The sequence below is a fragment of the Pseudomonas sp. FW305-7 genome (genome assembly GCF_058786735.1).
This window is the reverse complement of the sequence record NZ_JBYSZA010000014.1, coordinates 55,756-156,272: the sequence shown is the minus strand read 5'-3', so window position 1 is coordinate 156,272 and position 100,517 is coordinate 55,756. Positions and strand designations below refer to the sequence as shown.

Below are 100,517 nucleotides of genomic sequence, written 5' to 3'. Positions count from 1 at the left end.
CCCCAAGACCCCAAGACCCCAACCAAATCGCAGACAAACAAAAACGCCCGGCATAAACCGGGCGTTCTGTATTGACTTGATTAACGAGCGCGGTAAGTAATGCGCCCTTTGCTCAAATCATAGGGCGTCAGCTCGACGCGCACTTTGTCACCGGTAAGAATACGAATGTAGTTCTTGCGCATCTTGCCGGAAATATGCGCGGTTACGACGTGCCCATTTTCCAACTCCACACGAAACATGGTGTTGGGCAGGGTGTCGACGACAGTGCCTTCCATTTCGAAGCTGTCTTCTTTCGACATGCAGTAAAGCCCTCGGTATCCAATGAATGGCCCGGTGCAACTGCGCCAGGCAAAAGCGGCGTGCATTGTGCCCGAAAAATGGTGTTTACGCCAAGGGGTTTACGGCTTGTGTTCAGTTCAAGATGACCCAACGCTGATTAATCAGCAGTTCGATAGGGCGATATTGGGTCTTGTAGTTCATCTTTTTGCAGTTTTTGATCCAGTAACCCAGGTACACCGCCTCAAGCCCCAGGCGCTGGCTCTCGGCGATTTGCCACAGGATGGCGAAACGGCCAAGGCTGCGGCGTTCTTCGGCCGGTTCGTAAAACGTGTACACCGCTGACAGGCCGTTAGGCAGCAAATCGGTCACCGCGACAGCCAGCAACCGTCCGTCGAGACGAAACTCGTAAAAACGCGAGAAGGGCAGATCGCGCACCAGAAAAGTCGAGAATTGATCACGGCTCGGTGGGTACATGTCGCCGTCGGCGTGACGCTGTTCGATGTAGCGCTGATACAGATCGAAGTATTCTTCACTGAACTGGGGTTTGGCCGGGCGCACCTGCAAATCGGCGTTGCGCTTGAAAATCCGTTTCTGCTGACGGTTGGGGGTGAACGGCGCCACGGGAATGCGCGCAGGCACGCACGCATTGCAATTCTGGCAATGGGGGCGATACAAGTGATCGCCGCTGCGACGAAAGCCCATTTCCGACAGGTCTGCGTAGACATGCACATCCATGGGCTGACTTGGGTCGAGAAACAGGGTCGTGGCCTGCTCCTCAGGCAGATAACTGCAAGAGTGAGGCTGAGTGGCATAAAACTTCAAGCGCGCCAACTCGGTCATGATCAACCCTCGGGATAAGCTGGTGAATTAAGTGTAAGCCACGCGCGCAAAAGTCGCTCAGCAAACCCAGGTGGCGTGATTGGGTTGATCCAGATGTCGGGCCAGATAGTTGGCGAATTCGAGGCGGGGAATCGCCCGAGCGCCGAGGCTGTGCAGATGGTCGGTTGGCATCTGACAGTCGATCAGCACAAAACCCGAGTCCTTCAGATGCCGCACCAGTGTGGCAAAGCCATATTTGGAGGCATTGTCGGCGCGGCTGAACATCGACTCACCAAAAAACAGTCGCCCCATCGCCAGCCCGTACAGGCCGCCGACCAATTCGCCCTGATCCCGGACTTCGACAGAATGGGCGAAGCCGCGACGATGCAGTTCAACGTAGGCGTCCTGCATGGCTTCGGTGATCCAGGTGCCATCGGCGTAATCCCTGGGCGCGGCGCAGGCACGGATCACCGCCTCAAAGTCCTGATCGAAGGTGACCTGGTAGCGTTCCTTGCGCAGCAGTTTGCTCAGGCTGCGTGAGACGTGCAGTTCGTCGGGAAACAAAACCGTGCGGGGATCCGGCGACCACCAGAGAATCGGCTGGCCTTCGGAAAACCACGGAAAGCAGCCATGGCGATAAGCCTGAATCAGACGATCGGCGGACAGATCGCCACCTGCGGCGAGCAATCCATTGGGGTCGCGCATGGCCTTTTCCAGTGGAGGAAAAGTCAGGGAGTTGCGTTGTAACCAAGTCAGCATGGCATCCAGGCTTGCAGAAGGGGAGGGCGGTGCGGGCTGTTTGGCCCGCGATAAAGTGTGCCGTTAAATGACCGGAATGTCGTCCAGATACTTCTCGGCATCCAGCGCCGCCATGCAGCCGGCGCCGGCTGAGGTCACTGCCTGGCGATACACATGGTCGGCGACGTCGCCGGCGGCAAACACGCCGGGGGTCGCGGTGGACGTGGCGTCGCCGTCGCTACCGCCCTTGATCAGCAGATAGCCGTCGCGCATGGGGAGTTGACCCTGGAACAGGTCGGTGTTGGGTTTGTGACCGATGGCGATGAACACGCCGGCCAGCGCCAGTTCACGGGTTTCGCCGGTGTGGCTGTCACGCAAACGCGCGCCAGTGACGCCGCTGGCATCGCCAAGCACTTCATCGAGATTCTGGTTCCAGTGCAGGCGCACATTGCCGGTGGCGGCTTTCTCGAAGAGTTTGTCCTGAAGGATTTTCTCCGAGCGTAATTTGTCGCGGCGATGGATCAGGTGGACTTCTTTGGCGATGTTGGACAAGTACAGTGCCTCCTCGACGGCAGTGTTGCCGCCGCCGACCACCGCGACCACCTGATTGCGATAAAAGAAGCCGTCACAGGTCGCACAGGCGGAAACGCCTTTGCCGGCGAAGGCTTCCTCCGATGGCAGGCCGAGGTATTGCGCCGAAGCACCGGTGGCAATGATCAGGGCATCGCAGGTGTAGGTGCCGCTGTCCCCGACGAGTTCGAACGGGCGCTGTTGCAACTTGGCGGTGTGGATGTGGTCGTAAACGATCTCTGTGGCAAAGCGTTCGGCGTGTTTCTGCATGCGCTCCATCAGCACCGGGCCGGTGAGGCCTTCGACGTCGCCGGGCCAGTTGTCGACTTCGACCGTGGTGGTGAGCTGGCCGCCGGCCTGCAACCCGGTAATCACCACGGGTTTGAGGTTGGCGCGGGCGGCGTATACGGCGGCGCTGTAACCGGCCGGGCCGGAGCCGAGAATGATCAGGCGTGAATGCTTCGCTGCGTTCATCAAATACACCTCATAAGCCTTTGTCACAAAAGGTAATGCATGCTCAAATTGAACCGCAGGTCTTGTCGGCTTGGCTATGCTCAACACTGGGGTTTGAAGCATGGCATCAAGCGCACAAACCCGTACAATGCCGGGCTGTTACAGAATATTCGCCGCGCGCCGTGTTTATAAAACCCTGAGCGCAGTGTTAAAAGTAGTCTCAGTTGCACCCGTTAACTTTTTTACCTGCCTGGATTGGGCAGTTTTTTATCGTCATTCAATAGATGGACGCGCCTCGGCGCAGGAAAAGTAGCGTTTTGAAGAAATCCACCGAAGCACCAAAAACAGTCGTTCCGCTCTGGCGCCAACAGTTGCACTACCGGCTCAAGGAAGGTGCATTGATCGCCATCGGCGCTCTGTGCCTGTTCCTGATGATGGCGTTGCTGACCTACGGCAAGGACGATCCGGGCTGGAGCCACAACAGCAAGATCGACGACGTGCAGAATTTCGGCGGCCCGGCGGGCTCCTACAGCGCCGACATCCTGTTCATGGTGCTCGGCTACTTCGCCTACATTTTCCCGTTGCTGCTGGCGATCAAGGCGTATCAGATCTTCCGTCAGCGCCACGAGCCGTGGCAGTGGAGCGGCTGGCTGTTCTCCTGGCGCCTGATCGGTCTGGTGTTTCTGGTGCTCTCCGGTGCCGCGCTGGCGCACATTCATTTTCATGCCGCGACCGGTCTGCCGGCCGGTGCCGGTGGCGCACTGGGCGAAAGCCTTGGCGATCTGGCGAAAAACGCCCTGAACATTCAGGGCAGCACGCTGCTGTTCATCGCCCTGTTCCTGTTCGGCCTGACCGTGTTTACCGATCTGTCGTGGTTCAAGGTGATGGACATCACCGGCAAGATCACTCTCGACCTGTTCGAGCTGTTCCAGGGCGCGCTCAACCGCTGGTGGTCGGCGCGTACCGAACGCAAGCAACTGGTGGCGCAACTACGTGAAGTCGATGACCGCGTGCACGATGTGGTCGCCCCGACGGTGACTGACAAGCGTGAGCAGGCCAAAGTCAAAGAACGCCTGATTGAACGTGAGCAAGCGCTGAGCAAGCACATGTCCGACCGCGAGAAGCAGGTCCCGCCGGTCATCGCTCCGGCACCGGCCAAGGCTCCAGAGCCGAGCAAGCGCGTGCAGAAAGAGAAACAGGCACCGTTGTTCGTCGACAGCGCCGTGGAAGGCACCTTGCCGCCGATCTCGATTCTTGATCCTGCGGAAAAGAAACAACTCAATTACTCGCCGGAATCCCTGGCTGCGGTCGGCCACTTGCTGGAGATCAAGCTCAAGGAGTTCGGCGTCGAGGTCACGGTGGATTCGATCCACCCGGGCCCGGTCATTACCCGTTACGAAATCCAGCCTGCGGCCGGCGTCAAGGTCAGTCGCATCGCCAACCTCGCCAAAGACCTTGCACGTTCTCTGGCCGTGACCAGCGTGCGAGTGGTCGAGGTGATTCCCGGCAAGACCACCGTCGGTATCGAGATCCCCAACGAAGACCGGCAGATCGTGCGCTTCTCCGAAGTGCTGTCGACGCCCGAGTACGACAACTTCAAATCGCCGGTCACTCTGGCGCTGGGCCACGACATCGGCGGCAAACCGGTCATCACCGACCTGGCGAAGATGCCGCACTTGCTGGTGGCCGGTACGACCGGTTCCGGTAAGTCGGTGGGTGTGAACGCGATGATCCTGTCGATCCTGTTCAAATCCGGCCCGGAAGACGCCAAGCTGATCATGATCGACCCAAAGATGTTGGAACTGTCGATCTACGAAGGCATTCCGCACTTGCTCTGCCCGGTTGTGACCGACATGAAGGACGCCGCCAACGCCTTGCGCTGGAGCGTTGCCGAGATGGAGCGTCGCTACAAACTGATGGCGAAAATGGGCGTGCGTAACCTGTCCGGCTTCAACGCCAAGGTCAAGGAAGCCCAGGACGCCGGCGAGCCGTTGAGCGATCCGCTGTACAAGCGCGAAAGCATTCACGACGAAGCACCGCTGCTGCAGAAGCTGCCGACCATCGTCGTGGTGGTCGACGAATTCGCCGACATGATGATGATCGTCGGCAAGAAGGTTGAAGAACTGATCGCCCGTATCGCCCAAAAGGCGCGGGCGGCGGGTATTCACTTGATCCTCGCGACCCAACGACCTTCGGTGGACGTGATCACCGGTCTGATCAAGGCCAACATTCCGACGCGTATGGCGTTCCAGGTGTCGAGCAAGATCGACTCGCGGACCATCATCGACCAGGGTGGCGCCGAACAACTGCTCGGTCACGGTGACATGCTCTACATGCCACCGGGCACCAGCCTGCCGATCCGCGTTCACGGCGCCTTCGTTTCCGACGATGAAGTCCACCGTGTGGTCGAAGCGTGGAAACTGCGCGGCGCGCCGGAATACAACGATGACATCCTCAACGGTGTCGAAGAGGCGGGCAGCGGCTTTGAAGGCAGCAGCGGCGGTGGTGATGGTGATGATCCGGAAGCCGACGCACTGTATGACGAAGCCGTACAGTTCGTGCTGGAAAGCCGCCGCGCCTCGATTTCCGCCGTACAGCGCAAGCTGAAGATCGGCTACAACCGCGCCGCCCGGATGATCGAAGCCATGGAAATGGCTGGCGTCGTCACCTCGATGAACACCAACGGTTCCCGTGAAGTCCTGGCCCCGGGCCCGGTGCGCGACTGATTGCAAAAGCAAGAGGCGGGACAATGATGTCCCGCCGCTCTCCCAACGAGTATTCAAGAGGACTCCCATGCGTCTTATCCGCATGCTGCTGCCAGTACTGGCTTTGACCACACTCACGGCCCACGCCGATGACAAGGACGTGGCTCGTTTGACCCAATTGCTGGAAACATCCAAGACCCTGAGCGCGAACTTCTCGCAACTGACCCTCGACGGCAGCGGCACTCAGTTGCAGGAAACCACCGGCGACATGACCCTGCAGCGTCCTGGCCAGTTCTACTGGCACACCAATGCGCCGGCCGAGCAGACCATGGTCTCCGATGGCAAGAAAGTTACCCTGTGGGACCCGGATCTTGAGCAAGCCACCATCAAGAAGCTCGACGAGCGCCTGACTCAGACGCCGGCACTGCTGTTGTCCGGTGACGTATCGAAGATCAGCCAGAGCTTCGACATCAGCGCGAAAGAGGCGGGCGGTGTAATCGACTTCACCCTCAAGCCGAAAACCAAGGACACCCTGTTCGACAACCTGCGCCTGTCGTTCCGTAACGGTCTGCTCAACGACATGCAACTGATCGACAGCGTCGGTCAGCGCACCAACATCCTGTTTACCGGGGTCAAGGCCAACGAGCCGGTGCCGGCATCCAAGTTCAAGTTCGACATCCCGAAGGGTGCGGACGTGATTCAGGAATAAACATATGATTTGTGGGGTCGAGCCTTTGTGGTGAGGGGATTTATCCCCGATTGACTGCGCAGCAGTCACCTTTTTTGGGGCCGCTTCGCAGCCCATCGGGGATGAATCCCCTCGCCACAGGGTTTTCCACAAAATTCGAAATTCGAGGTTTCAACGGTACGTGATGGATTTGTTTCGCAGTGCACCGATTGCTCAGCCACTGGCCGCGCGTTTGCGTGCGACCAATTTGGATGAGTACGTCGGTCAGGAGCACCTGCTCGCTCGCGGCAAGCCTCTGCGTGAAGCGCTGGAGCAGGGTGCCCTGCATTCGATGATCTTCTGGGGCCCGCCGGGTGTGGGCAAGACCACACTGGCGCGGTTGCTCGCGGAAGTCTCGGATGCACACTTTGAAACGGTCTCGGCGGTGCTCGCCGGGGTCAAGGAGATCCGTCAGGCCGTTGAAATCGCCAAGCAGCAGGCCGGCCAGTACGGCAAGCGCACGATTCTGTTTGTCGATGAAGTACACCGCTTCAACAAGTCTCAGCAGGATGCGTTCCTGCCCTACGTTGAAGACGGCACGCTGATCTTCATCGGCGCCACCACCGAAAACCCTTCGTTTGAACTGAACAACGCGCTGTTGTCGCGGGCTCGCGTCTATGTGCTGAAGAGCCTCGACGAGGCGGCGCTGCGCAAACTCGTGCACCGCGCCCTCACCGAAGAGCGCGGCTTGGGCAAGCGCAACCTGACGCTCAACGACGAAGGCTTCCAAATGCTGCTGTCGGCCGCCGATGGCGACGGCCGGCGTCTGCTCAATCTGCTGGAGAACGCGTCGGACCTGGCCGAAGACAACAGCGAGATCGGCACCGAACTCCTGCAAAGCCTGCTCGGCGACACCCGTCGGCGGTTCGACAAGGGCGGCGAAGCGTTCTACGACCAGATCTCCGCACTGCACAAGTCGGTGCGCGGCTCCAACCCCGACGGTGCGCTGTACTGGTTTGCGCGGATGATCGACGGCGGCTGCGATCCGCTTTATCTGGCCCGACGCGTGGTGCGCATGGCCAGCGAAGACATCGGCAATGCCGATCCGCGCGCCCTCAGCCTGTGCCTGGCCGCATGGGAAGTGCAGGAACGTCTCGGCAGTCCGGAAGGCGAGTTGGCGGTGGCGCAGGCCATTACCTATCTGGCCTGCGCACCGAAAAGCAACGCGGTGTACATGGGCTTCAAAACGGCCTTGCGCGCCGCCGCTGAAAACGGCTCGCTGGAAGTGCCGTTGCACCTGCGCAACGCGCCGACCAAGCTAATGAAACAATTGGGCTACGGCGACGAATACCGCTACGCCCACGACGAACCGGATGCGTATGCCGCCGGCGAAGATTATTTTCCGGAAGAACTCGAGCCGATTCCGTTCTACCAACCGGTGCCCCGAGGCCTTGAGTTGAAGATCGGCGAGAAGCTCAACCACCTCGCGCAACTCGACCGTTTAAGCCCAAGACAGCGGAGAAAATAGTGCTTCCATTGATCATAGCGGTCTCCGTCGGCGGGATTGCCGGCACATTATTGCGCTTCGCCACTGGCAATTGGGTCAACGCCAATTGGCCGCGGCACTTCTATACCGCGACGCTGGCCGTTAATATCGTGGGCTGCCTGCTGATTGGCGTGTTGTACGGCCTGTTTTTGATACGCCCGGAAGTGCCGATCGAGGTGCGTGCCGGGTTGATGGTCGGCTTCCTCGGGGGGCTGACGACTTTTTCATCCTTTTCACTGGATACGGTGCGCCTGCTGGAAAGCGGGCAAGTGTTGCTGGCCCTCGGCTATGCGGCACTCAGCGTATTCGGCGGGCTGCTCGCGACGTGGGCTGGCCTGTCCTTGACCAAACTTTGATAACGAGAAACCGACATGCTCGATTCCAAACTGTTACGTAGCAACCTTCAGGACGTAGCGGACCGCCTGGCTTCCCGTGGCTTTGCCCTGGATACCGCGCGCATCGAAGCGCTGGAAGAACAGCGCAAGACCGTCCAGACCCGCACCGAAGCACTGCAGGCTGAGCGTAATGCGCGTTCCAAATCCATCGGTCAGGCCAAGCAGCGCGGCGAAGACATCGCGCCGCTGATGGCGGACGTCGAGCGCATGGCGGGTGAGTTGAGCGCCGGTAAAGTCGAGCTGGACGCGATCCAGACCGAACTGGACTCGATCCTGTTGGGCATCCCGAACCTGCCGCACGAATCCGTTCCGGTCGGTAAAGATGAAGACGACAACGTCGAAGTGCGCCGCTGGGGCACCCCGACGACCTTCGACTTCGAAGTCAAAGATCACGTTGCACTTGGCGAGAAGTTCGGCTGGCTGGATTTTGAAACCGCCGCCAAGCTCTCCGGCGCACGTTTCGCGCTGTTGCGTGGCCCGATCGCCCGTCTGCACCGCGCTTTGGCGCAGTTCATGATCAACCTGCACGTCCACGAGCACGGCTACGAAGAGGCTTACACGCCTTATCTGGTTCAGGCGCCGGCGCTGCAAGGCACCGGTCAATTGCCGAAGTTCGAAGAAGACCTGTTCAAGATCGCCCGCGAAGGCGAAGCCGATCTGTACCTGATCCCGACTGCCGAAGTGTCGCTGACCAACATCGTTGCCGGCGAAATCGTCGACTCGAAACTGCTGCCGATCAAGTTCGTGGCGCACACGCCGTGCTTCCGTAGCGAAGCCGGTGCGTCGGGCCGTGACACGCGCGGCATGATCCGTCAGCACCAGTTCGACAAGGTTGAAATGGTCCAGATCGTTGAGCCATCGACTTCGATGGAAGCGCTGGAAGGCCTGACCGCCAACGCCGAGAAAGTCCTGCAACTGCTGGGTCTGCCTTACCGCACCCTGGCACTGTGCACCGGCGACATGGGCTTCGGCGCGGTCAAGACTTACGATCTGGAAGTGTGGATCCCGAGCCAGGACAAGTACCGCGAAATCTCGTCGTGCTCCAACTGCGGCGACTTCCAGGCCCGCCGTATGCAGGCGCGTTTCCGCAACCCGGAAACCGGCAAGCCTGAACTGGTGCACACCCTGAACGGTTCCGGCCTGGCGGTGGGCCGTACCCTCGTTGCCGTGCTGGAAAACTACCAGCAGGCCGACGGTTCGATCCGTGTGCCGGACGTACTGAAGCCGTACATGGGTGGCCTTGAGGTCATCGGCTAAATGAAATATCTGCCGCTGTTTCACAACCTGCGCGGCAGTCGTGTGTTGGTCGTCGGTGGGGGGGAGATTGCCTTGCGCAAATCCCGCCTGCTGGCCGATGCCGGTGCGCTGCTGCGGGTGGTCGCACCTGAAATTGAAACGCAACTGCGCGAACTGGTCGCCGCCTCAGGTGGTGAATGCGTGTTGCGCGGTTACGTCGAAGCGGATCTGGACGGTTGCGGGCTGATCATTGCCGCCACCGACGATGAAACGCTGAATGCGCAAGTCTCCAGTGATGCCCATCGGCGCTGCGTGCCGGTCAACGTGGTCGACGCGCCGCAGTTGTGCAGCGTGATCTTCCCGGCGATCGTCGACCGTTCGCCGCTGATCATTGCGGTGTCCAGCGGTGGCGATGCGCCGGTGCTGGCGCGGCTGATTCGCGCCAAGATCGAAACCTGGATTCCGTCGACCTACGGTCAGTTGGCCGGGCTCGCCGCACGTTTCCGCAATCAGGTTAAAAACCTGTTTCCGGATGTGCAGCAGCGTCGCGGGTTCTGGGAAGACGTTTTTCAGGGGCCGATTGCTGACCGGCAACTGGCCGGGCAGGGCACCGAAGCCGAGCGTCTGCTGCAAGCCAAGATCGATGGCGAAGCGACAATCACCACCGGTGAGGTTTATCTGGTCGGCGCCGGCCCGGGTGATCCTGATCTGCTGACGTTCCGTGCTCTGCGGCTGATGCAGCAAGCCGACGTGGTGCTGTACGACCGCTTGGTGGCGCCAGCGATTCTTGAGTTGTGCCGTCGCGATGCCGAGCGGGTTTACGTCGGCAAGCGTCGCGCCGATCACGCGGTGCCGCAGGATCAGATCAACCAGCAACTGGTCGATCTGGCCAAGGCCGGCAAGCGTGTGGTGCGGTTGAAGGGTGGTGATCCGTTTATTTTCGGCCGTGGCGGCGAAGAGATTGAAGAGTTGGCCGCGCATGGGATTCCATTCCAGGTGGTGCCGGGGATTACGGCGGCCAGTGGTTGCGCGGCGTATGCCGGGATTCCGCTGACCCATCGTGATTACGCGCAGTCCGTGCGCTTCGTTACCGGGCATTTGAAGGACGGTTCCACCGATCTGCCATGGGCCGACCTTGTCGCTCCGGCGCAGACGCTGGTGTTCTACATGGGCCTGGTGGGGTTGCCGGTGATTTGCGAGCAGTTGATCAAGCACGGTCGTGCGGCGACTACCCCGGCGGCGCTGATTCAGCAAGGCACCACGGTCAATCAGCGGGTCTTTACCGGCACGCTGGCGGATTTGCCGCGACTGGTGGCGGAGCATGAAGTGCATGCGCCGACATTGGTGATCGTTGGGGAAGTGGTGCAACTGCGCGAAAAACTGGCTTGGTTTGAAGGGGCTCAGGCGCAGGTTTGAAAAACCGAGTCGCCCCATTCGCGAGCAGGCCTTCAAAAACACCGCATCAATTAACCCCGGCGCCAAACCCCTTTGCCAGCCAACCGCGCCCGATCATGGGCCTCCGTGAAATCCTGCTCCGGCCCCTTCGGCACAATTCCCGTCGGATTGATGGTCTTGTGACTGCCGTAGTAGTGGTTCTTGATGTGCTGGAAATCCACCGTCTCGCCAATCCCCGGCATCTGATACAGCTCACGCAGCCAGTTCGACAGATTCGGATAGTCGGCAATCCGCCGCAGGTTGCACTTGAAGTGGCCGTGATACACCGCGTCAAAACGGATGATCGTGGTGAACAGGCGAATATCCGCTTCAGTCAGGTACTCACCACTTAAATAACGGTTGGCACCAAGCACCCGCTCCAGATGATCCAGCTCGGCAAACACCCCGTCGAAGGCTTCTTCATAAGCCTGTTGCGAAGTCGCAAAGCCTGCGCGATACACGCCGTTGTTCACCGCCGGATAAATCCGCTTGTTCAACGCGTCGATCTCACCGCGCAGCGGCGCCGGGTAGAAATCCAGATCGTTGCCGGTCAAGTCATCGAACGCGCTGTTGAACATGCGGATGATCTCCGCTGATTCATTGCTGACGATGCGTTTGAGCTGCTTGTCCCACAACACCGGCACCGTCACGCGACCGGTGTAATCGGCCGTGTCAGCGGTGTAGCGCTGATGCATGAAGTTAAAACCGTCGAGCTTGTCACCGGTCGAGCCGAGCGCCGTGTCGAAGGTCCAGCCGTTTTCCAGCATCAGCCAACTGACCACCGACACGTCGATCAGACTTTCCAGGCCTTTGAGTTTGCGCAGGATCAACGTGCGGTGCGCCCACGGGCAGGCGAGGGAAACATAAAGGTGATAGCGCCCGGCCTCGGCGGCAAAACCGCCTTCGCCACTCGGGCCGGGCTGGCCGTCAGCGGTCACCCAGTGGCGACGTTTCGCCTGTTCGCGCTGGAACGCGCCATCCTTGCTGCTTTCGTACCACTTGTCCTGCCAGCGGCCATCGACTAACAAACCCATGTTCAAGACTCCTGAGAACCAATAATCATTGGAGCCGAGTCTATTCCGATGAGTTCGAACAAAAAGCGCAAAGATCGGGCGCGAATGATCGGTTAAATCGATTTGTCCCGCGCGGCCCAGTATTGCTCGGCGGTTTCGAAAGCCTGTTCACGGCTTTGCCCCAGACCTCGCAGCGCCAGCGCCATGGTCGAGATCAGCGCCATTTGCGGATAGCTGTCGACCACCTCGCCGCGCCACACCGCTTTCAAATGCTCGATGTCCAGCGAGGCTGGTTTGACGTGGCGTTGTGCCGACAGCTGTGGCCATTCCTCGTCCCAGCTTGCGCCGCCGCGAGTACCGTAGAGATGGCTGTCGGCATCCGGGTTGATCTCGATTTCGCCGCCATCGCCTTTCACCACAATCGCGGTATCGCCCAGCAAGCCGCTGGCATCACGGTGCACGGCCTGATAGCCGGGATGGAAGATGCTTTGCAGCCCACAGCGGGCGCCCAGCGGGTTGAGAATCCGCGCCAGCGAGTGGATCGGCGAGCGCAAGCCCATGGTGTTGCGCAGGTCGATCATCTTTTGCAGCTGTGGCGCCCAGTCCATCAGCGGCATAAACGCGAGGCCACCGTTGTCCAGCGCGTCGCCGACCTGCTGCCAGGTGCGGCACAACGGGATGTTCAGCTCTCCCAGCAATTGTTCCGTGTACAGGCGCCCGGCGGTGTGCGCGCCGCCGCCGTGCATGAAAATGCGCACGCCGTTCTGTGCCAGGCATTTCGCCGCCAGCAGATACCACGGCAGATGGCGCTTTTTGCCGGCATAGGTCGGCCAGTCCAGATCGACGTTCAGTGCCGGCGCCTGCAAACGAGCGCGCAGGGCCTCGGTGAAACCGGCCATTTCCTCGGCGCTTTCTTCCTTGTGCCGCAGCAGCATCAGGAAGGCGCCGAGCTGGGTGTCCTCGACTTTGTCGTCGAGCACCATGCCCATGGCTTCGCGGGCCTCTTCTCGGGTCAGATCGCGGGCGCCGCGCTTGCCTTTGCCAAGGATTCGCACGAATTGGGCGAACGGATGTTCGGCAGGCGTTTCGAGGGTCAGCGCTGGGAAGTCGGTCATAAGCAATTCGTCGGTTTGGGCAGGCCCGCCAGTTTCGCGGCGAGTTTGGCAGGGGTGCCTTTGAACAGTCGGTTCAGGTGCAGGCTGTTGCCTTTGTCCGGGCCGAGTTTCAGCGCGGTGTACTTGATCAGCGGGCGGGTCGCCGGGGACAGCTGGAATTCGGCATAGAAGCTGCGCAGCAGTTCGAGGATTTCCCAGTGGTCGGCAGTCAGTTCGATATCTTCGGCGGCAGCGAGGGCGCTGGCGACGTCATGTGACCAATCGCTCAGCTCAACCAGAAAGCCATCCTTGTCCAGCTCGATGGCGCGGGCGCCGACGGTCATGGAATTCATAGCCAGCTGTTGACCTTGTCGTGGTGGATCGTCAGTTCGACGAAGGCCGGGTAATCGATGGCTTCGGCCCAGTCCGGAATCGACACGGCGCGGGCCTGCACGTCTTCCTCCAGCACGAACAGTTTTATCTGGCGGCTTTGCAACGCCGCAAGCAGCGCGGTATCCGGTTGCAGTGCGTAAACCGCGTCACCGCTCAGCAGCAAAGCATCAGCACTGCCGATCAAGCGCAGGCAACTGGTCAGGCGATCGTCGCCGAACGGGGAATGAGACAACATATGCAAAGTCGACATCAGAGGGTAATCACCTGATCGTAACGGTCAATAAGGGCGGTGATTTGCTCGGCGGCGAGCGGTTGTGCCTCATCCAGCGAGAGGTTTTTCAGCCCTCGGTCACTGGCGCTGTCGGCGCAGTAAAACAGCTCTTCGACACCGAACATCGGCAGTGCTTGCAGGTTGGCGCTGAGGTCTTTCTGCTGCAAGGCCTTGGCGTTCTGCCCAGCGGCCAGTTGCAGCACGCCGTCATCCAGAAACAGCAGACCGATCGGCAGATCGAAGGCGCCGCCGGCCAGCACGATGTCCAGCGCTTCGCGGGCACCGGGGCCGGACCATGGCGATTGACGGCTGATGATCAACAGGGATTTGGCCATCTCACGCACCTCCGAAACAGATCAGGCGATCGGCGTCTTGCACCGCATCATGCAACTGACCGAGGCCGGACAATTCCCACGGCGCACTGACCGACACGGCCTCACGCTGATAGCGTTTGGCTTCTTCGCCGTTGAGCACGCCTCGGCGCAGGGCCGCGGCGATGCACACCACGCCATCCAGCTTCTGCTCGCTGATGAACGTGCGCCATTGCTTGGGCAAGTCCAGTTCATCCTGCGGGGTGACCACCGCGTCGGAGGCGTTGTAGACGCCATCCTGATAGAAAAACAGCCGGACAATCTCATGCCCGCCGGCCAGCGCAGCTTGCGCAAACAGCAGGGCACGGCGCGAGGAGGGCGCATGGGCGGCGGAAAACAACGCGATGGCGAACTTCATGACGGACTCGATTAGCAAAACTGCGGCCATGATAAAGCTTTATCGGGGTAGCGGCGAAACCCAAGTTGTGTACGCGCCCCCACAGGGAATTAATCTCGGTAACAGTCAGCGTGGCATATAGCCGAGTTGCCAGCGCCGCGGGATTTTCAGAGAGAGCAGTCCGATGATCGCCGCCAGCACACCACTGACGAACATCGCCTTGAGCCCCAAGTGATGTTCCAGCACGGCGCCAAGAATCGCGCCGATAAACATCCCGCTCCACGGCACCAGTTGCACGCGCCAGCCACTGCGCCGCTCGCCGAGCAGCCATCGGCCCAGTCCACGGCCGAACCGTGACAATGCACCGGTGACATAGGTCAGCCCGACCGGCAGACCATTCACTTCCTCGACCGACGCATTGAGCATGCCCATGGCGATGATCGCCGCCAGCAGGGCCGGCAGTTGCGAATCAAACGGCCAGGCTGCAGCGGCGCAGAGCAGGGTGGCGATACACAGTAGAAGAGGCAGCGCCCGTCGGCCGCCGAGACGCGCGACGAGTACACCCAATGCATTACCGACAACAAAAGTAGCGACGAGGATCACCAGACGCAGGGTCAAGCCGAGGTCGCCATCACTGATCGCCACCGCCAGCCGCGTGGTGTTGCCACTCATGAACGAGACGAAATCACCGCTGGCCATAAAGCCGATGGCGTCGGTCATCCCGGCCAGTACCGACAGGCTGGCCACCAGCGCCAAACCCACGCGGCCACGCCATTTCTGCGTGTGCAGATGGCCGGGGCTGGCCCGGTGAGTCGAGGCGGAAGGCAGCATCGTCAATTGTTTCCTTGAGCGGCGGTTACGGTTCTATTCCATACAGATCGCAGTATTCCAGCCACTCCATGCCGGCCATTTCCGCTACTTCGCGGTGCACCTCAAGACGCTGGGCCTGATATTCCTCGGGCGAATCGGCCGTCAGTTTCAAGGTCAGTTCCCAAGCAAACAACCCGAGGCTTTCTGCTTCCTCCTCAAATGCTTCGTGCAGACGCTCTTCGCGATACTGCGCCTGGGTTTCACCCTTGGCTTGGGCCAAAAGCGGATTGAGATGATCAAGCGTTTCGCGCAATTCGGGGCGTTGATCGAGAAACAGTTTCAGAGCATGTTCATGTCGCTGATCGGTAGGCGCCATGGGTTTTCCTTGTGAGGCTGATGACCTTAGGTTGCCGCAGCGGCCTGCGCGTGTCGCGCTATAAATGCAGTAAAGCAGAACGATTTCTGCTGCTGCGGTGATACAGTCCGCTTTTTTCTGAATGAGCGAATGCAATGCGAATTCTGATGGTGGCGCTGGCCGCGACGGTGCTGGCCGGTTGCGCGGGTTCGGTGATGGACGATGCTCGCACTAAAACTCCCTACAAAACCCTGACCTCGGACAAGCCTGAGAAAGTCGTCGCCCAGTGCGTGCAATTCGCGTGGCAGGACGAAGTGGTGTTCGGCGTGGATGCAGGGGCTTATCTGCAACCGGGCAAGAAGGGCGGTTCGACGGTGTATACGCGTTCGGCGGAGTCGTTTGTCGATGTCAGCACGCAGGCGTCGGGCACGGCGCTGAACTACTACGCGCAGAAAGATGATTTTGTGGCCAAGCGGCGGTTGGCGGCGTTGGCGACTTGCCTTTGATGATGTGTTGAGGCTGCTTCCGTCTTCGCAAGCAGGCTCGCTCCCACAGCAATGCATTTCAAGGTGGGAGCGAGCCTGCTCGCGAAGGGGCCGTCAAATTCAATCCATCAAGCGCTTCTGGAAAAAATGCCGCTTGTGCCCCGGCGGATAATCGACGATTTCACCAAACTGGCTGAACCCCAGCTTCTGGTAAAACCCCGGCGCCTGAAAGTCGAAGGTGTCCAGCCACATGCCCAGGCAATTCTTCTCTCTGGCCAACGCTTCGGCCATGGCCATCAGTTCCGAGCCAATGCCCCGTCCCCGGCCCTGTTCGGGCACTGACAGCAACTCAATGAACATCCACTGAAAAATCACACGTCCATACAAACCGCCAAGGATTGTGTCGTGGTCATCGCGCACCATGAGGGCGAACGGTTCTGACTTTGAGCCGCCCGTTTTGGCATCGTTATACGCAATCAGGGGCAAGAGTATGGCTTGGCGTTGTTCGTCGGTGGGGTTGTTCGACAACTCGATACGCAAGTTCATGCATGACTTCCTTGTGGTGAGAACCCGCAGCCTATCCTGTGCAGGGGATGTCTTCCAAGCCCCGCTGCAACCCGGTGGAACCGCCGCGCTCGCGCTGCGGTCTAGCTTTCTACAGCGTCATTCCAGAACGCGGTTGATGAGGACACCCCATGAACATTTTCGAAGCCCTTCGCGAGAGCCATGACCGCCAACGCACCTACGCCAAAGCCCTTATCGAGACCAGCGGTGACAGCCCGGAACGGGTCGAGGCCTACAAGCAGCTCAAGGCTGAACTGCAAGCCCACGAAACCGCTGAAGAACGCCATTTCTATATCCCGCTGATGGAGTTCGACAACGGTGTCGATCTCAGCCGCCACGCCATTTCCGAGCACCATGAAATGGACGAGATGATGGAAGAGCTGGACGAGACCGAGATGTCCAGTCCCGCCTGGCTCGCCACGGCGAAAAAGCTTTCGGACAAGGTCCACCACCACCTCAAGGAAGAAGAGCAGAAGTTCTTCCAGATGGCCGGCAAATTGCTCAACGAAAAACAGAAAGTGCAGCTGGCCGGGCAGTACGAAAAAGAGTTTCAGGCACAACTGCCCTGAGTTGCCAATGCGGGATTTCGCAACTTCGACGTGTACGTCTTTGCCTATACGTCGAGTGCGAGCTGTCGCAATAAGCTGTATATCCATCCAGTATTTTCGGTGTTTTGCGAATTGTGACCGGGCAGACTGCGACAAAACCGCCGATGGACAAAAAATCCCCCTCCGTTAGCTTGAAGGCCTCTCCTCGGGAAGGAGAGTTCTTAAATCAACGGAGTGAAAAACATGAATCAGGCAAATCTGGAAACCCAACTGCGACATGGTCGCGTCACCTCTCCAGCGAGCCGTGGCTCGGTGGCCATCGATCTCGGGTTGCTGGCCGGTTGGCAGGTCAACGAAATGGAAGGCGGCAAGAACTTCCCGGCACTGGCGGCCGGGCCGTTCCCGGCGCCCTATGGCAGCGACAGTGACAGCGTCACGCCGCCCACTGACGGTTACATTCTCAGTGGCGGCAAGTCCGACGCCCGCGATTGCGTGAACTTCACCAGTGAGGAGATGAGCAAGAAGCTCAATCGTCCGTTCAGTTGGCCGTTGCTCAACGTCACCGCGGGTCAGACCCTCAAGGTCAACTGGGTCTACACCGCGGCGCATACCACCCGTGGTTATCGTTGGCTGATCACCAAGGATGGCTGGGATCCGCAGCAGCGCATCACCCGCGCACAGCTGGAGGCGCAACCGTTTTTCGAAGACTTCTACACTCAGGTTCCGTACTACAGTCACGCGGGTGAGATGAAGGCCAAGGTCGATCACGAAGTAAAACTACCGGCCAACAAGAAGGGGCATCACGTCATCGTACTGATGTGGATCGTTGCCAACACCGGTAACGCCTTCTATCAGGCCTTCGACGTCGACTTCAAATAACGGCGCAGCGTCGCCCAATCCACACGTTCTGAAGGATTAGAACATGTCAAAAATCGACTTCACTTTATTGCAGAATGCGGCGACCGATGCGGCTTCGCTGATGCCGAGCATCGCCGGCAAAAAGATCCTCATGGGCTTCTGGCACAACTGGCCGGCAGGACCGAGCGACGGTTATCGGCAGGGCCGGTTTGCCAGCATCGCGCTGGAGGATGTACCCAAGGAATACAACGTGGTTGCCGTGGCCTTCATGAAAGGCAGCGGGATTCCGACCTTCAAGCCGTTCAACGTTTCCGATGCCGAGTTTCGCCGCCAGGTCGGCGTGCTCAACAGTCAGGGGCGGGCGGTGCTGATTTCCCTGGGGGGCGCCGATGCGCACATCGAGTTGCGCAGCGGTCAGGAGCAACCACTGGCCAATGAAATCATCCGCCTGGTGGAAACCTACGGCTTCGATGGTCTGGACATCGATCTTGAACAGAGCGCGATTGATTTCGCCGCCAACAAGACCGTGCTCCCGGCTGCGCTGAAACTGGTCAAGGATCACTACGCCGGCCAGGGCAAGCACTTCATCATCAGCATGGCCCCGGAGTTTCCGTACCTCACCAGCAACGGCAAGTACGTCGGTTACCTGCAAGCGCTGGAAGGCTACTACGATTTCATCGCACCGCAGTTCTACAATCAGGGTGGCGACGGGGTCTGGGTGCCGGAGGCCAACAACGGCGCCGGCGCGTGGATCGCGCAGAACAACGATGCGCTGAAAGAGGATTTCCTCTATTACCTGACCGAAAGTCTGGTGACCGGCACTCGAGGGTTCACGAAGATCGCGGCGGACAAGTTCGTCATCGGCCTGCCCGCCAACGTCGACGCTGCCGCCACCGGTTATGTGATCGACAAGACCGTCGTCGGCAATGTGCTCAAACGGCTGGCGATCAAAGGGCACCTGATCAAAGGCCTGATGACCTGGTCGGTGAACTGGGACAACGGCGTCAGCAAGGATCGTGTGCCGTACAACTGGGAGTTCAGTCGGCGCTACGGCCCGCTGATCACGGGCGTGCAGGCAAGCACGCCAGTAGTGGATGAAACGCTGTCGCACATGGCCCGTTAATCGCCAACAAAAAGCCCGGTAGCGCTGCCGGGCTTTTTTTGTGGGTTCGATTGATCGACTATGGACGCTTTCTGATGACAAAAGGATGAGGCGTCATGTCCAACACAGCCGAGCGGGTCAACATCATCGATACCGAGGTGTTGTCCCACGACTGGTATCTGTTGAAGAAAGTCACCTTTGACTATCACCGCAATAACGGCGAGTGGCAGCGTCAGACCCGCGAGGTGTATGACCGAGGCAATGGCGCGGCGATTCTGCTGTTCAATCGCGAAAAGCGTTCAGTGGTGCTGACCCGACAGTTCCGCCTGCCGGTGTTCGTCAATGGCCATGACGGCCTGTTGATCGAAGTGGCGGCGGGGTTGCTGGAAGGTGCTGCGCCGGAGCAGCGTATTCGCGATGAAGCCGAAGAGGAAACCGGCTATCGCGTGCACGACGTCAAGAAGGTATTCGAGGCTTACATGAGCCCCGGTTCGGTCACCGAGAAACTGCACTTCTTCATTGCCGAGTACGACTCGGCGTCGAAGGTCGGCAACGGTGGCGGTCTGGAAGAAGAGACTGAAGAGCTGGAAGTGCTGGAGTGGGGGTTTGACGAGGCATTGGCGGCGTTCCAGCGCGGTGAGATCTGCGATGCCAAGACCATCATGCTGCTGCAATACGCGGCGATGAATAATCTGTTTACCGACTGAATACCATTGTGCCGAGGGAGCTTGCTCCCGCTGGGCTGCGCAGCGGCCCCAAGATTTTGCCAGTTCTGCGAGCTGGAGCGGGAGCCTCGCCACAAACGCTCTTTCGCCCCGAACGCGGAGGCTAAAACAGTTCCCCCGTTCGACCTACCTCCGACCACTGGCTACCTTCCAGCCTCAACAATCGCTCCTTCGCCTCAAGCCCCCCGGCAAACCCGGTCAGTTTCCCCGACGCTCCGATCACTCGATGGCACGGCGCGACTATCGAAATCGGATTCCGTCCGTTCGCCGCTCCCACTGCGCGCACCGCACTCGGATTGCCGATCTGCTCGGCAATCTGGCTGTACGTGCGAGTTTCCCCAAAAGGAATGGTCAGCAACGCCGCCCACACCTTTTTCTGAAAATCGGTGCCGGCAAAATCCAGTTCCAGATCGAAGCAATTGCGCGTCCCGGCAAAATATTCTTCCAGCTGTCGTGCTGTGTTGATCAGGACCGGATTATCCGGTGCCTCACTCATCGGCCCCAGACGCACGCGGTTGGGTTTGTCGTTTTCCCAGAGGATGGCCGCCAGTCGTGAGCCGTTCGCGACCAGCTTCAGCTCGCCGACCGGCGAGGGCAGGATGATGAACGTGTAGGGCATCGGGAAGAACTCCGGATCGGCACGGTAACGACGCCCAGCATACTGGCTGATCGGGGAGGCGCAAACCGTAAAGCCGACCATACTGCTTGTTGCTCTTGAAGCGTTCCCCTCTGTTTTGCACAGACCCTGAAAACAAAAAAAAGAGATCGACTCATGAAGTACGAACCTTTGGCCAAATCGCTGATAGCGACCTCACTGGCACTCAGCTGTCTCATGGCTCACGCTGCCTCGGTGGCGCCGGTCGCCGCCGAAAACGGCATGGTGGTCACCGCGCAACATCTGGCCACGCATGTGGGCGTCGATGTGTTGAAAAACGGCGGTAACGCCGTCGATGCGGCGGTCGCGGTGGGTTATGCGCTGGCGGTGGTTTATCCCGCAGCGGGCAACCTGGGTGGCGGCGGATTCATGACCATTCAACTGGCAGACGGGCGCAAGACCTTCCTCGACTTCCGTGAAAAAGCCCCGCTGGCCGCGACGGCCAACATGTACCTCGACAAGGACGGCAACGTCATCCCGGACCTCAGCACCCGTGGCCACCTGGCGGTTGGCGTGCCGGGCACCGTGTCCGGCATGGAACTGGCGCTGAGCAAGTACGGCACCAAACAGCGCAAGGAGATGATCGCCCCGGCGATCAAATTGGCTGAAGACGGTTTCGAGTTGCAGCAGGGTGATGTCGAACTGCTCGAATACGCTACGGATGTGTTCAAAAAGGACATCCGCGATTCCGGCTCGATCTTCCTGAGTAATGGCGAGCCGATGCAGGTCGGGCAGAAACTGGTGCAGAAAGACCTGGCAAAAACCTTGCGCACTATCTCGGAAAAAGGCGCCGACGGTTTCTATAAAGGCTGGGTCGCCGACGCCATCGTCACCTCCAGTCAGGCCAACAAAGGCATCATCACCCAGGCCGACCTCGACAAATACAAAACCCGTGAACTGGCTCCGGTGGAATGCGATTACCGTGGCTACCACGTAGTTTCCGCACCACCGCCAAGCTCCGGCGGGGTGGTGATCTGTCAGATCATGAACATCCTTGAAGGCTATCCGATGAAGGATCTGGGCTTCCATTCGGCCCAGGGCATGCACTATCAGATCGAAGCGATGCGTCACGCTTATGTCGATCGCAACAGCTATCTCGGCGATCCGGATTTTGTGAAAAACCCGATCGAGCACTTGCTCGACAAGAACTACGCGACCAAGCTGCGTGACGCGATCCAGCCACAAAAGGCTGGCGTCTCGGCCGAGCTGAAACCCGGCGTCGCGCCCCACGAAGGCAGCAACACCACGCACTATTCGATCGTCGACAAGTGGGGCAATGCGGTCTCCGTCACCTACACCCTCAACGACTGGTTCGGCGCAGGCGTGATGGCGAGCAAGACCGGGGTGATCCTCAATGACGAAATGGACGACTTCACCTCCAAGGTCGGTGTGCCGAACATGTACGGGCTGGTGCAAGGCGAAGCCAATGCCATTGCTCCGGGCAAGGCGCCGCTGTCGTCGATGAGCCCGACCATCGTCACCAAGGACGGCAAAGTGGTCATGGTAGTCGGCACCCCGGGCGGTAGCCGCATCATCACCGCCACCTTGCTGACCATGCTCAATGTCATCGACTACGGCATGGGCTTGCAGGAAGCGGTCGATGCGCCACGCTTCCACCAACAGTGGATGCCGGAAGAAACCAACCTAGAAGACTTCGCCGCCAGCCCGGATACCCGGAAGATCCTCGAAAGCTGGGGCCACAAGTTCGCCGGTCCGCAGGACGCCAACCACATTGCCGCGATCCTGGTGGGCGCGCCGTCGCTGGGGGGTAAACCGGTCGGCAAAAACCGTTTCTACGGCGCCAACGATCCACGGCGCAATACCGGGTTGTCACTGGGTTACTGAGAGGCGTAAAAAAGGGGGCGGATGCCAGTCCGTCCCTGTCTCAAGGAATGATCAAGGAAGGCTCATCATGACCACCGCATTACTGATCATCGACGTCCAGCGCGCCCTGTGCTCGGGCGAATACCAGTGCCACGACATCCACCGTGTGATCGACACTATCAACGACCTCAGCACCCGCGCACGCAAGGCCGGGGTTCCGGTGGTGCTGATTCAGCATGAGGAAAAAGATAGCCCGCTGGCTCATGGTGCCGATGGCTGGCAACTGGCCGTAGGGTTGGAGACATCCCCGCAAGATCTGCGCGTAAGCAAAACCGCCCCGGATTCGTTCTACCAGACCGACCTGCGTAAATTGCTGCCGACCGAAGATTTCGAGCGATTGGTGATCTGCGGTCTGCAAACCGATTACTGCGTCAATGCCACCGTGCGCCAGGCTCATCAGTTGGGGTACGACGTGGTGCTCGTCGCGGACGCGCATTCCACCCTCGACAACGGCAACATGAGTGCCGAAGACATCATCGCCGAACACAACAAGGATCTGGCACACCTCACCGGTTCCGTGGCGCGGATCGATGTCAAACCTGGCGCAGACATTGCGTTCTAAGCCCGATTGCCTGTGGGAGTGGGCTTGCTCACGGAGGCGGAGTGCCAGTTACCGAGGATTTGCCTGACCGGACGTCTTCGCGGGCAAGCCCGCTCCCACAGGGATCTGCGGCGGCTGAAACCTTTGTGTCCAGCGAGGATTTTCGTCAGCAGCACTGGCATACTGCCCGCCGTTTGAAGAATGGATTCTGTCGATGCCCGTTTTCACCCTCCGTCATGCCTTGGCGCTGACCACCCTCGCGTTTGCCTGCGCCACCCACGCCAGCAGTTTCGATTGCGCCAGTGCTTCGAGTAAAACCGAAAAAGCCATTTGCGCCGATCCATATCTGTCGCAACTGGATGAGCAACTCGCCGAACGCTGGGGTTCTACTCTGGCCAAGGTTCCCGATGCCAAGGCACTCAAGACTGATCAACGGCAGTGGCTGAAGAGCCGCAACGCCTGTGGCGCGCTGACTGCCTGTTTGCGCCGTGAGTATGTGATGCGTCTGGCCGAACTGGAGCATGCTGTTCAGCCGTTCAGTTGGGATGCGACCTGGCAACTCATTCCTTCTCGAACATCAACGGCAGCCACGCTGACCACGCATCGCCGCGACGCTGCGCACATTACGTTTGATATCGCGGCGGGAGAGGGGGCCAACTCCGGCGACCTCGACGGCACCGCTGAACTCAAGGACGGCGAAGCACATTACGTAGAAGGCGAGTGCGCGTTGAGTTTCACCCCCCTGAACGGCGTACTGAACATCTCGCAAGCCGGCTCCGATGCCGACTGCGGCGCCGGAATGGGCGTGTTTTACGCCGGCACTTACGTCGCCTCGGAGCAACCACTGACGCTCGATTACGACATGCTCAGCCTTGGTCTGGCGCGCAACCCTGAAGAAAATCAGATCCTGCACGCTTTGCTCAAGGATGATTATCAAAAGCTGGTGGAGTTCTCCGGCAACTTGCATATCGGTGATCCCTCAAGCGATATACCGGGCAGTCAGGTCGTGGAAATGTGGATGCGAGGCCTGGGCGGCACCGGCATCATGATGAACACAACCGACCAGCATTTTTGGGTCATCATGCTGACCTACGGAGCAAACGGTCAGGAGCGAATGCGCTATTACACCAACGCTGCGAAATGGAAAGGACGTCTGCCCGACGTTTTGCAAGCCTGGTACCAACGCACCAACGGCAATCGTGGGATTCCTTTGGACCACATGCCCTGACGCTGTGGCGAGGGGATTTAGCGGAACGTCGCACCGCCCGATGGCTACGCAGCAGTCCCCAATCCCCTCAAGTGGCAAACAAAACCCCACGAATTTCCCCAACCCGCGGTGTCACCACCACACCCTCCAGCACCATTCGCGTAATCGTCTCTGCCGCTGTTTGATAGTCCTCATCCAGCGGCACCTCGCGCTGCATGATCCGGCCCATCTGCCAGCCGATATTGGTATACGTGCGGGTCGCCGACCAAATGAACAGCATCAAATGTTCAGGATCCACCGGCGCCAGCAAGCCACGGTCGATCCAGCTGCGCAGGCACTCGACATTGCGCCGCGCTTCAGCGTGCAACAGATCGCGGCACTCATCCGGCAACTGCCGCCCCCCGAGCAACAATTCACCGCTGAACACCTTGGCAATCGCCGGGTGCTCGCGGGCGATACGAATCCGCGCAGCGACATAGGCACGCAAGCCAATCAGCGGATCGTCGCTTTCACGCAGCACCGCCGACGCCTCCAGCAGCGGCTCGACGAAACCCAACAGCACCTTGCCGTATAGGTTTTCCTTGGACTGGAAGTAGTAATACAGATTGGGCTTGGGCACCCCGGCACGGGCCGCGATGTCGCGGGTCTGGGTGGCGTCGAAGCCCTTGGCGGCGAATTCTTCACTGGCAGCGGCAAGGATTAACTGTTCGTTGCGGACTCGAATAGCGCTCATGGACACACGAAAGTAAAAGACGACATAAACAGATTCTGGCGATTTCGGTTTCGCAATATACAAAACTATATAGCGGTGAAGCCAGCACACTCGAAAGACAGCGCTATGCTGGTTCGATCATTTATGCAGGCGGGGAGGGGATATGACTATTCGGGCATTGCGGGCGAACGCGACTCATCTGGATGCGGTGGCGCCGTTGTTCGACGCCTACCGGGGGTTCTATGAACAACCGTCGAACCTTGAGCAATCGCGCGCCTTTATCGCCGAGCGTATGGCGGGCAACGAATCAGTGATTTTTCTCGCTAAGGACGAGCGCGATGAAGCGCTGGGATTTGTGCAGTTGTACCCGACGTTTTCGTCCATAGACGCCCACCGCACTTGGTTGCTCAGCGATCTGTTCACCGCGCCTTCCGCCCGTGGTCGTGGCGTCGGCAGGTTATTGATGAACACAGCCCGCGACTTTGCCCTGGAGACGGGCGCCAAGGGACTGGTGCTGGAAACGGCGATCGACAACTTCACCGCCCAGGGTTTGTACGAGTCGCTGGGGTATGTGCGAGACACCGGCTACTACACCTACCTGCTCGATTTGCGCCAAGCTGAGTCGAAATTTTTGTCTTTTTCTCTTTCCCCCGACGCCGGCTCTCTCTAGAATCCGCCCGGCCTCCGCAATGGAGGCTCATTGCCATCATTTGGCGTTGTTCAAATAGGGACGGACATCATGCAATTCGGGAAAATCCTGGCGCTGGGCCTGGTAATGGCGCTCGGCGGTTGTGCCAGTTTCACTAAAGACGAAGTGGCGCCGGTGACAATGCCGTCGATGGCCAGTTACGCCAACAAGCCTAACGTCTATGTCGATTTCGACTTCTATCAGGGCGAGCCGAAAAGCGCCTCGGCCGTAGAAGTGCCGCAGGCACGTGACCAGCTCAAGCCGGAGCTGCAAAAGATTCTGACGGATTCCGGTCTGTTCGGTCGTGTCACGCTGGATGAGTTCCAGAAGCAACCAGGCGACTACAGCCTGCGTCTGAAAATGTACAACCATCCGCCGAATGCCGGTTCGATGGTGCTGGGCTTCATCAGTGGTTTCAGCCTGGGGGTGATCCCGGCGTACGGCACCGATCAGTACACCATGAGCCTGGAAGCCGTGGACGGAACAGGTCAGGCCCTGACCACCGCGAGCAACCACGATGCGATCGGCACCTGGGTCGGTATCTGGTTCATTCCGCTGATGGGCAATACCCCGAAGGCGGCGGTCAACGACACGTTCGCCCGTCAGGTCAACGCGCTGCTCAAGCAAATGATCGACAACAAGAACCTGAAGTACTCAGCGCTCGACTCCCGTATTCCACGGGCGTGACGCAAAAAAAAAGAGCCGCAATCGCGGCTCTTTTTTTACCCTTATTTCAGGGCCTGGATGAACTGCGGATCGCTGTACAGATCTTTCAGCAAATCACGCAACATCGGGTTGTAAGCGTTGACCGCGTTCGGGATCGCAATGAAACCGAAGAAGCTGCTGCTCCACTGGCTGCTGACACCCTTGGTCGCGTCGTACACCACATCATTGCCATTGAGCAGGGTGAAACGTGCAGCAAGCTTGCCGCTACCTGTGCCCATGCCAGCGGTCATTTCATTCTTCACCACCAGCACTTTCAATTGTCGCTGGGCGTTAGGATCCAGCAAACCAGCCTTGCGCAGCTCTTCGGTGATTGCGTCCTGAATGTGCGCCGGGATGCTCCCGGACGGCGAGCGGATCGGGTTGGCGCGGACCATCAGCGAACCTTCACCGGTTTCGGCGGTGACTTGAGGATTGCTGATCGCGTGCAGCGGCGGGGTCTGCTTGAGCTTCTGCACGTTTTCGTAACTCGGCTCGTAGCGGGTCATGGTCATGCCACAGCCTTGCAGCAACAACGCCAGCATCGGGATCAACAACAGCGACTTCTTCACGGCAGTTCCTTGCGTGGGAATGTAGGGGGCGCGAATTATGGGCAGAGTGCCATCATCGAGCAACCGTGTTTACTCACTCGCAAGAAACATTTTTTCGCTGGGCAATATCAGCCTCGTTCAGTCAGCAAGTTTTCGATCTGCGCCAGCTCCCAGGTGCTGAGCAAACTCACCGGATCGGTGCCGTAACGCTGCCAGGTGTCGAGCGCACCTTCGTGGCCGTTGTCGTCACGAGCGAATTCACAGTGATGCAACCGTTTACCTTCAAAATCCAGCAGCAAATGCCAGCCTTCGATGTCGACCGCGATAAGTCCGGCCTCGGCAGGCGCTGCGGACACCTGCAACGCAAGCACGCCAAGTGCGGCATCGCGCAGTCGTTGGCAAACCTCACGGGCGCTCAGAAACTCAGACATGTTTGAACTCGATGGATGCACAAGCGCGCCAGCATAAAGCGCATGTCGACGAGTGTCAGCGATCACTGGCCCCAACCCGGACAATTCCGTAACATCCGCCACCCTCTTTTTCGTGAACATCGCAGGCCGTGCTCAGCGGCCGCTCAATCAGGTAAGCCATGAAACCGATACGTCTGCGCGCCGATGTCCTGGCCGGACTCACTACCTCGTTTGCCCTGTTGCCCGAATGCATTGCGTTTGCGCTGGTGGCGCACCTCAATCCATTGATGGGCCTGTATGGCGCCTTCATCATTTGTACGCTGACCGCGTTGTTTGGCGGTCGGCCGGGTATGGTGTCCGGCGCGGCGGGTTCAATGGCGGTGGTGATCGTCGCACTGGTGGTGCAACACGGCGTGCAGTATCTGCTGGCAACCGTGCTGTTGGGCGGGCTGATCATGATGGCCTTCGGGCTGTTGCGGCTGGGCAAACTGGTGCGCATGGTGCCGCACCCGGTGATGCTCGGCTTCGTCAACGGCCTGGCGATCATCATTGCGCTGGCGCAACTGGAACATTTCAAAAGTGGTGAGGACTGGCTCAGCGGCACGCCGCTGTATCTGATGACCGGGCTGGTGCTGCTGACCATGGCCATCGTCTACATCCTGCCGCGTCTGACCCGCGCTGTGCCGCCGGCGCTGGTGGCCATTCTCGGTGTGGGCCTGCTGGTTTATCTGTTCGGTCTGCCGACCCGCACCCTCGGCGACATGGCGCACATCGCCGGTGGCCTGCCGACTTTCGCACTGCCGGACATCCCGTGGAACCTGCAAACCCTGAGCATCATCGCCCCGTACGCGATCCTGATGGCGCTGGTCGGCCTGCTGGAAACCCTGCTGACGCTGAACCTCACCGACGAAATCACTGAAACCCGTGGCTACCCGGATCGCGAGTGTGTGGCGCTGGGCGCGGCGAACATGGTCTCGGGCGCATTCGGCGGCATGGGCGGCTGCGCGATGATCGGCCAGACCGTGATCAACCTCAGCTCCGGCGGGCGCGGGCGTTTGTCTGGCGTGGTGGCGGGCGTGCTGATTTTGTTGTTCATCCTGTTTCTGTCACCGCTGATCGAGCGCATTCCGCTGGCGGCGCTGGTCGGCGTGATGTTCGTGGTGTCGCAGCAGACTTTCGCCTGGGCCTCGTTGCGGGTGGTGAACAAGGTGCCGCTCAACGATGTGCTGGTGATCATCGCCGTGACCACCATCACCGTGTTCACCGATCTGGCCACGGCGGTGCTATGCGGCATCATCATCGCTGCACTGAATTTCGCCTGGCAGCAGGCGCGCGAGTTGTACGCCGATGAACATCTGGAGGCCGACGGCAGCAAACTCTATCGCCTGCACGGCACGTTGTTCTTTGCCTCGACTACACCGTTCCTCAACCAGTTCGACCCGGCCAATGATCCCGCCAGGGTCACGCTCGATTGCCGGCATTTGAGCTTCGTCGATTACTCGGCGATCGCCGCGCTGAAAACCCTGCGCGAACGCTATGAGAAGGCCGGCAAGCATCTGCAGGTTTTTCATCTGTCAGAGCGCTGCAAGAAACTGCTCAAACGTGCCGGTGTCGATCACGACTGAACACCTCGTCTCCTGTAGGAACTGCCGAAGGCTGCGATCAGTTGATCTGAAAAGTCTCAAGATCAAAAGATCGCAGCCTCGTTCCACTCGACAGCTCCTAGATGAGAAGGAGCCAGTTTCAGATCGCCGGGAAATCGATATCGGTCAGCGCTGTGTTGTTCAGGTAGTTGGTCAGGGTCTGCACCGCCACCAGCGCAATCACTTCAATAATTTTGCTGTCGTCGATCCCGGCGGCGCGGGCGGCGGCGATGTGCTCGTCGCTCAAGTGGCCGCGAGTTTGCGTCAGTTGATAGGCGAGGGCGGCGTAGGCGTTGAGTTCGCCTTGACGCGCCGCGACAATGTCCTGCGCTGACAGCCCGGATTTACCGGCAAACAGGGTGTGCGCCGCCAGGCAATAATCGCAACCGTTGACCTGCGACGTGGCGAGGTACACCGCTTCTTTTTCCTTGGCACTCAGCGACGACTTGCCGAGGAGCGCCGAGGCTTGCACGTAGGTATCAAGGGCCACCGGGGCCTTGGCCAAAGTAGCGAACACGTTCGGCAGAAAACCGATTTTCTTCTTCACGCCTTCCAGTACCGGGCGAGTGGCGTCGGTGGCGGTGTCGAGGCTGATGGCGTTGATGCGGCTCATGATGACTCTCCGAAAGTCCGGTGCGAAGTGCGCCGGCGATGGAGTTGATGTTATTGAGCGCGGCTGGTGCTTTGGCGGCAAATCGTCGAGGATATGCGACAGATCGTCCAGAACTGCCCCGGGAGTCGCCATGGATCGCCTGTCTACACTGCTCAGTCATTTCGGCGTCAATGCCGGCACCTTCCACAGCGGCGAGTTCTGCGGTATCAGCGTGCACGGGGGCGAGCCGAGTGGGCATGTGCACCTGTTGCAGGCGGGTGAGCTGCTGCTCCAGCCCGGAAATGAACGCGAGATTAGCTTGACCGAGCCTTCGCTGATTTTCTTCCCCCGACCGTTAGCTCACCGAATGTCGGCCGACGAGGCCATGGACACGAAACTGGTGTGCGCGACGCTGACATTCGACGGCGGCTCCGGCAATGCCTTGGCGGCGGCGTTGCCGGATTATCTGGTGCTTAAACTGACCGACATTCCGCAGTTGGGCGATACGCTGGAATGGCTGTTCAAGGAAGCTTTCGAAGGTCATTGCGGGCGTATGGCGGTGATGGATCGTTTGTTCGAATTGCTGGTGATTCTGTTGTTGCGGCATCTCATCAGCAGCCGCGATCAACAACCGGGGATGATGGCCGGGCTGGCTGATCCGCGCTTGTCCCGGGCCTTGAACCTGATCCACGAGCAACCGGCGAAATCCTGGAGCGTGGCGGATCTGGCCAGCGCCGCCAACCTCTCGCGCGCCGGGTTTGCCGAGCAGTTTCGCCGCGTCGTCGGCCAGACGCCGGCCGATTACCTGCTGAGCTGGCGGGTCAGTCTGGCGCAGAAACGCCTGCGCGAAGGCAAGCCGATTGCGTTGATTGCCGATGAAGTCGGTTATGAAAGTCCCTCGGCGCTGGCCCGGGCCTTTCGGCGCAAAACCGGGCTCAGTCCTCGGGAGTGGAAGGCAGGACTTTGACGCTTATCTGGCAAATTTCTTCGCCCCGGCCACGCATAGAATCACGCCCAGCGTCACCGCGAGCATGCCGACGCTGACGTGTTCATGCAGCAGTGTCGCGGCCAGTGCCAAGCCGAAAAACGGTTGCAGCAACTGCAACTGCCCAACCGCCGCAATCCCGCCTTGCGCGAGTCCGCGATACCAGAACACAAAGCCGATCAGCATGCTGAACAGCGCCACGTAGGCCAGACACAACCATGCCGTCAGGCTGATGTTGGCGAACGAGGCGGGCGCCAGCCACAGACTCGATAGCGCCATCACCGGCAATGACAGCACCAGCGCCCAGCAGATCACCTGCCAGCCACCGAGGGTCCGTGACAGCTTCGCGCCTTCAGCGTAACCGAGGCCGCAGACCAGGATCGCTGCGAGCATCAACAAGTCTCCTGTGGGCGATGCGGTCAGACCCTGAGACAGGGCGAAACCGACGACCAAGGCACTACCCAGCAGCGAGAAAAACCAGAACACCGGTCGTGGACGTTCACCGCCACGCAACACGCCGAAAATCGCCGTCGCCAACGGCAGCAGTCCGACAAAGACAATCGAATGTGCCGACGTCACGTGTTGCAGCGCCAGCGCCGTCAGCAACGGAAAACCCAGCACCACGCCCATCGCGACAATGAACAGCGACAGCCACTGATGCCTTGCCGGAGGTCGTTCCCGAAACAACCCCAGCAAACCCACCGCCAACAGCCCGGCAATCGCCGCGCGCAACACGGTGAGAAACACCGGTTCGAATTCCAGCACCGCCAGACGTGTGGCCGGCAGCGAGCCGCTGAAAATCACCACGCCAATGAATCCATTGATCCAGCCGCTGGTTTTTTCCAGGGCCGGGGTGTCCAGGTTTGCAGTCCGTTCCATACAAAGTCGCGCTCCAGGTGGGGTTGCTTTTCAGCGATCCTGGAGCCGAGAATCGGGACAATCAAATAATTGTCATGGATACATCCCACGATGCCGCGCTCGCGCTACAAGACTCTCGTTGACACGTTCGCGGCTGACATTCGCTCGGGGCGCCTGGTGCCCGGTACGCGATTGCCGACCCACCGGCAACTGGCCGTCAGCGAGGGGCTGGCGCTGGTCACGGCCTCGCGGGTCTATGCCGAACTCGAGGCGATGGGCCTGGTCAGCGGCGAAACCGGGCGCGGCACCTTCGTGCGGGAAACCTCACTGGCGCCGGGGCAGGGTATCGATCAGAAGGACGTGGCGGTGGGCATGATCGACCTCAACTTCAACTACCCGTCATTGCCGGGGCAAGCGGATTTGTTGCGCACGGCGTTGCGGCAATTGGCGTTATCGGGCGATCTGGAGTCGCTGCTGCGTTATCAGCCGCACGCCGGTCGCCAGCATGAACGAGCCTCGGTCGCGCGACATCTGTTGGCCCGTGGCGTAAACGTCGAGGCCGAGCAAGTGCTGATCGTCAACGGCGCCCAGCAAGGGCTGGCGGTGACGCTGATGGCGTTGCTCAAACCGGGTGATGTGATTGCGGCGGATGCGCTGACGTATTCCGGGTTCAAGGTCTTGGCCGAGGCACTGCATCTGGAGGTGGTGGCCATTGCGGTCAACGACCACGGGCCGGATCTGGCGGCGCTGGAAAAGCTTTGCCAAACCCGCCCGGTGCGCGCCGTGTACAGCATGCCGACGCTGCACAATCCGCTGGGTTGGGTGATGCCTTTAGAGCAGCGCGAGCAACTGGTAGCGATTGCCCGTCGGCATGATCTGACGATCATCGAAGATGCGGCCTACGCCTTTCTGGTGGAAAACCCACCGCGAACGCTGATCGACATGGCGCCGGAGCGAACGGTGTATGTCTCAGGTCTTTCCAAGAACATCGCCACCGGCCTGCGCGTCGGTTTCATCGCAGCGCCCGCACCCAGAGTACCGGCACTGGAGCGCATCATTCGCGCCACCACCTGGAACACGCCGGGCGTGATGACGGCGATTGCTTGCGGCTGGCTTGATGACGGCACCGTCACGCTGCTTGAAGAGCAGAAACGTCACGATGCCAAAGCTCGCCATGCGTTGGCCGCCGAGTTGTTGCAAGGGCTGACGTGCATCGGCCATCCGTTCTCGTATTTCCTGTGGCTACCGCTGCCGGAAGACGTGCGCGCCGATCAGATCGTCGTGGAACTGATGCACGAACAGATTTCAGTGACCACCGCCGAACCGTTTTCAGTGGCGCCGCACGTCCCGCATGCGATTCGTCTGGCACTCGGCTCGGTGGACATGGCGGTGTTGCGCCAGGCATTGATCACCGTCAGAAAGGTCATCGCCGCTTACCTGTAAAAAACAAACCTGTGGCAAGGCAGCAAGCTCTCTTGCCACAAAGTGTTAGCCTTTGCCCCAATTGCAATACATCGCTCTGGATCGCTAGATGAAAAACACCGCTTCACTGTCCCTCGCCTTGATCCTCACTGCTGGCCTGCTCAGCACCACCGCCCATGCAGCGGGCGATCCCGAAGCCGGCGCGAAAATCTTCCCGCGCCTGTGCGGCGGTTGCCATCAAGTCGGCGAATCCGCCCGCCCTGGATTCGGCCCGCAACTCAACGGCATCATCGGCCGGCCCGCCGGGACCTCGGCGAACTACGTGTATTCCGATGCGATGAAAAATTCCGGCGTGACCTGGGATCACGAAACATTGAAGGCCTACCTGAAAGATCCGAAAGGCGTGGTGCCCGGGACGCGGATGATTTTCTGGGGGCTGAGTGATGAGGAAAAGCTCGATAATCTGTTGGCTTACCTGCAAGGATTTCAAGCGCAGTGAGGTGCGAGTCGCGCCGCCATATGTTCTGGAGGTCGCCGAGATAGACGGTTGGGAGTCTGCTAGAGTCCATGTCTTTTGAATAAGACAGGCGCCACACGGTCATGCATGTTCGAAGCCTTCGATTTTCCTCCATACGCCAGTTGAACGTCCGGCCCAAGCAGCCCAAAAGAGGCGTCGGTACGCAGCAGCACATTGATGTCATGGAACGCATCGACCTGACTGACATCAATGTCTTCATAGGCAGTAACGGTGCGGGTAAATCTACAGTCATCGACATGGTCAGGGCGCTGGCCTCTCCGCAACTATTGCCCAGTCTTTATACCGAGAATGTTTTTTCAGGCGTTTTTTCTGGATTCTCCGCTTCTTTTGACAATATTGATTACTCATACAAATTTGAGCCCGTCGCCCCGGACTATGACTCGGTGATGTGCCAGATGCTGAGTCGAACAGATCGTAAAGTAGCCTCCGCGCCAGTAAAAAAAGAAAAAATCCCTCGTGTTCTCGCCGCCGGTCAGCGCATTCAAACTCCTTCGGTAGAGGGCGTCGTTGTCAGGTACCTGCACTGTGGTGGCACGCTCCCTGTCGATGCCGATGCAATGCTGTTGTTGAATGATCTGGGGCCCATGTTGACCGGTGCGGTCGACTGGAATACCTACAAGGGCAGATTGTCCCGACCAAAGAACGGCGGCGCGCTGCAAAAGAAGGATGCGCAAACTCTTTACGTCTTCCTCGCGGACAGCGCGGTTGATGAGTTACCGCTTTCGCCACACAGCCTGCCCGTGGAGTCTTTTCCGTCGGGTTGGAAGGCTTACGCGGCGGTAATGAAATGGCTCAACGAAATTCCGCGAGGAGGGATCGCCTTGCTGGAAGAACCCGAATCACATCTGCATCCCCATTTTCAGCGCTTGCTGTTTGCATCGATCGCTGAGCGGGTCGAGGCAGAGCAGTTGCAGCTGTTGATGACCACCCATTCTTCTGCGCTGATCAACGCAGCGGCTGAATTGAATGGCAAACCCGCAGTAAAAATATTCCAGATGCATGATGGCCAGGTACTTGCGGCCGACATTGGCAAAGTACTCGATCAACTGGGCTATCGCGCCTCGGATCTGCTTCAGGCCAATAGTGTGATCTGGGTGGAAGGGCCGTCCGATCGCATTTACCTCAATTGGTGGATTCGCCATAAGTGCAAGGATTTCATCGAGGGAGTTCATTACTCGATCATGTTTTATGGCGGGCGTTTGTTCAGTCACCTTTCGGCTGAAACGGAGCCGCTGGCTGACTTGATCAAGTTGAAAAAACTCAATCGCCATTCCGCCATCATGTTTGACAGCGATAAAGAAGCCCCCCACGTCAAGCTCAACACCACCAAGGAGCGACTCAAAAAGGAGTTTTCCGGAACGGCTGCAAATCCGGGTTTTGCCTGGGTGACGGAAGGTCGTGAAATTGAAAACTATCTGGACGAAACGCAATTCAAAAAAAGCCTGAAGGCTCAGCATAAAAATGTGCACAAGTACTCCGCCCCAGGCATTTGGGAGAACTGGCTTAAATATGAAGTTGCGAAACCGGCGCCCAATGCAAAATCGAAGGATCTCAAGCGCAGTGGAGATAAAGTTGCCGTGGCGAGCCGATATATCAAGAAGTGGAAGGTGGACTTCACAGTGTTGGATCTCGACAGTCAGGTAACCCGGCTGTGTGAATTCATCGACCGGGCGAATCGTTGAAGCAACGTTTCATACCGATTGCCAAGAGGTGGTGCAGCTCACACCGCCTCGACCTGGACATGGCTCGCGAACCATTGCAGGACCGTTGTGCAGGCAGGATGCCCAGCGGCCGAAGGCAGCAGGCACAGCGCGTAAACTCCCCCGGTCTTCAATGGCTGCCCAAACGGCACCACCAACACCCCGCGCTCGATCGACTCCGCCGCCAGCGTCATGTCCGTCACTGCCACGCCCAATCCCCGCGCCGCCGCATCCAGTGCCAGCTCATCGAGGTTGAACGGGATGTGCCGGTAATCCTCCAGCGGTTTTCCCTCATTCGCCGCCAGCCATTCGATCCAGGCTTGCCGGTCCGCCGAACGATGCAGCAAGGCGAAGCGCGACAATTCGTCGACCGAACGCGGGGCGTTTTCCAGGTGGGGTGAACACACCGGCACCAGCATTTCCTCGAACAGCGTCAGGCACTCCGGATCACTCGACGGCTGCGGCAGATAAACAATGTACGCATCACTGTCGTTGCCCGGCTCGACGACTTCGGTGGCGACCGTCTCGATCGCCAGCGACACCTGCGGATGACTCAGATAGAAGTCGCTGAGTTTGGGCAGCAGCCAGCGCACCGCCAGCGAGACGTGCATGCGGATGCGGAACGGACGCTTCTGCGGGGCGAGGCGTTCTTCGAGGGTTTTCAGTTGTTCAAGGATGTTGCGGGCGCTGGCCAGCACTTGTTCGCCCTCCGGAGTCAGGCGCAGGTTGCGACTGGTCCTGATGAACAGCGCGACGTTGAAGTGGCTTTCCAGTTGCTGGATCTGCCGGCTGACAGCGCTTTGAGTCAGGCACAACGTCTGCGCAGCGCTGGTGAAGCTGCCGCAGCGGGCCACTTCGACCAAGGCTTGCATGGCTTGCAGTGAGGGTACGTGGCGAAGGTTATCCATGCGTTTTCAGAATGGCTCGATGATTTTATAGCGTTGGTCGGTCGTGCGAAGACCTAATAGATTCTAGCTCTGGCGGTGATCTTCTCAAGTTGCCCATGCGATTCACGCATGTCATCGAATCAGAAGCAAGCCGCAGAACGACAGTCGAACGAGGTGGTGCATGGAAAACCTATGTGGCTGGATCGCGCAGGCCGGCAGCTCGCCGGAACGCGGTCGCCTGAGTGGCGTGCAAAAAGCCGACTGGCTGGTGATCGGCGCCGGGATCACCGGACTCAGTGCCGCACACACCCTTGCTGAAATGCACCCTCAGGCGCGCATTGTGGTGGTTGATCGACAACGCGCAGCGCAAGGGGCTTCGGCGCGCAATTCAGGTTTTGTTGTGGCCCATGAGCATCCGGCGCACAGCGAGTTGATTGGCGCTAAGGGCTTTGCCGGGTTTGAAGTCGACACAATGATTTCCCGTGCCGCCAGCGAAGAGGTACGCCAGCGTATCGCTCGCCATGCCATCGACTGTAACTTTCGCGACAGCGGCTATTACTTCGCCGTCAGCGACCGGGCCAAGCTCGACCACGTTGACGCCAAACTGGCGACGCTACGCGCCCTCGGCGCCCGTGCCGAGTTTTTGCAAGGCACGGCCCTTGCGCAGAAACTCGGCACCCGCCATTACCAAGCGGCGATCTGGTGCGGCCAAGGCAACGCGCTGCTGCAACCGGCCCAATACGTGAAAGGGTTGCTCAACGCATTGCCGGGCTCTATCACCGTTTACGAGAACACTGACATCACCGGTATCGAGCGCCTGAGCCAGGGACGGCTGAGAGCGAGTGCGGCGGATGGCAGTATCGAAGCCAAGCAGATTCTGGTGTGCCTGAACGCGTTCATTCCTCGGGTTGGCATTGCCGATAGCGCCACGTTCCCGATGGAACTCAGCGCCAGCCTCACGCGACCGCTAACGGATCAGGAGTTTCAGGCCATCGGCGCGGTGGAGCCCTGGGGCGTGTTGTCGACCCGGCCGCTCGGCGCCACGGTGCGGTTGACCCCGGACCGTCGGGTGATGATCCGCAACACCGCCGAATATCGCACGCGTGACCTGTCCAACAGCGAACTGGCGCTACGCCGGCAACACCATGTTCGTGGCTTGCAGCGGCGTTTTCCGTTTCTCGGCGAGCAAGACATTCAATACACCTGGACCGGCCATTTGAGCGCAAGCCGCAGCGGCCAGGCGTTTTTCGACCGGGTCGAGGAGGGCGTGTTTGCCGTGGCCGGCTGCAATGGTTCGGGCGTGGCGCGCGGGACTTTGTGGGGACGGTTGCTGGCCGAACTGGCCTCGGGCGTTGATTCGCCGCTGTTGCAATCGGTGATGCAACGCGCCGAACCCGGCTGGCTGCCACCGCGGCCATTCTTCGACATCGGTGCCATGCTTCGCATGCGCGTGGAGGCGGTCAGGGCCAGAACAGAGATCTGAAATTCCCGCAAATCGCACAAGAACAAAAGCCACTTAATACAGGTGATAGAACATGCGCATCCAGCCACTTTCCCTGGCGATCGTACTCGCTGCCGGTTCGGCGACCGCTTACGCCGATGAAACGGTCAACATTTCCAACTGGAACAGTTACATCGCACCAGACACCTTAGCCAACTTCACCCAGGCCAGCGGTATCAAGACCACTTACGACATTCATGACAGTAACGAAGTGCTGGAATCGAAGTTGATGACCGGTAATACCGGTTATGACGTCGTCAGCCCGTCGAACCACTTTCTGTCGCGGCTGATCAAGGCCGGGGCGATTCAGAAGCTGGACAAGTCGCAACTGCCGAACTGGAAAAACCTCGATCCGCTGTTGATGCAGAAACTTGAAGTCAACGACCCTGGCAACCAGTACGGCTATCCCTACATGTGGGGCACCGCCGGCATCGGCTACAACGTCGAGAAGATCAAGGCAATCTTCGGCAACACTGATATCACGCGCTCGTGGAAGATGCTGTTCGACGAGGAGAACATCAAGAAGCTCAGCCAGTGCGGCGTGGCGTTCATTGATAACCCGACTCAGGTCTTGCCGATTACCCTCAACTATCTGGGCCTGCCGCCGCACAGCCACGAACCGGCGGATTACAAAAAAGCCGAGCAGGCCTTGTTGAAAATTCGCCCGTACATCCAATACTTTCACGCTTCGAAATACATCAGTGATCTGGCCAACGGCAACGTATGCGTGGTGATCGGTTTCAACGGCGATATCGTTCAGGCGGCGGCCAGTGCCAAGGAAGCGAAAAACGGTATCGATATCGCTTACTCGATCCCGGACGAAGGCACGACCCTGTGGTTCGACATGCTGGTCATGCCGAAAAGCGCGCCCCATGCAAAGAACGGCTACGCCTACATGAACTACCTGCTTGAACCCAAGGTGATCGCCAACATCAGTAACAGCATTCACTACGCCAACCCGAATGCCGCGGCCAATGAGTTTCTGAACCCGGATGTGAAAGAGGATGCAGCGATTTATCCGCCGAAAAGCGTGATGGAAAAGTTGTTCACCGTAGAAGAGTTGCCGGCGGCGATTGCACGACTGACCACGCGGTTGTGGACCAAACTCAAAACCAACACTTGATCCATACCGGTAACAACAGACGTGAAAAAGCCCGGCTGATCAGGCCGGGCTTTTTGTGTGGGCTGCGGTGCAACTATTGATTCATGCAACGCGGCGTTCGAGCAGACGATCAGAGCCACCTTCAGCAACGCGGCGTTCGAGCAGACGATCCGAACCACCTTCGGCAACGCGACTTTCAATCAACCGATCCGAACCGCCTTCAGCGATCATGGTGTGAGCCGGTGTTGCGGCAAAAGCGTTAACTGCGAAAACCGAGAAAGCGATGCTGACTAAGGTTTGGCGTTTCATGATCGTGTGCTCCAGGGGTGTTGTTGGTTGGTATGGAGGCGATCTTACGCCGCGGATTTTTTATGAGAACTTCATTGCCGTGATGGTGAACATCGACGCCGATGATGGTTACCAGACCCGCCGCCTATCCCTGTAGGCTTTGACCTTCACCCCGCAATCAAAGCCCCTCGACCGCTCGTACACACAACTCGCCAGTGGCGCGGACCAGCGCCAACTCATGCAACGCATCATGTGCCAGACCGTTACGAGCCTCAGCCAGCCACACCGAACAATTCGGATCACGGTGATAAGGCGCAAAGTCCGCGTACTGCTGCAACAACCGGTTTTGCAGCTCATCCAGACGCGGACGAATCTGCTTGCCCAGATCCGGGCGCGGCGTGTCCGGTGCCTTGCCGGCTGCTTGCCATTGCGCGAGCAAACCGTACTGCACCAGTTTATTGGCCTCCATTTGCGCCGCGATCAACTGCGCGACATCCTCCGGGTCGAGCTTGCGCTCAGTCGCCTGGGTGCGGGCGTTGGCGATGACTTGAGCCTCACGCGGGCTGTCCTGAATCGGCTTGCCACTGTCCCATTTGGTCAGCGCGACGAGATCGCCGATGTTCAGGCGTTCGTTCAATGTCATCAGTAGCGGCTTCAGGGATTGAGGTGGCGCGGGAAGCGCGGCGGCCTGGGCGCAAGTGGCGGACAGGGCGAGAAGGGTGCAGGTCAGCAGGTTTGGAAAGTAGGGCATGAGCCGAGCCTCGATGGCTGAATTCTGGGAGGGGGGTTTATCACAACCCGGAAACGGCACCGAGAATAAACAACCTGAAATGTTAATTGCACCTCGCATCGAACTCACCGAAGCTATCCTCCATCAGCCTCCGCCGTCGAGATGGACCTCCAGTCAATGCAAACCCCCAGCGTCACCAAACGCCTCTGGCAAACCTATCTGCTGTTCCTGGCGCCAATGGTGCTGTCCAATTTTCTGCAATCGATGTCGGGCACAGTCAACAGCATCTACATCGGCCAGATGCTCGGTACTCAGGCATTGGCGGCGGTGTCGGGCATGTTTCCCGTGGTGTTTTTCTTTATCGCGCTGGTGATCGGCCTCGGCGCGGGTGCGGGCGTGTTGATCGGTCAGGCGTGGGGCGCGCGCGAGCCGCACATGGTCAAGGCTATTGCCGGGGCGACGCTGTTGCTGGGGGTGTTGATCGGTCTGGTGGCGGCGGTGTTGGGCAGTGTGTTTGCGCGGCAGGCGCTGGCGGGATTGGGGACGCCGGCGGATGTACTGGATGATGCGGTGGCGTATGCCCATGTGATGATGTGGATCTTGCCATCGCTGCTGGTGTTCGTGCTGTTCACGCAGTTGCTGCGCGGTGTGAGTGACACGCTGTCGCCATTGCTGGCGCTGATGGTGTCGACCTGTGTCGGGCTGGCGCTGACACCGGCGTTGATTCGTGGCTGGTTCGGTCTGCCGCAATTGGGCATTCAGAGCGCCGCGTATGCAGGGCTCGCGGGTAACCTGGCGGCGATGGCGTGGCTTTCGTGGCGGCTGATTCGCAAGGACCATCCGCTGGCGCCGGACCGGGAGTTCTTTGCGGCGCTGCGGCTCGACGGGGCGATTCTTGGCAAGGTCCTGCGCATCGGTTTGCCGACCGGCGTGCAGATGATTGTGTTGTCACTGTCGGAGCTGGTGATTCTGGCGCTGGTCAACCAGCACGGATCGCAAGCGACAGCGGCCTATGGTGCAGTGACGCAGATCGTCAATTACGTGCAGTTCCCGGCGTTGTCGATTGCGATCACCGCGTCGATCCTTGGCGCACAGGCCATTGGCGCCGGGCGACTGGAGCGGATGGGGCCGATTCTGCGCACCGGTCTGTTGATCAACGTGTGTCTGACCGGTGGCTTGATTGTGCTGGGTTATCTGCTTTCGCACTGGCTGCTCGGGTTGTTCCTGACCGAGGACTCGACCCGGGCGATGGCCGAGCACCTATTGCATATCATGCTGTGGAGCCTGTTGGTATTCGGCTTCCAGGCGATCATCGGCGGGATCATGCGCGCCAGCGGCACGGTGCTGGTGCCGGTCGCGATTGCGATTGTCTGTGTGGTCGGCGTGCAGTTGCCGGCGGCGTATTGGCTGGACGGGCAGTTTGGTTTGCAAGGGGTGTGGATGGCGTTTCCGGTGGCGTATCTCGGGATGCTGGTGTTGCAGACGCTGTATTACAAACTTGTCTGGCAGCACCAGAAAATCGAACGACTGGTTTGATCCCTGCGGGCTGGCGTAACGGCGGGTTGTTTGCTTAAGTCAAACGAGTCCCTCGACGGCAAGCGCTGCCCGGAGAATCCCATGTCGATCCGATTGCTGCTGGCTGCCGCGTTTTGCCTGTGCACGTTGCCCGCCGCACAGGCTGTCGAATACACCCGGGTCAACACCACCGCCAGTCAGATCAGTTTCACCTACAACCAGATGGGCTCGCGGATGTACGGCACCTTCGGCAAGTTCGAGGCGACGCTGGACTTCAACACCGATGACCTCGCCAGCGCCCATACCACCTTGCACATCGACCTCACCAGCATCGACGCGGGCAGCGAAGACGCCAATACCGAACTGGTGAAACCCGCATGGTTCGACACGGCGAAATATCCCGTCGCAGCATTCGAGTCGAGCCATTTCACGCGGGTGGGCGAAAACCATTATCTGATCGCCGGCCAGCTCACGCTCAAAGGCATCACCCGCGAAGTTCAGGTGCCGGTGGAATTGAAACCGGACAACGCCATCGGGATTTTCGACGGTGAGCTGGTGCTCAAGCGCGACGAGTTCGGCCTGGGCGCGGGGGAGTGGGCGGACACCGTGGTGTCGAAAGATATCGCGATCAAGTTCAAGGTGGTGGCGCCACAGCAGTGACGCCACCCGATCGGATCAATAGGCGCGCCAGTGCCCTGGCACCCAGCGCCATTGATTACCGCCCCAGCGGTAGTGACCGGCGACCCAGTGATAACCCGGCGCCGGCATCACCGGCACCACTTCAACTGGCGGCGGCGGGCGGTGGGGGCGAGCCGGTGCGACGACGCAGCCGGAGAGGGTGATCGCGACCAGCGTGGCGGCAAGCAGGGATTTAACGGTTTTCGACATGGTGATATTCCCGGAAAGTAACGTTTGCAGGCGGGCTAATGATCAACGCACCCAATGCCCTTCAACCCAGAACCAGTTCGGCCCGCGTGCCTGCCAGTGCCCCGGTTTCCAGCGGGCGCCGTGTCTCACCGGCTGCCAATGGCCGGGCATCCACACGTAACCACGACCTTCCCAGCGCCAATGGCCTTGGTCCCAGACATAGCCGGGGCGCGGGCCGGGCATCACTTCCATGCGCATCGGTGGCGGGGCTTGCTGGACGATCACCACTTGTTGAGCAAACACTGGCGCGCTGGCCAGCGCCGCCAGCGTCAACGGCACCAGCAGTAAGGTTTTCCGCCATTTGGACAGCGAACGCAAAACGCTCATGACAACTCCTCGAGGCCTGTGTTGGAAAATCAACGCAGCTGAAGAATTGGACGTTGAAACGGCGAAAGATCCTGTTGGCGGCGGATGAAATTTTCTTCAGCTATTGGCCTTCGCCTCCAGAGGCGATAACGCAGGCGGCTGTTCAGCCGGCACACCTACAGGCAGATCTGGCCTACAAGGTATGATGTCGCAGTTTTCCGCCAGAGTTCACCCCCATGCCACGCATCACCCACTACAAAACCCCATGCCCCGAAGGCGTCAACAGCCAGATTCTGCAAATGGTCGTCGACTACCTGACCGACATCAGTGCGGTGGGGCTAGGCCCGAGCAACCTGTTGTACAACGTCTATCAGTACGCGGTGGGCTATGAGGTCCATCTGTACCTGGAAGCGTTGAACGGCGAGAAGGGCACCGAGGTTGAGTTGCTGGTTGCCACCGACGAGGAGGATCCGGAACAGGTCATCGGTTTCCTCTTGTATCTACCGGTGCAGGGCGATTGGGATGCCTGCAGCGTTGCCTATATGGCGGTGCGTGAAGGGCATCGGCGTCAGGGCGTGGCGCGCGCGATGATCGGCGAAATGCTCGGGCGTTATCCCCACGCTGAACTGGCCTGCACCGTCGGCAAAGTCCCGTATTTCGAGGCGTTGGGCTTTGAGGTGATCGGCCAGCGTGAAACGCAGGTGCTGATGAGTACCCGACATCACCGCAGCAATGGGTTGCGTGGATTTATCGACACGACGCCGATCTACCGTTCGCTGGAGGTGCAGCAGATTCATACCTATCTGCTGCAGAAGAACGGCAAGCGCGCCATGCTCGACGCCGAGAAACAGCGTGACCGGCATCTCGATCAGACGACCCGTCATACCGGGGAATTTGTCCGTCAACGGCTCACCGTTCACTGATCAAGCGAAGCCGGATTTGCGCAGACAAAAAAAGAGCCTCAAAGCTCTTTGATGGGGAGGAAGTGGAGCCCGTGAGGCTCAAGGTGCGCATGAAGCAAAGGCGCGGGCTTGATTGGGGTTCAGAGCACCCGCGCCTACGCAGCACTCGATGATCAAAGCCGCTGCGTGATTTCATCCTAGGAGCGTGCGCGTGTGCGCTCAAGTACCGCCAGTCGCGCGGGCGGCGGCTCTTTCAACCATCGCCATGATGGTTTCATACAGTTCGTCACTGGCCTGTTCGGCGCTGATTTCGCCGTTGGCTGCGGCATGCGACAAGGCTTCCGCCGCGCCAAGCATGGCACGCAAAGCCGCTTGAGTGATCTGCCCGCCGTTGGCATAGGGCGCCAGATCCGCGCGGCATTTTTCGAGGAAGATCGCCTCGTACTCACGCTTGATCTTCTCCAGTTCCGGCGTGCTCGCCAAGGCCGCAATCACTCCGGGAATCTCGTTGCCTTGCAGCAACACACAATCGACGTACGCCTTGGCAATTACCGACGCGGTGCTGATCAATGTCGGCTCGCAATTGGCGATCGCGGCGTCCATCACCAGCGTCTGTCGCGCATCGAAATCCCGGTACAGCGCCGCCAGCAATCCGGCGCGAGTGACGAAGTGGTCGTAGACCACCGGTTTGGTCACGCCAGCCTTTTCCGCGAGGTAGCCGAGGGTCAGAGCGTCGGTGCCTTCGGCGCGGATGATTTGCCAGGCGACGTCGAGCAACTGGCGCAGGCGGTCTTCACGGGACAGTCTTCGGCGGGGTTGAGCGGGAGCGTTCTGTTCGGAAATTTCAGTGGTTGACATCGTTATATACCAAACGTAACTTACTGTTCGTAACTTACCAAGAGTATATAAGCCTTGGTTGGCAATCACCAACAGGAGATTTCCCATGCACACTTTGATTGTTGTCGCGCATCACGATCCTCGTTCATTGACCCACGGCGTGGCAGCGCAGATCGCCGAAGGTCTGACGCAGGCCGATCCGCACAATACCGTTGAGATCGCCGATCTTTACGCCGAAGGGTTCGAGCCGCGTTTCGGCGCCGCCGATTTCGCCGTGCATCACCGTGAGTCGCAGCCGCCTGCGGATGTGCTGGCAGAGCAGGCCCGCATTGATCGTGCCGATACGTTGGTGCTGGTGTATCCGGTGTACTGGTGGTCGATGCCGGCGCTGCTCAAAGGCTGGATCGACCGGGTCTTCAGCAATGGCTGGGCGTTCGATTTCAGTGGCGACCTCAAGCATGTGAAGTTGCTGCAGCGTATGCGCGTGCACTTGGTCCAGCTCGCCGGGGCGGATGCGCGCACCTACCAGCGCCATGGCTACGGCGCGGCGATGAAGGCGCAGATCGAACACGGGATTTTCGATTACAGCGGGGCGACGGTGCTGAGTTCGACGTTGCTGCCGGAATCGGAGTTGCGTGATCCCGCGCAGCAACTGAGTGCCGCCCGCGAGCTCGGCACCCAAATGGCGAGATAGTCCGTTTAGAAGCTGCGTACGTTATCGCGAACCCGGCCAGCCGGCCTTGTCGAGGGCAGCGAGCAGGGTCTCGGCGTCCAGTCCCGGTACCGAGTGGCCATTGCCGTCGGTGCTGTTGCTGGCGAGCAGGGCATTGATGATCGCTTCTTCAACCGCCTCGGTGGCCGCCAGAAACAGCTCGCTGATGTGGTCGTTGTTGACCATGCGCAAGCCCTCACAGGCCGATGCGCCTTTGCCCTCATAGGCGGCGGGCGGCACGTGATCGTTGCCGGTGGCGAAGGCGATAAAGATGTCGCCGCTGTGGTCTTCATTGCCGCCGCCGGTCCGCGCCAGACCAAGGCTGGCGCGCTGCGCCAGACGCGTGCATTGGTGCGGCAACAGCGGCGCGTCAGTCGCCAGGCACACGACGATCGAGCCCATGCCCGGATGCGGCAACGACGCTCGCAGAAACGGCGAATCCACCTGTTCCATGTAGCGCCCGACCGGATAGCCATCAACGCGCAACTCACTGCGAATGCCGTGGTTCGCCTGCAAGATCGCCCCTACGGTCCAGCCACCTTGTGCGGCACTCAATTTGCGCGAAGCGGTGCCGATGCCCCCCTTGAACTCATGGCAGATCATGCCGCTGCCACCGCCGACGGCACCTTCCTGCACCGGCCCCCCGACAGCGCTATGCAGGGCTTCGGCGACATGCTCGGGCCTGACGTGAAACCCGTTGATGTCGTTGAGCAAACCGTCGAAGGTCTCCAGCACCACCGGCATGTTCCAGTAGAGGCGGCCGTCGTCCGGTTGCTGCTGGCGATCCAGTGCAATCAGCGCATCACGCACCACGCCGAGGCTGTGAGTGTTGGTAAAGGCAATCGGACTGGTCAGCAACCCGGCCTCACGAATCCACTCGAGTCCGGTGGCATCACCGTTGCCGTTGAGCACATGGACGCCGGCGAAGCACGGTTGCTGGTTGGTCGAACCTTGGCGGGGTTCGATCAGGGTGACGCCGGTGCAGATGTCGCGACCGGCACTGCTGCGACCACGCACATTGCTGTGGCCGACGCGAACGCCGGGGACATCAGTGATGGCGTTGAGCGGGCCGGTCGGCAGTTGGCCGATGCGGATGTTCAGATCTCGGGCGCGGGGTTTCATGGATGTTGTCTCTCTCAGGCAGAAATAAGGAAGGCAGGTTGATCACAAAACCTGTGGGAGCCGGGCTTGCCCGCGATGGCGTCCATTCAGTCAATACATTCGTTGTCTGACACACCGTCATCGCGGGCAAGCCCGCTCCCACAGGTCTTCAGGTGTTTTTAGGGGTGGTTATTGGCCGTTCTTGACCTTGCTCCACACCCGCGTACGCACGCGCTCGGTGGCTTTGGGCAAGGGCTCAAGGGTGTACAGCGTGGCCATTGCAGCGGCCGATGGATAAACCGCCGGGTTGTCCCGTGTCGCCTCAGCCACCAGCGGCGTGGCTGCGCGATTGCCGTTCGGATACGACAGATGATCACTGACCGGCGCGATCACCTCGGGGCGCAACAGGTAATCGATGAACGCCAGACCTTGAGCCCGATTCGGCGCATCCTTGAGCAGCACCAGCGTGTCGAACCACACCGGCGCACCTTCCTTCGGCAGGCTGTAGGCGATCTTCACGCCGTTGTTGGCTTGCTCGGCATTGGCCTTGGCTTCAAGCATCGCCCCCGACCAGCCGACCGCCACGCAGATGTTGCCGTTGGACAGGTCGCTGATGAATTTCGACGAATTGAAATAGGCAATGTGCGGGCGCAGCTTCAGCAGCAGTGCCTCGGCTTTTTTATAGTCTTCGGCATTCGTACTGTTCGGTGGCAGCCCCAGGTAGTGCAGGGCAACCGGGAGCATTTCCGACGGCGAATCGAGCATCGCCACGCCGCACTGACCGAGCTTGGCGAGGTTCTCTTCGTTGAACACCAGATCCCAGGAATCCACCGGCGCCTTGTCGCCCAACGCAGCCCGGACCTTGTCGACGTTGTAACCGATGCCGTTGGTGCCCCACAGGTAGGGCACCGCGTATTGATTGCCGGGATCGTTGTTGGCCAGTTTGCTCAGCAGATCGTTGTCGAGGTTCTTCCAGCCCGGCAATTGATCGCGCGGCAGCGGGGCGAGGGCGCCCGCCTTGATCAGCGTTGGCAGGCTGAAGTTACTCGCCACCACCACGTCGTAACCGCTGCGGCTGGTCATCAGTTTGCCTTCAAGCACCTCGGCACTGTCGAAGGTGTCGTACACCGGCGCAATACCACTGTCGCGCTGAAAATCGTGCAGCGTGTTCGGGCCGATGTAGTCGTACCAGTTGTAGACATGCACGCTCGGCGCATCGACTGCATTGGCGGCGGATGTCACGCCCAGACAGGCGAGCAGGCCCAAGTTGATATAGCCACGATGACGACGCATGATGCGGCACTCCTGGCCTGTGCAGGCCGGTGATGAACAGGAGCGGTCAGCCTATCGGGCCGATCTCGCCTGACCCATTCCCATCATGGGTTACTCAAAAGGGGTAGTGCGTGGACGCGTTGTTGCAGGAATTGCCAGTGCATCAAAGCCTGGCGCGAGTGTTTGCCGCTGTCGGGCAGGACGGTTTCTGGCGCGCTCTGGTGGACACTTTGCGCTTGCTGGTGCCGCTGGATAACGCGTTGGTAGCGTTGATGAAACCCGGCCAGGCGCCGCAACTGTTGATTGATTTCGACAGCAAGGGCCGCGCCGACGAACAGGAGGAACTGGCGGATTACACCGCAGGGATGTACCTGCTCGACCCGTTTTATCAAGCCGCCTCGACCGGCATCAACGACGGTTTGCACAGCCTGGCCTCGGTGGCGCCGGATCAGTTCCTGCACAGCGAGTATTACCAGAGTTATTTTCGTTCGGTGGTGGGCGAGGACGAGTTGCAGTTCATGATCAACGTCGAAGGCGGCGTGCTCGGTTTGTCACTGGGCCGATCGACGACGTTCGAATTGGCGGAGCAGGGGCGGCTGTTGTGCGTGCGCGATTGGGTGCTGGCGGCGATGCGTCGGCACGTGCAGTTGTTGCCGCCGCAAGGTCCGGTCGCTGAAGCGGTGGCTGGAGATCTGGCGACGTTGCTCGATCGCTTCGATGCGCGGCTGACGGTGCGCGAGGTCGACACGGCGCGGCTGATTCTGCAGGGCTTCTCCAGCAAGGCGATGGCCCAGCAGATGGGGATTTCGCCGGAAACCGTCAAAGTTCATCGGCGCAATCTCTATCACAAGCTCAACGTGAACGGGCATGGCGAGTTGTTTGCGCTGGTGCTGAGACCCTTGTGACTTTTGGTCTTACGCAAAACCTGTGGGAGCTGGCTTGCCAGCGATGACGGTGGTCCAGTCAACCTTTATACCGACTGACACACCGCCATCGCGGGCATGTCGAATCGTCGCACCGCCCCTCCCACAGAGATTTGTGTTGGTTCGAGAGTTTGTGTCGGTCAATCGATGCGTTGGAAAACCAAGGCTTTGAGGCCGCTTTCAGGATCAACATCCGGAAACTCCGGTGGATTTTCCAGGCGCTGCTCAAAGCGCAAACTCGGCGCTTCCTGCGTCACGCCATCGATCAGGAAGTCCGGGCCAAACGCCGGATCATTCATGCACGCCAGCACCACGCCGTCAGCGGTCAGCAGTTCCGGCAAACGGCGCAGCACGCGCTGGTAGTCCTTGGTCAGCAGAAAACTGCCTTTCTGGAACGACGGCGGATCGATGATCACCAAGTCATACGGGCCGCTGTTGATCACCTTGCCCCACGACTTGAACAGGTCGTGGCCGAGGAAGCTGACCTTGCTCAGGTCATGCCCGTTCAGGCGATGGTTGTCGCGGCCGCGGCTCAAGGCTGCGCGGGACATGTCCAGGTTGACCACATGACTGGCGCCACCTTCGATGGCCGCCACGGAAAAGCCACAGGTGTAGGCGAACAGGTTGAGTACGCGCTTGCCCGTGGCTTGCTCGCGCACCCAGTTACGCCCGTAACGCATGTCGAGAAACAGCCCGGCGTTTTGTTTGCGGCCCAGGTCGACGCGATATTGCAGACCGCCCTCGACAATGGTCATCTCGTCGATTTCGCCGCCGACCAGCCATTCGGCAGTGCTTTGCGGCAGATAGCGATGCTGGATCAACAGCGTATGCGCGCCGCTCTGCTGCCACTCGGCCGAACCGCTGATGTTCACCAACAAATGCTTGAGGGCTTCAAGCTGTTCGGGCACCGGTTCTTTGAACAGCGACACCAGCACCACGCCTTGCAGCCAGTCCACAGTCAATTGCTCCAGCCCCGGCCAGCAACGCCCGCGCCCGTGGAACAGACGACGGGTTTCGCTCGGTGCCGCCGCGAGCGCGGGCAGCAAATGGGCGTGGAGGGTGGCGAGGGCTTCAGGGTTCATCGGTCACGGTCGGCAAGCAAAAGGGCCGGCATTTTAACCACAAATGCAGCCGTGCGAACGTCTGTTGCGACCGGGTAAATAGGGCCGTTGAGAAAAGACCTGTATCAAAAATGAATTTCTGCAAAGTCCGCCGCTCATACCAGATAAGCAGCGGTTTCAAGCCGCTAAATCGTTAATGCAATTCAGGGAGTGCAGTTTCATGTGCCCAACACCGACGGCGGACACGCACCTTCCTGACGGATTGATTCTGGTGGTTGAGGATGATCCGTTGATTCTGGAGTTTCTCTGCGAAATTCTTCAGGAGGAAGGTTTCAAGGTCGAGCCGCAAACCAGCGCTGACGCGGCTTCGGTCTATCTCGAGCATCACGCGCAGCAAGTCGCTTTACTGCTGACCGACATCACCATGCCCGGCACCCTCAATGGCGCCGATCTGGCTAATCTGGTCGGTGATCGCTGGCCGGAAAAACCGGTGATGGTGATGTCGGGCTATGAAACGCCGGAGACGTCCGGGGTCAAGCATCCGGTGGTGTTCATCAAAAAGCCTTGGGCGATCGGCCAGTTGCTCGATTGCGTCGCCAGCGCGTTCAAGCCCAAGGCTCCGCGCCTGCACTGACAAGTGCTACATTGCCGGGCACATTTGCCCGGCCCCTTGCCAGAGGAAGCGACTTTTGTCTGCTCACGATTGTGTTTTCGACCGCGCGTTCGGCGCGTTCCTGTTCGACATGGACGGCACCGTCCTCAATTCCATCGCCGCCGCCGAGCGCATCTGGTCAGCCTGGGCCGTGCGACAGGGTGTGGACGTCGCGTCGTTCTTGCCGACCATTCACGGCGCCCGAGCCATCGATACCATCAATCGGCTGAACCTGCCGGGCGTGGACGCCGAGGCGCAAGCCGCGTTTATCACCGAGGCGGAAATCGGCGATGTGGAAGGCATCGTCGAGATTCCGGGCGCGGCGGCATTTCTCAACAGTTTGCCCGTCGAACGCTGGGCCATGGTCACTTCGGCACCGCGTGATCTGGCCCTGCGCCGGATGGCCGCAGCGGGCATTCCGACGCCAGCGGTGATGATCACGGCGGAGGATGTCAAGGCCGGCAAACCTGATCCGGCCGGTTACCTCCTCGCTGCCAAGCGCCTGGGATTTGAACCCCGCGACTGCCTGATCTTCGAAGACGCCACCGTCGGCATTCAGGCCGCCGAAGCTGCCGGCGCAGCGTTGATGATCATCACCACAACGCACCAGCACCCGTTGGAAACGTCCCACGCGACATTGGCCGGTTACGCTGAGGTCAGCGTCAACATCGACAACGGCCGGTTGCAACTGCGTAAGAACTGATACAACCCCCGTCAATGTGGGAGCTGGCTTGCCAGCGATGGCCGTGTGTCAGTCACTTGAAGAACTGGCTGTGCTGGCCTCATCGCTGGCAAGCCAGCTCCCACAGGTTTATCGGTGATCTTTCGGTTAGTAAACGCCGGGAAGCAAGCGCCAACTCCGCGTGCAGTAGGCGTCGTACTCGGCACCAAACTGGCCGCGCAACAAGGCTTCCTCCGAATGAATCCGGGCAATCAGCGGGATCAATGTCAGCGCCGCCAGCAGCAATCCGAGCACCGATCGAAACGCCAGCGCCCAACCCACGGCATTCACCACCAGCCCCAGATAACTCGGATTGCGCAGGTGCTGGTAGATGCCGTCAGTGACCAGTCGATGCCCCGGCTGAATCGCCACCAACCCGCTGAATCGCCGCCCCAGCACAAACACCGGCCACAAGCGCAATGCACCGCCGATGATAAACAGCAGAGCCCCGAGCCAGCGCACCCCCTCGCCGCCAAACGTCCAGAAGTCGACGCGGTCGCAATACGCCGGCAAGAAGCCACTGAGCAAACCAATGACGCCGAACGCTGGCAGCACCCAGCGATTGGCGCGGTCCTCACGCTCGCCGGAACTCATGTTGACGTCGGTAAACAGCGACGCCACCACCATGGCCACCGTCGCCAGCGCGACCACCACCAGCGAGCCGTGGGCGAAAAATACCGCCACGCCGCCGATCCCCCAGACCGCCAGGCCGAGGTAGGCGAGGGTGGCGAGTACCGCCACCACGGTCATTTGCGCAGACATTTTCATGGTCACCTCATCGAGGGAACTGATGAGTGAAGTGTAGTGCGTGTCACCGAAGAACTGTGGGAGGGGGCTTGCTCCCGAATGCGGCGGGTCAGTCGACAGCGATGCGGGATGGCGCGGTACTTTCGCGATCAAGCTCGCTGCCACGGGGGACGGGGTCGGTGAGGACTTTTCTGAAGGTCTCCACCAGCGGCCGCAAATTGATCCGGTGCCACGCTGCCCACAGCGGCGTGGTAAACGTCAGCCACGGCACCTCGCGCAAGACCACGCCCGGCGGCGCGTTATGGCTCAAGCCTTTCTGGATCATCGCGATGCCCAATCCCGACGCCACCAGCCCCAGCGCGGTAAACGGCTCGGTCGCCTGCATGCGCACATCCGGGGTAAAGCCTGCGCGGATGCACGCGCTGACGAACTCGTCGCTGGCATCCTGCCGAGGCTGCACGCCGATCCATTCCTGATCGGCCAGATCCTGCGGGCTCAACGATGCCCCGTAGGCCAATGGATGCTGCTCGGGCAACGCCAGCAGCATCGGATCATCAAGCACTTGAAAGCCGAGCAAATCGGGATCGTCATCGGTCGGCGGCTCGCTCACCAGGGCGATATCGAGACTACGCTGTCGCAGGCCTTCCAGTTGTTCGGCGGAACTGAGGTTGTACAGCGCGACATGCACATTCGGCCGGTCCACTCGCAATACGCGCAGGGCATTGGGCAGAACGCCGGCGTGCATGGCGTTTTCGATATAGCCGATGCACAACCCGCCTTCTTCGCCCCGGCCTAGCCGCTTGCCCAAGGATTCGAGGCGATTGGCGTGGGTCAGCAAGGCGCGGGTTTCGGCGAGGAACGTCTGGCCATCGCGGGTCAAGCGAATACGCTGCTGGCTGCGTTCGAACAGCGTCAACCCGAGGCGTTCTTCCAGTTGGGCGATCTGCCGGCTCAGCGGCGACTGGGAAATATGCAGGCGTTCGGCTGCACGGCCGACGTGCTCTTCTTCGGCGACGGCGACGAAGTAGCGCAATTGACGGATGTCGATCATGTCAGACCTCTGAGGACTCAAGTGCTGCACATTATGTCTTGGACGGTCTCGGCGTCGCAATCTAGGATTTGCTCAACGGTCACACAGACCAAGAACGAATGAGGACAATCCAATGAGTTTGAAAGACAAACTGCCCGGTCAACTGGGCTTCGGCACCGCGCCACTGGGCAACATGTTCCGCGCCATTCTCGAAGACGAAGCGCAGGCCACCGTGCATGCGGCATGGGAGGCCGGCGTTCGTTATTTCGACACCGCGCCGTTCTATGGCTCGGGCCTGTCGGAGATCCGCCTCGGTGAAGCGCTGAAACAGTACAACCGTGACGACTATGTCCTGAGCAGCAAAGTCGGCCGGGTGATTCTCGATGAAGTCGAAGACGCGGCGGCCCGCGACCTCGGCGAAAAGAGCGGGGTGTTCGAACACGGCCGCCCGAACAAGATCGTCAACGACTACAGCGCCGACGCGACCCTGCGCTCGATTGAAGACAGCCTCAAGCGCCTGCAAACCGATCGCCTCGACATCGTCTGGGTGCACGACATCGCTCAGGACTTTTACGGCGATCAGTGGCTGGAATACTTCAATCAGGCCCGCACCGGCGCGTTCAAAGTGCTGACGCGTCTGCGCGAAGAGGGCGTGATCAAGGGCTGGGGCCTGGGTGTCAACAAGGTCGAGCCCTGTGAACTGACGCTGGATCTGACCGAAGCACAGCCCGATGGCTTCCTGCTCGCCGGTCGCTACACGCTGCTCGACCATGAACGTCCGTTGCAACGCTTGATGGAGTCGGCGCGGGCGCAAAACGTCGAAATCGTCGTCGGCGGTCCTTACAGCTCGGGGATTCTGGCCGGTGGTGCGCACTTCGAATACCAGAAAGCCAGCCCTGAAGTCATCGCCAAAGTCGGGCAGATCCAGCGCATCGCCGCTACTTTTAACGTCGACGTAAAAGCCGCCGCACTGCAATTCTCATTGGCCAACCCGGCGGTCGCCGCTGTCATTCCCGGTGCGAGCAAGCCGGGCCGCATCGCCGAAGACGTCGCGGCGCTGTCAGCCACCATTCCCGCCGGTTTCTGGCAGGCCATGCGTGAGGCAAAACTGGTCTCCGAACGCGCACCATTACCCATCGATGAGGTGAAAGCATGAAGATTGATCTGAGTGGAAAACTGGCCATCGTCAGCGGCAGCACGGCCGGTATCGGTCTGGGCATCAGCCAGTCGCTGGCCGAATCCGGCGCCACGGTGGTGGTGATTGGCCGCGACACGGCCAAGGTCGAGCAGGCACTGGCGAGCATTCGCGAGAAAGTGCCGGGCGCACAATTGCGCGGTTTGACCGCCGATCTCGGTACCGCCGAAGGCGCGCAGAAGCTGTTCGCTGCCGAGCCGAAAGCCGACATCCTGGTGAACAACCTCGGCATCTACAACAACGTGGATTTCTTCGACGCAGCCGACGAGGAGTGGACGCGCTTCTATGAAGTCAACGTGATCTCCGGCGTGCGCCTGTCGCGGCATTACGTGCCGGCGATGGTCGAGCAGGGTTGGGGGCGGGTGATCTTCCTGTCTTCGGAATCCGGCGTGGCGACACCGGCCGACATGATCAACTACGGCGTGACCAAAAGCGCCAATCTGGCGGTGTCCCACGGTCTGGCCAAACGCCTGGCGGGCACCGGGGTTACGGTCAACTCGATCCTGCCGGGGCCGACCTACACCGACGGTGTCGAGGCGATGCTCAAGGACGCCGCCGCCGAGTCTGGCCGCAGCTTGCGCGACGAGGCTGACGCTTTTGTGCGCAGGGCCCGGCCGACCTCGATCATTCAGCGCGTGGCGGATGTCGAAGAGGTTGCGCATCTGGTGACCTACATTGCTTCGCCGCTGTCCTCGGCCACCACCGGCGCCGCTTTGCGCGTTGATGGCGGTGTGGTAGACAGCCTGACCATTTGAGTATTTGAAGAGAGATTTTTATGGCAACTGCATCCGCAACTATCGACATTCCGGCTTCGGCCGATCAGGTCTGGCAATTGATCGGCGGCTTCAACACGCTGCCGGACTGGCTGCCGTTCATTCCCCACAGCGAGCTGAGCGACGGCGGCCGCGTGCGTACTTTGCAAACCGCCGATGGCGGCGTGGTGATCGAGCGCCTGCAAGCGTTCGACAACGCAGCGAAGAGCTACAGCTATTCGATTGAACAGGCACCGTTTCCGGCCACTGACTATCTGGCGACGATCAAGGTTGAAGCTCAGGGGCAGGGCGCACGAGTGACCTGGTCAGGACGCTTCACGGCCAACGGCGTGAGCGATGAAGAAGTGGTGGCGCTGTTCAACGGCATCTACCAGGGCGGCCTCGAAGCACTGCGCGCCAATTACCCGGCTTAATCAGCCATCACAAAAAACTGTGGGAGCTGGCTTGCCAGCGATGACGGTGGTCCAGTCAACATTTATACCGACTGACCCACCACCATCGCTGGCAAGCCAGCTCCCACAGGGTTCCGCGGTGTTTTCAAGATTGCGAGATCAAACTCTGCCGACAATCCAGCACCAGTTTCGCCCCACCCAGGTCACTGCTGCTCACTTCAAGCGTGAAGCCATGCAGGCTGACAATCGCCGCGACAATCGACAACCCTAGGCCAAAGCCGCTGTGCGGCTGTCCGCCCTCGGCCCGATAGAAACGCTGAAACACCGCTTCACGTTCGGATTCCGGAATGCCCGGCCCGGAGTCGTGGACTTCAATCCGCGTATGCCCGGCGTCATTCACCCCGCGCAAGATCACCGTGCCGCCGGGTGGGGTGAATTTGATCGAGTTGCTCAGCAGATTCGCCAGCGCTTCAAACAGCAAGGCCCGGTCGCCATTGAGCGGCGGCAATGTCTCCGGCATGTTCAACTCGAAACGCAGCTCGCCTTCCTCGGCCAGCGGCAGGTAAAACTCGTGCAATTCCTGTAGCAACAACACCGGATCAAGCTCGACAAACCCCGAGCGACGCTGGCGATCCTCCAGCTCGGAAATCCGCAGCAAGCCACGAAACCGCGCCATCAGCGTATCCGCCTCGGCCAGCACCAGATCCAGTTGCGCCGCCTCTTGCGAGCCTTCGCCCGCCTGCTGCTGCATGCGATACAGCTGCGCACGCAGACGAGTCAGCGGTGTGCGCAAGTCATGGGCGATGTTGTCGCACACGCCTTTGACTTCATTCATCAAACGCTCGATGCGCTCGAGCATGGCGTTGACGATGGCGGCGAGCATGTCCAGTTCATCGCGGCGGTTGGACAGCGGCAATCGGTGAGTCAGGTCGCCGGCGACAATCGACTGCGCACTCGCCTGAATCGCGCGGATGCGCCGCAACGGCCGGCGCCGCAGCAAATGCCAACCGGCAATGCCTGGCAGAATCGTCAGCGACACCCCCCAGAACAGCGCATGCAAAATGATTCGCGTCACCGCGAACAGTGAACCGTTGTCACGCAGCAACACCAGCCAGCGCCCATCGCGGGTCTGCGTGGCGACGGCGTCGCAGCTGTCATTGGGCAAGGTCGGGTCATCGGAGTTGGCGCAGTCGGCGAGCATGTGAATCTTGCCGTCCAGCGGCAGGCCATCGGGGATCTGCTGGAGTGCGCCGCCGAGGTAAACGCCCTCGGCATCGAACAGGCCATAGGCGTCGATGCCGCGAATGTCGAAGGTCATGCTCGCGGCGAGGGCTTCTTCCAGTTGCTCGCCACGAAAGTGCGAGAACAGATGCTGACGTTGCATCAGCGAATGTTTGGCGAGGTTGTCGAGGTAGCCGGAGACCTCGTAATACATGACCCCCATGAGGATCGCGCTCCAGGCCACAAACAACGAACTGTACAGCGCCAGCAAACGGCTGCTGGAGGAACGCCAACCGTCAGACGGGTTCGGCAATGACATAACCCGAGCCCCGTACCGTGCGAATCAGCGGCACGTTGCCCGCCGCGTCGATTTTCTTGCGCAGACGCCCGATGTGTACGTCTATCAGATTGGTGCCAGGGTCGAAGTGATAGCCCCAGACCTCTTCGAAAATCATCATCCGCGAGAGGATCTGGCCGCTGTTGCGCATGAGGAATTCCAGCAGTTTGTACTCGGTCGGCAGCAGCGTCAGCACCTGTTCGGCGCGGCGTGCTTCATGGCTGATCAAGTCCAGCTGCAGATCCGCCACCTGCAACGTGGTGGCCTGGGTGGCGCCGCTGTTCTGCCGGCGCAGCAACACTTCGACCCGTGCGGCCATCTCGTCGGTAGCAAACGGTTTGGTCAGGTAGTCATCGCCGCCTGCGCGCAAGCCGCGTACGCGCTCGTCGACATCGGAAAGGGCGCTGATCATCAGGATCGGCGTAGCCACGCCCATGGTGCGCAGCGTGGTGACGATGGCCAGACCATCCAGCTCCGGCAGCATGCGGTCGAGGGTGATCAGGTCGTAATTGCCGCTCACGGCACGGTCGAGGCCTTCGCGGCCATTGTCGACCCAATCCACGTCGAGGCCGTGGCTGCTCAGTTCGGCGACGATTTCCCGGGCGGTCACGGCGTCGTCTTCGATGGTCAAAATACGCGTCATAGGGCTGGCCTTGATCGGTTCAAACGGAATGGCAGCATTTTGCCAAGAAATTTCCGTGACGCTTTAAATTAACTTTCATGTTGTAGCTGGCATTCACGTGACCTGGAAATAAATTTGTCGAAACATTGATATCATCTGGCCATAACTTCAAGCAGGAGTGGTTCCGTGCGTATCTTGATTCGCCGTGGCTGGATGCCAATTACCGCTTTATTACTCGCTCTGCTGAGCACTTCGACCTTTGCCGCCAATACGCCCTGTTCCGGCAAAAAGGGCGGTATTGCTCGCTGCGACGGCGATCTGTTCCTGTGCAATGACGGGTCCATCAGCGGGTCGAAGAAAAGCTGCGCAGCCATGTTCGGCAACGAGCGTCAGGTTCGCCCGCAAAACCTTCTTCAAAGCAACGATGGCTGTGCCTGTGGCACGGGCTCGTTTTGCACTGGCCCACGGGGTGGCGTCTATTGCCTGACACCCAGCGGTAACAAGAGCTACAGGCGTAAGTGATCGGCTTTGTGCCAATGCATAAAACCCGCTGCAAAACGCCTCTTGTTGCAATTTGCAATGTCCTAAGAAGTTCATCTTTTCTAATTGATTGAAAAATAACGATTTATTAAATGTTGGCGACTGGCACGGTCACTGCAATTCATCTTGCGACGAGTTGTAACACCATTTTTCATGCCTGGAGCACTACAACAATGAATAGATCCTCTGATGGGTTTTATCCTGCCTACGAAGGAGAGTCGAGCAACGTCTCAGGCGTGTCCTGGGGCGCGATCTTCGCCGGTGCGGCGGCCGCCGCTGCCTTGTCGATGATTCTGGTGCTGCTTGGCTTCGGTCTGGGTTTCTCTGCCGTTTCGCCATGGGCCGGGGAGGGCATCAGCGCCAAGGGCCTGGGCATTTCGACGATTGTCTGGCTGGCGGCGACGCAAATCATCGCTTCCGGGCTGGGTGGCTACATTGCCGGTCGCCTGCGAGTGAAGTGGGCGAACATGCATGGTGATGAAGTGTATTTCCGTGATACCGCCCATGGCTTCCTTGCCTGGTGCGTGGCCACACTGGTCACCGCGATTCTGGTGGTCGGTTCGGTCAGCAGCGTCATCAGCGGTGGCGTTCAGGCCGGTGCCAGTGTCGCCGGCGGTGCAGCCAGTGCTGTGACACAAGCAGCCGGTACTGCAGCGGCCAACACCGACAGCAACCAGTACGGTTACTACATCGACAACCTGTTCCGCGATGATCGTCCGGCGTCCGTCAGCGATGACGCGGCCCATGGCGCAGTGGCGCGGATCTTCGCTCAGAGCCTGGCCAACGGTCAGCTCAGCGCTGAAGACCGCACCTACCTCGCTCAGCTCGTCGCGCAACGGACCAATCTGAGCCAAGCCGATGCCGAACGTCGTGTCGATGAGGTTTACGCCCGCACTCAGAAAGCCATTGCCGACGCCAAGCTGAAAGCCCAGCAAGCGGCCGATACCGCTGCGAAAGTCGCTGCCTGGACCTCGCTGTGGATGTTCATCGCGCTTCTGGCCGGTGCGTTCTTTGCCAGCCTCGCCGCTACTTTCGGCGGTCGTCGTCGCGATGCGGTCGAGTACGTCGAGGTCGAAACCTATACCGCTACCACCACACTGCCTCCAGTCCGTTAAATAGGGAGAATCACCATGCGCTCATTACTGCTGTTTTTCCTCGGCGTACCGATCCCGATCATCATCCTGATCGCCCTGTTCGTGCACTGATTGCTCTATTGGGGCCTCTTGCCTCGGCCGCTTCCACCTTCGGGTGGAAGCGGCTTTTTCATGTATGGCTCGGCGGGTCATCAATTTGGCTTCAACGGGTAGTCGAACTAGTATTTCTGACAGGTGTTGTTGCGTGAGGGTACTGCTGCAATCGAGGCATGAATGAACACGACGTTTATTCAGATTCTGCTTCGAGGAACTGGACATGAATACGCGGTTGAGACCTGAAAGCGCAGGAACGCTTGATCCTGCTTTTGCTGATGCGGGGGTTTTAACGTTTCCATTGAACGGATTGCCTGATCTTGAGGCGGTAGCCGTTTTGGCACTGCCGGACAAAAAGACTCTGGTTGGGTTTTACCCGTTTGAATTGTATGGCCCGGCCACCGTTGCCCGATTCCACGAGGACGGAACGCTGGACACTCAATTCGGCGGGGGAAAGGGGTTTATAGAAATCGCTCTGGAAAACGCAATCATGGCGCATGTTATCGGGCTCAGCCTCCTGGAGGATGGCGCATGGCTGTTGCGGGGCACCTATGAGCGAGAAGACGTTGGTGTAGAGGGTATTGCGCTTGTACGCTGTCTTTCTGACGGGCAGCAAGATCAGTCTTTCGCTGAAAAAGGTGTTCGTTACCTACGTTTCGATCAAATGGATAAGCCTGATTCAGGTACATCCACTCATCTGAAATCACGCTCGCAGCGTTGGAAGAAAGCCTTTTCTTCACAGGCGAATGCGGCATCAAGCGTTTCCATGGCCCAGCAGTCCGACGGCAAAATTGTCGTGGTCTTCTATCTCTATAACTATGAGACCGAGAAGTGGCGTGGCATTGTTCTGCGACTCAACGCCGACGGGTCCAGCGACAAGACATTCAATGACCACGGATTTGCCCTGATCGAGTTCGGCAACAGTTCCAATTTTGCCTTGGGTGTCGCCATTCAGTCAGACGGAAAGATTCTCGTCTGTGGCCGATATAACGACGACCAACCGGGACTTCAAGGTGGATATCTGACGCGTTTCGATGCGTTCGGGCGTATCGATAGCACATTCAATGGCGGTGAGGTTTTCAAACTGAAAACCCGCTGGGAGGAACTCAACGCTGTATCGGTCAGGGAAAGCGATGGCCTGATCGTCGCCGCCGGTGCCGCATCCCCCGTGGGCGTCGTGCAAGGGGCGCTGGTAGTGCTCAATGCCAATGGCCACTTCAATCTGGTCTTTAACGGCGGGAAACCGTTGTATTCGCCATTGCTGGAGTCGGGTACTCATTGGAAAAACTGCGTGGCGCACACAGATGGATCAATTGTCGTCGGGGGACATGGTAGCGGTGGACTTATCAACGGTGGTGACAGCTGCGTAGTTGCTCGCTATCGGGCTGACGGATCTCTGGATCCAGCATTTAATGGAACAGGGTTTGCCGTTTTCGCCGATAAAGAAAAGACGAGCTATTACAAGAGCATGAGCGTGATGGAGGATGGACGAATCATTGCGTGTGGTTTTCACGAACTCGATCCTTGGGTGGGACCTTTGATTGGGGGCTGGGTCATACGCTATCTGGTTTGACGCAGTACGATGCCGGGTGTGTGCTCTGGCCGCTTTCGCTCTGGTGGAAGCGGCTTTTTGATTTCTGCCGGAGCAGCGGCGAGAATCGCCAGCGAAAGTGGATGGGCCGCTTTCGCTGGTAGTTAAGGATGAGCACGTTGGACAAGAAGGAAATCAAGCGGCGACTGGTGGAAATGCTCGACGCTGGCCGCTCGAAGAGCGAAACCTTCAAGGCGCTGTCGGGGGGCAAGGTCAAGGATCGCGTGCTGGCGGCCTGGATCGGTAGTCGTCTGGATCCGGCCCTGAGAAAACGCCATTCGCTCAAAGTCACTGTTCTGGTGGTGCTGACGGCTATTCTCGGGCTGCTCGGGATGCTCGCCGGGCTGGTGCAAATCAACGAGGGCGGCGTCGCAATGGCGGTGGCCATCGTGCTGATTGCCGGTGCCATTCCGCTGTTTTTTGCATGGGGCTTCTACAAAGGGATCGCGTTGGTTTACACGATCTACATAACTTTCACGATGAGTCAGGTTCCGCGCCTGTTTGTCGGCTACAGCGAAGAACCCGTGTCAACAGTGGTCGGCGTGGCTTTCACGCTGGCCATGATGTTCTACGCCGCGTGGGTCAAATCGCTGCTGTTCCCGGACCTCGCCCTTATCGGGCCAAAAAAGATCAAGGGCCAGTTTGTCTTTTCCAACTGATCGTTGAACAATCCGACCGTTTCACTGGCCTGGATCAATATTTCCGTTGGCAATCTCGCCTAACGTAAATGATCCAAGCCTTAGCCGGGACATGAACTACATTGTCCTCGCGCGCATCTTGTAGCGCTGACGGAGTACCCCGCGAGCCCGCCCGATCGAAGAATTAAACGGGCCGCAAGGTGTAGTGCAGCAAGGAGCTGACGCGACACTCCCCTGAACCTTTTCACGGATGAACACCGCAATGCACTGCCTAGAAAGAACCTTCGATATCCAGCCGTTGGCGCAGGCGGATATGACTGTCCATATCAACGGTCAACCGGTCACCGCCGCCATTGGCGAAACGGTCCTCAGCGTGATTCAGTCCCTCGGCGTGCGCCAGATCGCCCGCAACGACCATGACCAGATCAGCGGCGCCTACTGCGGCATGGGCGTGTGCCAGTGCTGTCTGGTGAAAATCAACGGCCGGCACAAACGCCGCGCCTGCCAGACCGTGGTGCGCGACGGCATGCACATCGAAACCCAGGTCAACCGCATCGCCGGGCAGGAGGTCGTATGAGCCTGCAACCGGTAATCGTCGGCGGTGGCCCGGCGGGTATGGTGGCGGCCATCGAACTGGCCCGCCACGGCGTGCGCTGCACGTTGCTCGAAGAGGCTTCGCGCCTGGGCGGTGTGGTCTATCGCGGCCCGCTGCGTGACGGCGTGCAACTGGATTATCTCGGGCCGCGTTATTCCGAAGCGCTGGGCAAACTGCACGGCGAATTCCAGGAGCAATCCGGCCTGATCGATGTGCACCTCAATCATCGCGTGGTCGGCGCCGAAGGCACCCGTGCCCTGGTGGTGCTGGACGGCGACGAGCAACTGCACGAGTACGAATATTCGCAACTGCTGTTGTCCGCCGGTTGTCACGAACGCAGCGTGCCGTTTCCTGGCTGGACGCTGCCCGGGGTGATTCTGCTCGGCGGCCTGCAATTGCAAATCAAGAGTGGCGTGGTCAAGCCGCAAGGGCCGGTGATCATCGCCGGCACCGGCCCGTTGCTGCCGCTGGTGGCGACGCAACTGCATGCATCCGGCGTCAAGGTTGCGGGCGTGTATGAAGCCTGTGCGTTCGGCAAGATTGCCCGCGAAAGCCTGGCGCTGCTGAACAAGCCGCAATTGTTCCTCGACGGCTTGAGCATGCTCGCCTACCTGAAACTGCACGGCATCCCGATGAACTACGGCTGGGGCGTGGTCGAGGCGCATGGCGAGGGTGAACTGAAAAGCGTCAGCGTCGCACCGTACTCGGACAAGTGGGAGCCGGACCTGACCCGCGTCGAGCGTTTTGAAGCGCAGACATTGGCCGTCGGTTACGGCTTCATCCCGCGCACCCAGCTCAGTCAGCAAATGGGCCTCGATCACGGCTTCAGCGACGACGGCTATCTGCGCGCCAACGCGAACATCTGGCAGCAAAGCAACGAACCTCACGTGCATCTGGCCGGTGACATGGGCGGGATATGCGGCGGTGAAGCAGCGATGCTGGCCGGCAGGATCGCCGCGACCTCGATCCTGTTGCAACGCGGTGTGCTGGAAGAAGACCTGGCCCGCGTTCGCCGCGACCGCTATCTGGGCAAACTGAAAGCCATCGTGCGTTTCCGCGCAGCCGTGGACCGCTACACCGAACGCGGCGTCGGCCAGACCGCATTGCCGGCCGCCGACACGGTAATCTGCCGCTGCGAACACGCGACCCGCGCCGACATTGACCGGGCGCTGGAGCAGGGCGTGCAAGACATCGCCAGCCTGAAGATGCGCACCCGCGTGAGCATGGGCGATTGTCAGGGGCGGATGTGCGTCGGCTATTGCAGCGACCGTCTGCGCCAGGCCACCGGACGCAAGGACGTCGGTTGGCTGCGCCCGCGTTTCCCGATTGATCCGATCCCTTTTTCCGCGTTCCAGTCCGTCGGCACGGAGGCCGCTTCCCATGAGTAAGTTCTACGATGTGGTCATCGCCGGCGGCGGCGTGATCGGGGCGTCCTGCGCCTATCAATTGTCCAAACGCAAAAACCTCAAAGTCGCGCTTATCGACGCCAAGCGCCCGGGCAATGCAACCCGTGCTTCGGCCGGCGGTCTGTGGGCGATCGGCGAGTCGGTCGGCCTTGGCTGCGGAGTGATTTTCTTCCGCATGATGTCCGCCAACCGCAAGCGCGAAACCCAGGGCGCGGCGGTGGCCGTGGACGCCAGCACACCGCACATCCTGCCGGAGTCATTCTTCGATTTCGCCTTGCAGTCCAACGCGCTGTACCCAGAGCTGCACCGTGAGTTGCAAGACAACCACGGCATGGATTTCAAGTTCGAAAAGACCGGGCTGAAATTCGTGATTTATGACGACGAGGATCGGCTCTACGCCGAGCACATCGTCGGCTGCATCCCGCACCTCGCCGATCAGGTGCGCTGGCTCGATCAGGCCGCGTTGCGCGAATCCGAACCGAGCGTCAGCCATGAAGCCCGTGGGGCGCTGGAGTTTCTCTGCGACCACCAGGTCAGCCCGTTCCGACTCGCCGATGCCTACATGGAAGGTGCGCGGCAGAACGGCGTGGATATCTTCGTCAACACCAACGTCACCGGCGTGTTGCATCACGGCACACGGGTGACCGGCGTACAGACGGCCGAGGAGGGCGTGTTCCACTGCAAGACACTGATCAACGCCGGTGGTGCCTGGGCGGCAGACTTGAGCGAGTGGGCGACCGGCATCCGCATTCCGGTGAAACCGGTCAAAGGCCAGATCCTGCTGACCGAGCGCATGCCGAAAATCCTCAACGGCTGCCTGACCACCAGCGACTGCTACGTGGCGCAAAAGGACAACGGCGAGATCCTGATCGGCAGCACCACCGAAGACAAAGGCTTCGACGTCACCACCACCTACCCGGAAATCGCCGGGCTGGTGCAGGGCGCGGTGCGCTGCTTGCCGGAGCTCAAAGACGTCAACCTCAAACGCACATGGGCCGGCCTGCGCCCGGGCTCGCCGGATGAATTGCCGATTCTTGGTCCGATGCGTGGCGTGGAGGGCTATTTGAATGCCTGCGGCCACTTCCGCACCGGCATTTTGACCTCGGCGATTACCGGTGTGCTGCTGGACAAACTGGTCAATGACGAACCGCTGCCGCTGGATATCACGCCATTCCTCGCAGACCGCTTCGAGAAGGCCCCGGTCAAGCTAGCACCCGAGCTGGAACCAGCCTGACCAACCCCCTGTGACCCCCCTGTAGCTGCCGAAGGCTGCGATCTTTTGATCCTGATCTCCAAAATCAAAAGATCGCAGCCTCCGGTAGTTCCTACACAGTCATCGTGGTGAGCAGATCTGGCAAACCGTCACACCGCCCCGACAATCTGCACAGCACCCCCAAAACCTGAGAATTCAATCTTTCAGAAAAGCCGCGCACTTGTGGCGAGGGAGCTTGCTCCCGCTGGGCTGCGCAGCAGACCCAAAACCTGCGACTTCGATCCTTCAGAAACACCGCGTACCTGTGGTGAGGGGATTCAGCGAAACGTCGCACCGCCCCGATGGGCTGCGCAGCAGCCCCAAAACCTGAGAATTAAACCTACAGGAATACCGCGTACTCAGGATTTACGACTGCTGCGCAGTCGAGCGGGACGGTGCGACGATTCGACAAGCTCCCTCGCCACAGGGGTTCTGTGCTGGGGCTTAGTCCGGAATCTGCAAATTATCCAACACCCGATTCACCGCCAGCTCCCCGAGCATGATCAGTTGCGCAATCCCCAACAGCGTCCGGCGTTGCGACGCTGGCAAGAGGTGGGCGAAGTCACTGGCGATGGTTCTTGCTGAAGCCAGTGTTTCAAAGGCATCGGCCAGCATCTCCTCGTTTTTGAAGTCGGCGGTAACGGCGTACATCCTGCGGGTTCTACGGGGCGGTGGTGTGGACCCGGGCGGGCAGAGGTAGTGATCAAGGGCCCGGTCAGCGGCTTCGTTGAGCTTTTTCGAATCGAGGGATTCGTAGGGGGAGGTGGGATCGGTTTCGGGTGGGTTGGGCGTTGGTTTGATCATGGTGAAACTCCTTGATTGTCGGAGCCGCCACATTTCGCTGCGAAACGAAGAGAGGTGGCAGCTGTACGCAGGTTCGCAGACCGGGAATCAAGGAACCCGGCATACCCGAAGGTATCCCGCGCACAGCCACCATGAAGCACCGTTGCAATAAATCTTGGAGCAACGATTGGGAGCGCTGTGCGCCTTGATTGATCCGGGCTGCGAAACCCGATCGCTGATTCGTCAGCGACCGGACCACAATAGAACCCGACCCCAAAGCGCACAAGCCGGCGAATTCTGGCGTAGCTGTAGGCAATTACGCAAGGATGTGTAGCCTGATTACGTGTCTTGGCGTTTCATTTAAACGTGACTGTTTAAAAGCAAAAGATCGCAGCCCTTACAAAATGGCTACAAATCCCTGTGGAGTGGGTTTGCTCACAAGGACAGTGGGTCATTCAACATCAATGCCGACTGATACACCGCCTTCGCGAGCAAGCCCGCTGCAACAGTGTGATCGTGTTCCGTTTCTAAAGACGTTAGAAGAAGAGCTTAGGCGGGGAAGTCTGTTCTGCTTATACCGAAAATAAATAGTTAGGTTTGTATTGGCTTAAATAGAAAATTAGTTGTGTCTATAAGGGGGTGCTCAATAACCTTTTTGATCAACTTAATTTGAAACGCTATTCACATAGGACTTATGTCGGGCGTATTGAACGGGGCTTCACGTTCATGGGAATGTATTACCCCGTCCAATAGCCTCTTATGTTAATTGCTGTTCTGCGAAAGAACGCCAGTTTAAGTAACCAACCCCATGCGTCGCCTTTCGCGGAACGACGAGTGGGGGTGGATTAAAGTTTTTCGTATAGCCGCGTCAGGTGCTATTTTCCTAAGCCGGGAGCAAAGCAACGCCTTGTAACTCACTGGCGTCCCCTAGCCGGACTAAAATGCCCCATTGCGTGGGGAGTGGGTAATTCCTGAGTGCATTTGTTTCGGCGAACCCTGATGGTGGCAAAGAATATTCGCCCCACCACCAGAATTGTTCTGGTTTGGGGGCTGAGCGTACGTATTTAATGTTCAATAAGGCGAGGTGCGAAGAGAAGTCGCGGGCGGGTATAGGTATACCTCCCACTGTACGAGTCCATGCAAGATATGCGTTGTGGGTTAACAGCTGATTTTTGGATGATATGTATCGGCGTACGTTGCGAGTCGTGACGTCGAACTGCTTGGTCTGGCCGACATCGTCTCGCACGGTGATGGTGGCTGTGCCATTGCTTTCACTTCTGACGGTGCCGTCCGAATCAACTGAGGCAATGAGCGGCTTGGAAGATACATAGGTGTAAGGTCGGACCCCGCCTTGCGCGCCACGGTTGGCTGAGGTTCCGGCGGGGTCGTTACCAGAGAGTGCCCAGTTCAGCCCCGAGCCTGCGATCGAGATATTGAACCCGTCGAGGGTAAGCGGTGACGTGTCCACGGTGAATGGGGTGGTTACGGTCAATGTCCGGGCGGCGGAACTCTCCCCGGGAGCGTATAGCGCCTTGGCGGTAAAGCTGTGCGCCGCCAGGCTTAGGCCGGTCACTTCATGTTCCCATATGCCGTTGGACCCAACATTCGCTGTGCCTTTGGATGAGCCAGCATCCAAGATCTCGACTCGCAGACGCGGTGTTGCGGTGCCGGTCAACTTGACGGTGGTATCGAGCGTGGTGCCTTTATCGGGAATCTCCACACCCTTGGAGTCTTTCACCGAGGTGATGCTTGGCTTGATGGCGTTGGAAAGTGTGAAGATTCTGCCAAGCGATACCTGCCCCGTACCGTACAGCGCCTTGGCAGTGAGCGTGCGAGTACCAATACCGGTCAGCGTGATATCGCAGGTCCAGATGCCAGCGGTATTGGCCGTGTATTTACCTTTTGAAGCCCTATCGTCGAACACCTCGACTTCCTGAAGCGGTGCCGCAGTGCCGGTCAGTTTGATCTTCGGATCGACTGTGCCACCGTTATGCGGAATGTCTTCACCCTTGGAGTCTTTCACCGTGCTGATCACCGGTTTCACATCCTGCACGGCTTTGACGTTGTAGACGCGCGACGGGAAGGTCACGGCCTTGGATTCATCGGTGCTGCCATCAAAGGTCACCTTAAACTCGATGTTCAACGTCGTGTTATTTTTAAGACCGCGCAAATCGGCCACGGGAGTCGCTGGGTAAGGTCCTTGGATCACGCCACTACCGACCAACGGTGCCCCTTCATAGGTGGTCTTTTTGTATGCCGAATTATCTACATTGGTGCCGACATAGCGCAGCCAGATCTTTTGATTCGCGGCGATCAGCGGCCATGGCGCAACTCGGGTGAGTGCACCGTTGGCTAAGGCGATGGCATCGAGTTCGTCGTTGGGCGCCCCATCGATGGTCGGTTTGGTGAGTTCTGCATGTCCAGCCGGGATGACCTGCACGTTTAAGGCAAATTCGGCGGATTTGGTCGGCGTACCGTTGCGCGTGACGGTGTAGAACACCTTCACCGGTTTGCCCAAGTTAAAGGCCACCACCGTATTGGGAATCGCAATTTCTTTCTGGCCAACGGTGCCCACGGGAACCGCCGTCGAGGTGTGCGAGCCCCCGGCCGGAGTGCCGTTGGCGCCAGTCCAGGTCACGCTGAGCTGGTCGGTGCTGGCCATGCCGGCGTACTGCGGCACCACCACGGTCAAGCGATCCTTGGCGGCGATCGGGTTCAGTGTGCTGCTGCCCGGGGCTTCCTTGATGGAAGGTTTGATCGGCGTTGCCAAGGGGACCTTGACTGTGTAGGAGCGCAGTTGAAAACTCACGGCCTTGGTTTCATCGGTATTGCGATCAAACCCGACCCTAAATTCCACCCGCAGTGACGAGCCATCCTTCAAACCGCGCAGGTTGGGGGTAATTGGTCCTGGGCCATTGGGCAGCCCCCCCTGGGCCAATGGAGTCGCCACATAAGGCGCCGAGGTGTAAACCGTATCATCGGCGTTGGTCCCGAAATACCGTAACCACAAGGTTTGTCCCACGGCAATCAACGGCCATCGTGCGATACGAGTACTACCACCAGCCGGCAAGGCCGTGACATCCAGGACATCTCCGGCGGCCCCATCGATGGTCGGTTTGGTGAGTTCTGCATGTCCAGCCGGGATGACCTGCACGTTTAAGGCAAACTCGGCGGATTTGGTCGGCGTACCGTTGCGAGTGACGGTGTAGAACACCTTCACCGCCTTGCCCAGGTTGAAGGCCACCACCGTATTGGGAATCGCAATTTCTTTCTGGCCTACGGTGCCCACGGGTACCGCCGCCGAGGTGTGCGAACCACCGGCCGGCGTATTGGCAGCGCCGGTCCAGGTTACGGTGAGCTGGTCGGTGCTGGCCATGCCGGCGTACTGCGGCACCACCACGGTCAAGCGATCCTTGGCGGCGATCGGGTTCAGTGTGCTGCTGCCCGGGGCTTCCTTGATGGAAGGTTTGATCGGCTGGGTCAAGGCGACCTTGACGGTATATTTCCGCACAGGAAAACTCACCGCCTCATTCACGTCCTGGCTGCCCCCCAATCCGGCTTTGAAATACAGGGTCAGGTCTGAGCCGTCTTTCAGGTTTTGCAGGTCGGCCAGCGGGATCTGGTGCAGGTAATAGCCTTGGTCGACCCACCCTTGGTTGGTCTGTGAGCCCGGTGGCTGCAAGAACGTCTTGTCGTATTTGCTTTCGTCTTTGTTGGTGCCTTCCACCCGCAACCAGACGTATTGCTTGAGCGCAATCAGCGGCCAGCTGTTGATGCGCATGGTCGCGTTAGCGGTCAAGGCTCTGACGTCCAGCTCCGGCCCCTCGCCGTTGTTCGCCGCTTGCGTGATCAAGGGCTTGCCCAATGCCGGATCTTCTTGTGGAATCGCCAGCACCGTCAGCGGCAATTCTTTCGAAGGCACAGGCGCACCACCACGCGTCACGGTGTAACTCACCGTCACCGCTTTGCCCAGGTTGAAGGCTACAACCGATTTTTTCAGCTCGATCGATTGTGGCCCCAGCGTGGTCACGGTTTTTTTCGCGGAGGTGTCCGAGCCGTTCGGCGGCGTGCCGGTCCAGGTGACGACGATGTCATCACCGATGGCCATGCCGGTGTAGTCGACGATGGCGGTCAGGCTGTCCTTGGCCGCCAACGGGTTGAGGCTGGTGCTGCCATTGGCCTCCTTGATCTTCGGCGCGTCCAGATCCAGCGCCGTGCCAATACGCAACGTCAATTCATGCGAATTCCCCAGCATCACCCCCGCCCGCTGAATGCTGTAATCGGCGACCACCGTGCCGTTGAGGTTGGCCGTCACGTATTGCTTGTTTACGGTGATGCGTACAGGTTTGCCGGCGGTGGCGGGGATCAGGTCGATATGGCCGCTGGTGCTGCCGCCGCTGGCCGAACCGCGCCAGCGCCAGGTCACGCGGTCCTTGTCGCGGGTGCCCAAATACGGCACCACCAGCGTCGCCCCGGTGGGCGGCACCTTGTCCGGATCAAGTACGTCATTGTCTGCGCCCTCGACTTCCGGTCGGTCAAAGGTTGGCAAGGGCACGCCGACCTGCATCGGGAATACCAGCGATTCGCGCACACTCAGTAATGCGGTTTCGCTGTTGGTGACGATGTAAAAAACCTTGACGTTCAGGCCGTTGAAGCGCTGGATTTCGGCATTGCTCACGCTACGCAGTACTGGCTGGTTTTCCGCGATGTCGCCAACCGGACGCGGGTCTTCGTAATAGACCGTGCTACCACCCGGTGCCTGGGCTTGCCAGATCAGATTGATCTGGTCGCTGCTGTTGCGACCGGGATACCAGGGAATGTTCACAGTCGCCCAGGTTGTCTCTGGCGGCAAGGTGCCACCCGGGGCCTCGTCCACGGTAGGGGCGCGCAGTTGGCTGATGTCACCAATCACCGTGGCGCTGGCATTTTTCGAAGGACGGTCGGCTGCACCGCTGCGCTGACGGATGTAGCCTACCGAGGCGCTGCCCTTGGCGATGGCCCTGACCGATGCATTGGGAATGGAAAACTTGAGCGGGAGGTCGACGAAGTTGACGGGCAATTCAAGTGGCCCGACGATGATTTGCGAGCCTTGCGCCGGGGTGCCTGTCCAGGTCAGGAACACCTTGTCACCGACCTTGAAATCAGCCTCCGGGGTATTGACCAGAACCACCACATCGTCATCGCCGAGTTGGTCGAGATTGATGCTGTTGGTCGGCTGGCCTTTGACCAGCACCAAGGGCTCCTTCAGTCGATTGCCGCCCAGATCCACCAGCACTTTGCGAATGGCCGACCACGGCGCACGCTCGTCGGGGTAGTTGCCGCAGCGATCGACGACCTGATAAGCCACCGCCACTTCCGGGCCATCACCTGCGACCTCGATCACGGCGCGACTGAACACCACGTCGATTGGATGGCGGACCGGGTCCAGGGCCTGTTCCGGCGTGACAACGTGAGTGACCTGCTGACTGCCCCAGCGAGCGAGGATGCGATCGTAGCGGGTGAGGTTGCGGTAGGGCACGATGCGCATCGTCACGCCCTTGGTCGGCAGGTTTTGGTCAACCTCGTCATGGTCGAGGGAAAATTTCAGATCGGAGTGGCCGTCATCGCCAGCGATGTCATCGTATTCGCCGGGCCGCGTGAGCTTGACCAGCAGGATCAGTTCGGGTTTGGAATCTTCCGACGTCTGGTTCTTGTAGGTGATCCGGTAAAACACCGGCTTGGCCTCGCCGTCGAGCACGTGGGCCTTGGGAATGGTGAACGACAGGTCCTTGTTGAGTTCGATATCGAAGTCGAGGGTCTTGCTCCAGATTGCCGAATTGGCATTGCCCCAGAACACCTCGGCCTTGTCGCCAATGCTCATGTTGAACCAGGCGGGAATGATGCCTTGCAGGTCGTCCTCCACCGCCCTGATGGGGATGCCACCGCTGTAATGCTCGGCGGGATTCAGGGTGACCAGCGCGGGAAAGTACAGCGGTTTGAGGGCTAGCGGATGTTGGGACGTGGTCATGGCGGCGGGCTCCGGTCGATGGTGGGGGCGACGGAGTGATTGAACGTGGGATTTAGGAAAAGCGCACCTGTCAGATCTGACAGGTGCGGAGGGTTTTTCGACGAACGGTCATTACGAAAAAGCGAAGGTCAAAAGGTCGCAGCCTGCGGCAGCTCTTACATAGAGCTGGCCCGGGAAGGGCTCAGATTTTGCGCGATTCTTCTTCCAGTTGATCCGACTCAAACAACCGCGCCAGCTCCGCCCGGGCTTCTTGGGCGGTTTGCAGGACTTTGGCGGCGTCGTCGTACACCGCGTGTTGCGCCTCCAAGACTTGTTCGTCGTGGTGCTTGAAACGCTTGATCCGCGCATCGGCCTGCGCCTGGGTCAAGCCGAGACCGACCAGCGTGCGTCGGCTCATTTCCAGGCTTGAATAATAGGTTTCCCGAATCGCCTCCGCGCCGACATCGACCAAGCGGTGGACGTGTTGACGGTTGCGCGCCCGGGCGATGATTTTCATGTGCGGGTAGAGCTTGCGCACCACCTCGGCGGTTTTGATGTTGGTCTCCGGGTCATCCGTGGCAATCACGAAATATTCCGCTTCGCCGACCTTGGCCGCATTGAGGATTTCCGGGCGCATCGGGTCGCCATAGAACACCGGCACCCCGCCGAAGCTGCGCGACAGTTCGATGGTTTCCACCGAGGTGTCCAGCGCGACGAACCTGATGTTCTGTGCGCGCAGAATCCGCGCGACGATCTGGCCCATCCGGCCCATGCCGGCGATCACCACACGCGGGGTTTCGGTGTCGATCTCGCGGAATTTCTCGGGCACTTCCACGGGCTGTACCTTGGGGCTGACCAGCCGCGCGCAAATCAACAGCAACAACGGCGTCAGCGCCATCGACAGGGTGATGGTCAGCACCAGCAAGTCGTACAGGCGCGGCTCGAACAGGCCCTGATCGCGACCGATCTTGAACACCACAAAAGCAAACTCGCCGCCCGCCGCGAGGACGATGCCGAGGCGAATTGCGCTGATTCTGTTCAAGCCGCCGGCCAGGCGTCCCACCACAAATAACAGCGGCAGTTTCAGACCGATCAACAGCAGCGTCAGCCCCAACACGGTGATCGGTGCACTGAGCAGCAGACTCAGATTGGCGCCCATGCCGACACTGATGAAAAACAACCCCAGCAGCAGGCCCTTGAACGGCTCGATCTGCGCTTCCAGTTCATGGCGGTATTCCGAGTCCGCCAGCAGCAGGCCGGCAAGAAACGCCCCCAGCGCCATCGACACACCGACCAGATCCATCAACCACGCCGTGCCGATCACCACCAGCAACGCCGTGGCCGTGGACACTTCCGGCAGGCCGGTTTTCGCCACCACGCGGAACACCGGGCGCAACAGATAACGCCCGCCGACCACCACCACGGCGATCCCGCCGAGCACTTGCAAACCGTGATTCAGACTCTCGGCATTGCTGGTGGTGTGATCACCGCCCGCCAGCATCGGCACCAACGCAATCAACGGGATCGCGGCGATGTCCTGAAACAGCAGAATGGCGAACGCCAGGCGCCCGTGGGGGCTGGTCAGTTCCTTGCGTTCGGCCAGGCTTTGCAGGCCGAACGCGGTGGACGACAGCGCCAGACCCAACCCCAATACGATCGCACTGTTCAGCGGCTGGCCGAACACCGACAACGCCAGCACGCCAATCACCGAAGCGGTCAACAACACCTGCGCCAGACCGACGCCAAACACCGATTTGCGCATGACCCACAAGCGTCGCGGCGACAGCTCCAGACCGATGATGAACAGCAGCAACACCACGCCCAGTTCGGAAATATGCGCGACGCTTTGCGGATTGCCGATCAGGCCCAGCACCGACGGGCCGATGATCACCCCGGCAAACAGATAACCCAGCACCGCGCCCAATTGCAGACGTTTGGCCAAAGGCACGGTGAGCACCGCGGCGAACAGAAATACGACAGCGGCTTGCAACAGATTGCCTTCATGGGGCATGGATTGACTCCTGACAGCGGTACGGCGGGGGCGACAAGGATAAGGGCTGAATCGATTCAAGATCCACAGAAGATCCCGCCGCAGAACGGGTTGCACTGATCACGCGGCGCACGTCCGGTGGTATCGTGCGGGCCCCGACGCAAGGTGCAACCGAAGCGTCAGGTTCATCTCGATACTTCGTGACGTTACAAGGAGCTTCTCCGGAATGGATTTTAGAACCCTGCTGTGTGCCGGGCTTGTATATATGACCGCAATTGACGCCAACGCCGAATCCTCGACATTGCCCGGGCATTACTACCTGTCCGGCGTCATGGAAATGGGCGCCGAGTTGCTGTTGCAGGCAGACGGCACGTTCAAGGCCGGCGTCGAATATGGTTCCGCCAGCGGCATGGCCAACGGCAAGTGGTACGTCGAGGATGACGTCGTGACGCTGGAAAGCCAGGCCAGTACGCAACCCGCCGAGGCGCTGGCCTTTGAAGAGCCCGGAGAAATCAGCCTGGCGCAGCTGGAAGAAAATGCCACGCACTATCCGGATGAGCGCGCTGGCGTATGGCGCGATCACTATCTTTTAGAGATGCGCCATGCCCGTTTGCGTGAGGCGCCAAAGGTCCAACCGGGTTTTGTCTATTTTCAGTTCGACCATGGCGTCAGCGGTCCTTTGCCGTTGGAAGCCGGCATCCCGGCCAGACTCTGGCTGCCTTACGATCCACAGAAAACCATCCGCAAAATCGGCTTCAGTGCCCTGAAAGACACCGCGCCCAAACAATGGCTGGAGGTCTCGCCCGACACGCGTCTGTTCAGCTTCAACTGGAAAAAACCCAAGCTTCAATCCATTGTGGTCGACACGCCGCAGGAAGATAAATTGGCCGATGCGCAACGATTTTTACCCGAGGATGAGCAAGGCCGTATCCAGAATCACTACCTGATCGAGCTGTTCCATTACGATCCGATCCCCGCGCCGCCGATAAAACCGGTCGACGTGTATTGGCAGTTTGCCGATGGATCGACTCAGCAGCAGAGCTGGACCGACTCGAGTCAGGCTCGGTTGACGCAGCCCTATACCGGCGCCAGCCCCTTGCAGAAACTTGGCCTGCGCACGCATGGATCGGCTGAGGAAATTCAGTGGTTCGACGTCGCCCCTGACACGCGTTTACTGAAGGTGCAGTGGCAGGCCGAGCACGGTCCCGGAGAGTTGGCGGCGATGTTTGAGGATCTGCAATTGCAGGTCGAGCCAAACTGTCTGGCGGTGAGTGGCTGGAGTGACAGAGCCTGTTTCCGTCGTCGCTGATGGCCTGACGCGGCATGACCCAAACCCGCCCTTGTGGCGGGTTTTTACTGCGCGGCGAGGCTGTAACAAATTGCATCAATTGGTTACATTTATAACCTCTGCGAATCAATCTCCGAGTCCGCCCATGGCCATCAACTTCGACCTCAACGACCTGCAAGCCTTTCGCGCAGTGGTCGAGCAGGGCAGTTTCCGCAAGGCCGCCGACACGGTGCGCCTGTCACAACCGGCGCTGAGCCGACGCATCGAAAAGCTCGAAGACGCCCTCGGCGTGAAACTGTTTGAGCGCACCACGCGCAAAGTCAGTCTGACCCAGGCCGGACGTGCTTTCATGCCCAGCGTCGAACGACTGCTCGATGACCTCGACGTGGCGCTGCTCGGCATCAGCGAAGTCGCCTCGACCCGTTTGGGCCACGTCACCGTCGCTTGCGTGCCGTCCGCCGCGTACTACTTCATGCCCCGCGTCGTTGCGCGTTATCACCAGCAATTTCCACGAATCAAAGTCAAGGTGCTCGACTCCAGCGCCCACGACGTCTTGAGTGCGGTGGTCAATGGCGAAGCCGATTTCGGCTTGAGTTTCATGGGCACTCAGGAAGCCAAAGTCGAATTCGAACCGCTGGTGCAGGAAAGCTACGTGGTCGCCTGTCGCCGTGATCATCCGCTGGCCGGGCGCAGCAGCGTGACGTGGGACGAGTTTTATCAGCAGGATTACATCTCGCTGGACAAGACTTCCGGCAACCGTTTTCTGCTCGATCAGGCATTGAGCAGTGTCGTGCCGCAGCGTCCGAGCATCTGCGAAACCCGTCACGTCACAACGATGATCGGTCTGGTGGAGGCGGGGTTGGGCGTGGCAGCGGTGCCACTGATGGCAATGCCGGGGCCGGATCATCCGATCCTGACGCGGGTGCCGCTGACCGACCCGCAGGTGATGCGCAGTGTCGGCATCATCAAGCGCCGGGATCGCACGTTGACCCCGGCGGCATTGGAACTGGAGCGGCTGGTGGTGGCCATGAAAGTCCAGCCGCCGACTCTTAGCGCTTGACCGAATCCAGCCCGGTGGCTTGCACGTCAGTCTGGGCGGCAGGCGCCGCGAGGTAAGCGAGCAGCGCCTTGGCTTCTTGTGGATGTTGCGCACCCACCGGAATCCCGGCCGCGAACCGCGTCACCGACTGCACCGACTCCGGAATCTTCGCGACAAAACTCACCCCCGGTACCGGCAGCAACTCGCTGACTTGCTGAAAGCCCAACTGATAGTCGCCCGTGGCGACCACCGAGCCGACCGGGATTTTCGGGATCATTTTGGCCTTCGGTTTCAGTTGATCTTCGATCCCCAGTTTCTTGAACAACTGCTGCTCGATGTACACGCCGCTGGCGCTGTCGGAGTAGGCCACCGACTGCGCGCCGAGCAGGGTTTGCTTGAGGGCTTCGACGTTGCTGATGTCCGGTTTCGGTGCGCCTTCACGCACCACCAGACCGATCCGCGAATCTGCCAGTTCAACCCGCGAGGCCGGGTCGACCTTGCCCTGTTTGATCAAGTCATCGAGGGCGTAGCCGACCATGATCACCACGTCGGCGTGTTCACCTCGCGCGAGGCGATTGGGGATCGCTTCGGGGGCTTTGCCCATCGACGGGCCGAGGCTGGTAGTCAGTGTGTTGCCGGTGCTGGCGGCGAATTTGGGTCCGAGAATCTTGTAGGCGGCAGTGAAGCCCCCGGAGGTCATCACGCTCAATTCTTCGGCCTGGGCCGCGAGGTTGAACGTCAGACCGGCGAGCAGGGCGGTGACAGTAAACAGTTTTTTCATGGCGAGTTTTCCTCAGGCCGCGACGGGTTGCAGACGACCACCGGCACGGCGGTACAGATAAAGAGTGGCGCACAAGGCACACAACGCACCGACACTCATCCAGTAACCCGGCGCGGCTTTGTCGCCGGTGTACTGGATCAGGAAGGTCGACATTGCCGGCGTGAAACCGCCGAAAATTGCGGTGGCCAGGCTGTAGGCGAGGGAGAAACCGGCGACCCGGACCTCCACCGGCATGATTTCGGTGAGCGCTGGAATCATCGCGCCGTTGTACAAGCCGTAGATAAATGACAGCCATAACAGCGACAGCAACATGTGGCTGAAGCTCGGCGCCTGCACCAGGTACGACAGCGCCGGATAGGTCGTGGCCAACGCCAGCAGCGACATGGCGATCAGTACCGGACGACGCCCGATACGGTCGGACAGCATGCCGCCAATCGGCAGCCAGAAGAAGTTCGACACACCGACCAACAGCGTCACCAGCAACGCGTCAGACGTGCTCAGGTGCAGCACGGTTTTGCCGAAGGTCGGCGCGTACACGGTGATCAGGTAGAACGCGGTCGTGGTCAGGGCGACCATCAACATCCCGCCGAGCACCACCACCCAGTTCTGGCCAAGGGTGCGGAACACTTCCTTCATGCTCGGGCGATGTTTGCGTGCGGCGAACTCTTCGGTTTCCGCCAGATTGCGCCGCAGGAAAAAGATGAACGGCACGATCATGCAACCGACGAAAAACGGAATCCGCCAGCCCCAGTCGGCAATCACATCCGGCGCCATCCACGCGTTCAGGGCGTAGCCCAACGCGGCGGCGACGATAATCGCCACCTGCTGACTGGCCGACTGCCAAGCGGTGAAGAAACCTTTGCGGCCCGGCGTGGCGATCTCCGAGAGATACACCGACACCCCACCCAATTCCGCGCCGGCGGAGAAGCCTTGCAGCAAGCGCCCGATCAGCACCAGCGCCGGGGCCAACAGACCGATGGACTCGTAACCGGGCACCAGCACAATCAATATGGTGCCGCTGGCCATAATCGACAGGGTGACGATCAGCCCTTTGCGCCGGCCGACGTCGTCGATGTAGGCACCGAGCACAATGGCCCCGAGTGGACGCATCAAAAAGCCTGCGCCGAACACGGCAAAGGTCATCATCAGGGAGGCGAACTCACTGCTCGCCGGAAAGAACACCGCCGCGATTTGCGTGGCGTAAAAGCCGAACAGAAAGAAGTCGAACTGTTCGAGGAAGTTGCCCGAGGTCACCCGGAAAATGGCGCCGGCCCGCGAGCCGCCGTGTGGGATTGAGGCTGTCATAGAAAAGTACTCCACCGCTTTTATGACGTGCGCTACGGGAGGGCGGCGCACGGTTTTTATTGAGGCGGATGGTGGCGCAGATGTAACAATCTGTTAATTGCATTGTTGGTATGGATTGATGTGCAAAGTGGATCAATCCAGCGCGGCAGCACTAAACCGGTGGGAGGGAGCCTGCTCGCGAAAGCGGTGAGTCTGGCAATGAAGATGTCGACTGAGCTGGCCCTATCGCTGGCAAGCCAGCTCCCACAGGTTTCTTTGGTGTACACAACCTTTGTAAACGACCTGATCCACTGTGGGAGCTGGCTTGCCAGCGATAGCGGCCTTACAGGCAACTACAATCCCCCAGCCAGCCTGCTCCCACAATTTGCGCAGTGTCCTCACTGCTCTTGCAAACACCAAAAAACCTGTGGGAGCTGGCTTGCCAGCGATGGCGGCCTCACCGGCAACTACAATCCCTGGCCAGCCCAAGCAAAAAACAAGGAATGATTCCCGAACCCGGCAGTCCGAGTTCAGGTATCACACACCACAGGAGGTTCACCGATGAACAGCAAAACCCTAATCGCCAGCCTGGCCCTCGTCGCCGGCATTGCCGGGATCAGCCCCCTTGTTCAAGCGGCGCAAACCTCAAGCGAACCCGCCGTTCAATCCCCGGTCAGCGACCGTGAATTGAAGGTCAACGACCGCGCTCCGGACGTTTATCAGCGCAGCGACAAAGCGTTGAAAAACTGGAAGCAGAAAGGCTTGAAAGCACCGATCGAACAGGCGCAGTGGGTGCAGATCAACGACAAGTACGTAATGGTGATGATCACCAACGGGACGATCGTCGAGATGCAACCGGTCGAGCGTTAAGCCTGCGTTTCAAAAGCCTTGCGTCTGCACGCGCGCAGGGCTTTCCCCGCCCAATCGATACTGATTATTGCCACTGCGCTTGGCCTCATACATCGCCAGGTCGGCGATGTGCAGCAGGCGATCCATGGCTGTCGCGTGATCCGGAAATACCGCCACCCCAAGGCTGCTACCCATGTGCCGCTGGTCGTTGCCGATGCTGATCGGGGGCGACAGTTCGATGAAGATTTTCTGGCAGATGCTGCGGGCTTCGTCCTGTAGGTCGAGGCCCGGTGCCAGGCCTTGCAGGATCACCACGAACTCGTCACCGCCAATGCGCGCAACGGTGTCGGTGACGCGCAGGATACGTTTCAGCCGCGTGGCCGTGGTGATCAGCACCCGGTCGCCGGCGGCATGGCCGTAGTGGTCGTTGATGGTTTTGAAGCCGTTGAGGTCGATAAATACCAGGGCTACGCGCGTGTCAGTCTGCCGCGCGTGATCCAGTGCTTCGGACAGTTTTTGTTCCAGCACCAGACGATTGGGCAGACCGGTCAGCGGATCGAAATGGGCGAGGTGTTGCAGGTAGCTGGCCGAGGCTTTTTCTTCGGTGATGTCGCGCACCACACCCATCATTTTGATCACCGCGTCGTGGTCATTGCGCACCACGTTGCCGGTTTCCCGCAGCCAGCGAATCGTGCCGTCGGGCCAGACCACGCGGTACTCCTCATCGTGGTTTTCACCGGTTTCCAGACAACGCAGTTCACCGGAGCGCACCCTGACGCGATCGTCCGGGTGCACGCAGGAACAGAACAGCGCATAGGACGGTGTGATTTCGCCGATCCTGAAGCCGAACATGCCGTAAATCGCGTCTGACCAGTACAGCCGGTCGGAGTCAACTTCCCAATCCCAGGTGCCGATGCGCGCAAAATACTGGCTGCGCTTGAAACGCTCGACGTCGCCGTCCTGATGAATGTTCTGACCCTCGGCGGCCCTGGTCAGCAGTTCACGGTATTCGGCAAGCTGCTTGCGCAAACCGCGCTGACGCCAGCTCAGCAGGACAATGACAACAAGCAAAGCCCCGCCGATGACGAGGCTGATCCAGAGCTGAATCATTGAGGAGCTGCCAGCATGGCGAGTCGATCCGAGAAGTAATGGCGGTTGGCTATCTTAATTGTTCCGCACTCGCTTCGGATACCACGTTGATCTGCGCTTACGGGTTGCCATCGACCGGCAATTCTGGGAAAACGGCGGCCAGCTGAACAATAGAGTGAATGTCATGAATGATGAACTGCAGGTAATTGATCTTCAGGTGGGCGAGGGCAAAGCCGCCGTCAAAGGCGCGCTGATCACCACCCACTACACCGGTTGGCTGGAAGACGGCAGCGAGTTCGATTCTTCCCACAGTCGCGGCAAACCGTTTCAGTGCGTGATTGGCACGGGGAGGGTAATCAAGGGTTGGGATCAGGGCTTGATGGGCATGCAGGTCGGCGGCAAACGCAAACTGCTGGTGCCGGCGCACCTAGGGTATGGCGAGCGGACCATGGGCAAGATCCCGCCGAATTCGAATCTGGTGTTTGAGATTGAGTTGCTGGAAGTGCTGACGCGGGATGATTGAGGTGGGTGGCGATCGCTTTGGGCGTGAGAGGGGCGATACCCCTCATCATTTGTCTGGACAGTGGATTGGTGGCGGGTCAGCTTTCTTTCAAGCCCATTGCAACGGTTGACCCAGCGGGAAGCAGATGTCTACCTCCAGTTTTGCTGCGGCTGACAGATTGACCAACGCATCCAAAGAGAACTTGTCGATTTTGCCATTGAGCACATCGTTGAGTCGCGGCTGGGTGATACCCAAGCGCTTAGCCGCTTCTTTTTGAGGAAGCTCCCAAGCTCGAATGGTCTCGCAAAGCGTGCGCATCAGCTTGGCCCGCAGACGCATATTGGCGGCGTCCTGCGGCGTGTCTTCGAGTGCATCCCAGACACTTGAGTAGCGCGGGTGATGTTCCTTCATGGCTTGGGCCTTCCTGGGGTTTGGCTTTCAGATATTCGTCAGCAGAAAGAAAGCTTCGCGAGCAGGCTCACTCCTACAGGTGATTGCGGTGGCTCATGGGATTTGAGTGCACTGCAGATCCCGTGTGGGAGCGAGCCTGCTCGCGAAGAGCTGTCATTCGGTCAATCAGGCTGCGTGCGCCATCTCGGCCAAGGTGTCGGCCACCGTCCTTTGCAGTGAAGGGAATCGGCGGCTGACTCGGCGCAGCGCCGGCAGGACGGCGTCGATTTCCAGTTCATCGAGTTGGGCGAGGACGGTGACGGCGGAGGCGACGATGGTTTCTCGTTCGCTTTCGAAGAGCACCAGGCAGGTGTTCTGTGCCCAGCGTCTGTCCCGTTCATTGAAGCCCATGGCCACCAATGCCGCGACGACTTGTGCATCTGTTTTGTGAGTCATGGTCATTGCCTCAGGTCGGGGTCGAGTTTGTCGAGGGCGCGGTTGACCGCGAGTTCGCCGAGCATGACGACCTGTTGAATGCCGAGCACGGTGTTGCGGTAGGGCGAGTCGAGCAGGGCGGCGAAGTCGCTGAGCATGATGCTGGCCGAGGCCATCGATTCGCAGGCGTGGGCCATGAGGTCTTCGGTGCCGGTGTTGGGGTCAACGAGGAACATCGTGCTGGGTCTGCGCGGTGGCGAAGGCGGTGTGGGTTTCAGGTAGTGATCGAGGGCGCGTTCGGCGGCTTCGTGGAGTTTTCTGGAGCCCGGCGTGGAGTAGGGGGACGTAGGATTTGGATCGATTTCTGCGCCTGTTTCGGGCGGGTTTGGCGTGATTTTGAACATGGTGTAGTTTTCCAAAGTGATGCTGGCACCACCTCGCGACTAAACGAAAAGGTGGCAGCTATACGCAGGTTAGTCGACCGGAAAACTCACACCAAAACCGGCGCACCCGAAGGCGCCCTGCGCACAGCTGCCATTGAGTGAAGTATCGAAATACCTACTGTCTGGAACGTTGTGCAGTTTAGGTGTGTTACCGAGCGACTAAACCCGATCACTGACCCTTCAGTGACGCGAACCAAGTTACCGGCACCCCTCAAGCCGCACAAGCCGGCGGATTCTGGCGTAGTTGTAGGCAAAGGCGCAAGGCGCTGTAGCCTCATGGCTGATGTCTAAATGATGCTGCGTTTTTCCTGACGCCTTCGCGAGCAGGCTCGCTCCCACAGGGGCAATGCATTCCAAAATGTAGGAGCGAGCAAGCTCGCGATGGGGCCTTCAAAACTCACTCAAGAACTGACCTTCACCCCACGCCCAAACCGCTCCCGATACACCGACGGCGACACTCCCACCACCCCGCGAAACGCCACGCGAAAACTCTCCACCGAGCGATACCCGCAGCGCTCGGCAATCTGTTCGGTGTGCTGATCCGTGCTCTCAAGCAGCTCCCGCGCCCGCGCCAGCCGTTCATGCTGCAGCCACGCCTTGGGCGACTGGCCACTGGCCTCGGTGAACCGCCGCAAAAACGTACGCTCACTCATCGCCGCTTCACTGGCCAGATCGCGCACTTCCAGCGGTTCATGCAAACGCTCGCGCGCCCACTGCATCACCCGTGACAGATCGTTGCGCGGCGTCGGGCTGACCGGCGTCGGAATGAACTGCGCCTGCCCGCCGGTACGCTGCGGCGACATCACCAATCGCCGCGCCACCGAGTTGGCCACCTGAGTGCCGAAGTCCCGCGCCACCAGATGCAGGCAGGCGTCAATGCCGGCGGCGCTGCCCGCCGAGGTGATCAACTGGCCAGCGTCGACGTAAAGCACATCCGGATCGACCGCAATCGCCGGAAAGCGCTGCGCCAGTTCCGTGGCGTAGCGCCAATGGGTGGTGGCGCCGTGGCCGTCGAGCAGGCCGCTGGCGGCCAGTACAAACACACCCGAGCAGATCGACAACAACCGTGCGCCACGGGCATGAGCCTGACGCAGAGCATCGAGCAGCGCTTGTGGCACTTCTGCATTTCGATCGCGCCAGCCGGGAATGATGATGGTGCGCGCCTCGGCGAGCAGTTCCAGACCGCCATCAGCCAATACCTGAATGCCACCCAAGGCACGCATCGGGCCTTGATCGACCGCCGCAATGGCGTGGGTGTACCACGGGAAATCGAACTCCGGCCGGGCCAGGCCGAAGATCTCCACTGCGATGCCGAACTCGAAAGTACAGAGGCCGTCGTAGGCCAGAATTGCGACGAGACCTGGTGATGTCGGCATTTGGCGGAAAATTCCCGGTGAGTGTCTTGCGCGCCACTGTAGCCGCAAGCGGCCGCTCGATAAAGTCTGTTCACACCCCTACAGACAAAGGAGCAACACCCATGACAAGCCTCGTTCGCGAGATCCCTGCCGCTCCGTCGGCGATCGCCTTGATGCACTTCAGCAATCGTCTGACCTTCGAAACCGATTGTTCCGACGTGTTCAGCAGCCAGGAGGCTGGCGAGATTGATTTTGTTCTGGTCGACGTGCGCGGCCCGCTGGCTTTTGAGCGCGGGCATGTGCCGGGCGCGATCAATATCCCGAACCGGCTGCTGACGGCGGCGGAACTGGCGGGCTACCCGAAAACCACGCTGTTCGTGGTCTATTGCGCCGGCCCGCACTGCAACGGCGCGAACAAGGCGGCGGTGAAACTGGCGGCGCTGGGTTACCCGGTCAAGGAGATGATCGGCGGCGTTACCGGATGGCTTGATGAAGGCTTTCAACTGAGTGTTGAGCCAGTCGGCAAAACCGCAATCGGCTGTGAATGCTGATCCCTCGCCACAAAGGGTACTCATCGCAGATTTCCTGCGCGAAATAAGGTTCTGTCCTACAGCCTTTGCCCACAACGGCGCACCGTTGACCCCGGTCAATCGGTGCGCCGATTTTTCGTAAGTATTTGTCGCTTAAACACAATTTACCCTGTGCGCGCCGCCATAGACTGCCGGCCACTTCGGTTTTTATAGCCAATTGGCCATGACCGAACGCTGAATCGAAAGCTGCCAATAAAAGCCTCCGCACACAGGAGTAATAAATGAAGAAGCTAGTGATGTTCGGTGCCCTGGCACTGTCGATGTTGTCCCTGACCACTGTGGCCGAAGACGCCAAGCCGATCCGCATCGGTATCGAAGCCGGTTACCCGCCGTTCTCGATGAAAACCCCGGACGGCAAACTGGCCGGGTTTGACGTGGACATCGGCGATGCGTTGTGTGAGCAGATGAAAGTCAAATGTACCTGGGTCGAGCAGGAATTCGATGGCCTGATCCCGGCGCTGAAAGTGAAGAAAATCGACGCCATCCTGTCCTCGATGACCATCACCGACGACCGCAAGAAAAACGTCGACTTCACCATCAAGTACTACCACACCCCTGCGCGCTTCGTGATGAAGGCCGGCTCCAACATCACTGACCCGCTGACCCAGCTCAAAGGCAAGAAAGTCGGCGTGCTGCGTGCCAGTACCCACGACCGTTTCGCCACTGAAGTGCTGGTGCCGGCCGGGATCGATCTGGTCCGTTACGGCTCGCAGCAGGAAGCCAACCTTGACATGACCTCGGGTCGTCTCGACGCGATGCTGGCCGACTCGGTCAACCTCAGTGACGGCTTCCTGAAAACCGACGCTGGCAAAGGCTTCGAATTCGTCGGTCCGACCTACGAAGACGCCAAATACTTCGGCGGCGGCGCCGGCATTGCCGTGCGCAAGGGCGATACCGCGCTGGCTGAGCAATTCAACAAGGCCATCACCGAAATCCGCGCCAACGGCAAGTACAAACAAGTGCAAGACAAATACTTCGACTTTGACGTGTACGGCCATTAATACGCCGTAAAAAAAGTGGCCCCGTTAGCGCGGTGGCCACTTTTTTTGCGCTCTAATTGTGGTGAGACCTTTGTAGGAGTGAGCCTGCTCGCGATAGCGGAGTATCAGACGACGATAATGTTGAATGTTAAACCGCTATCGCGAGCAGGCTCACTCCTACAGGGGATCTTTGTGATCCAGATATTGAGGAGTTACCCATGCAACGCATCGACCACGTTCTGCCCTGGAGCCACTTGGGCAGCGAACGTTCACTCAGCGTGTTTCGCTATGGCGCCGGCACGCGCAAGGTCTACATCCAGGCCAGCCTGCATGCCGATGAACTGCCGGGCATGCGCACCGCATGGGAACTCAAGCAACGCCTCAACGAACTAGAAGCGCAGGGCCGCTTGCAAGGTGTGATCGAACTGGTGCCGGTCGCCAACCCGATCGGGCTCGACCAGCATCTGCAAGGCAATCACATGGGCCGCTTCGAGTTGGGCAGCGGCAAGAATTTCAACCGCGCCTTCGTTGAACTCAGCGCACCGGTGGCGGCATTGATCGGCGATCAATTGGGCGCTGATGCCGAAGCCAACATCGCGCTGATCCGCCAGGCCATGGGCCAGGTTTTCGATGAACTGCCGCCAGCGGCGTCGCAACTGGAGGCACTGCATCGTTTGCTGCTGCGTCATGCCTGCGACGCCGACATCACCCTCGATCTGCATTGCGATTTCGAGGCGGCGATTCACCTGTATGCGTTGCCGCAACATTGGCCGCAGTGGCAATCCCTGGCGGCGCGGCTCAAGGCTGGCGTTGCGCTGCTGTGTGAAGACTCTGGCGGCAGCTCGTTCGATGAATCCTGCTCGACGCCGTGGTTGCGTCTGGCGCGAGCCTTCCCGAATGCGGCGATTCCAGCGGCCAACCTCGCCACCACGCTGGAGCTGGGCAGTATGGGCGACACCCGGGTCGATCAGGCCCAGGCCAACTGCGAGGCGATTCTGGGTTTTCTGGCGGAACAGGGTTTCATCAGCGGCGAATGGCCGGCGGCGCCGAGCGAGTGCTGCGAAGGGATGCCGTTTGCGGGCACCGAATACCTGTTTGCGCCGCACCATGGCGTGGTGAGTTTCCTGCGCAATGCGGGCGAGTGGGTGGAGGAGGGCGATGCGTTGTTTGAAGTGGTTGATCCGCTGCAGGACCGCGTGAGCACTGTGCGTGCAGGGACCAGTGGCGTGTTGTTCGCGATTGATCGCGGGCGTTACACCGAACCGGGAATCTGGCAGGCGAAAGTGGCGGGGCGGGTGCCGTTTCGTACGGGAAAACTGACTAACGACTGACGGATTTTCGTCGCATCTAAAGGCCTCATCGCGAGCAGGCTCACTCCTACAGGGGAACGCATTCCAAATGTAGGAGTGAGCCTGCTCGCGAAGGGGCCATCAACAGCACCCAATTCATAGCCCTTCATTGGATTTGATGGCCTCATCGCTGGCAAGCCAGCTCCCACAGTGGTTGAGGGTGTTTACAACTATTGGATTTACACAAATTTATTGTGAGCTGACAGCCAGCTCCACAGTGATTGGAGGTGTTCAAAAATATTGGATTCACACAAATCCTGTGGGAGCTGGCTTGCCAGCGATGGCGGTTTGGACAACGCCACAGAATTTGGATCCTTGACCCGGGATGTTAGGCTCCCCCCCGAACCCGACACTCTGTGAAAGGAAGGCTCTATGTTGAAGGTCTTTGCCCTGTTGACCCTCTTGGCGTCCACCGCCGTCCATGCTCAAACCACCCTGCAATCCGATCTGCCACTCAAGTACATAGAACAGGTCCACGCCGACGCCGATCCGCGTCCGCTGGTGATTTTCCTGCATGGTTACGGCAGCAATGAGGCCGATCTGATCGGCATGAAATTCCAGCTGCCGGCGCAATACAACTACCTGTCGGTGCAGGCACCGTTGGCATTGGGCGAAGGGCGTTTCCAGTGGTTTCGCAAAAAAGGCGAAGGTGCCTACAACGGCGAAACCGATGATCTGAAGGCCAGCGGCCAGAAGCTACGGGACTTTATCGCGCAAGCGGCGAAGAAGTATCACGCCGCACCGGACAAGGTGTACCTGATCGGCTTCAGCCAAGGCGCGATGATGACCTACGAGGTGGGGCTGCGGCCGCCCGTGGTCGTGGGTGGTATCGCGGCGTTGAGCGGGCGTTTATTGCCAGTGTTGAAAGCTGAACTGAAGACCGCGCAACCACCGCTGCCACTGAGCATCTTCATCGGTCACGGCACCGCCGATGATCGTGTGCCGTACCACGACGGCACAGCGGCCAACGAACTGTTGCAGAAACTCGCCTATAAACCGCAGTTTCACGCCTATCCCGGCGTCGGCCACAGCATCAGTGCGGCCGAATTGCGCGACTTGAACGCCTGGTTGCAGCAGCTCAATCCTTGAGGATGGTTTTCACCAGTGCGTCGTGACCTTTCTTGTCGCTGACCCGGGAAATCACCTGGACCAGCGCCATGCGCGTACCGGAGCCGGCCATCAACGTCGTGTTGAGCGTCTGCCCGCCGCCCTGAGTGGCGGTGCTGTCGACCTGACGCAGACCCAGGCCGGTGCCTTTCTGGGTCAGGCTTTTTTCGCTGAGCTTGTTGAAGTCCGGCAGCGCCTTGCGCTGGGCATCAATGAAATCAGCGACGGTGCCGTCGAGGAACTCACTGTCGTTGTCCTTGACGTTGTTGCCTTCGGGAATCTGGTTTTCGGCGGCAATCACCACGGTTTTGGTCGCCTGGTTGGTGTACATCGTGCCCTTGGCGCCCGTCGAACTGGCCGGCAGCGGATCGGCAACGAAGCCTTTTGGCAGCGTGAAAGTGAACTTGCCGTTGAGCATCGAGACCTTCTCGGTGGCGGCTTTTTCCTTGGCCTTGGCGGCTTGAGCGTTGATGGCGCCGAGGCCGGCGACTGCCGCCAGCAACAGGACGACGGCTTTTTTGCTCAACAATGTCATTCGAATCTCCGGGAAGTGGTCGTGCCAGGCGGGCGATCATCCCACGCAGCGCCTTGGCACTCCAGCCCGGCTCGTCCGGACTTATTGATAGAAGCGCTTCAGGCGTCAGACGTTCGCGTCGATCTCGCCGGCGCCGGTTTGGCCAGCAACTTGCGCGTCACGCCAAGCATGGCCACCGATACGGCCACGCCAATGGCAAAGCCACTCAGACCCAGGCTCGGCAAGGTCAGCGCCGAGACCAGGCAAAATGCCGAAAACGAGTACATACCGGTCGCCGTCGCCCGTAACAATGCCGCAGTAAACGCTGGGCCGCGCGTCTGCTGGGAAAACACCGCCATGACACTGCCCAGCACCGGAAACACTGCCAACAGCCCGCTCCAGCGTTCGCCGACGGTGCTGGCCAGCATCGTCACCACAAGGGTCAACGCGGCGCCGGCGATCATCCGCCAGATCAGTTTGTCCGACTTCGGCGCCGGGCCGTTGAGCATCGGTTGCACCGTAGGAAACAGGTACGGCGATGCCAACAACGCAACCGCCGCCGCTGCCACTGAAAACGGCAGTGACGCCGGGATCAGCGACAACACCCAAGCAATCACGGCCCACACCGACAGCGACACCGTCAGCGCTAACGGCCAGTTCGTGCGTTGGGCGACCTGCGCGTAGGTGATGCAGAAGGCAATCATCGCGAACATCGCCGACAACGCAGCCACCGCCGAATGCGCGGCAAACTGCGGCCCTTGTTCAATGGCGAGGAACAACAGAATCGGCCCGACCACCACCGGCAAGCCCGACAGCCACCCGGCCACGCTTGGCCCCCAACGCTTGCCGGCCAGCGAAATCAGCAGCAGAAAACCGGGAATCAGCAGCAGTTTGAGGATCAGCACGCAGGTGTCTCCGTCGGGTGAGAGTGGGCCACGTTAGCATTGGCGCTGATGGATTGCTGCATTGTTATACAGAAACTGTATACAAAGTTGCGTTGGCGATTCGTGGCTATGCTCTGATTATCAGGGTTTTGCCGGAGTCGATGCCGCGATGAACAGAACACCAAAGGTGTTGCGTGGATGCTGCGGCATCGGTTTGTGGGCTTTGCTGCTGACCCCGACCTGGGCCAATTGGCAGGACGCGGTGCCGGGCGCGCAGATTATTGGTACCGGCGACTTCAGCGTATGGGGTTTTGATGTGTACAACGCTCGCTTGTGGAGCGCCGCGCGACCGTTGGCGCCGGACCAACCGTTTGCTCTGGAACTGATCTACCGCCGCACCATCTCTCGTGACGACCTGGTGAAAGCCAGTGTCGATGAAATCAAACGTCTGGCTGGCAGCAACATCAGCGCCGCGCAACTTGCAGGCTGGCAGATGCAGATGCAGCAGTCGTTTGTCGATGTACAGGCCGGCACGCGCATTACCGGGGTTTATCTGCCGGGGCAGGGCGCGCGGTTTTTTGTCGGGCAGCAGTTGCAACATGAGATTGATGATCCGCAGTTTGCCCGGGCATTTTTTGATATCTGGCTGGATCCGCGAACGCGCAGCCCCGAGCTGCGTCAGCAGTTGCTGGGGATGACTCGGTAAATCGGTAGGAGCTGCCGAAGGCTGCGATCTTTTGCTCTTCATGGCGCAGCCCGAAACGTCTAAGCTGCGTCTTTCGACTTGTTTCTGGATGTGTGCGTGAAATTCAGTTTGCCCAAAATCGCCACCGCGCCGTTTTGCCCGCCGGAAGTGGCCGGCAGCGTCACGGTTGATCCCAATGCCGCGTTTTTCAAGCGGGTGCTGCGCTTCGCCGGCCCCGGTTTGCTGGTGTCGATCGGCTATATGGATCCGGGCAACTGGGCGACGGCCATCGAAGCCGGATCGCGCTTTGGCTACAGCCTGCTGTTCGTGGTGTTGCTGGCGAGTCTGGCGGGCATGGTCGTGCAGTGCCTGTGTTCGCGGCTGGGTATCGCCACCGGGCGCGATCTGGCGCAATTGTCCCGCGAGCGCTACAGCACGCCGACGGCGCGCCTGCAATGGGTGTTGGCGGAGATCTCGATCATCGCCACCGACCTCGCCGAAGTCCTCGGCTGCGCGCTGGCGTTTCATTTGCTGCTCGGTTGTTCGCTGACCTTCGGCATTGCCCTGACCGCGTTCGATACGCTGTTGGTCCTGGCCTTGCAGAACCGTGGATTCCGCCGACTGGAAGCGATCATGCTGGTGCTGGTCGCCACCATTGGTGTGTGTTTCTTCGTTGAACTGGTGCTGATCAAACCGTACTGGCCGGATGTCTTTCAGGGTTTCAAACCGTCCTTGTCGGCCATCAGCGATGCAGCGCCGTTGTACCTGGCGATCGGCATTCTCGGCGCCACGGTGATGCCGCATAACCTCTATCTGCATACCTCCATCGTGCAGACGCGGATGATCGGCAAGGATCTGGCGAGCAAACAGGACGCGGTAAAACTGGCACGCATCGACACGATTGGCTCGCTGGCGCTGGCGCTGCTGGTCAACGCGGCGATCCTGATTCTCGCCGCAGCGGCGTTTCACCAGTCCGGGCACACCGACGTGGTGGACATTCAGGATGCCTATCACTTGCTCGATCCGTTGGTTGGCGGCGCGCTCGCCAGTGTGTTGTTTGGCGTGGCGCTGCTCGCGTCCGGCCAGAGTTCGACCTTCACCGGCACCATCGCCGGGCAGGTGATCATGGAGGGCTATCTGAACCTGCGGATTCCCTGCTGGCAACGGCGCCTGATCACCCGAGGCCTGGCGTTGATCCCGGCGTTTATCGGTGTGTGGCTGATGGGCGATAACGCGGTGGGCAAGTTGCTGGTGATGAGCCAGGTGGTGTTGAGCCTGCAACTGCCGTTTGCCTTGTACCCCTTGATCCGCATGACCAATGACAAGCAGCTCATGGGGCCGTTTGTGAACCGCTGGCCGACCCGGGTGCTGGCGTGGGGGTTATTTGTGCTGATCAGCGGGGCCAATAGCTGGTTGATTCTGCAATTGGCGGTCTGACCGTCAATTGTGTGGTGACTGACCTGACGTCTTCGTGAGCAAGCCCACTCCCACCTCTGGAATGCAATTCCCTGTGGGGGCGAGCTTGCTCGCGAAGACGTCCGTTCAGGCGCCGAAAGAACCGAACAATGGAATACGCCCATTGAGCGAAGGCCGGTAATGCCAGCTCAGGCGATCCACTTCCACGCCATGATCGAGAATCTGCCTCAGCGTCGCACTGGCAATGCCCATCGCCAACGCTTGCCCCGGACACTGATGCCGACCGCTGCCAAAACTGAAACTGCGGCGGTTTGCTCGATCCGGCAGAAACAGGTCAGGGTTTTCGTTCAGCGCCGGATCGCGATTGGCCGAGGCCAACAGCACCAGAATCACAGCGCCAGCCTCCATGCGCACGCCATCGATTTCGCAGGGCGCCGCGACAAAGCGCCGGGTGTTCTGTACTGAAGGGTCGAAGCGCTGGACTTCGCTCAGCAGGGCTTCGACGGGGTAAGTGCATAGCTGAGGATTGCGCCGCAACGCCACCAGCGCATTGCCGATCAGTCCGGCGGTGGCTTCAAACGTCTGCGAGCAGAGGCCGATCAGGTTGGCGATCAGGGTTTCTTCATCGCCATTGAAGCGTTGCCGGATTCGCGCGAGCAAAGCGCTGTGCCCTTCAGATTCGGCCAGCAACTCGATGAAGTAACCGCGTAGCTGTTCCGCTGCGCGGTGGGCCGCCGCCAGTTGCAGGTCATTGCTCAACGGCGACAGACAGGCGGCGAAGTCGGCAGTCAGGTCACTGATTGCCCGACCCTGCGCCGGGTTGAAGCCGAGTAATGCCGCGACCACGCACACCGGGCCACGGAACATGGCTTTGTAGAGACCGTCGGCGTCTGTGCTGATCAGGCGTGCGCTCACTCTTGCGCGGACCTCGTCGTGATCGATCCACTCCAAAGCAGGCTCGAAGGCCGAACGCGGGCAGCGCTGGCGTTCGCCGTCGTTCATCCGCATTAACTGGCCGAAGACATTGCCGGCCATGCCCTCGACGATCGCTTTGGGCACGGGTTCCAGCGCCGGACGCACCCGGCACTCGGCATGTGCCAGTACGGCGCAAACCGCGCGAGCGCTGCTGGCGACCCACAATTTCAGGCCAGGATGAAACGTCAGCCCACCTTCGGCGTGCAGTGAGGCGTAGTAGGGATAAGGATCGGCATGAGTCGCAGCGATGATCGGGTCCATGGTTCGCAGCCTTGTCGTGGGGAAAAGTGTTGCTACTATCTCCACTCCTTAACGGCGATGATTCGTCCGGGAGCGAACCATGCATGCAGAACATCAAGACATCGGCGTCTCGCAGGTGGCCGCCGCCATCGCCGAGCCGGCGCGCACGAAAATCCTCTGCTCGTTGATGGACGGCCACGCCCGCACTGCCACCGAGTTGGCGGCCATCGCTGAAGTTGGCGCGTCCACCGCCAGCGCGCACTTGGCCAAACTCAAGGAGCTGGCGCTGGTGCGTCTGCATGTCCAGGGTCGCCACCGTTATTACAGCTTGGCCGACAAACGTGTCGCCCAAGCGCTGGAAGCGTTGATGGTGATCGGCCAGAACGCCACGCCGGCCTTCAAGCCGCACACGCCGGATCGCCTGCAATTTGCTCGCACCTGTTACGACCACATGGCCGGGACGCTGGCGGTGCTGCTGCATGACCGCTTTATTGACGCGGGGTGGCTGGTGGCAACCGATGAGCAGGCGTATCGCTTGAGCGCCAGTGGCGCAGGGTTGTTTGCCGGGTTGGGTATTGAGGTCGGCGATCTGTCGACGATGCGTCGCAAATTCGCCTGCCCATGTCTGGACTGGAGCATGCGCCGGCCGCATCTCGGGGGTTCGCTGGGGGCTGCGGTGTTGCAGATGGCGTTGAAGCGCAAATGGCTGACACAGGATCTGGACAGTCGGGCGTTGGCGCTGACGGCGGTGGGGCGCAGGGAAATCCGCGCGCGATTCGGTGTCGAGTTGCCGGTCGAGGCGAAGATCAAAAGATCGCAACCTGCGGCAGCTGCTGCAGGGACTGCATATACCTGAATCGTGTAGGTGCTGCTGAAGGCTGTGATCTTTTGATCTGGTCTTGCACCTTGAACTCACTCATCAGACTCGATACTGTACGCATAACCAGTATTGAGTCGTAGCCATGCAAATCATCGACAAGCTCAGCATCCTCGCCGACGCCGCCAAGTACGACGCCTCCTGCGCGAGCAGCGGTGCGCCCAAGCGCAGTTCCGAAGGCAAGAGCGGCCTGGGCTCGACCGATGGCATGGGCATTTGCCACAGCTACACGCCGGACGGGCGCTGTGTCTCGCTGTTGAAAATTCTGCTGACCAATTTCTGTCTCTACGACTGCCAATACTGCGTCAATCGCCGTTCCAGCGATGTACCCCGTGCTCGCTTCACGCCCGAAGAAGTCGTGGCACTGACCATGGATTTCTACCGGCGCAACTGCGTCAGCGGGCTGTTTCTCAGTTCCGGCATCATCCGCTCGGCGGACTACACCATGGAGCAGCTTGTCCGCGTGGCAAAGCTGCTGCGTGAAGAGCACGAATTTCGCGGGTACATTCATCTCAAGACCATTCCCGATGCCGACCCAGCGCTGATCGCCGAGGCCGGGCGCTACGCCGATCGCTTGAGCGTCAATATCGAATTGCCCACCGATGCCAGCCTGCAAACCCTGGCGCCGGAGAAAAACATCGGCTCGATCAAGCAGGCGATGCAAACCATCTACACCGGTGAGCAGACTGTACTCAACGAACCTCGCGCGCCAAAATTTGCTCCGGCGGGGCAGAGCACGCAGTTGATTGTCGGCGCCGATGACACGGACGACAGCACAATTCTTCACGGCGCTCAGGCTCTATACGGCAACTTCCGTCTGCGCCGGGTTTATTACTCGGCGTTCAGTCCGATCCCCGACAGCCCGAAAAGCGTGCCGCTGGCCGCGCCGCCATTGATGCGCGAGCATCGCTTGTATCAGGCCGATTTTCTCTTGCGCAGCTACGGCTACAGCGCCGGGGAGTTGCTCGACGGTCCGGGTAATCTTGCGTTGGACATCGATCCGAAACTGGCGTGGGCGTTGCAGAACCGCGAGGTGTTCCCACTGGACCTGAATCGTGCCGAGCCTGCGTTGATCGCACGCATTCCCGGCATTGGCCTGCGCACCACCGAACGGCTGGTGGAGTTGCGTCGTCAGCGGCGGATCCGCTACGAGGATGTGGCGCGCATGCGCTGCGTGCTGGCCAAGGCCAAGCCGTTCATGATCACCAGCGATTACCACCCGCAGCAGGGCGAGGTCACCAGTCACTTGCTCTATCAGCAATTGCGCGACCGGCCAATGCCGCAGCAGATGGGGTTGTGGGGATGATCAATCTCGATTGCGATGACCTGTTCGACACCTGGCGCCAGCAGGCGCGCTGGCTGCTCAGTCATGAAATCGATCCGAGCGTGGTGAGTTGGGCCTCGGAAGGCGTGGCCGATCTGTTTGCCAGTGATGATCACGTGCCTGAGGGCCAGGGGCCATTTCAGGCACGGATTCCGCGTACGCTGCTCGACACACTGGAACAGGTCGCGCAATACCGGGGCGATCAACGCTGGAGCCTGCTGTATGAAGTGCTATGGCGAGTCAGCCACGGTGATCGTACGGCGATGATGGCCGGCGACAAACTCGGTAGCGAGTTGCAGAGACGGATCAAGCAAGTGAGCCGTGAAGCCCATCATTTGCATGCGTTCGTGCGTTTCATCGAACGCCCGAAAGATTTACCAGGCCCACAATATGTCGCCTGGCACGAACCTGCTCACGACATCCTGCACAGCGCCAGTGAGCATTTCGTTGCACGTATGGGACGGCACCGCTGGCTGATTGCGACACCACGCGATGGCGTTTACTACGATGGCGAACAACTGATTCATCAGCGCCAATGCCCGGTTGAATGGCAGCAAATGGCGCAGAACGTCGACGATCCCCACGGCGAATTGTGGTTGACCTATTACAGCCACATCTTCAACCCGGCGCGGTTGAACCCGAAGGTCATGCAGGGGCATCTGCCGGTGCGGTTCTGGAAGAACCTGCCGGAGGGCGAGTTGATTCCCGGATTGATCACCCAGGCGCGGATGGGCAAGCAACAGAACGGGCAGGCCAGCGGAATCGCCTCGCGAGCGGGCAAGCGCATCGCATTGAAATAGCCTGGGGGCAGTCGTCAGCTCAGCGAGTTCCAGAAGCCATCAGCAGACCAAAACCGGCAAAGGTCACGCCCGAGACTTTCGCCGCGAGCCACGATCCTTTCGGGCTCGACAGCCAACCTTTGGCGGCATTGGCAAGCAGGGCGTAGCTGCCATGCACCACAATCACCAGTACCGCGTAAGAAGTCACCAGTTTGAAGAATTGCGGGTAAAAGGCCTGTTCCGTGTCGATGAACTGCGGGAACACCGCCAGAAAGAAGAAGATGGCTTTGGGATTGAGAAACTGCAAAGACGCTGCTTCCAGAAAGCGGTAGCCCGCACGAGAAGGGCGAACCGCTTGCAGGGTACGAAAACGGTCCGAACGCCAGCTCTTGAAACCGAGGTACAACAGGTAGGCAGCCCCAGCGTATTTCAGCACACTGAAGGCCGTCGCCGAGGCGCTGAGGATCAGGCCGAGGCTGGTGGCACTGAGAGCAGCAACCACAAAAGCCCCCGAGGCGATCCCCAGAATCCCCGGCACTGCGCCGGTCCAGCCCAGGCGCACGGCATTGGAAAGCGTCAGGATCACACCCGGACCGGGGCTTAGGATGGTCAGGGTGGCGAACAGGACAAAGAGTCCGTAGCTGTGCATGGTGGTGCTCCGTCGAATCGCGTGTCTGCGTGTAGGCAGATTGGCGTGACGACAAAATGCTGACAAACGCTTTAAATGCAGCCTACATGTAACTAAATTAGACGCATGAAAAATCCACTTCCCCCGCTAAACGCGGTTCGTGCCTTCGCTGTGGCCGCGCGTCACCAGAGCTTCAGCCTGGCGGCCGAAGAACTGCATGTCAGTCACAGTGCGGTCAGCCGCCACGTCAAACTGCTGGAAGAACACTTGGGTGTTCTGCTGTTTGAACGGCGTGTCAGGCAGTCGCTGCTGACGCCGGCCGGTCAGCGTTTTTATCAGCAAGTCAGCGCTGGTCTGGGGCAGATTGCCGACGCCGCTGCCGAGTTAAGACAGCAGGCGGCGCGACCGACGATCAAGATCAATGTCCGGCCGTCCTTTGCGCTGTTATGGCTGACGCCTCGGTTGGCGGACTTCGCGGCGCAGCATCCGCATATCGACGCCCAGGTCGTCACGCAGACGCAATCGCCGGATCCGGCTCGCGAAGATTTCGACATTGTCATCCGTCGTGGCCGCGACGACTGGGCACCGGCGCTCGAGGCGCACGCATTGTTCGAGGATGAGTTGGTTCTGGTCGCGGCGCCTGGATTGATTGAGCGACTGCCGCTGGCGAACCTCGCAGGCCTCAGCGCGCATACCTTGTTGACCGTCAGGGCGCGTCGTGAGGACTGGCACCACTGGGCCATGCACTTCGAGCAAAGTCAAAGCACCACGCAGGTGATCCGGCAATTCGATTACATGCACCGGGTGCTGGAGGCGGCGGTGGCGGGCGAGGGGCTGGCGCTGTGTCCGACCACATTGCTTGGCACGCATTTGTCGAGCGGTCGGTTGATCTGCCCATTGCCGGACTTGCGCATGCCACTGCCGCGCTATTACTACGGTGTGGCGCCGCAAGCGTCTGCGTACAGCAACGTGTTCATCGAGTGGTTGCACAAACAGCGGCCATGAAAAAGCCCCCAGCGATCACTCGATGGGGGCTTTTGTGCATCAGCAGTCGTCAGATCAAACCTTGACGATCCAGCCCGCTGGCGCTTCGATGTCGCCGGTCTGCACGCCAGTCAGCTCTTTGTAGAGCTTCTGGGTAACAGGGCCGACTTCGGTTTCGCTGTGGAAAACGTGCAGGTGATCGTTGTAGCTGATACCGCCGATCGGGGTGATGACCGCAGCGGTACCGCAGGCGCCCGCTTCTTTGAAGTCCGACAGTTTGTCGATCAGCACGTCACCTTCAACCACTTCCAGGCCCAGACGTGATTTCGCCAGTTCAATCAGCGACAGACGGGTGATACCCGGCAGTACCGACGGCGAGTTCGGGGTGACGAACTTGTTGTCGTGGGTGATCCCGAAGAAATTGGCCGAACCCACTTCCTCGATTTTGGTGTGGGTCATCGGATCGAGATAGATCGCGTCGGCGAAGTTGGCTTTTTTCGCTTTCGAGCCCGGCATCAGGCTGGCGGCGTAGTTGCCACCGACCTTGGCTGCGCCGGTGCCTTGCGGGGCCGCGCGGTCGTAGCTGGAAATCTGGAAGTTGTGCGGAGTCAGGCCACCCTTGAAGTAGGCGCCGACCGGAATGCAGAAGATCGAGAAGATGAACTCGGGAGCGGTGCGCACGCCGATGTTGTCACCCACGCCGATCACGAACGGACGCAGGTACAGCGCGCCGCCGGTGCCGTAGGGCGGAATGAAGCGCTCGTTGGCACGAACCACGGCTTTACAAGCTTCGATGAACTGCTCGGTGTCGACCGTCGGCATCAGCAGACGCGCACAGCTGCGTTGCATGCGCAGGGCGTTCTGGTCTGGGCGGAACAGGTTGATCGAGCCGTCCTTGCAACGATAGGCCTTCATGCCTTCGAAGCATTGCTGGCCATAGTGAAGGGCAGTCGAGCCTTCGCTGATGTGCAGCACGTTATCTTCGGTCAGGGTGCCTTTGTCCCACTCGCCATCGCGAAAGTACGACAGATAGCGTTTGTCGGTCTTGATGTAGTCAAAACCCAGCTTGTCCCAATTGATGCTTTCGTTACCCATGACACCCTCTATCACTGAACAACCGTCGAAACGGTTCAAGGCTTCTGACGTTTTTTGGATGGGCACAACAATACTTCATTCTTGCGCGGTTTCGCAGCCCGGACGATGGAGGGATTGGCAAAAATATTAGCTTGCTTACTAAATCCCCATCATTCCTGCATGCCCCAGCTCTTTTGTGGCGAGGGAGCTTGCTCCCGCTCCAGTGCGCAGCACTGGCAAAACCGGACACTGCGGTGCATCAGATGCACGGTGGTGGCGGGGTTTGGGGCCGCTTCGCAGCCCAGCGGGAGCAAGCTCCCTCGCCACAGGTTTTTGTGTCACAGGTGCAGCGCATGCCCCAGAGCACGCAGCGCCGCTTCCTGCACCGCTTCGCCCAAGGTTGGATGCGCATGAATGGTGCCGCCGATGTCTTCCAGTCGCGCACCCATTTCCAGGCTTTGCGCAAACGCCGTGGACAATTCCGAAACCCCAACGCCCACCGCTTGCCAGCCGACAACCAGATGATTGTCGCGACGAGCGACCACCCGCACGAAACCGCTTTTCGATTCCAGGGTCATCGCCCGGCCATTGGCGGCGAACGGGAAACTGGAAACGATACAGTCCAGTCCGGCAGCCTTGGCCTCGTCCGGAGTCTTGCCGACCACCACCAGTTCCGGATCGGTGAAGCACACGGCGGCAATGGCGGTCGGATTGAATTCGCGGGTTTTGCCGCTGATCAACTCGGCAACCATTTCGCCTTGAGCCATGGCGCGGTGGGCCAGCATCGTCTCGCCGCTCAGATCGCCAATGGCGTAGACGTTGCGCATGCTGGTCTGGCAGCGGCTGTCGATCTTGATTGCCGAGCCGTTCATCTCAAGATTCAGCGTTTCGAGGTTCCAGCCTTGAGTATTCGGTTTGCGCCCGACGGCCACCAGCACCTGATCGGTTTCCAGATTCAAAGTGTCGCCATTCGGATCGCGCACTTGCAACGTGCCGTCGAAGCCTAAAACGCTGTGCTTGAGATACAGCTTTACACCCAGTTGCTTCAGCGCGTCATGCACCGGTTGTGTCAGTTCCGCGTCATAGGCCGGCAGGATGCGATCCTGGGCCTCGACCACACTGACCTCGGCACCCAGCTTGCGATAGGCAATGCCCAACTCCAGACCGATATAACCACCGCCGACCACCACCAGGCGTTTGGGTACCGACTTCGGTGCCAGTGCTTCGGTGGAGGAGATGATCGGCCCGCCAATCGGCAGGATCGGCAGGTTGACGCTGGTGGACCCGGTGGCCAGCACCAGATGCTCGCACTGGATGCGGGTGTCGCCGACTTCGACGGTTTTGCCATCGATAATTTTGGCCCAGCCATTGATGACCTGGACTTTGTTCTTTTTCAGCAGTGCGGCGACGCCAGTAGTCAGGCGATCAACAATGCCATCCTTCCATTCAACGCTTTTAGTAATGTCGAGCGTCGGCTCAGAAACACTGATACCCAGCGCTGAATGCTGGTTGTGGTGTTGAGTCTGGTGAAACTGCTCGGCCACATGAATCAGCGCTTTCGACGGAATGCAGCCGATGTTCAGGCAAGTGCCACCCAGCGATTGGCCTTCGACCAGAATCGTCGAAATGCCCAGTTGTCCGGCGCGAATAGCTGTGACGTAACCGCCGGGGCCGCCGCCGATGATCAGCAGCGTGGTGTTCAATGATTGCATGGGTGCCTTACTCCACAAACAAAGTGGCGGGTTGTTCGAGCAAACCGCGAATGGCCTGAATGAACAGCGCCGCGTCCATGCCGTCGACCACCCGGTGATCGAAGGAGCTGGAGAGGTTCATCATCTTGCGAATCACCACCTGGCCTTTGACGACCATCGGGCGTTCGACGATTTTGTTCACGCCGACGATCGCCACTTCCGGCAGGTTCAGCACCGGCGTGCTGACGATGCCGCCCAGTGCACCGAGGCTGGTGAGGGTGATGGTCGAGCCCGACAGTTCATCACGGCTGGCCTTGCCATTGCGTGCGGCATTGGCCAGACGCGAGATCTCCGCCGCGTTGTCCCACAGGCTGCGCGCCTCGGCGTGACGCACCACCGGCACCATCAGGCCGACATCGCTTTGTGTAGCGACGCCAACATGCACCGCGCCGAGGCGGGTGATGACCTGGGCTTCGTCGTCGTAGCGAGCGTTCATTTGCGGGCAGTCACGCAGGGCAACGACCAATGCACGTACGAGGAACGGCAACAAGGTCAACTTGCCACGGCTGACGCCGTGTTTTTCGTTGAGGTGCGCGCGCAGTTCTTCGATCGCGGTGACGTCGATTTCTTCGACGTAGCTGAAGTGTGCTGCACGCTGGGTGGCGTCCTGCATGCGTTGGGCGATCTTGCGGCGCATGCCGATCACTTGGATCTGTTCTTCATCGTTGCGCTGGGCGTAAGCGGCAGATGCAGGTGCCGATGCATTCGACTGACCTTGCGCCAGATAGGCGTCGAGGTCTTCGTGCAGCACGCGACCGGCCGGGCCGGAACCACGGACCAGACGCAATTGGATACCCAGATCCAGCGCATGTTTGCGCACTGCCGGCGAGGCCAATGGGCGTTCGTCCGCTTCGCGAGCCACCATCGGACCTTGGCAAACAGCAGCCGGACGCGGTGCGGCTGCTGGAGCAGGTTTGTTCTCGACGACGGTTTCGACTTTCGGTGCAACAGGTTCTTTCGCCGCAACTGGAGCCGGTTTGTCGGACTCCTTCAGATTGCCCGCGCCTTCCACTTCAATACTGATCAGTACACTGCCGACCGCCATCACTTCGCCCGGCTGACCGCCGAGGGCAATGACTTTACCGTGCACGGGCGACGGAATATCGACCATCGCCTTATCCGTCATTACGTCCGCCAGGACCTGATCTTCGACGACCAGATCGCCAACCTTGACGTGCCACTGCGACAGTTCCACTTCTGCGATGCCTTCGCCGATGTCCGGCATCTTGATAACGTGCGTGCCCATTCAGACCTCCATGACCCGTTTCAACGCCGCGCCCACTCGGGACGGCCCAGGGAAATACGCCCACTCTTGCGCGTGCGGGTAGGGGGTGTCCCAACCGGTGACGCGTTCGATCGGCGCTTCCAGGTGATGGAAGCAATGCTCTTGCACCAGCGACACCAGTTCGGCGCCGAAACCGCAGGTGCGGGTGGCTTCGTGAACGACCACGCAACGGCCGGTTTTCTTCACCGATTTGACGATGGTTTCCAGATCCAGCGGCCACAGGCTGCGCAGGTCGATGACTTCGGCATCGACGCCGGACTCTTCGGCGGCAACTTGCGAGACGTACACGGTGGTGCCGTAAGTCAGCACGGTCACGTCTTTACCCGGACGGGTGATCGCCGCGACGTCCAGCGGCACGGTGTAGTAACCATCCGGGACCTGGGCTTGCGGGTGTTTCGACCACGGGGTTACCGGGCGGTCGTGGTGGCCGTCAAACGGACCGTTGTACAGACGTTTCGGCTCAAGAAAGATCACCGGGTCATCGTTTTCGATGGAGGCGATCAGCAGGCCTTTAGCGTCGTACGGGTTGGAGGGCATGACGGTGCGCAGGCCACAGACCTGAGTGAACATCGCCTCGATGCTCTGGCTGTGGGTCTGGCCACCATAGATGCCGCCACCGCAGGGCATGCGCAGGGTCATCGGAGCGGTGAATTCGCCGGCCGAGCGATAACGCAGGCGGGCGGCTTCGGAAATGATCTGGTCGGAAGCAGGGTAAACGTAGTCGGCGAACTGGATTTCCGCTACCGGGCGCAGACCATAAGCGCCCATGCCGACGGCAACGCCGACGATGCCGCTCTCGGAGATCGGTGCGTCGAACACCCGCGAGGTGCCGTACTTGGTTTGCAGACCTTCGGTGCAACGGAACACGCCGCCGAAGTAACCGACGTCCTGACCGAACACCACCACATTGTCGTCACGCTCAAGCATCACATCCATGGCCGAGCGCAGGGCCTGGATCATGGTCATGGTGGTCGTGGTCATGGCGGTTTCCAACTGAATATTGTTGTTGTGATCGTTCATGTCAGATCCCCAACTGCTGACG

At 59.7% G+C, this 100,517-nt stretch carries 103 protein-coding genes and 2 pseudogenes (1 of these 105 running past the window's edge); 54 read left to right on the top strand and 51 right to left on the bottom strand.

Translation table 11 applies throughout. The features are described 5' to 3' along the window. Positions 1-80: 80 nt before the first annotated feature. From infA to trxB, 4 genes are all read right to left on the bottom strand, one after another. Positions 81-299: a translation initiation factor IF-1 gene (gene infA, locus AC3WMT_RS18080; RefSeq protein WP_002553999.1), complete on the bottom strand. Its 219-nt coding sequence runs from the start codon at positions 297-299 to the stop codon at positions 81-83. A gap of 112 nt (positions 300-411) precedes the next feature. Further along, positions 412-1,119 (bottom strand): arginyltransferase, encoded by a 708-nt coding sequence (locus AC3WMT_RS18075; RefSeq protein ID WP_103306781.1) that lies wholly within the window; start codon positions 1,117-1,119, stop codon positions 412-414. A 57-nt stretch (positions 1,120-1,176) separates the two neighbouring features. After that, positions 1,177-1,857, bottom strand: a complete 681-nt coding sequence (gene aat, locus AC3WMT_RS18070) for a leucyl/phenylalanyl-tRNA--protein transferase (protein ID WP_103306780.1) — start codon at positions 1,855-1,857, stop codon at positions 1,177-1,179. A gap of 63 nt (positions 1,858-1,920) precedes the next feature. Further along, complete coding sequence (gene trxB, locus AC3WMT_RS18065; protein ID WP_103306779.1) at positions 1,921-2,880, bottom strand: thioredoxin-disulfide reductase; 960 nt, start codon at positions 2,878-2,880, stop codon at positions 1,921-1,923. Positions 2,881-3,143: 263 nt separating this feature from the next. Here trxB and AC3WMT_RS18060 point away from each other — a divergent pair, with 263 nt between their 5' ends. From AC3WMT_RS18060 to cysG, 6 genes are all read left to right on the top strand, one after another. Further along, positions 3,144-5,585 (top strand): DNA translocase FtsK, encoded by a 2,442-nt coding sequence (locus AC3WMT_RS18060; RefSeq protein ID WP_166223936.1) that lies wholly within the window; start codon positions 3,144-3,146, stop codon positions 5,583-5,585. Positions 5,586-5,652: 67 nt separating this feature from the next. Further along, the gene (gene lolA, locus AC3WMT_RS18055; protein WP_103306777.1) at positions 5,653-6,273 is read left to right on the top strand and encodes an outer membrane lipoprotein periplasmic chaperone LolA; all 621 of its coding nucleotides are present in this window, start codon (positions 5,653-5,655) and stop codon (positions 6,271-6,273) included. Between the two features lie 163 nt (positions 6,274-6,436). Then, complete coding sequence (locus AC3WMT_RS18050; RefSeq protein WP_064117801.1) at positions 6,437-7,759, top strand: replication-associated recombination protein A; 1,323 nt, start codon at positions 6,437-6,439, stop codon at positions 7,757-7,759. After that, positions 7,759-8,133: a fluoride efflux transporter CrcB gene (crcB, locus tag AC3WMT_RS18045; RefSeq protein ID WP_103306776.1), complete on the top strand. Its 375-nt coding sequence runs from the start codon at positions 7,759-7,761 to the stop codon at positions 8,131-8,133. Before AC3WMT_RS18050 ends, crcB begins: the two co-directional genes overlap by 1 nt. Positions 8,134-8,148: 15 nt before the next feature. Further along, the gene (gene serS / locus AC3WMT_RS18040; protein WP_103306775.1) at positions 8,149-9,429 is read left to right on the top strand and encodes a serine--tRNA ligase; all 1,281 of its coding nucleotides are present in this window, start codon (positions 8,149-8,151) and stop codon (positions 9,427-9,429) included. Next, positions 9,430-10,824, top strand: a complete 1,395-nt coding sequence (gene cysG / locus AC3WMT_RS18035; RefSeq protein WP_103306774.1) for a siroheme synthase CysG — start codon at positions 9,430-9,432, stop codon at positions 10,822-10,824. Positions 10,825-10,874: 50 nt separating this feature from the next. Here cysG and AC3WMT_RS18030 read toward each other — a convergent pair whose 3' ends face one another. The 8 genes from AC3WMT_RS18030 to AC3WMT_RS17995 form a co-directional block, all read right to left on the bottom strand. After that, complete coding sequence (locus AC3WMT_RS18030) at positions 10,875-11,876, bottom strand: glutathione S-transferase family protein (protein WP_103306773.1); 1,002 nt, start codon at positions 11,874-11,876, stop codon at positions 10,875-10,877. A gap of 92 nt (positions 11,877-11,968) precedes the next feature. Further along, positions 11,969-12,970, bottom strand: coding sequence for a glycosyl transferase family protein (locus tag AC3WMT_RS18025; protein ID WP_103306772.1), 1,002 nt, complete (start codon positions 12,968-12,970; stop codon positions 11,969-11,971). Continuing rightward, the gene (locus AC3WMT_RS18020) at positions 12,967-13,302 is read right to left on the bottom strand and encodes a TusE/DsrC/DsvC family sulfur relay protein (RefSeq protein ID WP_103306771.1); all 336 of its coding nucleotides are present in this window, start codon (positions 13,300-13,302) and stop codon (positions 12,967-12,969) included. The genes AC3WMT_RS18025 and AC3WMT_RS18020 overlap by 4 nt, the downstream gene beginning before the upstream one ends. Continuing rightward, positions 13,299-13,592, bottom strand: coding sequence for a sulfurtransferase complex subunit TusB (gene tusB, locus AC3WMT_RS18015; RefSeq protein WP_103306770.1), 294 nt, complete (start codon positions 13,590-13,592; stop codon positions 13,299-13,301). The genes AC3WMT_RS18020 and tusB overlap by 4 nt, the downstream gene beginning before the upstream one ends. Next, positions 13,592-13,948 carry a sulfurtransferase complex subunit TusC gene (gene tusC / locus AC3WMT_RS18010; protein WP_103306769.1) on the bottom strand — a complete coding sequence of 119 codons (357 nt, stop codon included), beginning with the start codon at positions 13,946-13,948 and terminating at the stop codon, positions 13,592-13,594. Before tusC ends, tusB begins: the two co-directional genes overlap by 1 nt. Before the next feature lies 1 nt (position 13,949). After that, positions 13,950-14,342: a sulfurtransferase complex subunit TusD gene (gene tusD, locus AC3WMT_RS18005; protein WP_103306768.1), complete on the bottom strand. Its 393-nt coding sequence runs from the start codon at positions 14,340-14,342 to the stop codon at positions 13,950-13,952. 105 nt (positions 14,343-14,447) lie between these two features. Beyond that, positions 14,448-15,152: a YoaK family protein gene (locus AC3WMT_RS18000; RefSeq protein ID WP_103306767.1), complete on the bottom strand. Its 705-nt coding sequence runs from the start codon at positions 15,150-15,152 to the stop codon at positions 14,448-14,450. A 25-nt stretch (positions 15,153-15,177) separates the two neighbouring features. Continuing rightward, positions 15,178-15,507, bottom strand: a complete 330-nt coding sequence (locus AC3WMT_RS17995; RefSeq protein WP_103306783.1) for a DUF6388 family protein — start codon at positions 15,505-15,507, stop codon at positions 15,178-15,180. Positions 15,508-15,641: 134 nt separating this feature from the next. On the opposite strand from AC3WMT_RS17995, the gene AC3WMT_RS17990 reads away from it, so the two are divergent. Then, entirely contained in the window at positions 15,642-15,992 is a 351-nt protein-coding gene (locus AC3WMT_RS17990) for a hypothetical protein (RefSeq protein ID WP_103306766.1), read from the top strand. Between the two features lie 99 nt (positions 15,993-16,091). Here the strand turns inward: AC3WMT_RS17990 and AC3WMT_RS17985 are convergent, their stop codons facing one another. Further along, positions 16,092-16,517, bottom strand: a complete 426-nt coding sequence (locus tag AC3WMT_RS17985) for a GNAT family N-acetyltransferase (RefSeq protein ID WP_103306765.1) — start codon at positions 16,515-16,517, stop codon at positions 16,092-16,094. A gap of 149 nt (positions 16,518-16,666) precedes the next feature. Here AC3WMT_RS17985 and AC3WMT_RS17980 point away from each other — a divergent pair, with 149 nt between their 5' ends. From AC3WMT_RS17980 to AC3WMT_RS17965, 4 genes and pseudogenes are all read left to right on the top strand, one after another. Then, positions 16,667-17,104, top strand: a complete 438-nt coding sequence (locus tag AC3WMT_RS17980; RefSeq protein WP_103306764.1) for a hemerythrin domain-containing protein — start codon at positions 16,667-16,669, stop codon at positions 17,102-17,104. Positions 17,105-17,326: 222 nt separating this feature from the next. Then, positions 17,327-17,962 carry a lytic polysaccharide monooxygenase auxiliary activity family 9 protein gene (locus AC3WMT_RS17975; protein ID WP_103306763.1) on the top strand — a complete coding sequence of 212 codons (636 nt, stop codon included), beginning with the start codon at positions 17,327-17,329 and terminating at the stop codon, positions 17,960-17,962. Between the two features lie 43 nt (positions 17,963-18,005). Then, positions 18,006-19,004 (top strand): annotated as a pseudogene (locus AC3WMT_RS17970) (chitinase); the annotation flags it as partial. A gap of 155 nt (positions 19,005-19,159) precedes the next feature. After that, positions 19,160-19,750 carry an NUDIX domain-containing protein gene (locus AC3WMT_RS17965; protein ID WP_103306761.1) on the top strand — a complete coding sequence of 197 codons (591 nt, stop codon included), beginning with the start codon at positions 19,160-19,162 and terminating at the stop codon, positions 19,748-19,750. Between the two features lie 121 nt (positions 19,751-19,871). On the opposite strand, the gene AC3WMT_RS17960 is transcribed toward AC3WMT_RS17965, so the two are convergent. Beyond that, on the bottom strand, positions 19,872-20,387 hold the full coding sequence (locus tag AC3WMT_RS17960; RefSeq protein ID WP_103306782.1) for a methylated-DNA--[protein]-cysteine S-methyltransferase: 516 nt from the start codon (positions 20,385-20,387) through the stop codon (positions 19,872-19,874). A gap of 153 nt (positions 20,388-20,540) precedes the next feature. Here AC3WMT_RS17960 and ggt point away from each other — a divergent pair, with 153 nt between their 5' ends. From ggt to AC3WMT_RS17945, 3 genes are all read left to right on the top strand, one after another. Then, a complete protein-coding gene (gene ggt / locus AC3WMT_RS17955) occupies positions 20,541-22,268 on the top strand; it encodes a gamma-glutamyltransferase (protein WP_103306760.1) in 1,728 nt (575 codons plus the stop codon). Between the two features lie 67 nt (positions 22,269-22,335). Then, a complete protein-coding gene (locus AC3WMT_RS17950; protein ID WP_103306759.1) occupies positions 22,336-22,869 on the top strand; it encodes a cysteine hydrolase family protein in 534 nt (177 codons plus the stop codon). A 193-nt stretch (positions 22,870-23,062) separates the two neighbouring features. Next, positions 23,063-24,076: a lysozyme inhibitor LprI family protein gene (locus AC3WMT_RS17945; protein ID WP_103306758.1), complete on the top strand. Its 1,014-nt coding sequence runs from the start codon at positions 23,063-23,065 to the stop codon at positions 24,074-24,076. 67 nt (positions 24,077-24,143) lie between these two features. On the opposite strand, the gene AC3WMT_RS17940 is transcribed toward AC3WMT_RS17945, so the two are convergent. After that, on the bottom strand, positions 24,144-24,788 hold the full coding sequence (locus AC3WMT_RS17940; RefSeq protein ID WP_103306757.1) for a TetR/AcrR family transcriptional regulator: 645 nt from the start codon (positions 24,786-24,788) through the stop codon (positions 24,144-24,146). A gap of 142 nt (positions 24,789-24,930) precedes the next feature. Here AC3WMT_RS17940 and AC3WMT_RS17935 point away from each other — a divergent pair, with 142 nt between their 5' ends. Next, positions 24,931-25,437 carry a GNAT family N-acetyltransferase gene (locus AC3WMT_RS17935; RefSeq protein WP_103306756.1) on the top strand — a complete coding sequence of 169 codons (507 nt, stop codon included), beginning with the start codon at positions 24,931-24,933 and terminating at the stop codon, positions 25,435-25,437. Between the two features lie 69 nt (positions 25,438-25,506). Then, positions 25,507-26,142 (top strand): hypothetical protein, encoded by a 636-nt coding sequence (locus tag AC3WMT_RS17930; protein ID WP_103306755.1) that lies wholly within the window; start codon positions 25,507-25,509, stop codon positions 26,140-26,142. A 41-nt stretch (positions 26,143-26,183) separates the two neighbouring features. On the opposite strand, the gene AC3WMT_RS17925 is transcribed toward AC3WMT_RS17930, so the two are convergent. Both AC3WMT_RS17925 and AC3WMT_RS17920 read right to left on the bottom strand, forming a co-directional pair. Further along, positions 26,184-26,729, bottom strand: coding sequence for a hypothetical protein (locus AC3WMT_RS17925; protein WP_103306754.1), 546 nt, complete (start codon positions 26,727-26,729; stop codon positions 26,184-26,186). Positions 26,730-26,836: 107 nt separating this feature from the next. Next, on the bottom strand, positions 26,837-27,139 hold the full coding sequence (locus tag AC3WMT_RS17920; RefSeq protein WP_103306753.1) for a DUF7693 family protein: 303 nt from the start codon (positions 27,137-27,139) through the stop codon (positions 26,837-26,839). Between the two features lie 158 nt (positions 27,140-27,297). Between AC3WMT_RS17920 and AC3WMT_RS17915 the strand changes: the two genes are divergently transcribed. Beyond that, the gene (locus tag AC3WMT_RS17915) at positions 27,298-28,743 is read left to right on the top strand and encodes a SulP family inorganic anion transporter (RefSeq protein ID WP_103306752.1); all 1,446 of its coding nucleotides are present in this window, start codon (positions 27,298-27,300) and stop codon (positions 28,741-28,743) included. 118 nt (positions 28,744-28,861) lie between these two features. On the opposite strand, the gene AC3WMT_RS17910 is transcribed toward AC3WMT_RS17915, so the two are convergent. Next, positions 28,862-29,374, bottom strand: a complete 513-nt coding sequence (locus AC3WMT_RS17910; RefSeq protein WP_103306751.1) for a carboxymuconolactone decarboxylase family protein — start codon at positions 29,372-29,374, stop codon at positions 28,862-28,864. A 130-nt stretch (positions 29,375-29,504) separates the two neighbouring features. On the opposite strand from AC3WMT_RS17910, the gene AC3WMT_RS17905 reads away from it, so the two are divergent. After that, positions 29,505-30,320, top strand: coding sequence for an AraC family transcriptional regulator (locus AC3WMT_RS17905; RefSeq protein ID WP_103306750.1), 816 nt, complete (start codon positions 29,505-29,507; stop codon positions 30,318-30,320). 3 nt (positions 30,321-30,323) lie between these two features. Here the strand turns inward: AC3WMT_RS17905 and AC3WMT_RS17900 are convergent, their stop codons facing one another. Next, on the bottom strand, positions 30,324-31,217 hold the full coding sequence (locus AC3WMT_RS17900; RefSeq protein WP_103306749.1) for a DMT family transporter: 894 nt from the start codon (positions 31,215-31,217) through the stop codon (positions 30,324-30,326). Positions 31,218-31,307: 90 nt separating this feature from the next. Here AC3WMT_RS17900 and AC3WMT_RS17895 point away from each other — a divergent pair, with 90 nt between their 5' ends. The 3 genes from AC3WMT_RS17895 to AC3WMT_RS17885 all read left to right on the top strand — a co-directional run bounded on the left by AC3WMT_RS17895 (position 31,308) and on the right by AC3WMT_RS17885 (position 34,838). Beyond that, a complete protein-coding gene (locus AC3WMT_RS17895) occupies positions 31,308-32,639 on the top strand; it encodes an aminotransferase-like domain-containing protein (RefSeq protein WP_103306748.1) in 1,332 nt (443 codons plus the stop codon). 88 nt (positions 32,640-32,727) lie between these two features. Beyond that, positions 32,728-33,117 (top strand): c-type cytochrome, encoded by a 390-nt coding sequence (locus tag AC3WMT_RS17890; protein WP_103306747.1) that lies wholly within the window; start codon positions 32,728-32,730, stop codon positions 33,115-33,117. A gap of 200 nt (positions 33,118-33,317) precedes the next feature. Beyond that, the gene (locus AC3WMT_RS17885; protein WP_158249186.1) at positions 33,318-34,838 is read left to right on the top strand and encodes an ATP-dependent nuclease; all 1,521 of its coding nucleotides are present in this window, start codon (positions 33,318-33,320) and stop codon (positions 34,836-34,838) included. 38 nt (positions 34,839-34,876) lie between these two features. Here the strand turns inward: AC3WMT_RS17885 and AC3WMT_RS17880 are convergent, their stop codons facing one another. Beyond that, a complete protein-coding gene (locus tag AC3WMT_RS17880) occupies positions 34,877-35,764 on the bottom strand; it encodes a LysR substrate-binding domain-containing protein (RefSeq protein ID WP_103306745.1) in 888 nt (295 codons plus the stop codon). Between the two features lie 160 nt (positions 35,765-35,924). On the opposite strand from AC3WMT_RS17880, the gene AC3WMT_RS17875 reads away from it, so the two are divergent. Continuing rightward, on the top strand, positions 35,925-37,226 hold the full coding sequence (locus AC3WMT_RS17875; protein ID WP_103306744.1) for an NAD(P)/FAD-dependent oxidoreductase: 1,302 nt from the start codon (positions 35,925-35,927) through the stop codon (positions 37,224-37,226). A gap of 52 nt (positions 37,227-37,278) precedes the next feature. Further along, positions 37,279-38,367, top strand: a complete 1,089-nt coding sequence (locus AC3WMT_RS17870) for a polyamine ABC transporter substrate-binding protein (RefSeq protein WP_103306743.1) — start codon at positions 37,279-37,281, stop codon at positions 38,365-38,367. An 84-nt stretch (positions 38,368-38,451) separates the two neighbouring features. On the opposite strand, the pseudogene AC3WMT_RS17865 reads toward AC3WMT_RS17870, so the two are convergent. Continuing rightward, positions 38,452-38,655, bottom strand: a pseudogene (locus AC3WMT_RS17865) (hypothetical protein); the annotation flags it as partial. A gap of 157 nt (positions 38,656-38,812) precedes the next feature. Then, positions 38,813-39,385, bottom strand: coding sequence for a chorismate mutase (locus tag AC3WMT_RS17860; RefSeq protein WP_103306742.1), 573 nt, complete (start codon positions 39,383-39,385; stop codon positions 38,813-38,815). Between the two features lie 156 nt (positions 39,386-39,541). Between AC3WMT_RS17860 and AC3WMT_RS17855 the strand changes: the two genes are divergently transcribed. Together AC3WMT_RS17855 and AC3WMT_RS17850 are read left to right on the top strand one after the other, a co-directional pair. Then, a complete protein-coding gene (locus AC3WMT_RS17855; RefSeq protein ID WP_103306741.1) occupies positions 39,542-40,900 on the top strand; it encodes an MATE family efflux transporter in 1,359 nt (452 codons plus the stop codon). Positions 40,901-40,981: 81 nt separating this feature from the next. Then, a complete protein-coding gene (locus AC3WMT_RS17850) occupies positions 40,982-41,539 on the top strand; it encodes a YceI family protein (RefSeq protein ID WP_103306740.1) in 558 nt (185 codons plus the stop codon). A 15-nt stretch (positions 41,540-41,554) separates the two neighbouring features. Here the strand turns inward: AC3WMT_RS17850 and AC3WMT_RS17845 are convergent, their stop codons facing one another. Both AC3WMT_RS17845 and AC3WMT_RS17840 read right to left on the bottom strand, forming a co-directional pair. Next, entirely contained in the window at positions 41,555-41,767 is a 213-nt protein-coding gene (locus AC3WMT_RS17845; RefSeq protein WP_103306739.1) for a YXWGXW repeat-containing protein, read from the bottom strand. Between the two features lie 42 nt (positions 41,768-41,809). Then, positions 41,810-42,133 (bottom strand): YXWGXW repeat-containing protein, encoded by a 324-nt coding sequence (locus AC3WMT_RS17840; RefSeq protein WP_103306738.1) that lies wholly within the window; start codon positions 42,131-42,133, stop codon positions 41,810-41,812. Positions 42,134-42,348: 215 nt separating this feature from the next. Here AC3WMT_RS17840 and AC3WMT_RS17835 point away from each other — a divergent pair, with 215 nt between their 5' ends. After that, positions 42,349-43,035 (top strand): GNAT family N-acetyltransferase, encoded by a 687-nt coding sequence (locus AC3WMT_RS17835; RefSeq protein ID WP_103306737.1) that lies wholly within the window; start codon positions 42,349-42,351, stop codon positions 43,033-43,035. 198 nt (positions 43,036-43,233) lie between these two features. Here the strand turns inward: AC3WMT_RS17835 and AC3WMT_RS17830 are convergent, their stop codons facing one another. Further along, entirely contained in the window at positions 43,234-43,872 is a 639-nt protein-coding gene (locus AC3WMT_RS17830) for a TetR/AcrR family transcriptional regulator (RefSeq protein ID WP_103306736.1), read from the bottom strand. 85 nt (positions 43,873-43,957) lie between these two features. Between AC3WMT_RS17830 and AC3WMT_RS17825 the strand changes: the two genes are divergently transcribed. Beyond that, positions 43,958-44,545 (top strand): NAD(P)H-dependent oxidoreductase, encoded by a 588-nt coding sequence (locus AC3WMT_RS17825; RefSeq protein ID WP_103306735.1) that lies wholly within the window; start codon positions 43,958-43,960, stop codon positions 44,543-44,545. 21 nt (positions 44,546-44,566) lie between these two features. Here the strand turns inward: AC3WMT_RS17825 and AC3WMT_RS17820 are convergent, their stop codons facing one another. Then, entirely contained in the window at positions 44,567-45,685 is a 1,119-nt protein-coding gene (locus tag AC3WMT_RS17820; RefSeq protein ID WP_103306734.1) for a DmpA family aminopeptidase, read from the bottom strand. A 168-nt stretch (positions 45,686-45,853) separates the two neighbouring features. Beyond that, positions 45,854-46,957 (bottom strand): polyamine ABC transporter substrate-binding protein, encoded by a 1,104-nt coding sequence (locus tag AC3WMT_RS17815; RefSeq protein WP_103307238.1) that lies wholly within the window; start codon positions 46,955-46,957, stop codon positions 45,854-45,856. 110 nt (positions 46,958-47,067) lie between these two features. Here AC3WMT_RS17815 and AC3WMT_RS17810 point away from each other — a divergent pair, with 110 nt between their 5' ends. Next, a complete protein-coding gene (locus tag AC3WMT_RS17810) occupies positions 47,068-47,841 on the top strand; it encodes a helix-turn-helix transcriptional regulator (RefSeq protein WP_103307237.1) in 774 nt (257 codons plus the stop codon). Between the two features lie 158 nt (positions 47,842-47,999). Here the strand turns inward: AC3WMT_RS17810 and AC3WMT_RS17805 are convergent, their stop codons facing one another. Next, positions 48,000-48,941 (bottom strand): class I SAM-dependent methyltransferase, encoded by a 942-nt coding sequence (locus tag AC3WMT_RS17805; RefSeq protein ID WP_103307236.1) that lies wholly within the window; start codon positions 48,939-48,941, stop codon positions 48,000-48,002. A 199-nt stretch (positions 48,942-49,140) separates the two neighbouring features. Here AC3WMT_RS17805 and AC3WMT_RS17800 point away from each other — a divergent pair, with 199 nt between their 5' ends. Together AC3WMT_RS17800 and AC3WMT_RS17795 are read left to right on the top strand one after the other, a co-directional pair. Continuing rightward, positions 49,141-49,554: a response regulator gene (locus AC3WMT_RS17800; protein ID WP_103307235.1), complete on the top strand. Its 414-nt coding sequence runs from the start codon at positions 49,141-49,143 to the stop codon at positions 49,552-49,554. Between the two features lie 55 nt (positions 49,555-49,609). Continuing rightward, positions 49,610-50,275: an HAD-IA family hydrolase gene (locus AC3WMT_RS17795; RefSeq protein WP_103307234.1), complete on the top strand. Its 666-nt coding sequence runs from the start codon at positions 49,610-49,612 to the stop codon at positions 50,273-50,275. 126 nt (positions 50,276-50,401) lie between these two features. Here the strand turns inward: AC3WMT_RS17795 and AC3WMT_RS17790 are convergent, their stop codons facing one another. Both AC3WMT_RS17790 and AC3WMT_RS17785 read right to left on the bottom strand, forming a co-directional pair. Further along, positions 50,402-51,061, bottom strand: coding sequence for a methyltransferase family protein (locus AC3WMT_RS17790; RefSeq protein ID WP_103307233.1), 660 nt, complete (start codon positions 51,059-51,061; stop codon positions 50,402-50,404). A gap of 88 nt (positions 51,062-51,149) precedes the next feature. Next, positions 51,150-52,091 (bottom strand): LysR substrate-binding domain-containing protein, encoded by a 942-nt coding sequence (locus AC3WMT_RS17785; protein ID WP_103307232.1) that lies wholly within the window; start codon positions 52,089-52,091, stop codon positions 51,150-51,152. A 112-nt stretch (positions 52,092-52,203) separates the two neighbouring features. Here AC3WMT_RS17785 and AC3WMT_RS17780 point away from each other — a divergent pair, with 112 nt between their 5' ends. Genes AC3WMT_RS17780 through AC3WMT_RS17770 form a run of 3 tightly spaced genes read left to right on the top strand, consistent with a single transcriptional unit; the run spans position 52,204 to position 54,451 of the window. Beyond that, positions 52,204-53,226: an aldo/keto reductase gene (locus tag AC3WMT_RS17780; RefSeq protein ID WP_103307231.1), complete on the top strand. Its 1,023-nt coding sequence runs from the start codon at positions 52,204-52,206 to the stop codon at positions 53,224-53,226. Further along, positions 53,223-54,020, top strand: a complete 798-nt coding sequence (locus AC3WMT_RS17775; RefSeq protein WP_103307230.1) for an SDR family NAD(P)-dependent oxidoreductase — start codon at positions 53,223-53,225, stop codon at positions 54,018-54,020. The genes AC3WMT_RS17780 and AC3WMT_RS17775 overlap by 4 nt, the downstream gene beginning before the upstream one ends. A 20-nt stretch (positions 54,021-54,040) precedes the next feature. Next, on the top strand, positions 54,041-54,451 hold the full coding sequence (locus tag AC3WMT_RS17770) for an SRPBCC family protein (protein ID WP_103307229.1): 411 nt from the start codon (positions 54,041-54,043) through the stop codon (positions 54,449-54,451). Between the two features lie 124 nt (positions 54,452-54,575). On the opposite strand, the gene AC3WMT_RS17765 is transcribed toward AC3WMT_RS17770, so the two are convergent. Together AC3WMT_RS17765 and AC3WMT_RS17760 are read right to left on the bottom strand one after the other, a co-directional pair. Continuing rightward, positions 54,576-55,970, bottom strand: coding sequence for a sensor histidine kinase (locus AC3WMT_RS17765; protein ID WP_103307228.1), 1,395 nt, complete (start codon positions 55,968-55,970; stop codon positions 54,576-54,578). Next, positions 55,948-56,631, bottom strand: a complete 684-nt coding sequence (locus tag AC3WMT_RS17760) for a response regulator transcription factor (RefSeq protein WP_042559723.1) — start codon at positions 56,629-56,631, stop codon at positions 55,948-55,950. Before AC3WMT_RS17760 ends, AC3WMT_RS17765 begins: the two co-directional genes overlap by 23 nt. A 165-nt stretch (positions 56,632-56,796) precedes the next feature. Between AC3WMT_RS17760 and AC3WMT_RS17755 the strand changes: the two genes are divergently transcribed. The 7 genes from AC3WMT_RS17755 (at position 56,797) to hcnC (ending at position 63,801) form a co-directional block, all read left to right on the top strand. Continuing rightward, positions 56,797-57,132 (top strand): YdcA family protein, encoded by a 336-nt coding sequence (locus tag AC3WMT_RS17755; protein ID WP_103307227.1) that lies wholly within the window; start codon positions 56,797-56,799, stop codon positions 57,130-57,132. Positions 57,133-57,323: 191 nt separating this feature from the next. Further along, positions 57,324-58,265 (top strand): hypothetical protein, encoded by a 942-nt coding sequence (locus AC3WMT_RS17750; RefSeq protein ID WP_103307226.1) that lies wholly within the window; start codon positions 57,324-57,326, stop codon positions 58,263-58,265. A 295-nt stretch (positions 58,266-58,560) separates the two neighbouring features. Further along, positions 58,561-59,910, top strand: coding sequence for an NHL repeat-containing protein (locus AC3WMT_RS17745; protein WP_103307225.1), 1,350 nt, complete (start codon positions 58,561-58,563; stop codon positions 59,908-59,910). A gap of 137 nt (positions 59,911-60,047) precedes the next feature. Beyond that, the gene (locus tag AC3WMT_RS17740) at positions 60,048-60,587 is read left to right on the top strand and encodes a hypothetical protein (protein WP_103307224.1); all 540 of its coding nucleotides are present in this window, start codon (positions 60,048-60,050) and stop codon (positions 60,585-60,587) included. A gap of 241 nt (positions 60,588-60,828) precedes the next feature. Beyond that, on the top strand, positions 60,829-61,143 hold the full coding sequence (locus AC3WMT_RS17735) for a (2Fe-2S)-binding protein (protein WP_103307239.1): 315 nt from the start codon (positions 60,829-60,831) through the stop codon (positions 61,141-61,143). Next, entirely contained in the window at positions 61,140-62,549 is a 1,410-nt protein-coding gene (hcnB, locus tag AC3WMT_RS17730) for a cyanide-forming glycine dehydrogenase subunit HcnB (RefSeq protein ID WP_103307223.1), read from the top strand. Before AC3WMT_RS17735 ends, hcnB begins: the two co-directional genes overlap by 4 nt. Then, entirely contained in the window at positions 62,542-63,801 is a 1,260-nt protein-coding gene (gene hcnC, locus AC3WMT_RS17725) for a cyanide-forming glycine dehydrogenase subunit HcnC (RefSeq protein WP_103307222.1), read from the top strand. The genes hcnB and hcnC overlap by 8 nt, the downstream gene beginning before the upstream one ends. Before the next feature lie 462 nt (positions 63,802-64,263). On the opposite strand, the gene AC3WMT_RS17720 is transcribed toward hcnC, so the two are convergent. The 3 genes from AC3WMT_RS17720 to AC3WMT_RS17710 form a co-directional block, all read right to left on the bottom strand. Next, positions 64,264-64,623 (bottom strand): DUF6124 family protein, encoded by a 360-nt coding sequence (locus AC3WMT_RS17720; RefSeq protein WP_103307221.1) that lies wholly within the window; start codon positions 64,621-64,623, stop codon positions 64,264-64,266. A gap of 862 nt (positions 64,624-65,485) precedes the next feature. Then, a complete protein-coding gene (locus tag AC3WMT_RS17715) occupies positions 65,486-70,609 on the bottom strand; it encodes an immunoglobulin-like domain-containing protein (RefSeq protein ID WP_492577883.1) in 5,124 nt (1,707 codons plus the stop codon). 181 nt (positions 70,610-70,790) lie between these two features. Further along, on the bottom strand, positions 70,791-72,599 hold the full coding sequence (locus AC3WMT_RS17710; RefSeq protein ID WP_103305854.1) for a monovalent cation:proton antiporter-2 (CPA2) family protein: 1,809 nt from the start codon (positions 72,597-72,599) through the stop codon (positions 70,791-70,793). A 244-nt stretch (positions 72,600-72,843) separates the two neighbouring features. Between AC3WMT_RS17710 and AC3WMT_RS17705 the strand changes: the two genes are divergently transcribed. Next, positions 72,844-73,887: a hypothetical protein gene (locus AC3WMT_RS17705; protein WP_103305855.1), complete on the top strand. Its 1,044-nt coding sequence runs from the start codon at positions 72,844-72,846 to the stop codon at positions 73,885-73,887. Between the two features lie 124 nt (positions 73,888-74,011). Beyond that, positions 74,012-74,926, top strand: coding sequence for a LysR family transcriptional regulator (locus tag AC3WMT_RS17700; protein WP_103305856.1), 915 nt, complete (start codon positions 74,012-74,014; stop codon positions 74,924-74,926). On the opposite strand, the gene AC3WMT_RS17695 is transcribed toward AC3WMT_RS17700, so the two are convergent. Next, a complete protein-coding gene (locus tag AC3WMT_RS17695; protein ID WP_103305857.1) occupies positions 74,916-75,686 on the bottom strand; it encodes a substrate-binding domain-containing protein in 771 nt (256 codons plus the stop codon). The genes AC3WMT_RS17700 and AC3WMT_RS17695 overlap by 11 nt on opposite strands. Before the next feature lie 12 nt (positions 75,687-75,698). Beyond that, complete coding sequence (locus AC3WMT_RS17690) at positions 75,699-76,991, bottom strand: MFS transporter (RefSeq protein WP_103305858.1); 1,293 nt, start codon at positions 76,989-76,991, stop codon at positions 75,699-75,701. Positions 76,992-77,531: 540 nt separating this feature from the next. Here AC3WMT_RS17690 and AC3WMT_RS17685 point away from each other — a divergent pair. After that, a complete protein-coding gene (locus AC3WMT_RS17685) occupies positions 77,532-77,840 on the top strand; it encodes an RcnB family protein (RefSeq protein ID WP_103305859.1) in 309 nt (102 codons plus the stop codon). 9 nt (positions 77,841-77,849) lie between these two features. Here the strand turns inward: AC3WMT_RS17685 and AC3WMT_RS17680 are convergent, their stop codons facing one another. Continuing rightward, on the bottom strand, positions 77,850-78,929 hold the full coding sequence (locus AC3WMT_RS17680; RefSeq protein ID WP_103305860.1) for a sensor domain-containing diguanylate cyclase: 1,080 nt from the start codon (positions 78,927-78,929) through the stop codon (positions 77,850-77,852). Between the two features lie 163 nt (positions 78,930-79,092). On the opposite strand from AC3WMT_RS17680, the gene AC3WMT_RS17675 reads away from it, so the two are divergent. Next, entirely contained in the window at positions 79,093-79,431 is a 339-nt protein-coding gene (locus AC3WMT_RS17675) for an FKBP-type peptidyl-prolyl cis-trans isomerase (protein WP_103305861.1), read from the top strand. An 87-nt stretch (positions 79,432-79,518) separates the two neighbouring features. Here AC3WMT_RS17675 and AC3WMT_RS17670 read toward each other — a convergent pair whose 3' ends face one another. From AC3WMT_RS17670 to ftrA, 4 genes are all read right to left on the bottom strand, one after another. Further along, a complete protein-coding gene (locus AC3WMT_RS17670; protein WP_103305862.1) occupies positions 79,519-79,821 on the bottom strand; it encodes a helix-turn-helix domain-containing protein in 303 nt (100 codons plus the stop codon). A gap of 165 nt (positions 79,822-79,986) precedes the next feature. Then, positions 79,987-80,256 carry a hypothetical protein gene (locus AC3WMT_RS17665; protein WP_103305863.1) on the bottom strand — a complete coding sequence of 90 codons (270 nt, stop codon included), beginning with the start codon at positions 80,254-80,256 and terminating at the stop codon, positions 79,987-79,989. 2 nt (positions 80,257-80,258) lie between these two features. After that, positions 80,259-80,639 (bottom strand): DUF6124 family protein, encoded by a 381-nt coding sequence (locus AC3WMT_RS17660; protein ID WP_103305864.1) that lies wholly within the window; start codon positions 80,637-80,639, stop codon positions 80,259-80,261. Between the two features lie 440 nt (positions 80,640-81,079). After that, on the bottom strand, positions 81,080-82,054 hold the full coding sequence (gene ftrA / locus AC3WMT_RS17655) for a transcriptional regulator FtrA (RefSeq protein ID WP_103305865.1): 975 nt from the start codon (positions 82,052-82,054) through the stop codon (positions 81,080-81,082). 101 nt (positions 82,055-82,155) lie between these two features. Between ftrA and AC3WMT_RS17650 the strand changes: the two genes are divergently transcribed. From AC3WMT_RS17650 to AC3WMT_RS17635, 4 genes are all read left to right on the top strand, one after another. Then, positions 82,156-82,584: a rhodanese-like domain-containing protein gene (locus AC3WMT_RS17650; protein WP_103305866.1), complete on the top strand. Its 429-nt coding sequence runs from the start codon at positions 82,156-82,158 to the stop codon at positions 82,582-82,584. A 260-nt stretch (positions 82,585-82,844) separates the two neighbouring features. Further along, positions 82,845-83,624, top strand: coding sequence for an ABC transporter substrate-binding protein (locus AC3WMT_RS17645; RefSeq protein WP_103305867.1), 780 nt, complete (start codon positions 82,845-82,847; stop codon positions 83,622-83,624). A 197-nt stretch (positions 83,625-83,821) separates the two neighbouring features. After that, positions 83,822-84,934, top strand: coding sequence for a succinylglutamate desuccinylase/aspartoacylase family protein (locus AC3WMT_RS17640; RefSeq protein WP_103305868.1), 1,113 nt, complete (start codon positions 83,822-83,824; stop codon positions 84,932-84,934). Between the two features lie 390 nt (positions 84,935-85,324). After that, positions 85,325-86,041: an alpha/beta hydrolase gene (locus AC3WMT_RS17635; RefSeq protein ID WP_103305869.1), complete on the top strand. Its 717-nt coding sequence runs from the start codon at positions 85,325-85,327 to the stop codon at positions 86,039-86,041. Here AC3WMT_RS17635 and AC3WMT_RS17630 read toward each other — a convergent pair. After that, positions 86,031-86,594, bottom strand: a complete 564-nt coding sequence (locus AC3WMT_RS17630; RefSeq protein WP_103305870.1) for a DcrB/PsbP domain-containing protein — start codon at positions 86,592-86,594, stop codon at positions 86,031-86,033. The two genes, AC3WMT_RS17635 and AC3WMT_RS17630, sit on opposite strands and share 11 nt — an antisense overlap. 98 nt (positions 86,595-86,692) lie before the next feature. Then, complete coding sequence (locus AC3WMT_RS17625; RefSeq protein WP_103305871.1) at positions 86,693-87,478, bottom strand: hypothetical protein; 786 nt, start codon at positions 87,476-87,478, stop codon at positions 86,693-86,695. A 148-nt stretch (positions 87,479-87,626) separates the two neighbouring features. On the opposite strand from AC3WMT_RS17625, the gene AC3WMT_RS17620 reads away from it, so the two are divergent. Further along, entirely contained in the window at positions 87,627-88,163 is a 537-nt protein-coding gene (locus AC3WMT_RS17620; protein ID WP_103305872.1) for a chalcone isomerase family protein, read from the top strand. 147 nt (positions 88,164-88,310) lie between these two features. Continuing rightward, the gene (locus AC3WMT_RS17615; RefSeq protein WP_371919325.1) at positions 88,311-89,579 is read left to right on the top strand and encodes an Nramp family divalent metal transporter; all 1,269 of its coding nucleotides are present in this window, start codon (positions 88,311-88,313) and stop codon (positions 89,577-89,579) included. Between the two features lie 105 nt (positions 89,580-89,684). Here the strand turns inward: AC3WMT_RS17615 and AC3WMT_RS17610 are convergent, their stop codons facing one another. Next, the gene (locus AC3WMT_RS17610; RefSeq protein ID WP_103305874.1) at positions 89,685-90,794 is read right to left on the bottom strand and encodes a cytochrome P450; all 1,110 of its coding nucleotides are present in this window, start codon (positions 90,792-90,794) and stop codon (positions 89,685-89,687) included. Positions 90,795-90,873: 79 nt separating this feature from the next. On the opposite strand from AC3WMT_RS17610, the gene AC3WMT_RS17605 reads away from it, so the two are divergent. The 3 genes from AC3WMT_RS17605 (at position 90,874) to AC3WMT_RS17595 (ending at position 93,774) form a co-directional block, all read left to right on the top strand. Next, positions 90,874-91,629: an ArsR/SmtB family transcription factor gene (locus AC3WMT_RS17605; protein WP_103305875.1), complete on the top strand. Its 756-nt coding sequence runs from the start codon at positions 90,874-90,876 to the stop codon at positions 91,627-91,629. Positions 91,630-91,735: 106 nt separating this feature from the next. Next, complete coding sequence (locus AC3WMT_RS17600; RefSeq protein WP_103305876.1) at positions 91,736-92,956, top strand: putative DNA modification/repair radical SAM protein; 1,221 nt, start codon at positions 91,736-91,738, stop codon at positions 92,954-92,956. Continuing rightward, positions 92,953-93,774: a TIGR03915 family putative DNA repair protein gene (locus AC3WMT_RS17595; RefSeq protein WP_103305877.1), complete on the top strand. Its 822-nt coding sequence runs from the start codon at positions 92,953-92,955 to the stop codon at positions 93,772-93,774. Before AC3WMT_RS17600 ends, AC3WMT_RS17595 begins: the two co-directional genes overlap by 4 nt. 19 nt (positions 93,775-93,793) lie before the next feature. Here the strand turns inward: AC3WMT_RS17595 and AC3WMT_RS17590 are convergent, their stop codons facing one another. Beyond that, positions 93,794-94,402, bottom strand: a complete 609-nt coding sequence (locus tag AC3WMT_RS17590; protein WP_103305878.1) for a LysE family translocator — start codon at positions 94,400-94,402, stop codon at positions 93,794-93,796. Positions 94,403-94,507: 105 nt separating this feature from the next. On the opposite strand from AC3WMT_RS17590, the gene AC3WMT_RS17585 reads away from it, so the two are divergent. Then, on the top strand, positions 94,508-95,386 hold the full coding sequence (locus AC3WMT_RS17585; protein ID WP_103305879.1) for a LysR substrate-binding domain-containing protein: 879 nt from the start codon (positions 94,508-94,510) through the stop codon (positions 95,384-95,386). A gap of 54 nt (positions 95,387-95,440) precedes the next feature. Here the strand turns inward: AC3WMT_RS17585 and AC3WMT_RS17580 are convergent, their stop codons facing one another. The 5 genes from AC3WMT_RS17580 to AC3WMT_RS17560 form a co-directional block, all read right to left on the bottom strand. Next, the gene (locus tag AC3WMT_RS17580; protein ID WP_024013350.1) at positions 95,441-96,460 is read right to left on the bottom strand and encodes a branched-chain amino acid aminotransferase; all 1,020 of its coding nucleotides are present in this window, start codon (positions 96,458-96,460) and stop codon (positions 95,441-95,443) included. Positions 96,461-96,777: 317 nt separating this feature from the next. Continuing rightward, the gene (lpdA, locus tag AC3WMT_RS17575; protein WP_103305880.1) at positions 96,778-98,151 is read right to left on the bottom strand and encodes a dihydrolipoyl dehydrogenase; all 1,374 of its coding nucleotides are present in this window, start codon (positions 98,149-98,151) and stop codon (positions 96,778-96,780) included. A gap of 7 nt (positions 98,152-98,158) precedes the next feature. Beyond that, on the bottom strand, positions 98,159-99,436 hold the full coding sequence (locus AC3WMT_RS17570) for a dihydrolipoamide acetyltransferase family protein (protein ID WP_103305881.1): 1,278 nt from the start codon (positions 99,434-99,436) through the stop codon (positions 98,159-98,161). Next, on the bottom strand, positions 99,437-100,495 hold the full coding sequence (locus tag AC3WMT_RS17565; RefSeq protein WP_003224000.1) for an alpha-ketoacid dehydrogenase subunit beta: 1,059 nt from the start codon (positions 100,493-100,495) through the stop codon (positions 99,437-99,439). Position 100,496: 1 nt separating this feature from the next. Then, positions 100,497-100,517, bottom strand: partial view of a 3-methyl-2-oxobutanoate dehydrogenase (2-methylpropanoyl-transferring) subunit alpha gene (locus tag AC3WMT_RS17560; RefSeq protein ID WP_103305882.1) — the final stretch only. It continues 1,215 nt past the right edge of the window; 21 of the gene's 1,236 nt are visible here — the last part of the coding sequence; its start codon lies beyond the right edge, outside the window — the gene reads right to left on this strand; the stop codon is at positions 100,497-100,499.

Excerpts from the sequence above, each read along its gene's own strand:
- infA (WP_002553999.1), bottom strand. The coding sequence starts at position 299 with ATGTCGAAAGAAGACAGCTTCGAAATGGAAGGCACTGTCGTCGACACC.
- AC3WMT_RS18075 (WP_103306781.1), bottom strand. The coding sequence starts at position 1,119 with ATGACCGAGTTGGCGCGCTTGAAGTTTTATGCCACTCAGCCTCACTCT.
- aat (WP_103306780.1), bottom strand. The coding sequence starts at position 1,857 with ATGCTGACTTGGTTACAACGCAACTCCCTGACTTTTCCTCCACTGGAA.
- trxB (WP_103306779.1), bottom strand. The coding sequence starts at position 2,880 with ATGAACGCAGCGAAGCATTCACGCCTGATCATTCTCGGCTCCGGCCCG.
- AC3WMT_RS18060 (WP_166223936.1), top strand. The coding sequence starts at position 3,144 with ATGGACGCGCCTCGGCGCAGGAAAAGTAGCGTTTTGAAGAAATCCACC.
- lolA (WP_103306777.1), top strand. The coding sequence starts at position 5,653 with ATGCGTCTTATCCGCATGCTGCTGCCAGTACTGGCTTTGACCACACTC.
- AC3WMT_RS18050 (WP_064117801.1), top strand. The coding sequence starts at position 6,437 with ATGGATTTGTTTCGCAGTGCACCGATTGCTCAGCCACTGGCCGCGCGT.
- serS (WP_103306775.1), top strand. The coding sequence starts at position 8,149 with ATGCTCGATTCCAAACTGTTACGTAGCAACCTTCAGGACGTAGCGGAC.
- cysG (WP_103306774.1), top strand. The coding sequence starts at position 9,430 with ATGAAATATCTGCCGCTGTTTCACAACCTGCGCGGCAGTCGTGTGTTG.
- AC3WMT_RS18030 (WP_103306773.1), bottom strand. The coding sequence starts at position 11,876 with ATGGGTTTGTTAGTCGATGGCCGCTGGCAGGACAAGTGGTACGAAAGC.
- AC3WMT_RS18025 (WP_103306772.1), bottom strand. The coding sequence starts at position 12,970 with ATGACCGACTTCCCAGCGCTGACCCTCGAAACGCCTGCCGAACATCCG.
- AC3WMT_RS18020 (WP_103306771.1), bottom strand. The coding sequence starts at position 13,302 with ATGAATTCCATGACCGTCGGCGCCCGCGCCATCGAGCTGGACAAGGAT.
- tusB (WP_103306770.1), bottom strand. The coding sequence starts at position 13,592 with ATGTCGACTTTGCATATGTTGTCTCATTCCCCGTTCGGCGACGATCGC.
- tusC (WP_103306769.1), bottom strand. The coding sequence starts at position 13,948 with ATGGCCAAATCCCTGTTGATCATCAGCCGTCAATCGCCATGGTCCGGC.
- tusD (WP_103306768.1), bottom strand. The coding sequence starts at position 14,342 with ATGAAGTTCGCCATCGCGTTGTTTTCCGCCGCCCATGCGCCCTCCTCG.
- AC3WMT_RS18000 (WP_103306767.1), bottom strand. The coding sequence starts at position 15,152 with ATGCTGCCTTCCGCCTCGACTCACCGGGCCAGCCCCGGCCATCTGCAC.
- AC3WMT_RS17995 (WP_103306783.1), bottom strand. The coding sequence starts at position 15,507 with ATGGCGCCTACCGATCAGCGACATGAACATGCTCTGAAACTGTTTCTC.
- AC3WMT_RS17990 (WP_103306766.1), top strand. The coding sequence starts at position 15,642 with ATGCGAATTCTGATGGTGGCGCTGGCCGCGACGGTGCTGGCCGGTTGC.
- AC3WMT_RS17985 (WP_103306765.1), bottom strand. The coding sequence starts at position 16,517 with ATGAACTTGCGTATCGAGTTGTCGAACAACCCCACCGACGAACAACGC.
- AC3WMT_RS17980 (WP_103306764.1), top strand. The coding sequence starts at position 16,667 with ATGAACATTTTCGAAGCCCTTCGCGAGAGCCATGACCGCCAACGCACC.
- AC3WMT_RS17975 (WP_103306763.1), top strand. The coding sequence starts at position 17,327 with ATGAATCAGGCAAATCTGGAAACCCAACTGCGACATGGTCGCGTCACC.
- AC3WMT_RS17965 (WP_103306761.1), top strand. The coding sequence starts at position 19,160 with ATGTCCAACACAGCCGAGCGGGTCAACATCATCGATACCGAGGTGTTG.
- AC3WMT_RS17960 (WP_103306782.1), bottom strand. The coding sequence starts at position 20,387 with ATGCCCTACACGTTCATCATCCTGCCCTCGCCGGTCGGCGAGCTGAAG.
- ggt (WP_103306760.1), top strand. The coding sequence starts at position 20,541 with ATGAAGTACGAACCTTTGGCCAAATCGCTGATAGCGACCTCACTGGCA.
- AC3WMT_RS17950 (WP_103306759.1), top strand. The coding sequence starts at position 22,336 with ATGACCACCGCATTACTGATCATCGACGTCCAGCGCGCCCTGTGCTCG.
- AC3WMT_RS17945 (WP_103306758.1), top strand. The coding sequence starts at position 23,063 with ATGCCCGTTTTCACCCTCCGTCATGCCTTGGCGCTGACCACCCTCGCG.
- AC3WMT_RS17940 (WP_103306757.1), bottom strand. The coding sequence starts at position 24,788 with ATGAGCGCTATTCGAGTCCGCAACGAACAGTTAATCCTTGCCGCTGCC.
- AC3WMT_RS17935 (WP_103306756.1), top strand. The coding sequence starts at position 24,931 with ATGACTATTCGGGCATTGCGGGCGAACGCGACTCATCTGGATGCGGTG.
- AC3WMT_RS17930 (WP_103306755.1), top strand. The coding sequence starts at position 25,507 with ATGCAATTCGGGAAAATCCTGGCGCTGGGCCTGGTAATGGCGCTCGGC.
- AC3WMT_RS17920 (WP_103306753.1), bottom strand. The coding sequence starts at position 27,139 with ATGTCTGAGTTTCTGAGCGCCCGTGAGGTTTGCCAACGACTGCGCGAT.
- AC3WMT_RS17915 (WP_103306752.1), top strand. The coding sequence starts at position 27,298 with ATGAAACCGATACGTCTGCGCGCCGATGTCCTGGCCGGACTCACTACC.
- AC3WMT_RS17910 (WP_103306751.1), bottom strand. The coding sequence starts at position 29,374 with ATGAGCCGCATCAACGCCATCAGCCTCGACACCGCCACCGACGCCACT.
- AC3WMT_RS17905 (WP_103306750.1), top strand. The coding sequence starts at position 29,505 with ATGGATCGCCTGTCTACACTGCTCAGTCATTTCGGCGTCAATGCCGGC.
- AC3WMT_RS17900 (WP_103306749.1), bottom strand. The coding sequence starts at position 31,217 with ATGGAACGGACTGCAAACCTGGACACCCCGGCCCTGGAAAAAACCAGC.
- AC3WMT_RS17895 (WP_103306748.1), top strand. The coding sequence starts at position 31,308 with ATGCCGCGCTCGCGCTACAAGACTCTCGTTGACACGTTCGCGGCTGAC.
- AC3WMT_RS17890 (WP_103306747.1), top strand. The coding sequence starts at position 32,728 with ATGAAAAACACCGCTTCACTGTCCCTCGCCTTGATCCTCACTGCTGGC.
- AC3WMT_RS17885 (WP_158249186.1), top strand. The coding sequence starts at position 33,318 with ATGGAACGCATCGACCTGACTGACATCAATGTCTTCATAGGCAGTAAC.
- AC3WMT_RS17880 (WP_103306745.1), bottom strand. The coding sequence starts at position 35,764 with ATGGATAACCTTCGCCACGTACCCTCACTGCAAGCCATGCAAGCCTTG.
- AC3WMT_RS17875 (WP_103306744.1), top strand. The coding sequence starts at position 35,925 with ATGGAAAACCTATGTGGCTGGATCGCGCAGGCCGGCAGCTCGCCGGAA.
- AC3WMT_RS17870 (WP_103306743.1), top strand. The coding sequence starts at position 37,279 with ATGCGCATCCAGCCACTTTCCCTGGCGATCGTACTCGCTGCCGGTTCG.
- AC3WMT_RS17860 (WP_103306742.1), bottom strand. The coding sequence starts at position 39,385 with ATGCCCTACTTTCCAAACCTGCTGACCTGCACCCTTCTCGCCCTGTCC.
- AC3WMT_RS17855 (WP_103306741.1), top strand. The coding sequence starts at position 39,542 with ATGCAAACCCCCAGCGTCACCAAACGCCTCTGGCAAACCTATCTGCTG.
- AC3WMT_RS17850 (WP_103306740.1), top strand. The coding sequence starts at position 40,982 with ATGTCGATCCGATTGCTGCTGGCTGCCGCGTTTTGCCTGTGCACGTTG.
- AC3WMT_RS17845 (WP_103306739.1), bottom strand. The coding sequence starts at position 41,767 with ATGTCGAAAACCGTTAAATCCCTGCTTGCCGCCACGCTGGTCGCGATC.
- AC3WMT_RS17840 (WP_103306738.1), bottom strand. The coding sequence starts at position 42,133 with ATGAGCGTTTTGCGTTCGCTGTCCAAATGGCGGAAAACCTTACTGCTG.
- AC3WMT_RS17835 (WP_103306737.1), top strand. The coding sequence starts at position 42,349 with ATGCCACGCATCACCCACTACAAAACCCCATGCCCCGAAGGCGTCAAC.
- AC3WMT_RS17830 (WP_103306736.1), bottom strand. The coding sequence starts at position 43,872 with ATGTCAACCACTGAAATTTCCGAACAGAACGCTCCCGCTCAACCCCGC.
- AC3WMT_RS17825 (WP_103306735.1), top strand. The coding sequence starts at position 43,958 with ATGCACACTTTGATTGTTGTCGCGCATCACGATCCTCGTTCATTGACC.
- AC3WMT_RS17820 (WP_103306734.1), bottom strand. The coding sequence starts at position 45,685 with ATGAAACCCCGCGCCCGAGATCTGAACATCCGCATCGGCCAACTGCCG.
- AC3WMT_RS17815 (WP_103307238.1), bottom strand. The coding sequence starts at position 46,957 with ATGCGTCGTCATCGTGGCTATATCAACTTGGGCCTGCTCGCCTGTCTG.
- AC3WMT_RS17805 (WP_103307236.1), bottom strand. The coding sequence starts at position 48,941 with ATGAACCCTGAAGCCCTCGCCACCCTCCACGCCCATTTGCTGCCCGCG.
- AC3WMT_RS17800 (WP_103307235.1), top strand. The coding sequence starts at position 49,141 with ATGTGCCCAACACCGACGGCGGACACGCACCTTCCTGACGGATTGATT.
- AC3WMT_RS17790 (WP_103307233.1), bottom strand. The coding sequence starts at position 51,061 with ATGAAAATGTCTGCGCAAATGACCGTGGTGGCGGTACTCGCCACCCTC.
- AC3WMT_RS17785 (WP_103307232.1), bottom strand. The coding sequence starts at position 52,091 with ATGATCGACATCCGTCAATTGCGCTACTTCGTCGCCGTCGCCGAAGAA.
- AC3WMT_RS17780 (WP_103307231.1), top strand. The coding sequence starts at position 52,204 with ATGAGTTTGAAAGACAAACTGCCCGGTCAACTGGGCTTCGGCACCGCG.
- AC3WMT_RS17775 (WP_103307230.1), top strand. The coding sequence starts at position 53,223 with ATGAAGATTGATCTGAGTGGAAAACTGGCCATCGTCAGCGGCAGCACG.
- AC3WMT_RS17770 (WP_103307229.1), top strand. The coding sequence starts at position 54,041 with ATGGCAACTGCATCCGCAACTATCGACATTCCGGCTTCGGCCGATCAG.
- AC3WMT_RS17765 (WP_103307228.1), bottom strand. The coding sequence starts at position 55,970 with ATGTCATTGCCGAACCCGTCTGACGGTTGGCGTTCCTCCAGCAGCCGT.
- AC3WMT_RS17760 (WP_042559723.1), bottom strand. The coding sequence starts at position 56,631 with ATGACGCGTATTTTGACCATCGAAGACGACGCCGTGACCGCCCGGGAA.
- AC3WMT_RS17750 (WP_103307226.1), top strand. The coding sequence starts at position 57,324 with ATGAATAGATCCTCTGATGGGTTTTATCCTGCCTACGAAGGAGAGTCG.
- AC3WMT_RS17745 (WP_103307225.1), top strand. The coding sequence starts at position 58,561 with ATGAATACGCGGTTGAGACCTGAAAGCGCAGGAACGCTTGATCCTGCT.
- AC3WMT_RS17735 (WP_103307239.1), top strand. The coding sequence starts at position 60,829 with ATGCACTGCCTAGAAAGAACCTTCGATATCCAGCCGTTGGCGCAGGCG.
- hcnB (WP_103307223.1), top strand. The coding sequence starts at position 61,140 with ATGAGCCTGCAACCGGTAATCGTCGGCGGTGGCCCGGCGGGTATGGTG.
- hcnC (WP_103307222.1), top strand. The coding sequence starts at position 62,542 with ATGAGTAAGTTCTACGATGTGGTCATCGCCGGCGGCGGCGTGATCGGG.
- AC3WMT_RS17720 (WP_103307221.1), bottom strand. The coding sequence starts at position 64,623 with ATGATCAAACCAACGCCCAACCCACCCGAAACCGATCCCACCTCCCCC.
- AC3WMT_RS17715 (WP_492577883.1), bottom strand. The coding sequence starts at position 70,609 with ATGACCACGTCCCAACATCCGCTAGCCCTCAAACCGCTGTACTTTCCC.
- AC3WMT_RS17710 (WP_103305854.1), bottom strand. The coding sequence starts at position 72,599 with ATGCCCCATGAAGGCAATCTGTTGCAAGCCGCTGTCGTATTTCTGTTC.
- AC3WMT_RS17705 (WP_103305855.1), top strand. The coding sequence starts at position 72,844 with ATGACCGCAATTGACGCCAACGCCGAATCCTCGACATTGCCCGGGCAT.
- AC3WMT_RS17700 (WP_103305856.1), top strand. The coding sequence starts at position 74,012 with ATGGCCATCAACTTCGACCTCAACGACCTGCAAGCCTTTCGCGCAGTG.
- AC3WMT_RS17695 (WP_103305857.1), bottom strand. The coding sequence starts at position 75,686 with ATGAAAAAACTGTTTACTGTCACCGCCCTGCTCGCCGGTCTGACGTTC.
- AC3WMT_RS17690 (WP_103305858.1), bottom strand. The coding sequence starts at position 76,991 with ATGACAGCCTCAATCCCACACGGCGGCTCGCGGGCCGGCGCCATTTTC.
- AC3WMT_RS17685 (WP_103305859.1), top strand. The coding sequence starts at position 77,532 with ATGAACAGCAAAACCCTAATCGCCAGCCTGGCCCTCGTCGCCGGCATT.
- AC3WMT_RS17680 (WP_103305860.1), bottom strand. The coding sequence starts at position 78,929 with ATGATTCAGCTCTGGATCAGCCTCGTCATCGGCGGGGCTTTGCTTGTT.
- AC3WMT_RS17675 (WP_103305861.1), top strand. The coding sequence starts at position 79,093 with ATGAATGATGAACTGCAGGTAATTGATCTTCAGGTGGGCGAGGGCAAA.
- AC3WMT_RS17670 (WP_103305862.1), bottom strand. The coding sequence starts at position 79,821 with ATGAAGGAACATCACCCGCGCTACTCAAGTGTCTGGGATGCACTCGAA.
- AC3WMT_RS17665 (WP_103305863.1), bottom strand. The coding sequence starts at position 80,256 with ATGACTCACAAAACAGATGCACAAGTCGTCGCGGCATTGGTGGCCATG.
- AC3WMT_RS17660 (WP_103305864.1), bottom strand. The coding sequence starts at position 80,639 with ATGTTCAAAATCACGCCAAACCCGCCCGAAACAGGCGCAGAAATCGAT.
- ftrA (WP_103305865.1), bottom strand. The coding sequence starts at position 82,054 with ATGCCGACATCACCAGGTCTCGTCGCAATTCTGGCCTACGACGGCCTC.
- AC3WMT_RS17650 (WP_103305866.1), top strand. The coding sequence starts at position 82,156 with ATGACAAGCCTCGTTCGCGAGATCCCTGCCGCTCCGTCGGCGATCGCC.
- AC3WMT_RS17645 (WP_103305867.1), top strand. The coding sequence starts at position 82,845 with ATGAAGAAGCTAGTGATGTTCGGTGCCCTGGCACTGTCGATGTTGTCC.
- AC3WMT_RS17640 (WP_103305868.1), top strand. The coding sequence starts at position 83,822 with ATGCAACGCATCGACCACGTTCTGCCCTGGAGCCACTTGGGCAGCGAA.
- AC3WMT_RS17635 (WP_103305869.1), top strand. The coding sequence starts at position 85,325 with ATGTTGAAGGTCTTTGCCCTGTTGACCCTCTTGGCGTCCACCGCCGTC.
- AC3WMT_RS17630 (WP_103305870.1), bottom strand. The coding sequence starts at position 86,594 with ATGACATTGTTGAGCAAAAAAGCCGTCGTCCTGTTGCTGGCGGCAGTC.
- AC3WMT_RS17620 (WP_103305872.1), top strand. The coding sequence starts at position 87,627 with ATGAACAGAACACCAAAGGTGTTGCGTGGATGCTGCGGCATCGGTTTG.
- AC3WMT_RS17610 (WP_103305874.1), bottom strand. The coding sequence starts at position 90,794 with ATGGACCCGATCATCGCTGCGACTCATGCCGATCCTTATCCCTACTAC.
- AC3WMT_RS17605 (WP_103305875.1), top strand. The coding sequence starts at position 90,874 with ATGCATGCAGAACATCAAGACATCGGCGTCTCGCAGGTGGCCGCCGCC.
- AC3WMT_RS17600 (WP_103305876.1), top strand. The coding sequence starts at position 91,736 with ATGCAAATCATCGACAAGCTCAGCATCCTCGCCGACGCCGCCAAGTAC.
- AC3WMT_RS17595 (WP_103305877.1), top strand. The coding sequence starts at position 92,953 with ATGATCAATCTCGATTGCGATGACCTGTTCGACACCTGGCGCCAGCAG.
- AC3WMT_RS17590 (WP_103305878.1), bottom strand. The coding sequence starts at position 94,402 with ATGCACAGCTACGGACTCTTTGTCCTGTTCGCCACCCTGACCATCCTA.
- AC3WMT_RS17585 (WP_103305879.1), top strand. The coding sequence starts at position 94,508 with ATGAAAAATCCACTTCCCCCGCTAAACGCGGTTCGTGCCTTCGCTGTG.
- AC3WMT_RS17580 (WP_024013350.1), bottom strand. The coding sequence starts at position 96,460 with ATGGGTAACGAAAGCATCAATTGGGACAAGCTGGGTTTTGACTACATC.
- lpdA (WP_103305880.1), bottom strand. The coding sequence starts at position 98,151 with ATGCAATCATTGAACACCACGCTGCTGATCATCGGCGGCGGCCCCGGC.
- AC3WMT_RS17570 (WP_103305881.1), bottom strand. The coding sequence starts at position 99,436 with ATGGGCACGCACGTTATCAAGATGCCGGACATCGGCGAAGGCATCGCA.
- AC3WMT_RS17565 (WP_003224000.1), bottom strand. The coding sequence starts at position 100,495 with ATGAACGATCACAACAACAATATTCAGTTGGAAACCGCCATGACCACG.